This is a genomic window from Mesorhizobium sp. YL-MeA3-2017, from assembly GCF_030814575.1.
GTDB classification, from domain to species: Bacteria; Pseudomonadota; Alphaproteobacteria; order Rhizobiales; family Rhizobiaceae; genus Mesorhizobium; species Mesorhizobium terrae.
On sequence record NZ_JAUSVH010000001.1, the window covers coordinates 3,896,869 to 4,012,211 of the forward strand.

Sequence of the window (115,343 nt, forward strand, 5' to 3'; positions counted from 1 at the left end):
TCAGCCGCTGCTGCGTGCACTGATGGATCGAGACTGAAAATATCGAGCGGCTTAGGGGGCGGATCGCAACTATGTGGGTCGCTGCGCGCGTCATCTCGGAACTCGTTCTCTGGTTCGCGGTCTCTATCGTTGGCGGCAGCGATACGGCCATCGCTCAGCAACCCTATCTATGGGGCCTGACGAGCGACAATTGCATGGAGCGGACCGAACAGCAGATCAAAGCGCTCGCGCATCTGCCCAGGCGTTCGACAGTCCGGACTGTTTTCGATCCGCCCAAGGATGGAGGGCCCAATCCGGATGACTATCTGCCTTGTATCAAAGCGACGGCTTCCGTTGCTGATGTTATGGGCCTTGCCGTCGATTCTCACACTATGGCGAGCTTGAAGCCGAAGGAAGTTGAGATGCGGATGGCAGCCTATATCGCAAAGCTCGGCGCGATTGTTCGCATCTGGGAGATCGGCAACGAAGTCAACGGCGACTGGGTAGGCGAGGACACGCTGCAGAAAATAGAAATCATGTACGATGCAGCCAAAGCTGCCCAGCACCTCACCGCATTGACGCTCTACTACGAGCCTGTGCCTGAGTCGTCCGCGGAGATGATCGGTTGGGTCGACGCAAATATTCCCTTCAACCATCGCATGCGGGCTGGCCTAGACTATGTCTTTGTCAGCTACTACGAAGATGAGAACGGCGGCCATCAGCTTTCACATGCGGAATTCGATCGGGTCTTCGGGGCGTTGGCTAGCCGCTTTCCCAACGCTTTGCTTGGAATCGGCGAATTTGGCTGGGGCAAAGGCGTGCCATCCGACCCGGCGAAGCGCGCAGCGCTGCTCGAACGTTTCTACAGCTATCGAATGCCATCGATGACGCGTTTCATCGGTGGCGGGTTCTATTGGCATTTCCGCCAGACCATGGTCGCAGAGCATGCGCCCGATCGGGATGTCCTGGTCAGACTTATGCTGGCGCGATTAAGATGCCTTGTGACACGCGATGGAACTGCAATTGCTCACCCGACAAATATTTGAGTTCCCTGTCGTGTTTATCGATGCCGTTTACTGCTGAGAGAATGAACTCGTTACCGAAAAACGTCTCAAAGTTGCAGGGATAGCGGTTTTTTCGAAGAAGCAGACATATTTCAATCGTGATCAACGTCCGGTGCGCCGGCCCTGCCGACCCGGGCGCGGAAGACTTTGGGGGTCATGCCGGTGCGATGTTTGAAGAGATCGTAGAAACGGCTGCTTGAGCCGAAGCCACAATCATAGGCGATCTGCAGGACCGGATCGTTGGTATCGGCGAGGCGCTGGATAGCTTGGGCCAGCCGATAGCGTATCAGGTATTCATTGACCGAGACACCCAGCACTTCGCGGAAAGTCCTGTTGGCGGTACTTGGATGAATGCCGGATAGTTTGGCCAATTTTGTCAATGACAGTGAACCGGCATGACGCGCGCCGATCAACTCGGTCAACGCTTCGGCGCGTTGCACCGCCGCGCTGTTGATTGGGGCGACCGTCGGTCGGTGCTCGATATGTGGCGTTTCCAGCGTGTCGAGGACGAGGCGCTTGACCCGCAGCCGCACTTCATCGGCCGCCAATCGACGCCGGGTCGGTTTGCCCTCTTCCCATTCCTGCGCCCATCGCGACATCTGCGCAGTATCTGCCCAAGCAGGCCTCGGATCAGTCAGGAATCTACCCTGCATGATATCCTGTCTAATGCGGCGATCGATTGACAGACCCAAGAAATCGACCAGTGGCAAATAAATGCAAATCAGCGGCGCATTTTTCGAAACATCGATAGTTCTGTGCGGAATTGCCGCCCAGAACAGGACCAACTTTCCAGCCTCGACCTCCTCCTGCCTTCCGTTGAAAAGGTAGTTCATTCTGCCTTTCATGAGGAGGTTGATCTCAACATGGTTGTGCCAGTGCGCAATGGCCATCGTGTCGGCGATATGGCGTTCGATCAAAAATTCCTCTCCGGGAACGCTGAACGCTTTTTCACCTCGAAAGCGCAGGCTCTTCGTCATGATGGGTTTCTCGCTTGCGCGGATTCAGGAATGTGATGGTTCATAGCAGGAGGAAAATCCTGTTTGAAAGGATAGACTAGGAGCCAGTTCCCGAAAAATCCCAACTGGAGCACGTAATGACGAAGATTTGCCTCGTGGGCGCCGGCAGCACGGTCTTTGCCCAGAACATTCTCGGGGATGTACTCTCCAATTCGGGTAATGCCGACTATGTGATCAGCCTCTTCGACATTGATCCCGAGCGATTGAGGACATCGGAGATTGTCGCCCGGCGCATCTGCGAGGCGTTGAAGCTGGAGGCGGTTCGCATCGAGGCTACGCTTGACCGGCGCGCAGCGCTCAAGGGTTCCGATTTCGTTATCCTGATGATGCAGGTGGGGGGCTATCGGCCGGCGACGATCACCGATTTTGAGGTTCCCAGGCGTTACGCGTTGCGACAAACCATCGGTGACACTCTGGGTATCGGCGGCATCTTCCGCGGGTTGCGGACCATCCCTGTGTTAGAGGAAATCTGTCGCGATATGGAAGACCTCTGCCCGGGCGCGCTTCTGATGCAGTACGTCAATCCGATGGCGATCAACTGCTGGGCGATCAAGGAAATCGCACCAGACATCAAAACAGTCGGCCTGTGCCACAGCGTACAACACACGGCAGCCCATCTCTCTGATTGTCTTGGCGAAAACATCGCTGATATCAACTATGTGTCGGCAGGCATCAATCACGTCGCTTTCTTCCTCCAATATGAAAAGCGGCTCGCCGACGGCGCGCGCGTGGACCTTTACCCGCGTCTCAAGGCGCTGGTGCAGGAAGGGCGCGCGCCGCAGAACGACAAGGTGCGTTTCGACGTGTTGAAGCGGCTCGGCCATTTTGTAACGGAATCGAGCGAGCACTTCTCCGAATACACGTCGTGGTATATCAAAAATGGCAGAAGTGATCTGATTGAGACCCTTAACATCCCGCTTGATGAATACATCCGGCGCTGCGAAGTGCAGATCGCCGAATGGCAGGAATTGAAGAAGTCCCTCGAAGGCGGCAATCCGATCGAGGTATGCCGCAGCAACGAATATGCCGCGGGCATCATCCATGCCGTGGTGACGGGGCAACCAGCGCTGATCTACGGCAACGTGCCGAATGGCGGGTTGATCGAAAATCTGCCTCACGCATGCGTCGTTGAGGTGCCTTGCCATGTCGACCGCAACGGGGTGCAACCCGTTCGTATTGGTCGGATTCCATCTCAGCTCGCCGCGACAATGCAACTGAGTGTCTCGGTGCAGGAATTGACCGTCGAGGCGGCGCTGACCAAAAAGCGCGACCGCATCTATCAAGCCGCATTGCTCGACCCTCACACATCGGCGGAATTGTCGCCCGACGAGATCTGGCAGCTCGTCGACGAGATGATCGAGGCGCACGGTAGTCTCCTGCCGAACTACCACTAACTCGCTCTGCTTCATATAATCGAAAATCTCTAACTATTTGAAATAGCGCGCTTCCTTGCTCGGAAGCGCGCTATTTTCTTGTTCAGGGCATTCGCGCGAATAGATCAAAAAAAATCAGAATTATGATTGACACTGATTGAATGTGGTGGAATTCTGATTGAAACAAAGAGAAGTCGTGTAGGGGAGGATGTGCCGGTGAGTCAGGCTGGAGGGATGAAGCCGGAGCGCCTCGATGCTATTCGCAGCCATCTTTACGCGAACGGCTTCTCCACCATTCAGCAGCTGGCAGACTCAATTGGCGCTTCGTTGGCGACGGTTCGCCGGGACTTGCAAATCCTTGAACGAGAAGGGGCAATCGATCGGGTCCATGGCGGGGCCCAGATTGCTGAAGGCTCCTCGGTCGAGCTTGCGTTTCAGGAACGGGCGAAGCGCAACCTTTCCGCCAAGCGCGCCATCGCGACAACTGCTTATGAGTTGCTCTCACCGCGCACCGCGATTTTTCTCGACGCTGGAACGACGGTGTTCCAACTGGCGCGGCTCATTCGCATCAACCCATTGCCGCTACGCATCTTTACCAATGGGCTCACGGTCGCCCAGGAATTCCTCAACATTCCCAATCTGGATGTTGTGCTTTTGGGCGGTCAATTGCGTAGCGAAAACGCTTCGCTCGTTGGCCCCCAAGCTGAAGCAATGTTGGAAACCATCTGGTTCGATCAGCTTTTCCTGGGCGCAAGCGCGATCAGTCCTGATGCTGCGATCTACAGTGTCGACAGCGCGGAAGCGAGCCTCAACAGATGTATGCTTAGCCGATCCGCTCACCGCTTCTTACTGGCCGATGCTTCGAAGTTCGGAACCATGGCGACCTATAAGGTCGCGCCCTTAGCCGAGACCCAGGTCATCACCGATGCGAACCTGACCGCGCAATGGCGCAACCAGCTTGGTGAGCTTGGCGTCAAGGCGACTATTGTGAGCGCCGGGGTAGAGGCGTGAAGCGCGATCTGATCCTCGGCATAGATGGTGGCGGCAGCAAGATCCTTGTCGCTCTCGCCGATAGATCGGGGCGGCTCTTACGCTTATCTCGGGGTGGTGGCGTCAATCCGATGGACAATCCAGGTTGGCGTCAGGAACTCGACGCGCAGCTTGCTCCCTTCGTCGGCGACCCGCGTATCGGTGCCGTCGCAGCCGCACTTCCCGCCTATAGCGAGGTGAAGAGGCTCTCCGAAATGCAGCGCGACGCGATTTCCTGCGCGTTTGGCGATGTGCCACAGCGCATCTTGAATGATGTCGAAGCGGCCCATCTTGGCGCATTCGCGGGAGGCGCTGGCATCCTCCTCCTTTCGGGAACCGGTTCCATGGCTTGGGCACGAGACGCGACTGGCGTCTCGTTTCGCGTTGGCGGGTGGGGTGATGCGATCGGTGACGAGGGCAGTGGATACTGGATCGGACGCGCTGCGCTCAACCTCGTAAGCCAGAGTATCGACGGGCGTGCCAGGCCTACGGCCCTGGCGGACATGATGTTTGAACATTTGCAGATCGATCGGTCCGACCCGATGAACGCGCTCGGCGGCTGGGTGACGGGTCTTGCCAATCCACGATCCGGCATAGCTGCGCTATCGACCCTGGTGGATCGCGCTGCAGGGGACGGTGATGCGGGCGCCCTCGATCTGATCGAACGAGCCGCTGATGAATTGGCGAAGCATTTTGCCGCCATCTCCGCAACAGCTGGTCACAACGGTTCGGCCTTGGGGTGGACCTATGCCGGCGGCACTTTTGCCAGCCGCCGGTTGCTCGATGCGCTGTGTGCTCGCATCGACCGCCCTTTGACTGCTCCCAAGCTTCCTCCCATCGGCGGCGCCCTCTTGGCAGCCGCCCAACTTCTCGGCTGGCTCATCGATGATAGCTGGATCGGGCAACTTGCTGCTGTCGCAAACAGCGCGACGGAACAAACAGGTGAAGCAGGCCTCAATAATAAGGAGAGAAGGGAACATGCGTAAATTGATGCAACCTCTGGCAGTGATGGCTGCTTTGGCTGTAGCTGGACCGGCACACAGCGATGACAAGAAGCCGCTCGCGGGTAAGACCATTACGGTGCTCGTGCCGTCGCCGCAGGCGTCCAATATCGCCGCCGATTTCGAGGCGGAGACCGGCATCCACGTGAACATGCAGACGCTTGCCTGGGACGATATCCGACCCAAGCTGGTTACGGCGCTGATTGCTGGCACGACCCCCGCAGATGTCACCGAGATCGATTGGTCATGGACCGGACAGTTTAGTGCGGCTGGCTGGTACGCACCATTGAACGACGCGATCAACGCCGAGGCGCTAAAGGATATCGGTGTTTCCGGCATCTTCACCGTCGACGGCAAGTTGCTTGGTATTCCCTACAGCAACGATTTCCGTGTGATGCTGGTAAACAAGAAGCATTTCAAGGATGCCGGCATCGCCGAGATGCCGAAAACACTGGACGAACTTGCCGCGGCAGCGAAGAAGATCAAGGAAAAAGGCATCGTCAACTATCCAATTGGCCTACCCTTGTCGCCTACCGAAGGGGCTTCGACGAGCTGGTACCTTTTGACGAAAGCCTTCGGTGGCGATTTGTTCGACGCGAATTTCGAGCCCCTGTTCACCAAGCCGGATTCGGCTGGATACAAAGCTCTGGAGTTCGAACTGAAGCTTCTGAAAGACGGACTTGTCGATCCAGCTTCGACCAATCTGAAAGACAGCCAGATCAATGAAGGCCAGTTCGCACAGGGTCTGACCAGCATCATGATTTCGGGAGAGCCTGGCCGTCTCGGTCAAATGAATGACCCGGCGCAATCCAAGGTCGCTGGCCAAGTCGAGGCGATCCCGGTTGCGACATCAAGCGGGAATACCCGCAGCTTTGGCTTGCCGGAAGCAATCGGCATTCCAAACGTGTCGCAGAACAAGGAAGCCGCGATCGAATTCATCAAATGGTTCACGGCCAAGAAATTCCAGACGCAGAACTATACCGCCAACGGCATATTGCCCACTCGCACGTCCGTTCTTGCCGAGCTGAATGATGCGGGTAAGTTGCGCAGCGGCAGCGCCCTGGTTACGCAGTCAAAGACGGTCGAGGCATTGTTCCCGCAGGGCACGCCGACCTGGTATCCGCAATTCTCGAGCGCGGTGAACACGGCGATCAACAGCGCCGCCAAGGGCCAGATGACCGTCGAGCAGGCTGTGCAGAGCATCGCCGAGGCCACCAAGCAGGCCAAGGCTCAATGACATTGGCAGCCTCGCTTAGTTCGGGAGGCAAAAAACATGGCGTCGGCGGCAACGGCGACGCCATGCTCGGCTTCCTGCTGGTCGCTCCGATCCTGATCACCATGGCGGCATTGGTCTTTGCCCCGATGGGCAGGACGGTGTGGGACAGCTTGCATCGGGTCAATCCGATGCAAGCGGGAACGCCTTTCGTCGGCCTGGAAAACTACGCCCGCATGTTTTCCGACGGCCAGCTTGGATCTGCGTGGATCAATACGTTTCTCTATGTTTTGCTGGCGGTGTTGGCTGAGACGGTTTTCGGTGTTCTCGCCGCTGCGCTCATCAACCAGGTTCGTGTCGGGCGGCAATGGCTTCTCGCTGCCGTTATTCTGCCGTGGGCGCTGCCCGGCGTTGTTAACGCCGTCATCTGGCTCTGGATATTCCAGCCGGGGGCTGGTCTCCTGAACGGAATACTCACCGCATTCGGCTTGCCGTTCGAGAACCACGTTTGGTTCAACGATCGCGCAAGTGCGATCATCGCCGTTACGGTGGTTCACGTCTGGCGGATGATGCCGTTGACGGTCGTAATCGTCTTGGCGGCCATGCAAGGTATTCCAGCACATCTCTACGAGGCCGCTCGTATTGACGGCGCCACGCAAACGCAAATGTTTCTGCGTATTACCCTGCCGTTAGTGCGCAGCGCGATTGCAGTCGCAATGACCAACGCAACGGTCAACGCCTTCAATCTGTTCGACGAAGCTTGGGTTCTGGCGGGCTCCAGTTTGGAGACGCGGCCCGTTTTGGTCCAGATCTACCTCGAAACTTTCCAAAACCTTCGCTTCTCATACGGCATGGCGCTTTCGCTCGTGATCACGCTCGTCTCGCTGCTGATCTCGCTCGTCTATGTGCTGCGCGTCTATCGTAACACTCGGTTCGACTGATGAAACAGACATTTGGCAACCGCATTGTTGTTTGGGTGGGCGTAGCGACCCTACTGGTTTGGTCCCTCGGTCCGATCTACTGGACGCTGGTGAGCGCCGTCACACCTACCGAGGATTTTTCGGCACGGCCGATCCACTTCTTCCCGCAGCACTTCACACTGGATCATTTTTCGCGCCTGCTCGGCATCAATATCGCGCGCATCGGCGGTGTTGAGGTATGGGCGCAGTTTCGCGCGGCGTTGGTCAACAGCATCGTCACTTCTGTCGCCGCCACCCTGCTTTGTGTCGCGATTTCGGCGCTCGGCGCTTATGCATTCACACGACTGGAATTTCCCGGACGTCGCATGCTCTTCGCGGCCGTCGTGGCTACTCTTGCAATTCCCGCCTATGCGGTACTGATCCCGCTCTATCAGATCATGATCCGCCTGCATCTTGTGGACACATATCTCGGGGTTGCGTTGATTTATGTGTCGGCTTATCTGCCGCTTTCGCTGTGGCTCCTCCGCAGCGTTTTCGAAGCGCTGCCGATCGCCCTGGAAGAAGCTGCGCAGATTGATGGAGCAGGTAAGCTCTACATCTTTTTTAGGATCGTGTTGCCGCTGGCGGGGCCTGGTCTGACGGCGGCAGCCATCCTTACTTTCCTTGGCGCATGGGGGCAGTACCTCGTCCCTCTGATCTTTTCCCCTGAAGCGACAAAACCGCTGACGGTGCTGATCCCGGAATTCGTCACCAAGAATTTCATCGACTACGGGTTGATCACGGCGAGCGGGTCCATCGCCATCGTCATCCCCGCACTCGTTGTCATTTTCCTAAATCGCTACCTCGTCAGTGGCTTGCTGGCTGGTTCGGTCAAATGAAATCGGAGATATTTATGAGCATTACAGAACGAGTGATATTCGAGCAGTTTCCTTACTGGGAAAAGGCGATCGGCTCGATATCTGCCCCGCACGCGGCTGAGCTGACCGTCTTTCTGGGCTGCGGCACCTCCTACAACCTCGCGCTGTCGCTTGCTGCTCAAGCAAATATTTTCGGCCGCCCGGCTATCGCGGTTCCGGGTGGGGAATGGCTCAACAAGCCGGCTGCATTCTGGCCGCGCTGGGAGCGCACGCACGTGATTGCACTCTCCAGAAGCGGCGAAACCACGGAGACGGTGGCGGCAATCAAGGCGAGCCGCACGGCAGGCGCGTTTGTAACGGCTGTGACGGTGGAACAAGACAGTTCCTTGGCGAAGAATTGCGACCGATTGGTCAAGGCCGCAACTCATCCCAGCGAAGGCATCGTCATGACCGTATCGGCAAGCCTCATGCTGTTGCTTTGCCTGGAAATGATCGGGCAGGAAATGCCCCGCGAATTGGTCGGCTCAGCGCAACGTCTGGCTGAAGATGTCGATGCGGTTCTGCCTCGCCTGACCGCCGATCGCTCACATTTCGTTTTTCTAGGCGGTGGTCCCCTTTACGGGCTGGCCCTGGAAGGCGCGTTGAAACTGATGGAGATGAGCCAGACATTCACACAGGCCTTTCACCCGCTGGAGTATCGTCATGGACCAATCAGCCTGGTCGATCGCAGCACGGCCGCCATCATGCTTTACAGCGCAGATCAGAAGCCCGCGGAAGCGAAACTTGTCGCGGAGTTGCAAGAAAAGGGGGCCGTGGTGATAGGCCTTGGCGGTCCGGGCGATGTCGAATTCAATATCGACTGCGCGCCGGCGCTTGCGGGGCTCTGTATGTTGCCTGCCTTGCAGATACTGGGTGAGCGCGTCGCGCAAGCCCGGAAGATCGACACAGTCGCGCCGCGCCATCTGACCAAGGTCGTGAAGCTGGCATGAGCATTTTCATCCAGCGAAACAGGGAAAGTGCGCTGGCCCGACTGAACGACGACCGGATTACGTCGCTGCCACGGGGGATTGCGTCGGTATGCTCGGCGCATCCTTTGGTCATTGAAGCGGTGCTGAGGAATGGCCTTGCCGAAAACACGCCAATTCTCATCGAGGCGACCTGTAATCAGGTCAACCATGAGGGCGGCTACACGGGAATGACGCCAGCCAGTTTTCGCGAATTCGTCGAGAAGATCGCAGGCAGCGTTGGCTTTGCAGTGGGCAATATCATCTTCGGGGGCGATCATCTCGGCCCCAACCCTTGGAAGGCACTGCCAGCCGAGAAAGCGTTGGAGAAGGCAGAAGCCATGGTTGCCGCCTATGTGGCCGCTGGGTTCGAGAAAATCCACCTCGACACATCGATGGGCTGCGCTGGTGAACCTACGGCTCTGCCTGATGATGTGACCGCAACACGCGCTGCCCGGCTGGCTGCGGTCGCGGAAGAGGCCGCGGCGCGTGCTGGTGTCAGACGACCACTCTACATCGTGGGAACGGAAGTACCACCTCCTGGTGGCGCGACCCACGATCTCTCTTCCATTGAGGTGACCCGGCCGCAGGCGGCGCTGCAGACGCTGTCCGTTCACAAAGCTGCCTTCGTCAAGGCTGGCATAGATACTGCCGTTGAGCGCATGATTGGCATTGTTGTTCAGCCTGGAGTCGAGTTCGATAATGCGGGTGTCGCCGTTTATCGCCCTGAGCATGCGCGCCAGCTCAGCGCCGCGCTACAATCCATGCCGGGTTTGGTCTTCGAAGCTCACTCGACTGATTACCAACCAACTGAGGCGCTTTCGGCCTTAGTAGATGACGGTTTCGCTATCCTCAAAGTGGGGCCGGGGCTCACCTTCGCGTTGCGCGAAGCGCTCTATGGCCTCGACATAATTGCGGACGTGCTCAGCGATACCGCGCCAAAAGGCTCTCTGGCGACAACGATGGAAGCCGTCATGCTGGAAAATCCCGGCCACTGGGCGTCTCACTATCCGGGCGACAGAAAAGAACAGCGCTTGCTGCGGCATTTTAGTTACAGCGATCGTATCCGATACTATTGGCCGGATGCACGCGCGCGAGTAGCAGTCGAGCAATTGTTTGCACGCTTCGATCGAGACATCCCTGAAACGCTTGTAAGCCAGTATCTCAGTCGTCTCCATTCTCGCGTGGTCACGGGAAAGGTGATGCCGCGTCCTCGCGAACTTTGCCTGGCCGCAATTCAGGAAGCGCTGGCGCCCTATAGAGCGGCGACCTGTTCTGGACGGCACAGTCGATGATCGTCATGTACGGAATCCAAACCAAAACGTGTGGCTCGATCAACGATAAGCCCGACCGGAGAATGGCATGGCATCGGTAAGCATTGTGAATGTTCGCAAGAACTACGGAGAGCTCGAGGTTCTGCATGGCGTCGATATCGACATCAAGGATGGCGAATTCGTCATCCTCGTCGGTCCTTCCGGCTGCGGGAAATCGACCCTGTTGCGCATGATTGCCGGACTGGAGGGGATAAGTAGCGGCGACATTGCCATTGGCGGACGCATCGTCAATGACGTCGCTCCAAAGAACCGTGATATCGCCATGGTATTCCAGTCTTATGCGCTTTATCCCCACATGACTGTGGAAGCAAATATGGGCTTCTCGCTCCAGCTCGCCAAGGCGCCGAAGGAGCAGATTGATCGGCGCGTGCGGGACGCCGCGCAGATACTGGGGCTCGAAAAGCTGCTGGACCGTCATCCTCGCCATCTTTCCGGTGGCCAACGTCAGCGCGTGGCCATGGGGCGCGCCATCGTGCGGCAACCACAGGTCTTCCTGTTCGACGAGCCCTTGTCCAACCTTGACGCGAAGCTGCGTGTGCAGATGCGATCGGAGATCAAGCAACTTCATCAGCGGCTGAAGACGACTACCGTCTACGTCACCCATGATCAGATCGAGGCCATGACCATGGCCGACCGCATCGTGGTCATGCATGACGGTGTTGTGGAACAGATTGGCTCTCCGCTGGAACTCTATGATTGCCCGGTGAACCTCTTTGTTGCTGGCTTCATCGGCTCTCCTGGCATGAACCTTATTCGGGGTCGGATTGGCACGTCGGAACAACTGGAATTCATTGGCAATGGTGGAGCGCGTCTATCGTTACCGTCTGGTCTGAAGGTGTCGCGTGGCGCCGAGGTAGTGCTGGGAATTCGCCCGGAACATCTGAAACTTGCCGAGCACGGGACACAGGCCGAAGTCATGGTCGTCGAACCAACCGGGTCTGAAACACAGCTATTCGCTCGCATGGGAAGTGACGACGTCGTGTGTACGCTGCGCGAGCGGATCGACGTTGCGCCCGGTGACTTGCTTGCGCTCCTGCCAGATCCCGACAAGTTGCATCTGTTCGATGCTGAAACGGGTTTGAGATTAACTCTATAACATCGCTCGAAACGGTTCCTGTCATGTGGAAGCGAGCAAAATAGGGATCACTGACGACCGACTGATCGGAAATTCGAAGATATTCGCGAGTAGATCGGATCGACGAAATGAAAATAGATGTTCTTGGCATCGAGCAGGCTTACTCGGCAACAAGGCAAGCGCAAGCCGAACTTAGACCTAGCGTGGTGATGGGCTTATCTGCTCTGCTATTTGGATTGACGCGCGCTCTTTCAGCACGTGTGTGTGGAGCTGGCATCATATACTCTTTCCTGGCCGCATTCCTCACGAGTCTAATCACTAGCGGGATGCCTCTGGGCGGCTCTTCAAATGTGGCAATCAGCTATGTCAAACCGTTTGTCGTACAGGCCGAACCACATCATCCGCCCGCTCAGAAAATTATGAAAGCTCCAGGGAGGTTCGCATGGACTACCTCGTCAATCTTTCGCAGGTTCATCCCGACCCTGCGCTGGCGACCCGCATGGAGAAAGCAGGCATAACGATCCGACGTGCGCTGGCTCCGGAATTGGAATTGGTGACCGATTGGGTGCGGCGGGAATTCCAGACGCGCTGGTCGAGTGAAACGGCGATTGCGATGTCTCGCCAGCCGCCATCCTGTTTCCTGGCAACCGCCGATGAAAGACTCATTGGCTTTGCGTGCTACGACACCACTGCGCGTGGCTTCTTTGGCCCAACTGGAGTGGACGAGGCAGAGCGTGGCAAGGGCATCGGACACGCGTTGCTGCTTGTGACACTGCTTGATTTGAAGACTGCGGGGTATGGCTACGCCATTATCGGTGATGTTGGACCAGCGGCATTCTATGAACGCACGGTTGGCGCAACCCCCATCCTCAATTCCGACCTTGGCGTCTATCGCGGAATGCTTCGATGAGCTGATCGAAACCAGGCTGTAAGGATCAAGGTCCTGAGAGACAAAAATGCGAGCTGTCTTCGAGATTTTCTTGGAGCAGCTGCCGGAAGCGGTCTCAAATCATCTGACGACGGACAGAGGAATAGATGTTTTCCATTATTTTCGCCGGTTTGGTTTGCTCGAATTTTTGCGCGCCGTGACGTCATGATACGGCGCAGACCTTTCGACCCGATCGTGGGTCGAGGGGAGGTAGTTTTTATCGCGAAAGCGCGTAGCGAGCGTGGGTCGCGCTCGGTGAATTGACGACGGATTTGACTGTGAGTTCGAGGCACTTGCCGGTGACGTCCTCAAACATCCGCGTTCCTCCGCCTAGCAGGATGGGGCGATGTGAAGAGACAACTCATCTACACGGCCAGCACGTATGAATTGCTGCCCAACATTGGCGCCGCCCATGATGCAGACATCTTTTCCAACCGCAACTGCCTTAGCCGCTTCGATGGATCGGAGTGCTCTGGCGTAGAATAGCGTTCACAAAGCGGAGTTTACGCCGTCAAATGGCCACAGAGGTGATCGTTGTTCTTGCCTGAACGCAGCTCTGGTCGACCATTCTCAATATCGTAAGTGCGGGAGAAGCGTGCGTGGCTAAGGTCGCGTTTGCGTCACCCCGATGCGTGCAAAAGCGGCCGCAGTCCTCTCCAGTTGCGGCAGGTCGCACACTGCTCCCATCGGGTTCCTCTCTGATCCGCCTATTCCTTCGGCATCGTCACCGTGTAGTGGCAAAGTAGCATGATGTCCTCCAAGCGCTCGAGCACAGTGGCGACATCGGCCTTAAGTACACGGATGGTCCAGTCAGCCTCCTTGCCGGTGTCGCTTGCGTTTTTCACATCTATCGCCGCGTCGTTGACGATCTTGTGGACCAGCGAGCCGATATTGGCGGCGTTCTCGATTGCTGGGAGGTCGGGCGTACCCGGCGGGCCGGCCAGTGACATTTTCATATCCGGGGCGGCGTCGGGCGACCGGTTCCTCGGGGCGCCGAAAATCTCCACGCTGTTGATAGTGATCGTGCCGCCCTGGAACAAAAGCGGGAAGCGCTGCTTGGCAAGCGAAATCGTCTGGCTGTGATCCCCCGCGGCGTCGGCGACGTTGCAAAGCCGGTGCCATTCGCTCGGGAATTCGTGCCGAAGGCTGAAGAGACGAGTCTGCGGCTGTACAGCCTCATCCTTCAACTGCTGCGTCAAACTAGCGACGGCAGCGCCTCTCAGCGGCGTGCCGCCGTCCCGGGCGGTATATCTGACGTGCAGCACCACGTCGGATATTGTGTCGTAGTCGAATTGACGGAAAGTCCTTGGAAGCTCGATCCGCCAACGGGAGATCGCGCCGGCGCCTTCGAATGGCAGATAGCGTTCGTCGCGGAAATTGAGTTCGAACAGGCCACTGTCGTTTTGCGCGTTGCTGGTAGCGACTGACTGCATCCGCGTCCAACTGGTGAGGAAACGGTCATCCTCTCCCCCGTCCCGCTCGGCATAGCCGTCGGCCGGTGTATTCTTGATCCGCGTCTTGTCGCGCAGTAGCGTGAGCGTGCAGTTTATTCCGGTATAGGGGCCGACCACGGCCGGGACGCTGATGCCGACGCTCTTGATGCGGCGCATGTAATGGCCAGGGAAATCGACGTCGAACACCGCCTCTGGCAGTTCTATCTCGCACCAGCCCAGTTCCTTGAGCTTGATCAGCTCCAGAGGAGCGTTCATCACCAGTGAGAAGTGTTTGGTTAGTTCGTAGTCGCGCCGGTTTCCATCAAAATAGGCGCGTTCCATCTGCTTGAGCTGGAGATACAGTCGTTCGCCGGACATCAGGCCCTTGCGCATGCTGTCCCATGCCCCGAACTGGATGAAGTTCGAACTGGTCAGGCCTAGTTCGAAACGGTGACAACGTTCCGCCTTCTTGGCCAGGTCATATGCCATCTGGTAGGACTGAAAGAAGATCGTCGAAATGTCGCCGGCCATCCAGCTGTAAAGTTCCTCGCCGGTGAACTTGTTGCGCAGAAATTCCTGAACTTCCTGGCACTGCTCGATCTGCCGCGTTGTATTGTCGAGATCCTGCTGGGCGCAAGCGACGCGGATACCGGCGGCTACAATCTGCTTGTCGATCTGGACGAGTTCCTTGGAGGCCAGATCCTTCTGCAATTTCCATTCGTCCGACCGGCGCTGCCAGCCACCGAGTATGGAAGAGAGATTGGCATGGTAGGTATGAAGTGAGGCCTTGTACCCTTTCTCGCGGCTCTTCGCCTCATGAGCCGGGAGGACGTTGCCACGGCCAAAGGCCGCGGAAATGCTAACGGATGGCGACATGCCGAACGAAGCACCCACAGAGATGTCTGTGGAGTAGGAGGCGATATCGGCCGTTGTTCTCTCCTCCGACTGAGCGTCCTCCTGGCTGGCCTGGGCCTGGGCCAGTTCGTTCAGTTGATTGGTTTCCTCGCCGATACGCTGCTGAAGCTGGTTGTAGAAGTCGAAACGCGCCTGCGTCACGTCGCGCGTCTTCTGAAGGGCGATCTCAGAGGCCTGCGCCTCGGCGAGCTGCTGCTGCTTGAGCTGCTTCGTGAGGGACAGCAGCTCTGCCTCATGTGCGGTTCGCAGGTTGGAGAGATGTTCAGCATCTCGCTTTTCGAGCGCCGCCAGCAGCGCGCTTCCGAGCGTGCGCAATTCTGCCGCCATCTCCATCGCCTTGGCGAGCAGCACGTTGAAGCGGTAATAGGGTAGCGGAGCGCTCAGATCGCTCAGCACGCTGCCGATGTCGATGCCCTGTGCCACAGCCCGGACCAAAAGCGCTGGGTCGATGGGCGGTTCGAACAGCGGCAATTCCCGCACGACGCCTTCGATATTCATGCAATGGCGGATGTTGAACAGCCGGTTGGCGACCGTGTCCCAATAGGCCAGCAGCTTGTCGTTCTGCGGGAGGCAGAAGTAGAAGCTGCGACCGATCCCGAGTAATGCCCGGTTTTGCGTGGCACCGGCGTTCGTCGTGGCACGGTTGCTGAAGGGGAGATCGTTTTCAAATTCGACGAGCGTCTGGTTGAAGGCATCCAGCTTGGCGGCTCGCAGCTCGGCGTAGGTCTTTGCCTCGCCCTGGCCGCGCGCCGGCACCCGCTGCGCCCTCGGGCCAAGCAGAATCGCGGCCAGCACATAGAGCTGTGTCGCCTGATTTATCGTTTCGATCGTGTCCTGCCGGAACAGCTGGTCACCCCAAGCGATCAGGTTGTCGATATATTTCATCACCACGGTCTTTTGATAGGCAACAAGGCGCAGACGAGCGACGCGATGCGGCTGGAAAGGATGGGCTTGGAGATCCTCCCATTGCGCGATCGCGTCCTTGTCTCCTGCGTTCAATGCCTTCAGCAGGTCATCAAGTCGCTGCGGCTGGTTCTCGCGCAAGGGCAGCACGTTCCAGTAGCGCTGTGGCACGGGATCGGAGCCATCGCCGACGGTCGGGTTGAAGATGTAGTGGAACCAGGTCATCGCTTCCTCGAAGCGCTGGTTCTGGCTGAGCCGTGTGGCGATCAGCAGGGGTACGTGGAAAAACAGCTCCCAATTGTAAAGGCTGTAGGCACCGGTGAAAGAGAAATCCACGATGTGCTGGGGCCAGGGCGTGTTGACCGTCGACCATGAGGGGCCGTAGGCGTCGGCAAAGCTGAGGACCTTGGGTAGGTCGGCTGGACGCTGGCTGCCGATCGTTAGCAGGCCGGCGACGCCGTAGCGGTTGAGCCGCCGTCGATATTCCGCCGCATAGGGGTGGAAGAACGTCTCGAAAGTGAAATCGGCCGAGTACTTGGCGACGAATAAGTCCGAGGGCTTGATGACGCCGTAGTGAAAGATCTGACTTTCCAAAGAAAGCGCAGTCGCGCTGATGGACGCACTCGTCGCTGCCGTTGAGGTCAGGAACTGCGCTTGGGCCGCGGCTATGCCAGCTGGACCCGACTGCCAAGGATTCGCCTTGACGCTCAGCAGTTTGAACTGCGGCTCCAGCTGCGCCACAGAGGTCGTCTCATAAGAGGCGGCCTTCGCCGCATAGCTGCCAACGAGATACGGCTTGATACCGTCGGCCAGGTAGGGGGAGATGTCGCTAGGAGCCGAACTCGACGGGTTGACAAGATAGGTTCGCGGCCCCTCCTGCACGAAGAAATGGTCGTTGAGCGTATAAGGCTTTGTGCCGGGGGCGTAGAAGGAAATGAGGTCGGGCGTTCGTGCGAAGACCGGGATCGCCGCATCTGGATCCGCAACCGGCAGGAACTCCATGTCGCCAGCGCTAGCCGCCAGGAAACCGGAATGGTAGGTTATGTTTGAATTCTTGTCGTTCGAGGAAGCAATGCCATTGTAAGTCTGAAGCGTTATTGTGCCCAGTTGCTTAGAGATGGCCGCGTATTCCGGCCCGCCGCCTGTTAGGAAGCCCCCCGGCCCGAAGGGATAGGCCATGCCGATCCCGCCGGCTGGTAGGGCGAAGACGAAATTCAGCTTGTCGCCGACTTTTTCTATGTTCAGCCGAACGCTAGGATTGGCGATAGCAACGGCGACGGTGGCGGGCGTAGTCTGTTTCGAACTCCATTTTCCTTGATGATATTCGCTCCAAGCAAGGCCATACGCCGTGTATCGGTTGTTCGTGGCGAGGTTGGCCTTTTCGATGGTCACCGTCCAGAAGAGATAGAGGCGTCGGTTCCAGATAACCGGCGAGACTTCGTCAGCTTGAATGTCGAGCGGCACCTTTTCCCATGCAGTCCAGTAGGTATAGGTCGGATTGACCGTCACGAACTGCCGGTAGTAGAAGATCCGCGGCGTCGCGAAGCTGCGGCCGAACACATGCAGCACGCTTTGCCGTTTCTCATCGGCTAAGAAATCCCGCTGTTCGTAGAGGCCGCAAATCTCGAGCTGCGACACGGTATCGAGTTTTTCGAGATAGCTGCCCAGGGCGATTTCCGCGGCATCAGCGGTCAGTTCCGCTTGCAACAGATCGGATTCCAGCTCCTTGAAGAACGGACTCTTGTCGTCACGAAGCTCGGCCTCAATCCAGTTCTCGGGAAAAAGGAATATCTTGAGATTGGCTTCCCATACCCGGTAGTTCTGCATCCACGTCCAGCGGTCGCTGTCGATCATTCGGGGAGAGACATGTGGCATTTCCAGATTGAGACGGCAGCGCTGAATGAACAGTTGCACGGACGAGATCGCCTGCTTGATGCGCGAGGTGCGGATGCAGGGACTCATCTCGACGTCGATCAGGAAATGCTCGAAAAGTTGGCCGGGATCCGTGTATCCAAGACGAGGTAGAAGGTAAGCTACGAGTGCGGCGCGCTGCGCCTCGCGCAAGGGGTCCGCTACCAAATGGGCGGCCTCCAGCCAGGATTGATCATCGTATCGCGCCTTGTAGGCGCGTTTGGCCTCCTGGGCGGCCGTGCGCGCCTGCTTCATGTCAGGCACGGCGGCCGCCCAGGAAAAAAGTTGCGTGGTGGGAGCGGCGAGCGATCCGACCAGCCGCATCGCCTTGGCAAAAGCGAGAAGTTTCGCGACGTCGCGATAGTCCGCGTCCCGTAAATCGAACCCCGCGGCGCCCGCGAGGCCCGCAAGCGTTGTCGCTTCGAACCCGGTTGCTTGCTGCAGCCTTTCCAGCGCCAGCGCCGCGTTCGGCGCATCGAAGACCTCGTTCAGCGATTGCGGATCGGCAATCGCCAGGTTTCGCAGCGCGACGAATTCGTTCAAGCTTGACCACGCGGCAAAGAGCTGCGCCGGGGTGGCTCGGAGTGCGTCGACCGGCAACAGGTTCAGGTTCATCGATCCCGCCCGCACCGGGTCCGTCAGCAGCGCGGTTTCCGGCACGGAGAGCCCGAAACCTCCAATCAGCAGGCTGGCCTTGTGCATGCGTATGTAGGTATGGCGCGCGAATGCCTCGACATCGCCGCGTGTCGCGGAATAGAGCTGGCCTGTGGGAATGATTTCAGCTGGCGACGAGGCGCTGCTCCAGCGCAGCTCGAGCAGCGCCGGGACTTCGTTCGGGTCTGCCGAGGCGAGATTGAAATATTCGAGCTTCAGATCGTAGGATCGACCTGCTTCGAGGTCGCTGGAGACGGTATATTCGGTGGGCGGCCCGTCGTTCCACCGGTCGATCAACAACGCGCCGTCGATCGTCAGGCGCACGCCACCGCCTGCCCGTAAATGGAATTGATAGGTCTGCGTTTTTTCGGAGACGAGTTTGCCGGTCCAGCGGGCGCCGAGCGCGACGCCCGGATCCCACCCGAACGAAACGATTGGGTCCACAACGATCCTGACCGCAGGAGCGGTCAGCGTTTTGTCGGCGAAATATTCGCCAGTCAGGCCGTCGCCGCTCAGCGCGAGAAAATCCGAGATGGCGGGCACGGTCTTGTCTGCGTCCGTGCCAAGCGGCAGCACGCTACCGTTCCCTTCCAGGAGCAAAGCCGTCACCGACGGATCGAGACCGAGGGCACCGGCGAGTGTCTGTTTGATCAGAGCTCGACTGAGGGCAATGCGAAACTTGGGCAGCGCGGCGGCAAGAAAGGCCTTGAATTTAGCGGCAACGCGCGTCGGGTCGACACTTCCGTCCGCGCTGAGAGTTGGAGCCTCGAGAACAGCGGTCCGCAGGTCTTTCTCCGCTGTCGGCCATTCCAGCCGAGCGACCAGCGTCTGCGTCAGCAGGCTGCGGGGCTGATCGTAGAGCGACTGCACCGCCATCCGATAGTCGTTCACGCCCGACAGGCCTAGGAGCACGGCCTTGGCGGCGTCGGTAAGCCAGCCAGATGACATCAGCAAGCGGCTCTTTCCGTTGTAGCTGACAGAACCCGCCGGCAAGACAACGCCGGCCGGCAATACAGCCAGCGGGGCGCTGTAGACTGCCGTGCCGGCTATGAGACCGGCGAGCTGCTCGACGATGTGCGGTTCGAAGAGCTGCGCCAGCTTGGCGCGCGTCAGCTCGCCGTTCGGATCGTCGGAAGCGATGTTGTCATTGGCGATACTCACGAGCCCATCACGAATGATGGCCAGTTGCTGCCCGATCGTCTCGCCTGCTGGTGCAATGGAGGGAAAGGCGTCAGCCGTGCCGCCGAACAGATAGTCAAGTGTCGCCGGCTTGAATGACGTTTTGGCCAAATTATTGGCAAGTCTGACGAAATCGAGCGTTCGTGCCGGATCGATGTCGGCCTCGTCGAAATCCTGGTTGCTCTGCGACAGCCTGCTGAATGGGCTCTTGCCTGCCAGTATCTCAAGCGTGATGACATCCTTGATGGCCATATGCAGTGCCCGCGCCAGCGTCGCATAGCGATAGAGCACGGTCGCCGTCGCCAGCGTCAGCGGAGTATTGTCGTCGGCAAAGGAGGTCGTTGTCGCCGGCACCCCCGGCGCCGACGTCCAGCGCGCATGCTGGCGGATCAGCGTGAGGTCGGTTGCTCGCGTGCGCAAGCCCGCCAACAGCGCCGGCAGATGATCGACGAGCCTCAAGCCTGCCGCCGTCAGGTAACCGCCATCGACAGGCTGAAAATCCGGATCGACATTCCTGACGGCCCGGTTGAGGAACAGGGAGTTGTAAAGGGCGTCGTCACCGTTGACCGGAATGTTTCCCCAGAGGCTCAAGAGTTTCTGCAACGGCAGGTCTAGCTCGCCTTGCAGTTGTGTGATCTGTCCTAGCTGTCGCAGAAACTTCGCTGTGATGTCCGCAGCCTGAAGCGCGGTCATAGTGCGGTCCAGATCGACAATGGTCCAGCCGGTCTTTCGCCAAAGGCGGATGAATCGGTGCAACCGCGCGAGTTCAACATCGTCGAGCGACGTGCCATCCAGATGCAGAAGGCGAGTTAGGCTGAGGTCGCAAGCCGAATCAGGCGCATCGAGCACCAGCATCTTGCTGATTGTGGCGAATTGCTCTGCGGCCCAGGTCTGCAACTCGGCGATTGTCATTCCGGCGCTGGCCAGTGCCGACAGCGTCGGAGGATCGGGATTGGCGAAATTGTTCGCGACCAGCCGGGCAAGTGTGCCGAAGCCTATCGGAATGCGCTCGAATGCCTCCAGAGCCGCTCCATGCGGCCGCGAAGGATTGAGATAGCGTGTGCCAATGAGGGCGATGAGATCGAGGTAGGCCACGCCGGTGCGAGCCAGGAGAGTGGGAACCTGCGTCAACCGCTCGACCCAGGAAGACGAGCGCACTCCTGCGGCACCCCAGGTGGCGTCGCCGCTGAAAAGCGTGAAAGCCATGCCCGCCAGGCTCGCGCCCCCCAGTCCGACGTGACGGGCTGGAACCTCGAGCCTGACCCAAGCGCCTGTCGCCGGCATCGGGCCCATATAGCGGCGGCTCGCGGTCGCCTCGACGCCCCAATCGAACTTGCTCTCGCCCCAGTAGGCGCGATGCGACCAGGTCCCGTCGAAGAACTGCAGCATGAGCATCCGCGGCGGGTTGGCCGGGTCGAGAAAGACCTCGGCAAAAAGAAAGTCATCCGCGGCGACCTTCAGCCCGTTCGGATCGGCGACGCTGTCGAAAAAATGCTGGTGGAGGCCTGGGTTAAGTGCGGAGGCGTGTGTGTTTGCTCCCGACGGAGGCGGCGGCGCGAAGGGCGCGAAGGCCCAGGCGTCGCCGAGAACATGCTGGACGGCGCCAACTGGCAGTCCGCCCGAGACCCAGGCGATGTCTGCGGGGGCCGGCGGTGCGTTGAAGCCGTAGAACCCGGAAACCGGTGGCAAGGGCGGAACCGGCGGCGTGCCGTCGAAGCGGGCGCCAGTGAGAATAGTATATTCGTGCTCGGTCATCGAAAGCGCTTCGACATCGAGCGCGGTATCGAAGGCTGCACTCTTGTCCTTGCGGAAGACCGACATCACCTCGTGCCGGCTCGTACCCATCTGCTTCAAAGTCAGGCGCAGGGAGGTGATCGGTTGATGAAACGGGAGGGTGAAGGGGTAGACGGCGCCCTCCAGCCGATCGTAGGCGGTGTCGCGGATGTTTTCAGGATTGGCGCCGAGTTCGGCGGCCGTCACGCCCGGCGAGCTCTCGTTCGGCGCCGGCACGGCCGGCACAGCGACATTACCATCAGCGTCGGCCTTCAACGGCAGCGACTGCCTGAACGCAACGTAGCTCTCCAGCACCTCGTTGACGAGGTCGACATAGGGCATGGTCGTGTTGGTGTTTTCGCAGGAGAGCTGAATATAGGCCAGGTCCGGCCGGCGGCCGATGATCGGCGTTCCGTCTGCCCAGGTCTTCTTGGCGTTGCCGATCAGGACGTCGAGTGGTGTTATGCCGGGGATGTCCGGCCCGAGAAACTGCAGCAGATCGACGAGGTAGGCGGCCGGGCTATGGACCGAGCGGCATTGCGGACAGTCACAGAATTCGGCTGAGCCGAACAGTGAAGAATAGTCCGGCCTGTTCTGCGAGATGACGTCATCGAGTTTGTCCTGGTCGCTCACAATGCGCCTCCTGGAACGTCGCTGTTCATCGCGTTGTTGAAAAGCACGTACTGATGAACCGCGGCGGCGCTGATGTTGGTCGCGCGGTTGATCACCATCCGCGCTTCGGCTTCGCCCGTCAGAGGCGTCAGAATGTCGAGCGCGACGTCTGGTGGCAGTTCGGCGATGTCGCGCGCCGAATTGAATCCCGCTTGCACCAGTGCCTTCACCGACAGCGGGCTGGAGCTGAGACGGAACAGTCGCTGCAGACGCTTGACCTGCGCGATCACCAGCGGCCGTTGCTCAGCCTGAATGTCTTTCAAAAGGTCGTCACCATGCGCAGCCAGCAGATCATTGATCCGGCCCTCGACGAGATCGAACTGTGCCTTGCGCACGGCGTCCGACAGGAACTGGGTAACGGCGGGTTGGGTATCGGCGAACGCTGTCGCCGGCAGAGTGGCTACGAGATTGGCAAGCGCTGCCGTCGGATGGGCTATCTGCACCGCGGAGGCAAGACTTGCCGCATAATTGGCCCTTCGTTCTTCCGGGTTGCCCGGAACGTCATCGGGAATTGAGATTTCCTCATTGTCGATCAGCGCTTTCCATTTGTCCTGAGTGTCAAGCGCGAAGGCGAGTTCGCCGATATTGCCGATGTCGGGGTGCCTGGCACGAACAGCGCCGACCAGCGCGATGTTGTTCTGCGTCAGGGCTCCGAGCTGAAGCCCGTATTTCACCTTGGCGATTTTTTGTGGGTCGCCGAAACCGGGCAGGGTCGCGAGCTTCTGCCAGAATTCGGCGGTGGTTCCGACATGGTCGGAGAAAGTGCGCCACAAGGTTGCCTGCTCGCCGGCATCCGGCAGATCGGTGCCGATCAGATCCGCGAGCGACGGCGCTCTTTCGCCTGCATGATAGTTTGGAAGGATGCGGGCAAGCCGGTCGCTGATGGCTCGGACGCTCTCCTCAAGACGTGCCTCCGGCGAGAAGGGAGCGATGATCAGAGGCATGCCGGTACTGGCTCTCTTGAGCGCGCCGCGCAGATCATCTGTGCTTGCACGAGCGAGCGCGATCACATCGGTCCCGACCCCGGAACGGGCGAGGCCATAGAAGACGGCGGCGCCGACGCTGTTTTCAAACGGGTCGCGCGCAAGCCGGAAGGCGGCCACAAGCGTAGCTATGCGGGAACGTTCCAGGCCGGTTTCGCGCGCGGCGAAAGAGATGTCGCGATGATTGTCCTCATCGAAGCGCTGAAGCATGGCGCCGACGAGCGCCTCCTGCCGCGCAAAGTCGGCATTGTCCGGTATGGCTTCCGGTACGAGCGGTACCAGCGCGAGGATCAGTTGCTCGTATTCCGAAGGCGGCGGCATTTGCACGCCGCCGGCGATCACGATCCGCACCTCCTCGACCCGGCGGGCCTCGATCCCCATGATCAGATCGTCATCGGATACTGGCATTTCCTCGGTAATATCCTTGCCGTCCGGAAGCCGGACGATCCGGAGCGCGTCGACCGAGCGGCCGTCACGGCCAAGAGCGAAGATCAGATCGGGAATGAGGGTCCCGCTGGCGGGAATATCACCAGCCGCAAAATCGGCTGTCTTGTATGCCAGCTCGAACCAGCCGGTCTTGCCGTCGCCGCGGCTTTTGGTGGCGTCACTGCCAAGAAGCTGGCCTGTCAGCGGGCTGTCGCGGCGAAAGAACAGGTCGCGGTCGTAGACGCTGACGGCAATACCGTTGACCGGCCCGCCGGCGTCGATGATCTGGCCGCGCACGACCCATTCCGGCTGCGGCGCGTCGAGCGCGCCCAGTTCCTGCAGCAACCGGTTGAGGACGTCGGCGGTCGGCTGGTCGACGACCTCGCCTGGTGACAGCTGGAACTGCTGCCGGACGGTGACAATGACATTGCCGGTGCCGGTACTGTAGATCCCGGCATCCCGGTCACGGCGCAGGCCCGCCTCGAGATCGTCGCGCCGATCGTCAGGCAGGCGAATGCGCTGCTTGTCGATCAGCAGCAACAGGGCATCTTGCACGTTGGCAACCGCATCGGCCGCAGTGCCGGGGCCGATGGCAGGCGGCGGAGGATTTGCAATCGGCTTCATGGCTGCGCTGCTCCTTTCGTTCGAGGATCTCGGGATTGTCGAAGCTTGTTATTTTGCCCTTGCTCATGCTCGTGCTCTGGCTCCCATCACCCCACCTGCGCTTGCTATTCCCTATGGAAACGCGGGCATCAACGTTCCGCCACCGGTGGCAGCGCCGGTGGTGGCGCCAGCTGTGCCCAAACGCAATGAGGGACCCAGTGCGCGAGATACAATGAAGCCAAGGGTGAGCATCGCCACCCAGTCGATGGCACCCTGCTCAAGTGGCTTATCGGCTTCTTCGAGGCGACGAAGTTGCTCGGGGGTCAAGCCGCTCGGTGTGCGTTGCTCGGCCGGGTGCGGCAACGCAGGTTGGGGCGATACCGGTGTCGGATGGGCTGGGGTCGACGGAGGTAACGGCGCGGGATCGGGCTTCAGTACGTCTTGTTTCGGAGGCTCAAGCGGTGTCGGGCGTCGCGGCAGCAAAGGCTTGGGCTGGTTGTGTGGTGCCGTGCGTGCATCTGGCTGGGGCAGCGAATCTTTCTTTCTGCGCGTGCCGGGCCGGCGTTCAAAGTCGGCGTTCTGCTGCGTCTTCTTTCCGCTCTGGATTCCGCTTTGCTTTGGTCTTTTCGCCCAATCGGAATCCTCACCTTTCGTTGACGGGCGACCTTCCTGAAGGCGTTTGATCCGGTCCTCGATGCTCCTCTGTCGCTGTTGACCTTGACCTCGCTTGTAGCCCTCACCTTTGCGTGAAGGATCAGCGTCGAAATCGTCGGGTTCGTCGCTAGGGGGCTGGCTGCTAGGGGGCTGACTGCTAGGGGGCTGACTGCTTGTGGGGGGGGCGCTGCCGGGAGGTTGGCTCGGCGGTGGCCCTGACATCGTGGCCCGTTTGTCGGTACTGGTGTTCTGAGCGGGTGGTCCTTCGCGCCAAATCTGGTGAATATCGGTGTCTTCCGGGTGCTGTGGGTCCAATCCGGATGGGTCGACGAAACAAGTCGGACATGCCCCGGCGTACAGGTAGAGATTCAAGCCTCCTGAGATTCCGATCGGATCACACGAAATCCATCTTCCCATCCACGGTGAGTAGTATCGCTCGCCGTGGCAGCAGAGGGCGGTCTCCTCGTCCCGTTCCTTGCCGGTAAAACGGTAGCGCTTTGGCGTTTCGGCTTGACTGCGGGCGGACTGGTAGGCGGTGGTGCCGTAAGGGTGATATTCCTCGTAGGAAATCACCTGCGCCTCGCCATCGACTTCGAGCACCGCCGAGCCTAGGTGATTGCCGAGTTGGAACCGTATGAGCTGGCGCGGTGCCGGATCCGCGCCGGCAAGGCGCGTTCGTGTTTCGACAAGTGCGACACGTCGTTTGTCGTCCATGACATGCAACGTCTCGCGCTCCAGTTTGACCGTTTGGCCGTCGGCCTCATAAGCGCGATAGATTTCGATGTTGCCGAGGTAAATGCGCTCTTCCCTCGGCTTGCCGTTCGCCGCATCGGTGATCTTGCGCACGCGCTCGCCGGTCGCGTCATAGACATACCAGGTCTTTTCCGCTGCTCCGCCATTGTTGAGCCGCCGTTGGGTGGCGCTCAGCTGGTCCTGGAAATCCCACTCCATCACCGACAGGTGCGGCATGGAAGTCATATTGCCACGCGCGTCGTAACCGTACCGGGCGGTGTACCCAGGCGCGGCCGGATAGTCCGGCAGATTGTCGGGATCGGCTGGCAGCCGGGTGGCGACAAGGCGGTTGCCGGCGGGCGTATATTGGTAGCGGCGCGTCCAGCGTAGGATCGCCCCGCCGGCATGGCGCAGGCTCATGATGTTGCCGACTGGATCGTATTCGTAATCCTCGCTGTAGCGCTGCAGTGCCTCTGGGCTGTTGGGAAAAGGTATGCCGACTACGGGCGCAAACGACGCGGCATCGCGCTGAGCGTTGTTTTGCGCGGCATGCTCCCGCCCTTCGGCCCGGATCAGTCTGTAGAGCGGATCGTAGATATAGGCGTTGCTTGGCGCGATGGTGGAATTGTCGAAGAAGACCGTTTGCTGCGCGTCGTCGCGGATGGCGGTGATGTTACCGACCGGATCATAGCTGTAGAGTAAGTCCTGCAGCATCCGCCTGTCGGCCTGTTGATGCCCAGGACGCATGCTCTCAAGGCGGCTCAGCCGGAAGGTGTCCGGCTCATAAGTATAGCGGATGACGATGCGGTGCTCCGCTTCGTTCTGCTCGGCGAGGATGCGCTGGCCCTTGGCGTTGTAGTCGATATTGGCGACAGCGTGCAGCGTTGCAGTGGCAGGATCCAGCAAATTGGGTGGCTCGCCGGCAAGCTCCAGCCAGACATCGACACGCTCGAGCAGGTTGGCTGCGTTGTAGCCCGGGCGGATGACGTCAAGCGTCGCGCCCGGTCGGTTGCTGTACGGGGCGACGTGCTGGACTTGCCTGTTGAGCGCGTCGTAACGGGTGCTCTGGCTGAAGATTTCCGCATTCAGTGGAGGCGCCCGCGACCAGTCGGGAAACTGCTTGTAGTCTTGCAGCAACTGACGCGTGCTGCGCAACGCATTGCCCTTGAAGTCGAAGGCCTCCGCGTCACCAGTCGCCGGAATGGTCCCGGCACTGGTCCCAAGGCCGGCCTTGTCGTAGTGCCTGTAGACCCGTCCGCGCAGGTTCAGCTTGCGGGTCTGGTCGTTGGCGGGGGTGTCCGGCAAGCCGTTGCCTGGTGTGTCGCCGTAAAGCACTCTTTCGAACTGGACGACCTTGTTTTGATCGGCTGGATCGGCGCCCTTGACATAGGATGCCGCAGGGCGGTGCAGGGGATCATAGGCGACGTGGAACATGTGGCCGCGACTGTCCCACGCCACCATCGGCTTGCCCGCGGCGTCGTTCAGCGTCCAGCGGTCGCCAGCATCGGCGTTATGCTCAAAGAGAAGATTGCCTGCAATATCGTAACCGGGCGCGAAGTTCGTTGGGTTATCAACCTGGCCGTCTGGAGCCGCCGGCAGGATGTATTGCATCGCCAGATTGCCGCGAGCGTCTCGGATCCAAAGCGCCTTCCCTTCGGCATCGAGCCGTGTGAATGTCGGGTACATCCTGTCTTCGACGGCACCCGCCCCAGTCTTTACGCGGTTGTGCGCGATGGCGATCACCGCGCGGCCGAGACTATCAAGAACGGTTAGGGTCGGTGTGCCAGCATGATCGGTTGCCAGTTGCGCCGCGCGTTTCTCCTCCGCCGTGGCAGCACCGGCCGTCTTCCTCGCATACCAGCTGTTGCCGGGCTCCAGCACTGTGTCGTTGCGATCGAAACTGCGCACATGCCAAGGCGAGAACTCGTCGCGCTCAAAACTACCGTCCGGCATTTCCCGACGCACGATCCTGCCGATGGCATCGTAGTAGACGACCGTTGCCACTCCTGCTGCCTCAGGCTCCTCAAAACGATGCCCGATGGCAGCAGCACTGAAATAGGGCTCGTATTGTTTGACCGGATTACCCTTGTTGTTGAAGATGACCTTGCCGGTGGCTACCCAACGCAGAGGCTGGCCAGCCACTTCTGGCTCGGCCTGAATTTTCCTGACGATCGCGGTTCCGAGGCCGTCCGAATATTCTAAGGCTACCTGCAACGGACTTGCCGCGCCTGCGGCAAGCTCACGGACGTGCTGCTCGCGCAGGATGGTGCAGGCGCAAGCCGGGTGCTCCGCCCACTGGGTCGTCCGCGTGCCGTCAGCAAGCAGCTGTTCGATCTCGCCAAAATCGTAGATGTGGCGGACTGTCGCGTTGGCGAGCCAGTCACGTGCCTGCGCCTCATCGAGATTGACACCGTCGAAGAAGGCCCGCAGCGCCATCAGCGGTGGCTGCGCGCGAGCAAGATTGGCGACACTGGCATCAAATCCGGAGAGATCGTCGGCCTCGTCACCCTTTCCCTTCAGCGCCATAGCTGTTGGAAAGCCAAGCACGTCGAAGAAGACTTCGGAGAGATTGTCGTTGACGTCGCGCATCTCCCGCGGAGCGAGCACGCGGTAGTCGAACCGGGCGACGCGAGCGGTGTTGTCGAGCGCGTCGGTGCTCGCCGCAACAAACAGATCGCAACCATCATAGGTCACGCTCGTGACATTGCCGAAGGCATCGGCATAGCGGACTGGAAGATAGAAGTGTGTGGCGGCGTCCCCTGCAAAGCCGGCGATGCCGGATCGGACCCAGTATTGCCCGGCCAGCTGGGCAGGTGGGATCGAGGCGAAGCGTACAGCAAGGGCTGCGCCGCTGAGGTAGCCGCTGGTTCCGGGGTTGTCGAGCAGATCGCGGGCGTTGCGCGGGCCGTCTATGACCTGATCGAGCTTGCCGGTGCCGTCGGCGTTCTTGAAGACCGCTTCCAGCAGGCTGTCTGTAAGCGCCAACTGATAGTGTTCGAAAACCAGGCCGAGCGGTCCAGGTTCGCCGAACGGAGCCGGATTTGCGAGATCAGCCGAGAAATAGAGCGTTCGTTGGTGCTCGATGAGGCGCTTCTGCCAGCTGACCCCGTCGGGAATTGAATGGTAGGGGATGTCGGCCACTGCAACGACATCGGCAACTGGCACCGTCGGAGGATAGTAAGTGCTCAGCGCCCATTTCGCCAGTTCGCCGATGGTGAGGTAATCGCCACCTCTGCCGTCCGGAATGGCAAGTTCATAGGTCATCGTCTCGCATGGCACTCGCAAGCGTTGCGCGTCGATGTCGAGATGGTCCTTGGTGTAGCGCGTCTCCTTGTAGACGAGGTGGCGTTGCTTCTGGACACTGCGGATCGCCGCCAGCGTGCCGGCGTTAAGGGCATCCTCTTCAAACAGACCGACGCGCGGATAGACGATGTCAACCGTCTGAAGCACGTTGCCGTACCCGTCGTGGCGCAGGTTCAGCGTGTGGGCGACGCGCGGGTCGGGGCGCACGCCAGCGGGCATCAGGGGCAGTTCGTAGTGATAGGTAACAGCCTCGCTCTCCGTTACGAGGAAGACCGCATAGGCGTTGGCCTCGTGCGGCTGAAGCCGGCTGATGCGACAGTTGTGATAGGCGGTGGAGAACAGCTTGACAGGGATATGCCGAGGATCGCCAGGGCGTTCCAGGGCGTCGAGATCGAGCTCATAGACCTCCTGTCGCAGCACAAAGCCCTTGCAAGCGCGAAGCGCTTCGCGCCATTCCACCGTGCTAAGCTCTTCGTTCCCAAGATCGGGTGCAGGCAACGATTTCTCCGCGAAACCCGCCGGCAGAGGAGCCCTCAGCCAGTTTGGAAAATATTCGTGCGCAAACTGCGTAAGGATGCGTTCGCGATCCAGGAAAGCGCCAGTATGATACCAGGTGACGGTCTTGACAGGCGGCTGGTGGAGCGCTCGATCCTCTGTGATATACGGACTGGTGGCGTTGCCGGCGGTGAACTCGCCATAGGATTCGGTGTCGACCTGCTCCACTCGGCCGAAGCCGCGAAATTCCCGCTCGTCGCCGTCGAAATAGCCGTGATGATACGAGTAGGCCGAGGCAAAACTGGTGTTGCGCCATTTGTCTGTGATGGTGACTTTCTCGACCACATGCACGGGAAAGGACAGACGGGTAACCCAGGGCGTGCCGTTGAGCCGGTCCTGCAAATAGAATTTGGTGGAGGAAGCGTAATCTATCCGCGTCTCCGCACCAAGATTGTTGGCGACCCTGACAAGCAGATGCGGCTTCCTTCCGCCCATCAGGTCGACATAGCGCATCTGCACCCCACCACCGTCGCCGAGATGCGGCGACGACCAGACGAGGCAAGCCGTGCCGTTGCCGAAGAGATCGATCGGCACGACCGACACCAGGTCGTCGATGCGTGGAAAGGCGGCGACCGTCTGAGGCAGACTCCAGCCGTTGCCGGAGAGATTGAAATAGAGGCGGACACCTTCGCGGTGCAGATAGATGATGTCCGTCGTGCCGCTGCCGTCGATATCGGCCAGACGCACGCGGCTCTGGCGGAACTGGTCGAGACTATCGAAGTCCGGCGACCTCTCCATCGTGACCTTGGCGCCGAAACGGCTATAGCCCAGATTAGGCCAGTAGCAGACCTCGCCACTGCGGATGCGCACCAGATCGGTCAGGCCATCGCCACTCATATCGGCAAGATAGATGGACTGGGAGGCGTCCGAGAAAACCAGTTGTGGCCCCAACTCCTCGTCCCGCCCCTGCCAAGATCGTTCCGCCGCACCGAAGCCGTCCTCTCCCAAGGAGAGGTGCCAGACGAAGGTATCATCTTCGGTGATCAGGATGTCGGCGTGTCCGTCACCGTCAAGATCGATAAGCCGGGTATTGGGGTCGTGCACGGTGCGTCTTACAGAGGAGGAGAAGGGGCGGAAGGGCAGCCAACTTTCGTCCTCATCATGCTCGTAGAAGCCGGGAACGGGGCCGTCGAGAACCACAAGATCCGGCTGGCCGTCGCCTGCGAGATCCATGAATTCGGCCGCGTCGCCGACGAGCGAAAGGTTGGGCTTCTGCGCGACGAGCTCGGACGGTGCAAATGCGGGCTGCCGCCAGCCCAGAGGACTGAGATTGCGCTTGTAGAACCAGCCAGCGGCCTGTTCAGTCAAGATGCCGGGAATGCCCTCGCCATGCAGGTCCAGCCATCGGTAAGAGGCGGTGTCGAGCCCGTTCGGCAGGTTTTCCAGGCTCTTGGCATCAATGTCGTGGACGGTTTCTTCCACGACAGGTTGCGTGTATTCGAATGTGACCGGCGGTGTACCTCGGCGGTCGTAACCGGTGGCGTTGCGCCGATAGGACATCTGCCTGACAGAGGTGAGAAAGGCGTAGACCGGGCCGGAAATAACATCAGGGCCATGCTGACCGTCATGGCCAAGATCTGTGGAGCGAACCAGGCAGTTTCTGCCGACCTCATCGTCTTCCGGAAAATGATGGAACATCAGCGCGCGGCGGCAAAGGCGCGTCGTGCGCAACTCGAAGCCAGGCCGGTAACTGGAAAATGCGTCCGCCCGGTAATCCCATGTCCCCGCATCGTCCGGCTTGGGTGCGTCACCGTCGTGTTCGCCGTAGTCGAAGACCATTTCGAACAGGAAGCCGCCCTGGGCAATCAGGTCATCGATCTTGGCCTTGTCGAGAAAGCGGGGGCGACGCCCTTCCTCCTCCAGCAGCGGCACGCGGTTGCCGTAATAGATGTGCTTCAGATAGCGGTTGGCAGTGCGGCGCCGGTCGTTGGGTCTGCCGCGGTTGCGTTCGCAGGTCCTGCCGTAATCGACCCTTTCGCCGTCCTCGGCCTTGTAGCGATAGAGAACCGCATTGCCCTTGTCGTCACGAGTCTCGCAGATCAGCCAGGAAAAGATGCGAGCGCCATTCTCCGGATCGAAGATGCGGGAGTTGGCATCGCGACCGTAGAGAGTGAGAATGTTGTCGCGGGTGATGGACCGCCAGTGGACGTCCTGCTGATCGGAAAGCAGCGTCCAGCGCTCGATGCGGGCAAATTGCCCTTCGATGCGCGGGCGGTAGCGGCGCACGCGGTAGCCGTCGATCTCCTGGTCATCAAGGAGAATATGGCCCTGCTGATCGCGTGACCAGCGGCCCGCCATATCCTGCTGATAGGCAGCGACGAGGTCCTCAGCACCCGACAGAAGGAATATGTCGGAATCCTTCGTGTTGTCGTGGCCGTCCAGATACCGCGGCAGCCCTTTGTCGGTCTTGCGGGTGATCGACGGAAGAGAAAGACTCCAGCCGAAGCCAAACGGACCGTTGCCCGAGCTGGAATCGTAGGAAAGCGACAACGAGGGGCCAAATCCCGTGCGTCCCGGGCTCGTCGCGATCGGCACCGACATCGCACCGATACCGGTTACCGGGTTGGCGGCAAATTTCTCGCCGATGCCGCGAACGGCACCGCCACCCTTCGGTAAGGTAATGGCCGGTGGTACGACGGCTTCAAATGGCGTCGCCGCGGGGGACTTTTCTCCAGACATTCGACCCTCTCAATCGAGAAGTCACAATACGTCGGCATAAAGTCTATGTGAGTGGATGCGCTTTTTTTGAAACAGATCAGGTGCTGGTGAGAGAGCTGTCGCGGGCGACGATACACTTCCTGCCGGTACCGGAATTCAATTCAACGCCAGCAACCGGCCCGTTCAGCCGATATGGTCAATTGATGGCACCCTAATGTTCGTGTCACGCCAGTATCGGAGACGTTCGACAAACTATCAACAAGAATTTCTTGAAATCAGTTAGACCAAGAAGGCCCACCACCCGACGTGCCCTGCAACACTTTCAACCAAGTCCCCTTTGCGCAAAAACCAGGGTCTCGATTCCGTGGTGATTGGCACGAACCCTGATGCGAAAGTCACCGACTAGGTTCCCGATGAGTTGGGTGAACTCAGTACCGTATCCATTTCCAAACTTCGGAACCAGCCGGACGAACAGGCGGGCCGGTTGCGGACCACATCATTGTCCATCACGTCAACTCGGAAGGCTATTGCTTCGCTTCGCCAGTCCGTAGCAGGTGCGCGCCGGTCTATTTCCACAAGTGATCGAATGATAGGTGGTTCGCTTTTTTAGATGCCATCCAGCACTTTTCCACCACTGACGACGAACCAGAAATGAAACATAATTCGGAGCCATTGGCTGCAGTTGATCGACGGCGGTGCGCGGCGACGTCCAGGAAATCGGCGGGGGTGAAACCGTCACGGCAAACCCGGCCTGCACTCTCACTCTCTTGGCGTTGCGGGGTCTCCTCGCAGAAGGGGGTGGCAGAGACTTTGGCTCGGGCGCAGAGGAAGGCTTTCGCCCTCGTTTATGTTGCTCGCATTGAACCTGTCGGGTCTGGCTTGCCCGAAGCATCAGGCAAAGCGGCTCGCGGCTGAGAAATTCATGTTGTGCGTCGGTGGGCGATCGGCGTCTCAGGGATGGCGCGTGACAAAACCTCTGATAAGATTGCGGTCGATTGGAGGATTTGTAACATGCCCTCGGCGCAAGATTCACAAAAGGCGAAGCTCAGAAGCATGCTCGATGCGCGCAGCATGATGCATGCGCATGAACTGCGTGAGGCTGGCATCAGCGCGCAAACGATAGCGCGCGCCGTCGAGAGCGGGGAAGTCGAGCGTATCTCGCGCGGAGTTTATCAGAAGCGTGGTGCGGAAGTCGAAGAGAACCAGATCCTCGCTGAAGCCATCATGCGCGTCCCCAAAGGCGTGATTGCACTGGTGTCGGCGCTCGCCTTCCATGAACTGACCGACCAGATGCCACGGCGCGTTTGGGTGGCGATCGGGACGAGCGATTGGGCGCCCGTGCAGTCCTATCCGCCGCTGCGTATGGTCCGCTTCACGGCGCCTTATCTGCGACAGGGCATCGAGCATCATGCTATCGCCGGACTCGATGTCCCGGTCTATTCGATCCCGAAGACCCTTGCCGACCTGTTCCGAAACCCCAAACTGGTCGATCGATCAGTCGCTGTAGAGGGCCTGCGCGCTGCTCTTCAGCAACGCAAGGCAACTCCGAGCGCAATCGCCCAGGCCGCGAAGGCCGGCGGCGCCTGGAAGGTGATGCAACCCTATATCGAGGCGCTCACCTCCAATGGCTAAAGCACCGACGAATATGGCGAAGTCGGTCAAGGACCGGCTGCTGAATATCGCCCGCAAGGAAGGCCGCGTATTCGATATCCTGCTGGTGCGGTTCGCACTCGAACGGCTGCTCTACCGCCTGTCGATCTCGGCGCATCAGGACCGTTTTGTCCTAAAAGGCGGCATGCTGGTCACGGTCTGGGTGACGGACGACAACCGGGTGACGCGGGATGCGGACTTTCTCGGGCTCGGGGACGCCGATCCGGGCCGCCTGATCGCCGACTTCGGGGAGATCATGGCGGCTAAGAGCGACGATGGACTCGTCTTCGACGTCGATGCGCTCGCTGCGACCGTCATTCGAGAGGAGATGGAATACGGCGGCATTCGCCTCAAGACCGCTGCCTATCTCGAAAGAACGCGCATCCCCGTCACAATCGACATCGGCGTCGGGGACGCCATGGCCGATGCGACGCAGCGGCTCGACTATCCGGCCTTGCTGGATTTTCCCGCTCCGCAGGTTCGTTCCTATCCGCCCGCCACAGTGATTGCCGAGAAATTCCAGGCGATGGTGGCGCTTGGCGTCCTAAACGGACGCATGAAGGATTATTACGACCTATGGGCGATACCGCGCGCGATCGACATTTCCGCTGATGATCTAGACGCGGCCATTCGCGCGACGTTCGAACGCCGTCGAACGCCGATCCCGACAGAGCGTCCACCAGGACTCTCGGTCGACATGTTTGGCGACGAAGGGAAGCAACGGCAATGGCGTGCTTACGCCGCGTCGCTCGAACTCGACGCTGTTTCGCTGGAATCGATCATCGAAGGGGTTTGGGAGTTGGTCGGCCCGTCATGCGCGCGGATCGTAGCAAGAAACGGGAATGAGGCATGACTGACGGCGTCGCCATCATTGACGTCTGGGACGTCGAAACCTTCGACCGCGAGTTGCGCGGCGACCTCGACGCCCACGCCGATGTCATCCGCAACTACATGCTCACCTCGCGCCGCCAATGGCTGGAGCGTGAGACCTCCGATCACACCATGCCCCATCCCGAAAATCCTTACGCGGGCGAGTTCATTTGGGTGAAGGAGCATATCATGCGGCTGATGGAAGTTCGCACGATCCGCGCCTGGCACTATACCCGCTTGACCGACGCAGAAGTCGACATTCTCCGGCAAGGCGGCATTTATCCATCCAGCCTCGACACCATCCGATCACGCTTCGCGGCGCAAGTCGCTGCTGGCGCCTTCAGCCAAGAGGTCGCAGATCGCTTGTTCGCCGACAGCCCGTACCAAAGCGATCAACTCGACGCCCGCTCCAACAAGTTCTGGATGGTCTCGCATCCCGTCAACGTCGAAGACAGCGGCGTTGAATTGCTCCTCGAGAGCTGGGGCGGCGAGTCGGCCTATTTCTGGCAGCGAGACGCGGTACTTCAGGACATGCTGAAGCAGATCGGTCGGCCGCGCGTTCTGGAGATTGCCATGCCGCTCGTCCATTCCCGCCATGGTTATTCGGCGGCTGAGGCAGTGGTTGCCACCTTTGGCCGGTTGCTCGGCTGCCGGCCGGACAAACATGCGTTCGACCTCTACACACATCAGCCGCTCGGTCCCGAGCATGTCCTCGCCGTTCATAGCGAAGGCGAGCCCAGCTTCGGCGTCTTGGCTCGGGGCTACCCGGTCGGCTTCGTCGACGTGAACCTCGGTCGGTGGGACAAGGAATGAGCAGAGCGGACACTGCATCCGACGCGGTAGCCTTCCTGCGTGGGATAGCTGGAGAACTCGCCGAGATTCACCGCGGCAGCGACTATTCACTCTGGCGCGACGAGGCGAAGCATCGTGTCGATCAATATCTCTCCCGCGCAGAGCCGTTCTCCGATTTCGCGACGTGTTGGGTGTTCAGTGGCGACGGCGGCGGCTCTCTCGTCGGAGGCCGCTTCGGTGAATGGGCGATTGACCGGCTCGTCGAAAAAATAGCGCCGGAAGATATCGTTGCACTCTTCACGAACGAAGTGTCGCGGAATGCCGCAGTCTACGAGGAAGTTTCGCCGGTGCTTGGCATCGAAATCAACGAGCCCTGTGAATTGGGCGATGGTGTTCGCCTTGTGCCGCCGGCGGCCGACATCTTCAGCGCGTTCGACTACCCCTGGCGATATTCGTGGCCGAGCATGCCCACCGGAACCGGCTTCCTCGTCCAGTCCTACAAGGTAACGCCAGCCTTCGAACAACACCCGTCTGAAGCAAATGGGCCAGCCGGGACCAGCATAACACAGCCCGCCTCATCGGCGCGTGATGCAATCCGCCGTCGTTTTCGGCTCGCCTGTTTGCTTGGCTCCAGTGGCGGGGTCGAGTTGCCGATGTCGGTAATTCTGTCGGATCGCCGCGCTTTGCTGTCGGCTGATGGCACGATGTCAGGCCGCCCGTTTGCGGCTCACCCGCTCGTGGCTTTCCCAGCGGATTTGGCGACGATCAAGACCGCCTTCGGGCAGCTAGCGGCATTAACCGAGGGAGACAGCCTTCCCCGTGCAATCGACCGGCTCGGGCGCTCGCGGCTGGCAATTCATCCTGTCGATCGCGCTCTCGATTTGGGCATGGCGGCGGAAATCGTGCTGATGCACGATCTCGGAACGTCGAATACCGAAATCACCTATAAGATTGGCAGTCGCGCCGCCTGGCTCTTGGGTGAGGGTGCCGTCGAGCGGACCAAGATCTTCGATGAGATGAAGCATCTATACAAGGCTCGGTCAGACGCGGTCCACTCGGGTGTGCTTCCGCCAAAGTCCAAGGTCGATCTCGATCTCGCCGATCAGCTTGTTGTCCGTGTCATGCAGGCCATCCTTCAGCGTGGCAGTTTTCCGGATTGGACGAGCCTGACACTGGGGGCGAAGGCTGACGCGATCTTGTACGATCGACAGCAGTAAGACATCGGCTGCTCTAGTGGCCCAGGAATGACTCAATAGGAATCGGCGATGCGCTCTCTTACGGACTTCCTTGCTGGCCTGCCTGGCATCATGCCCATTAAGACGAGAAGGCTCGTCCTTGAAGGAGGGGTTCTGTCGAAAGCTGAGCGCGCCGACATCTACACACGCGAAAGGAATTGGCTCGATCTTGTTCTTGAGGTTGGTCCTGATGCGGCGGCGGCGATCCTCTCAGCCTACCAGAAGGGACGCCTTCCGATGAAGAGAGGCTGTACGCCAACGAATGCACCGGAAGCAGAGGCTTATCTTGCCGAAGGGGACAAACTTAGGGAGCAACTCGCGGAGAGAAGGAGGAGGGAGCAAGCGATCAAAAAGCCCATCGCTCATTCTAGAGCGCGATCTCACGGATCATCGCCTGATCGACAGCGTGTTTATTGCTAACATTGGCACCGGATCAGGTTCGATGGTATTAGCGGGCATCACGGTGCCCAAGCAAGTCATCGGCTACCAAAGCAATAGCGGGAAGAGCACCGGTTGGCGCGTTCGGTTTGACTGGACAGGATCGGATGGTCAGCCCCAGCACTCCGAGACGGTCCCGCCGGAGGCCGACAATCGACGCAACGACCCTGATCGAAACTGGGGCTTGCATGAATGATGGCGTGACCAAGTGCCAATGGAGCAGGCCAGCTCTTTTGGTTTGCGATGGATGGATCGCTCCAGCGGGGCGTGATAGATTGAACTGACGGTACTTTTTGCGATCGAGTCGATTGTGCGACCGAACACCGTCAGAGCGAAAATCAGCCGATTGGCACCGATAGTTGCTGAAACCTCAAAAATTTTTTTGTGACAATTTTCTCTTTAAAATCAATAGCGTGATTTTTTGACGGCTTTTATGTCGGAATTGGAAGCATATCGAGAAATATTTGACAATGATTTCAGTGCCTTATAGGATATCTAAATAATCGAATGGGAATGACGGGCATAACAGCGGCAACAGCGTAGGTTCGGCGGCGATTTGCGCTGCTGCGCCGCTGTCATTTCGTCTGTTCCTCACTCTCGTTGAGCGGCTTGGCTTCCCTCTTGAAACTCGCTCCTTCGATTTGTGGGCCCGCCGAGCGAAGCAAAGCGGCTTCTTGTACCGGAGCCAGCTTTGTTGGAGCTTCTCCTGCTGGAAGACGTCAAAACTTCCAGTTGAAGTTCGCACGGACGATTATTTTGAGTTCAGATCGCCATCTCGCGGCCGACGGCCTGGATTTTTTCCCAGACGCGTCCAGACTCGGGAACCTCGATGTTGAAAACCGTCTTGAACGTATCGGCGAGATGATCCGCGCTCGTGATGGACTGTTCGCTGACGCTGTCTGCCGTCACGCTGCGCAGGCAATCGTTCTTCAGGGCGACATAGCCATCCGCAGTATGCAGAATGAGCGCCAGCGCGTTTGTGAACGGCGAGCCGGGATCTTGCGTCAGCCAGCCAAGCGTCGCGGCCATGGCGGCCTCGTCGCTGTAATCGGGCCGGAAATCGAAGCTGTGCGCCATGCCGCGCGCATGGTTCTTGAAGCGCAGCCAGCCGTCGTTCGCCGGCGCGATCGAAAATTCGAAACCGCGTTGGCTGATCGGTCCAACGGCAAGCGGCACAGGTTCGACTATGGCGTCGCCCAGGCCGACGTCCGCAATATACGGCCGGTCGAGATCGACGCGCAGGGCCAGATGATTGCCGATGACGAGGTCGCCCATGATTTCGCGATCGACGCCGCTGCAAAGACGGGTGACAGTGAAACCGAGCGCGGCGAGTGCCGCGCCGAACAAACCGTTCATCTCGTAGCACCAGCCACCGCGCTTGCCCTCAACCATTTTGGCGAAGGCGGCAGCCGGTGCGATCGTGCACGGCCATCCCATGAAGGCATCCATTGCCTCCCAGGTGAAGGCCATCAGATGGGCGCGGTGAAGTCTCGACAGACTTTCGATGTCGAGAGACGCCGGCCGGTCAACCCCGATCTTGGCGAGATAGGTATCCAATTGGCTGGATGTCAGGATCATTCCATTTTCGCTTGGAGAGACGTACGTCATCCTTCGGGTTCCTTTGATCGAACCGTTTTCGAGATTCCGATGCCGTTTTTCGGGGCTCCGTCGGGCGAATTGACAACAGCTCCCCGTTCGCCAGTGCGGAAGGCAACGGCGTCGGTAGGGAAAACGGGTTTTGAGTTAGTCCGGTCGGTGTTCCTGCTTGCAAATGCTGAGGCCGATCACGCGGCCGACAGGGCTCCTTGTGAATATCTCAAGACGAAGTCCTCGATTTCCGCGACAAGCCGTGCAGGCCCCGGGCCTTCCTCGGCGATAGCGCGCCTAAGGGCCGACGCCCGCTCGGAAAAGCTCGATTCTGAAAGGATGCGCCGCACGGCCTCGCCAAGCATTTGCGGGGATGCCGAAGGATCGAGGCGCAGGCCCACACCGTGATAGTCCACACGCGCGGCATTGTCGTTCTGATCACGTCCCATCGGGAGAACAACGAGGGGAACGCCGTGGCTCAGTGATCGCAAGACCGTGCCGTGCCCGCCGTGAGTAACGACGACGCTGGCTTTGGTCAGGATTTCGTCATGCGCTGCATTGGGAAGAATAGTAGCGTTCGCAGGCGATCGAAGACGAAGCCCCTCGAGGGCCTTGCCGAGGGTGACGACCACGTCGACCGGCTCTCCGGCCAAACCGGATATCGCCCGCTGGAGTACGTCCGCCTGCCCCTGATTGGTGGTGCTGAACGAAACGAGCACGAGGGGCCGCATCTCGCGCGCAGGCAGGCTCGTCCAGCGTTCGTGGGCCCAGCTCGGCATCTCCAGCAGCGGCCCCACATAGCGTACATGGTCCGGCAGGTGTTCGGTGGGAAAATCGAAGCTTCTGCTGGTAGCAAGAAGATGGCGACCAGCGCTCAAGGGCTGTTCGCGGACATGGAACAGCGGCGCAAGCCCGAAATGAGCACGCGTCGCGTTGAGGCAAGGCAGGAAGCCGTCCCATTGCCGCTCGGCCGTCGCTGAAACCTCGGCATCGCGTGTTCTGTCCGCAACCGACCGGGCAGGCTGAAAGCCTGGACCGAACGGCGGATGTCCCGGAAGAGGCCAGAGCGAGATGTTGCTCGCGAGCAGAGCCGTCGGAACTTTCGCGATTTCACCCGCGAGCATGCTGCCGAACAGCATATCCGCGCCGAGAAGGATATCGGCCGGCTCTGTTGCCAATGCTTCGAGAATATCCTCGGCGTGGAATTGCGCCGGTCCGACGAATACCCTTTCGCATGCTCTTTGGAAGCCGGCCAACGGATCGGAGGTTTCCCAATCACGCACATAACAGCTTTCGGGTGAGCGATCAGAACGGTTCGGCGCGCGCTTCCATGGCAGGAACCGGGCGCCTGCGTCGATCACCTCCGCTCGCATCGTGTCGTCGGCAATCAGACGGACGTTGTGCCCCCGGCCGGCGAGCGCGCGTACAGCTCCGAGTGTCGGCGGCACGTTGCCGCCGCCTTCCCAGCAGACCGCCAAGATGCGCAGGTTGGACCTCGCATCTGTCGCGTTCATCATTGCCTTGGTCCTTTCTCGAAAGAGACCGGATCAGTTTGTCTTGTCCTCACGCAGCAGACGCTCAATCGCCTGCGTCATGAGGCGGTGTGTCTCTGCGGCCGAATGTCCTTGCGCCCGGCGCAGCAGATGCCAGACCCAAACATCGGTCTGGACCAGCAACTGCGCGAGCCTATCTCCGCGAGCCTGGGCGTCGAGTTTATCGAGCCAGGCCTTGAACATGTCCTCGATCCATTCGCGATGACCCCTGCGTCCACGATCGAGGACGGCAGCGAATTCGGGAATGCGCACTTCCTGGCTCAGCGTTCGCACGATGATGTCGCCGGTGCGCTCGTAGTCGTCCATCAGGAGGGTGACGATATCCGCCACGCTTTGGGCCGGAGTGCTCCAGCGTTGGTCTTGGATCGAGACGTCCATCTGTGCCGCCATGGCGCTGAGCACGCCGGTCTTGCTGCCGAAACGCCGTATCACGGTTTGGCGAGTGGTGCCGGCCGTTGCGGCGATGTCGTCGAGAGTGATCTCGTCGAACCAGCGCTCTGCGAGGAGCGCGGTCAAGGCCTCGACAATCTGCTGCTCGGTATCCTGGACCGCTTCGGCGCGCGCTGATTGACGATAGGCTCGCGGAGACATCAAGTCGCCCCTTATTTGATGTTACGTTGTGTAACGCGAAATTAAGGAGACGTCAATACGGGTTGGCCGCTCGCGGCGTTGCACTGTTAGGTAGTAGTCGGCGTGCTTGCTGGAAAGACCGCTCCTGCAACGTTGCGTGGCCCGTTGATGGCATCGCGGGCGGGAGCATCGAGGCGGAAAGGGCTTGCTCGGTATTTGCAGGACAACGGGACGGACAGGTGTGGGGCTGTTCGGAACAAGCGGTGCGTGTGGGATCGTAGATTGCAATCTGACCGCGCTGATCAGCGACAAAGCCACATGCGTGGCGGTGATATTGGGCGCGAGATCGTCTCGGAATCGGTGTTTGCAGCTACCACTTAGGCTGCATTGGCCAGAGATCCAGACGGGTTAACCTCTTCGCTGGATGTGCGCCCTCAATGAGTGCCGACCATCGGGGTCGCCAATGGCTCACCCATCCAGCCAGGCTGCGAGGCCGTCCAGCGTCTGCAGCCCGTATTCCACCGCGCCGAAGCCGATGACCACCTGACGCCGTTCGCGGCTGGGGTGGAGCTGGCGCATGGTCAGCACCGTCTTGCCGTCGGCCTGTTCGTCGAAGGTCACCGTGACGCGGAACCGGTTGGGGTCGTCGGGGTCGGGCGTGCCATGATCCATCACGATCCGCTCGTTCGGCACGATTTCCAGAAAGCGCATGAGATTGGGGAAGCGCTGCTGCTTGCCCTCGAATGTGCCCACCATGTCGAAACGCCAGATCCCGCCTTCGCGGATATCGGCTTCGTGGCTCTCGATCTTGACGGCGGTCGGGCCAAACCATTGGGCGAGCGCCTCAGGCCTCATCCAGGCGGCAAACACTTTGCTGCGCGGGTGGTTCAGCAGCTTGACCAGTACGATCTCGCGATCGAGCGACCAGCTCTCGAACGGGCTTGCCACGTCTTTCATTCATCCCTCGTCCGTCGTGTCCAGGTAGACTTCCAGCCGCTCCAGCCGCATGGCCCAGTTCCGGCGCTCCGCTTCCATCCAGTTCGCCGCCTCGTCGAAGCGCGCCTTCACCAGCCGGCACCAGCGGCTGCGCCCGCGCTTCTCGCTGGCGATCAGCCCGCACTCCTCCAGCACCCTGAGATGCTGGGCGAAGGAGGGCAGCGCCATGTCGAACGGTTCGGCCAGAATGCTGACCGGCACCTCGCCCTCGGCCAGCCGCGACACCACCGCGCGGCGGGTCGGGTCGCTGAGCGCGTGAAAGGCAAGGTCGAGAGGGGTCGAATGGTAAGGCATGTGTATGCGTAAGATGGTCGGAGCCATCGGTCAACGACAAAAAGGTACTTGCCTTAGTGTTTGCGTTTCGACATAAAGGTACATACCTTAGTATCAAGCCCGCACCGGGCAAGTACACGCAAGGAGGCCCCCGTGGCAGTTCGTGTCGATCTCAACATCTCGCTCGACGGTTTCGCGACAACGACGGACCAGACGCCCGAGCAGCCGATGGGCGAGGACTGGATGCGCCTCGTCGGCGCCTATATCGCGACAAGGACTTTCCGCGAGCGCCTGTTCAAGGACACCAGCGGTCAAGGCACAACCGGCATCGACGACCAGTATGCCCGCGCGTATTTCGACAATATCGGTGCGGAGATCATGGGCGCCGGCATGTTCGGGCTGCACAATTTCCCCAACGATCCGACCTGGAAGGGCTGGTGGGGCGACGAGCCACCATTCCACTGCCCGGTCTTCGTGCTGACCCACAGAAAGCGGCCCTCGATCGAAATGGCTGGCGGCACGACATTCCATTTCATCGAGACCACGCCGGCCGAAGCGCTGCGGCAGGCCGTCGCCGTCGCGGGCGGCAAGGATGTGCGGGTCGGCGGCGGCGCCAGCACCGTCCGCGATTTCCTCAAGGCGGGGCTCGTCGACCGCCTCCATGTCGCCATCGTCCCGATCCTGCTCGGACGCGGCATCCGCCTCTGGGACAACCTGCGTGGGCTGGAATCCGGCTACACGGTGGCGTCGGAAACAGCGGAGAGCGGTGTCATCCACCTGACATTCCGACGTTAACCCTAGCACATGAACAGCGCGATCATGGACTGCCCGGAGGGACCCGATGTCGGCTATTTCGAATAGTCGGCACAGGTGCCGGCAATCTGGTTCCGGCCCCTATAGGAGACTCGCTTGATAGCTGGCGGCCGTCAGCGAAACATGTGCCTCCAACGGTAGCCGCAGTTCCAATACTCGCGGCTCCCTTGCGAAATTCCATAATCGCACTAATCGCGAATCGCTGCGTCGGTCCTCGGCAACCGCCAGTTCACTGTGCGTGACGTGAAACGGTGCGCGCTCCCATCCATTGGTCGTCTTCACCTCGACCAGCCGATCGCTGCCATCCGTATCGAAGTTCAGAATGTCATAGCAGGCGCCATTACCATCGACATGCGACACCCAGTGGATGCGCTCGGCGAGATCGGTCTGGCCGGCGGTGGGCAGACTGGCACGCTCGTGGGTGAGGTTGCGCTCCTCGCTGGCGCGACCCAGCGCGCGATAGCAGTCATCTGCTCGATCTCGTCGCGCGGTGGTGGGGCCCATCGACGTCAAGGAGACCCTGTTCGGCATATATGAGGCGCGCAGCCATTCGGGCACCAATGGCACCAGGCACAATCCGGCCACCGAGGCGAGCAATGCGCTGGACAGGGGTGCGGCGAGATCATGTCGACTTTGATCGAGTGCGGAGGAACTATGAAGGGTTACGATCTGAACCTGATCCAGGACATCGGGCGCAGCGTCAGCATTCCATTGATCGCTAATCGTGGGGCAGGCAAGCTGACCGATTTCGGCTCCGCCGTTGTCCATGTGCTGATGCCGTAGACGCGGGAGCGATGTTCATGTTCCATGACCAACATCGTGCCGTTTTGATCACCCATTCGTCATAAGCGGACCTCAAAGTGGTAATCTGATGCGAACACGTCGGTGACTCTATGCTTGAAGGACGGCGCGCGCTATCAGGACAGCTGCTGCAACTTTCGAGCTGGATCGCGTTCGCTACGAGCCCGGGACCGTGAAAGATCGTCAAAAAGGGGCGGCGCTGGGGAACGGGCACTGTGAATTCTATGCCATATCGGACCTGCACGCGCTGCATCATGGACACGACCGATCCCGACATCGTTTTCGATGTCGGTGGAGTGTGCAGCCACCGCCATCGTTACAACCGGGTAGCCGGACAGCGCCTCGCGCCGCTTGAAGGGCGGAGCAGGAAGTTCGCGTCGCTGGTGACCGAGATCAAGGCCGTCGGCGAAGGGAAGCCCTTTGATTGTGTGATCGGCGTCAGTGGTGGCATCGACACCACCCATGTCGCCCATATCGTCAATAAACTCGGCCTGCGCCCCTTTGCGATCCATCTCGACAATGGGTGGAATTTCGAACTCACGGTGGCTAATATCCAGAAGACGCTGGAGAAGCTGAGCATAGATTTGCGCACCCACGTCATCGACTGGATTGAATTTCGTGATCTTCAGCTATCTTGCCTCAAAGCCGCCACGCCCGATGGGGAAATTCCGACCGACCTTGCGATTTTCGCGTTGCTCTATACGCAGGCGGCCAAGCACGGCTTGCGGCATGACATCACGGACACGAACTCGGTGACCGAGGCAATCCTGCTGGAGAAATGGGGCTACGGCTATTTTGGCTGGATTTACATCAGGAATGTGTACAAGCGCTTCGGCTGTTTGGGCTCCAAGAGCTATCCGCATTTCTCACCGATCGGTCTAACTTACTGCATTTTAGACCGAAAGATAAAGATCCCATCCATTTTGAACCTCATAGACTGCAATAAGAAGGCAACGATGGATATACTCCGGAATGGACCGACCCGAGTCTATTATAGAATCAAGAACTACTATCCGATCTATACACGATTCTATCAGTCACTCTATTTGCAAAATAAGTTCAAACTCGACAAGCGCAAGGAATATTACTCTAATCTCGTGCTTTGGGGGCAGATGACGGATGACGAGGCGCTGAGCGCGATGCAGGGGGCGGCCCATCCGAAAAACCTCATCGAGGAAGACTACGACTATGTGACCAAGAAGCCGGGACTGAAACCCGAGGAGATGGAAGGTATCATTGCCTCCCCTAACAAGACCTTCGGGGGTTACAAGACCAACCATAGTCTATCCGAGCCGGCCAGGCGGCTGGCGAACACGATTCGTCCTCGGATCGGCTAACTGCGTGCGCTATCGTCCTGAAATCGACGGCCTGCGCGCTATTTCTGTATTGGGAGTCGTGGCATTTCACTTTGAACTCGCCACCGCTGGAAAAATCTGGTTGCGTGGAGGATATCTCGGCGTCGACGTCTTCTTCGTCATATCTGGCTATCTGATCACGCGGATATTGCTCAAGGACCTCAGCCTCGGCGCCCTGCCGGACTTCTATTTCCGGCGCGTCCGCCGCTTGCTTCCAGCGCTCTATCTGGTCTGTGCCAGTTCACTGGCACTCGGCCTCTATGTCCTGCCGCCCGAAGCTCTCATCAAGCTTGCCCGATCCGCGATTGCCGGTATCGCCTTCGTCTCAAACATCTACTTCTACCTCACCACGGATTATTGGTCGGAAGCCGCGTCGCTCACGCCGCTGATCCATCTCTGGTCGCTGTCGGTCGAGGAGCAGTTCTATCTCTTCTATCCTGCCTTGCTGCTCCTTCTGGCCGGGCGGCCAAAATGGTTCGCACTTGCCGTCCCCGTCCTGATGATAGCGTCACTGGCCGCGGCTTTGAGGTTGCCAGCGGCCAGCCCCGAGGTGTTTTACCTGTCGGTCTTTCGCGCCTGGGAACTGCTGGCTGGTGCGCTGGTCGGCCTCTGGCACGAGCGGCGGCGGGACGGCCTCGATCTGCCGAGATGGACTGATATTCTGCCCCCGATCGGACTCGTCCTGATCGGCCTGGCATTTATTCTCGGCGGCAACTATACGGCCAACCTGGCCAGTGTTCTGGGTGCCATGCTCGTCCTCGGCACGGCCCGGCAGCAGGCTTGGCCTACGCGAGTGCTGGCATGGCCACCGGCGGTTTTTCTCGGGCTCATTTCGTATCCGCTATATCTCTGGCACCAGCCCGTCCTGGCTTTCGCCGGTAGTTATTTCCTCTCCGATCTTGATCTCGCATCGCGTCTGTCCCTCGTCGTGCTGTGCATAATTCTCGCCGCCGCGACATGGTTTTTTGTCGAACGCCCCATCCGCCAGGGCATGTCGCTTGGGCAGACGTGGCGTCTATCGCTGCCGGTCAGCGTGGCGCTGATCGTGACGTCGCTGTGCCTAATGGCACTGCATGGCGTGCCGCAACGGTATAATTCGGAACAGTTGAAACTCCTGGCGGCCTCCGCACAACGTGGCACGACCGTGCTCGAAGGACAGAATTGCAAGACGAGCACCGTATCCAAACCCTGCCGCATCGGCGATCCCGCGGCGCCGATCACCTGGGCCTTGCTGGGTGACAGTCATGCCGAGACCTTGTCCGACTCAGTGTCGGAACTGTTGGCACGCAACGGTTTGGCCGGAGAAGTGCTGACCTATCCAGGGTGCCCGTTCATCGTCGGAATAGAGCCAGTGTACACCAATGAAGCATGTGCCAGCTTCGCCAAAGACGTCATGGAAACCCTCCTGAAAGATCACATTGAGACCGTGATTATACAGGATCGGACAACTGCCTATATCCAAGGGACGAGATTCGACAACGGCGAAGGAGGTGTCGAGCCCGGCAAGCCTTTCCCAGTGCGTCCGGTGGGCCAGAAAGACCTAGGTGAACCGACACGCATCGCAGAGGTCGAGGCGTTGTTCACAGGCACCATCACCGGCCTTCTCGATCGTGGAATACGGGTAATATACATCGCACCGGTTCCCGAAGTTGGCTGGCATGTGCCGCGTGTCGCGGCGCGCTTGGCCGCCCGTGGTTCCATACCCATAACCACAAGTCGCACACGATACTTCGAGCGCCATCGGGGACTGTTCAAGGTATTGGATACGCTTTCGGGGCGCCCGGGACTGACAGTTGTCTATCCGGACCAGACGTTTTGCGACCCCAAGAACAACCGTTGCCGCACCGCATCAGACGGCGAATTGTTATACACCGATACGGACCACCTAAGCCGCAAGGGTGGCCGATTTCTGGTCGAGGCGATGGGCAGGCAACTGACATCGCTGGGACTGTTGAGCAAGTAGGAAGCCAATTGAACGTCTTGGGCTACGTGTGCTGTGATTGTCGTGGTATCGGGTGTCAGTCGCCACCCTTGGTCAATTATAGAGTTCGTTGAAAACCGTGCGCCATCAAGTGGTCAAATCCGTCGCCTTGTTCTCGGGAACAAACATCCTTGCGGCGGCTATTCCCCTGCTGCTGCTACCGATCCTGACGCGCGTATTGACGGCCGCCGACTACGGCCTGGTGGCCATGTATGCCCTCGTTATCACCGCTTTCGGTGCCCTGACGGGCCTGTCGGCTCATGGTGCGGTCGGGATGCGATATTTCGACCGTACGGAGATCGACTATCCTCGATATATCGGGAATGCGATGATCTTGCTGTTCGTGACGAGTACATGTGTGTTCGCCATCGTCCTGTTGGCGGCGGGTCCACTTGAAGAGCTCACTCAATTACCCCGCAAATGGCTGTTGATCGGTGTAGGAGTTTCCGCCCTCCAATTCGTCCTACTTATTCGCTTGTCGGTGTATCAGTCGGCGAAACAAGCGGGCTCCTTCGCCACCTTTCGTATTTCCCAAGCCCTGGTTGATGCCGGATTGTCGATCGTTCTGGTGCTCGGTTTGGCCTTGGCGTGGGAAGGCAGACTGATTGGCCAGTCGGCCGCCATTGTGCTGTTGGGAATCGTGGCTAGCGTTTCCCTCGCGGTCGGCGGCTGGGTCAAACTTGAACCGGATCGGAAATACATTGCCGGGCTGCTCAAGTTTGGCGTGCCACTGGTACCCCATGTCGTCGGCGGTATGCTGCTGACGTCAGTGGATCGTATTTTCATCGCCAATGTGATCGGTATATCCCAGACAGGCGTCTATTTGGTCGCGGTGCAGATCAGTCTGGGAATTTACCTGATTGCCGATGCCTGCAATCGCGCCATTTCGCCCTGGCTCATCGAAACCCTCAAGATGGCTGATCCCGCCAAGGACATCCGTATCACCCGCTACACATTGCTCTATTTCCTGTTTCTGATGTGCTCGGCGATAGCGGTCGGCATCGGTTCCATCTGGGCATTGCCGCTTGTGGTTGGTCCGGCGTTTGGTGGGGCCGCCAAATTGATCTGGATAACCGCGATCGCCCAAGCCTTTGCCGGCATGTACCTGATTGTCGCCAATGTCATTTTCTATCAAGAAAAGACAGCATTCCTATCGGTCATAACGATCAGTTGCGGAATATTGGGCGCTGTCCTGTCTTATCTGTTCCTGCACATATTTGGCCTGGTCGGTGCTGCCGTGGCGCAGTTGATCGCGCAGGCGACGATGTTTACTGGAGCCCTTCTCTTCGCGCAGCATCTGCGGCCCTTGCCCTGGTTCGCTGCCCTGTTTCCCACAAGGGTCAGGACGACCGACTAAATGTCAGCCAATCCAACAGAGATGCAGGTCGCCGCCTCCATAAGGGCATTCGAAAAGCGAACGCAGGCCTTTGAAAAGCGCGTTCACGGTATCCCGCTCTGGCAACTGGTTCGGTTCGAGGTTTCGATGCGATTGCAGGCCCTCAATCTAGAGCGGGCGGGCATCGGACGTCAGCGCCTCGTTGCGGGGATATTGAAGGGCTTGTGGCAGTTCCTATGGCTACCGAAGGCCGAGTATGTCGGGAAGACATTTGATTCCGCCTTCCGCAGGCAGGGGAAAAACGGTTTCGAAGACGTCTACTTTGAAGAGCTAAGATCCGCTGTTTCGCGCTTTTCGACGATGTCGTCCTGCGATGCGCCCGGTTACGAGGCCAATGTCGACAACGCAGCGACACCTCCGGCTTTTGACGATACCAGCGTCATCGCCCTGAGCGCCATACTCGGGCGCATCCTGCCCAGAGTTCGCAGCCACGCCGCTTTCGACCAGCTGTCCGAAGCGATCCGGAACGAGCTCGGGCTGGAACACTACTCCCCGCACGTGCTCTCGCGGCTGTACAATGTCTTCGTTTGGCGGGTCACGCTCTACCGCATCGTTCTGGCAAGGTTTGGTGCACGCGCGGTAATGTGTCCAGATAACGGACAGTTCGCTTTGATCCGCGCTGCCGAGCTCAGGGGAATTTCCTTCGTCGAAATGCAGCATGGGGTTTTCAGTGGAGCTCATCCGAACGCTCTGCCCTCCGACCTATCCCCGGAGGAAGTCAGGGGACTGCTATTGCCGTCGAAACTCGCAGTCTATGGCGCCTTTGCGGCGGAGCAGCTGAAGGACACCTGGCTCGCGGTCAACGGGCGTATCGAACTGGTTGGGGCGCCATTGCTTTCGGGCTTTCGCGCGCTCGCAGTGAACAAATTCCCTAACAAAGTTCCGCGTATCGCACTGACTACTCAGGGGATCGGGCGTCAGGCACTGCGAGATTTCATCGCCCAATTTCTGCGCGAATGCCCAGCCGACTTCGAGTTGATCGTAAGATTGCACCCCGCTTACGATGCCGACACGATGTTCTATGAGAGCGCCTTTTGCGCGGATAACCGAGTCCATATCCAGTCCGGAACATCGTCGGTCAGCACCCATAGCCTGATCGCCAGCGCGGATTTCCATGTTAGCATTTCTTCGGCCTGTCACTTCGATGCGCTTGGCCTAGGAACGCCGACAGGGATATTGCAGCTTGAGACCTACGAATCAGTGGTTGAAGTGTCGAAGGCGGAGGGCGCCATGTTGATCGAGACGCCATCCGACCTTGCGCGAATCGTCGCTCGGCGCGAGTTTGGGGTAGTGCCGCAAACCACGTCGCGCTATTTCTTCGAACCGGATTTTGGCGGTCAATTTTCCAGACTTCTGAAAAATCTCCCCGTTCCGAGTTCTGCGAGATCTGGGGAAGCGCCAAGCTGATCGACCACTAGGTGGGACTGGCTTAGTCGTCAGCCGGTGCCTCCTGAACACCCATCGAACACTGACAATGGATTGCACACCTTGAGAACAGCTCTGATTGGACTTGGACGTATGGGCGTGCGACACGCGTCGGTTCTCAGGGAGGTCGAACTGCCTCTGGGAGCGATCAGCGATATCAATCGCGAGACTTGCAACAAGGTCGGCCAGGAATACGGCGTCGAGGAAAAACATCGCTACTTGTCGGCCATCGACATGCTGAAGCAGGTGCGGCCTGAACTGGTCGTCATCGCCACGACGGCCCCTAGTCACCATGACCTCGTCGTCACTGCCGCGGCCAATGGCGCGCGCAAAATTCTATGCGAGAAGCCGATGGCGACCAGTCTCGCCGAATGCGAGAACATGATCAGCGTCTGCAAGGCAGCCGGTGTCGATCTGGCGATCAATCACCAGATGCGCTTCATGGAACAATATACGATCCCCATGCGGATGGCGGCCTCCCCTGAGCTTGGCGGGCTGGGTAGCGTTGTTGTGAGCGCCGGAAATTTTGGCGTCGCCATGAACGGGACCCACTATTTCGAGATGTTCCGTCTGATGACGGACGAAAATCCGGCGTTTGTGAATGCGTGGTTTGGCGATGTCGACGTGCCCAACCCCCGCGGAGCGCAGTTCAAGGATGCCTCGGGCTCCGTTCGCCTGCAGACCCCGTCCGGCAAAAGGTTCTTCATGGACTGTTCAGGAGACCAAGGCCTCGGACTGCACGTGACCTATAATTGCCGTTATGGGCGGATCAGCGTCGATGAACTTGATGGCAGTCTCGAATACGTGGCCCGAGAGGCTGAATATCGCGATCTCCCCACCACACGCTACGGCATGCCGAGCACCAAGGTGGTGCAGTCCATCACTCCGGCGGATGCAGTGGCTCCTACGCTAGCTGTTGTCAAAGCGCTGTTAGCCGGTGTGAATTACCCCACTGGCGAGAACGGTTTGCAGACAATGCGGACACTCATCGCCGCCCATCTGTCCAATAGCCGCAATGGGGCAACGATTGATCTTGAGAAAGACACGTTGCCGCGTGATCTAATTCTGCCATTGGCATGAATAGCATTACGTAACCGTCTCAATTTTGTGATATCTGACCGCCGTGCGATATCTAGAATTCAATTCAGAAGCATGTGGGGCGATGAATACGCTAGAAACTCGAATTTTGGCGGCTGCCAGATGGTTTAAAGGCGGCGGCGACACCGCGATATTTATAGCACTTTCGCTATTTTTCTCGCTGTTCATTGGACAAGATCAGATCGTTAACCGGAGTGGTCTGACCTATTGGCTGCTCGTGACTCCCGCCATCGTATTTCCTCTTCTTCGTCTGCGGCAAACTCTCGATAGCCTAGTATTTGGCCTGGCCAGGCCCTTTGCGGTACTCGGTTTTTTGGGGTGTGCCTGGTCCATTATTGGCGGCGACTATTCGGTCATCCCTCCGCTTGTCATCATCGTATGGGTTTCAGGGTGGGTTCTCCGTTCGGAGGCAAAGGTCAACTTGAATCTACTGCTGGCAGTGTTTCTGACATTCTACACAGCCGGCGTTGTCCGATTTTACACCCAACCGCCGATCAACGAAGTTACCTGGCTCAACACTAAATTCGCAGGTGAGGCTCAAGCATTCAAGGCCCCGCCCAACAGCGCGCAGAATACAGCTGACGCGCCACCGGACACCATCCCCGCGCCGTCACCAGTCGCCGAGAATGAGCCCGCGCGCAAGCCGCCACCAGTATTCGAGCCAGACCAAGTCCGTGACGGGCTGAATCTGAATGGCTGGGGCATCCTGCCCGGTGAAACCGCGCCAACCTACGGCCCATGGCGCATTTCAGTTACCCCCAACATTGCTGCATCGGGGACGATCTCGCTGTTTGCAATGATGCTGGCATTGAGCCCACTGGCTTGGAGAGGCCTGAAGCTCGTTTCCATCGTGGTCAGTGGCTATTTTCTTTTCCTGTCCTTCGTACGCTCGGCGTTGATCGGCTTTTGCCTTTTTTGCCTCGCACAAGTTAACCTTCGCGCACTTCCGAGTCGGAGCAGATTCCGCATGATATTTGCCGCGCTGTTGGTCGGCGGCGCCGTCGTCATAACGGTATTGGCGCCTTACGCGCTTTACTTCCTTCAGGATATTGGCCCGATATCGCGCCTTCTATTGCGCGGGCAGACTCATCTCACGGTCGACGACATCTACAGGCAACTCTACCGTCCATGGATCTGGCAGCAACATATGCAACTGTTCCTGAAGAGTGTTTTCTGGATGGGGCAGGGTAGCAATCTGGCGAGAGACGCGGCGTCTTCCATACTCAATGTGGGGCAGGCACGATCAGACTCTGTTTCCCTGCCCACGCGCCTGCTTGCCACCTATGGTCTGCCGGCGCTGGCGTTTTTCTGGTTCATCGTCGAAAGGTGCTACAGCCACATCAAGGCGAATGACATCTGGGCCGTCTCGGCAACCTCGGCAATCGTCTGGCTTATGATGACATGGGGCAGCGTCTTCCATCCCACCAACGCCATATTTGCCCTCTCGATCCTGATTTTGGGACGAGGTAGTTCCGGTTTCGTCTCGGGAGTGCAGACAGGCATGGTGAAGAACCGGGTTGTTCAGCTAACCTCTATTGGTCGGGAAGGCCACACGATTTCGATCACGAGCCGCCAAAACCGCAATTCGTGATATCTGCGCTGAAGTAGGTTCATAGTGCGAATTCCATCCGATCGAAGCGGTCAAGACCAATGTCCTCGACACTAAAAATGCACTTGTTGCCGCCATCGTCGGCAATCTCGAAATCTGGCTCAATAAGTTGATTGCCGGCAAGCAGTCCCGCTGAAGCGACGAGTGCCGATAGTCGGAAATGCGGCAAAATCCAAGAAGCCGACTGGTTATGATGGCAGCGAAAGCATCGCTTGGCGCAGGCCGGAAGGGGCTTTGTGCTCCGGTGGCATGCGTCCGGCCGCTAACTGCTGACGACAAGACGCTACTGCCGAATTGAGGGCATCTTGGTTTCGCTAGGCTAGTTGGAGCCGACTTCACTATTTTGACGGCTTGATCCGGCTCGAGCTTTTCGCGTTTTGGCGGATTCATATCCTACGCTTGTGGAGTAGTTGTCGCATTGTGTTGCCTCGATCGCTTCGTCAAGTTGAACGATATGGCGCCAAGTATCCTCGACGGTCCGTTTCTGAGTTTGGCGCATCCAGTGGTTGATCTTGGCGAAGGCCTGCTCGATTGGATTGAGGTCTGACGAGTAGGGAGGCAGGTACCAAAGTCTGGCGCCAGCAACCTTGATCAACCGCCTGATGGCCGCTGTTTATGACCTCCAAGATCGTCCATGACAACGATGTCGCTGGGCTTCAGCTCGGTGATGAGCTGCTGCTCGCCATGAGCGCGAAAGCATTAGTCGTTGATTGGTCCGTCGAAGACGCAAGGTGCTGTGAGTTGATCCCAGCACTGCGCACCGAGGAAGGTCAGCGTGCGCCAGTGGCCATGTGCAGCAAAGGTGTGCTGCCACTTGCCCCTCGGGCCCCAATCGCGCAGACGAGCCACGTTGGCCTTGACCCAGTTCTCATCGACGAAGACCAGTCGCTGCGGATCTGGATCGACCTACTGGGATCGCCATCGTTGGCCCTGCGGGCAATATCGGCACGCGCCGGCTCAAGGGCGAACAGAGTATTTTGAAGCTCAGGTCTTCGCTGCGCAGGAACAGCCGCGGACGCGTTGTGCTAGGCCTTGACTCAGCGACCGGCCAACTCATCCTTCGGACTGTACAGCGTCAGATGCGGCGTCTCACGCATACGGGCCTTGATGAAAGCACGGTGCGGCTCCAGCGCTCTCTTACGATGTCCGCTCACCTTGCCCGGCGCAACCGACCCGGCCATCCGATGGCGCTGCAACAACTTTACTACCGTCGAAATCGCAATACCGAACTGTTTGGCGGCTGATCGACGACTCGCCACTCAAAACCGTCGCTACAATCCGTTCGCGAAGAGCATTGGAAAGAGATCGGGTGATCAGACGCTGGATCCCACTCCAGCCTGTGTCTCGAATCATAAAGCTGACAGAAATCCGGAATCTCCCTCGATCCTGTCAAATCGTGAACAGCTATAGCCAAAAAGGATGCAGAATTTGAGATACTATAAGCTATTGAAATCGCTAGATAGCTGGAGAAGGTGAACGTGAGAACTTTGAACTGGTGATCGTCCGATGAACGACTTCGCGTCTCGATCGTCGTGCCGCCGCTGTGGGAGGTGTCACTGCCAGGATCGACCTGTCGCCGTTTGCCTTAGCCAGCATTTAGTCGAACTGGTTCGGATCGCGACGCATGTTTGGTCATCCGAAGTAATGAAACCAGACACCGAGCTTTCACCAAACCGTAGATGGCCGGAATGACGATCAGCGTCAGGACGGTTGACGATATCATGCCGCCGATCATCGGCACGGCGATGCGCTGCATCACCTCGGAACCGGCCCCCGTGCTCCACAGGATGGGAACCAGCCCGACCATAATCGCGACGACCGTCATGATCTTGGGCCTCACGCGCTCCACCGCGCCCAGCATGATTGCCTGGTGAAGATCGGCGCGTGTGAACGGCCGCTTTTCTTCGACGCATTTCTGCTTCAGCTCGGTCACGGCCTGTTCCAGGTATGCTCAGCCTTGCTATAGGGCTGCCCCGCGATGTCGTCCGCGAGCATCGCGAAATAGTCCGCCACGATTGCATCGTTCTGCTCGTCGGACCAGTCACCAGACATGACGGCTCCGAAGTTGATCAACCAATCTGGAGAAGGCCCGGATCATGCCAGTAACTGTGCCGGCACACCGATTGCCGGCCCGGCGTCGGCCAGCCGCCAGTCGAGCGCATGTACCGTGGCGCCATGCTCCGACGCGATAGCGAGGCGCAGTGCATCGCCCGCACGAAGCCCGAGGGCATGCTGATCGGCGAACCTTGCGGCCGCCCGAAACTGCCCGCCGGTCACTGGCAGCACGGTGAAGCTTTCGGCGATCAGCTTGTTGAACATGGCAAGTGCGGCCGCGCGCTGCTCCAGGCCGGTCTGCCCGGTCCGTAGCTTGATCGCCATGGCGGACGACATTTCGGTGACGGTCCAATCGCTGATCAGAAGCTGCGCCGGATCCTGCTCCGCCAGCCAGGCCTGAACACGCGGCGTCATTGCTTCGTTGGAGAGCGCCGCGACGATCAGCGACGTATCGAGATAGAGCATCAGTAGCGATCGCCGTCCCGCATCGACCGCACGAGATCAGCGGCGCTCTGGGACTGGGGCGGCGTCGCTGCCGTCAGCGATTGGAGCAGCGCGGCATCGATCGGCTTGCGCGGCCTGGCCACGGCGGTAAGCCGTGCGACCGTCTTGCCGCGACGGGTGATGTCGATCGAATCGCCCGCCTCGACCCGGTCGACCAACTCGCTCAGACGGGCTTTGGCGTCCGCCAGATTGATCGCATCCATGTCATGTTCCTGACCAGTGAGAGATCGGCGGCCATCGTTGTTGAGGAGCCATCGCGCTGTTCGGCGCGCTCATTTGAGAGCCGCGAACATGGCCGCTAGGCGCTTCGTGCCGAGATCGGCCTCGGCATGCGTCAAGCCCGAGAAGCCAAACAGGAGGCCGTGACGAGGCATGGGCGCCACATGCATTGGCGAAATTGGCAGAACCGCGACGCCGTGCCGATGCGCCGCTTGCGCCAACGCGACGTCGTTGTGTTGCGCGCCGGGCCGAGCCAGAAGATGGACGCCCTGGTGTGGGGAGTTCACCTCAAGATGATCGGACAAACGCGCGCGCAACAATGACACCAGTACGTCGCGCGACGCGCGATAGGCCTCGCGCAGCCGTCGCAGATGGCTGGAGAAATGCCCCTCGGCCAGAAAGTCGGCGACCACCAATTGCTGGAACGGCGCGGGGAAACGATCGAGCAGTGTCCGCATCACCCGAAACGCCGGCACCAGATCCTCCGGCACCACCAGATAGCCGAGGCGCAGGCCCGGCAGGAGGGCCTTGCTGAAGGTGCCGACATAGATGACGCAATGATGCTCATCAACGCCCTGCAAAGCCGCCAGCGGCCGGCCGTCATAGCGGAATTCGCTGTCGTAATCGTCTTCGATGACCCAGGCTCCCGTGGCGGCAGCCCAGTCGAGGAGCGCCAGGCGCCGCGCCATCGAGAGAACCGCTCCGGTGGGGTATTGATGCGAGGGCGTCACATAGACAGCCCGCGGCTTGGCGGCGAGTGCTCCGAGCGCGTTGACATTCAGGCCATCGTCGTCGACCGGCACGGGCGCCAGTATTGCGCCATGGACCGTCAAGGCAAGTCGGGCCGGTGGATAGCAGGGCTCTTCGACGGCGACGAAATCGCCGGGATCGATCAGCGTGCGGATCGCCAGATCGATCGCCTGCTGCGCGCCCGCCGTGATGAAGATGCGGCCGGGCATACAGCGCACGCCGCGCGCCGCCAGGAGATAGGCGGCCACTGCTTCGCGCAGCACCTCCTCCCCCTGGGGATCTCGGTAGTGGTTCGACATGGCACCGAGATGGCGATGGGCGATGCGGGTCAGAACGGCGCGTGTTCTTGCGTCCGGCGGTGTCCGACCCATGACGAAGGGTATCTGCAAGGGGGGCTCGGACACCTGGGGCGAGGGCGCGCTGACGGCGCGCGCGGCGCGCGAGAGCAGGCGGCCGGGTTCAGGCCGCTCCCATCCCGTCCCACCAGGGCGCCCGGCGCGCTCCGGCACATCCTTCGAGACATAGGTGCCGGAGCCGGTGCGGCCGATCGCATAGCCTTCGCTCAACAGCGTTTCGTAGGCCTCGGTAACGAGGCCACGAGACACGCCCCACAGGCGTGACGCCGCGCGGGTGGATGGAAGTCGCGCCCCCGGCGGCATACGGCCACCGACGATCCCTTGGCGCAACGCAAGATAAAGCTGCCGGGCAAGCGGTACGGGCGATGCCCTGTCGACCTCGATGTCGACCAGATGCGCCGTGCCTTCGCGCCTTCGAGAAATCTCGACTGTCACCTTAGCCTCCGCAAGAGTGGTCCCCGGAAGCAAATCCAAGTGGACCTGTGATTTTGATCCTGTCGGCCAAATATTTGGGCCAATTATACCGAGAGTCAAAACATCATGCGCGCATCACATGCCTATTGCCTGTTTGTCGGAAGCTTTCTGACAGCAGCCGGTTACGGCGCCACCTTCCTTCTGACCGAGCATTTCCGCGCCCTCGGCGGCAGCGAGATCGAGACCGGCATCACGCTTGGCGGTGCCATGCTTGGCACGGTAATTGGCGTGCCACTGGTCGGTTGGTTCGCCGGCCGCTTCGGCGCGGCGCGGATGGCCGCGCTCGGGGCGCTGTCGGTGTGTGCCGGCTATCTTGCTCTCGCCTCGCTGCACACGCTTTCTCCCGTGATTGGCGGGGCCGGCTTCCTCATCGGGCTCGGATGGGGAATCTTCTATCTCGCCGCGCCGATGTCGTTGTCGGAACGTGTGACCGATCGCGAGCGCGGTTTCTGGTTTACGCGCTTCGGCGCGTTCCTGATGGCCGGCATCGGCGCCAGCCCAGTTGCAGCAGGCGCGCTCACGGGAAGCCTAGGCCTTTCCACGGCGATGGCCTTCTGCGTCGTCGCGGCGGCCTGCGTTCTGGCAGCGCTGCTCTTGTGGATGTTCGAAAACCTGTCGCCGAGGCCGGCTGCCACGACCCCGCGACCGTCCAGCGACGGCTGGGTGCGCAAGCTGCCGGACATCGCCCGTACGAAAGCCATTTACCCCATTCTGATGGTGGGTCTCGGCGCCTGCGTGTTCAGCGGCGTCTTGACGTTCCAGACATCTCTGGTTCGCGGCACGGGCCTGCAGGCGAGCACCTTCTTCGCCGCTTATGCCATTACAGTGGTGGTGTCCCGTTTCGTGCTTGCTCCGCTTGTCAGCCGGGCCAACGGCGATCGCGCCACCATTGTGCTCCTGTCGGTGATGATCCTTGGCGTGGTGGTCGCCTTCGCTCTTCGCTATGGCGTGCTGATCCAGATCGCGAGCGCCATATTGCTTGGCCTCGGCTACGGCCTGGTCTATGCGGTCATCCAGACACAGGCCGTCAATGACGGTCCCGCAGAACAGCGCAACGCCGCACTGACCTGGTTTGCGATCGCCTATTTTCTGGGTGTCTTCGGGTTTCCGCTTCTTGGCGGCTGGCTGATCGTCACTGTCGGTACCGCCGGTTTTCTCGGCGCCGTGCTGGCCTTCGCGATCGCCGAGATGGGCCTGGCATTGCTGCGCCTGCGTGTGCCACGGCCGCTGGAAGCATCATTCAACGAACCGCGCCAAACGGCGGATTCGCGGTGAACCAATCAGGGGCTAAAGGCCGAGCAGAAGGTGCGCCGCCTTGCAACCGTCCAACGACGACGAAGCTCGAGCGATTGCGCACAGGCCTGCGCCAAAGGTTTCATGTCATCGACGCCTTGTTGCGACGGGGCGCAAGTCACCTGGTCCGATGCCCGTTGGATGTGAGTGGCAGATGGTCGGATCGTTGGGAACGTGACATGGCCGATCGTCTGCTTGGCACTGACCAAGGCTGGCTCCGTCCACGGGAATAGCCGCGATTCAAGCCGTTCAGGTCTCTGCCAGGACAAAGCCACTGGGAGGCGATGGTGCCGGCGGCGGACGATGACAAGGCCGCGACGCGCGGTTCTTCCGGTACGCGGCTGCCATCGTTTCCGCAGCCTGCTGGAACCGCTCGCCAAGCAAGAGCAAGTGCTCTATGCTCCCGCATCGTGCCGGTATCGAGATCGGGTTGTCCTGGTGGGGGCGTTCCATGTTCGAAGTCGTTGCGTTCTGGCGAAAAGCGCCAGCGAAGGCCGCAGCATTTAGCTTGATCGTTGCCGCGCTGCCGGGCTTGCTGATCTGCGGATTGCAAACGGCGAGCGCCGCGCCGAACTGGACGCTTGATCCATCCGCTTCGGTGCTCACCTATCAGTCGGTCAAGAAGAATACGATCGTCGAGACCAACAAGATCAGGAACATCACCGGCACGCTGAGTTCCGCCGGCGACGCCAAGATCAGCTTCGACCTTAATTCCGTCGATACGGGCGTCGATCTTCGCAACGTCCGCATGCGCTTCCTGTTCTTCGAGACGTTCAATTACCCGACGGCGGAGGTGACAGCGAAGGTGAACCCCGCCGCATTCGCCGATCTCGCAACCAAGCGCAGGGTGAAGACCACCTTGCCGTTCCGCCTGAACCTGCATGGCCTTGGCAAGGATTTGGAGGCGAGCGTTGTCGTCACCATGATCGGCGATACCCAGGTCTCCGTCGCCTCCGAGGCGCCGGTCGCGGTCCATGTCGAGGATTTTGGCCTGCTGCCGAACATCGACAAGCTGCAACAGGCGGCCAACGTGACGAACATCGTGCCCACCGCGTCGGTATCCTTTGATTTCGTCTTTGCCGCCGAAGGCAGCAAGCCGGTCGCGGTTCAGACTGTCGCGGCAGGCGCGGTTGGTCCCGTTGCTACCGATGCCGCGAAGGCCAACTTCAGCGACGAGGAATGTCTCAACAGGTTTGCTGTGCTGTCGCGCACCGGCGCCATCTATTTTCGCTCCGCGAGCGCCAGGCTTGATGCCAAGAGCCGTCCCCTGCTGACGGAGGTCGTAGGCGTCGTCGGCAAGTGTCCGAGCCTCAAGGTCGAGGTGTCCGGGTACACTGATTCCGACGGATCGCCAGAAGCAAACAAGCTGCTGTCGGAGCGGCGGGCTCAGGCAGTCGCAGACGCGTTGGTTGTCGACGGCGTGCCACGTAACCAGATCAGCGCTGCCGGCTATGGAGAGGAGCGGCCTGTTGCCGCCAATGATACGCCCAAGAACAAGGCGCTCAACCGGCGGATCGAATTCTCCACCAGCAAGCTCGGCAACTGAGGTCGTCGTGGGTTCCGCTGGGATCGCCTTTTGCGGTGGCATGCTTCGTGTCGCCGGACTTGTGGCGCTTGCCCTGCTTTTGACCGTTGCGGCTGCCAGTGCCGAACGTCGCGTCGCGCTGGTGCTCGGCAATTCGCAGTATCGACACGCTGCGGCGCTCCCCAACCCGGTGCGCGATGCCCAAGCCATGGCCGAGCGACTGCGGGGCCTCGGCTTCGAAGTGGTTTCCGGCTTCGACCTCACAAAGCAGCAGACGCAGGCCACAGTCGCCCAGTTTGCCAAGCAGGTTCGCGGCGCTGATGTCGCGCTTTTCTTCTACGCCGGCCATGGTCTGCAGGTATCGGGCAAGAACTACCTGCTTCCGGTTGATGCCGCGCTCGACGACGAGACCTCGCTCGATTTCGAGGCTGTGTCGATCGATTTCGTTCTGCGCCAGATGTCGCGCGAAACCAGCATAAGGCTGGTGTTTCTGGACGCCTGTCGAGACAATCCGCTTGCTGAAGTTCTGGCAAAGACCGCTGGCGTCAAGGGTGTAAGCAGCGGTCTTGCCGAGATACCGATCGAAAACGGCGGCGCCGGCACGCTGGTTGCCTTCGCCGCCAGTCCGAACCAACTGGCCTATGATGGATCGGGCGAACACTCGCCCTTCACCAAAGCACTGCTGCAACATATCGGCGAAACCAACATCTCCATCACCGAAGCCGTGAACAGGGTGACCAGCGACGTCTTCAAGGCGACCAACGGCAAGCAGCGGCCCTGGACCAACGTCTCGCTGACCACCGAAGTCATGCTACACAAGGTCGACCTCAACGCGCCGCTGATTGTCGGGGAGGCGCGCCCGCCGCAAGACGAAGCCGGCTCCGGGACGCGCAATACCGGCACGTCGACCGGCCAGACCGACGACCAGCTTGCGCTTGATGTGCTGCGTCAGAAAATCCCGAAACTGGCAACGGAAGGGCCGATCTTCTTCGATCGGCCGATCAAATTCGGTGATCCGGCAATCGACGGCAAGAGCATTGCCCAATTGATCAAGAGTCAGCCGCTCTTCAGCCCGGTCGAAGGCCTCGATAAGTCCATGTGGCAGGGAAAACACTGCGACGGCTGCCATGAGTGGAACGAAGCCCGTCTTTGCGAGCAGGCAAAGAATTTCGCCGCCAACGACGTCTCCGTCATGCGCCTGCAGCATCCGCTAGGCACGCGTTTCAAGGTGGCGCTGGCCAGATGGGCACAAGGCGGCTGCCAATGATATCGGATTTGGGCCGACGGGACTCGGCCTGAAATTGGAAAGCCTGCTGCATCGGCCAGAAAATCGGAATCGATTTTCGGTAGACACGATGCAGCAGATACAAAGTGTTAGAGCGTCCTTTGCGCGTCCAATTGGACACGCGGCGCTCTAATAGGCGGCGGCCGATAGCCGCTGCGCTTCCATTTCCACGATCTGGATGCCCATTTCGACGAAGGCCGAGAGCACGGCAAAGCGGTCCGCCAGCGAGACGCTCGCCAGCCCCGTCAGGATTCCCGCGTTGACGGCATGGGCGGCAGGAAATCCTGTCGACGCCATGTTGAAGGTGGGGTCGCGCCATGCCGCCGCAAGCACAATCCAGGCAGCCGGGGTTGCTGGCGAAACATCCGTCACGTCGCTTAAGGCCGCTCGGTGATGAGGATTGTCCGGCTCGCGGACCCAATCGTGAACAATGGCCAGCAACCGCAGATCCCGCTCGGCAAGGAGTTCGGCGAGATGGCTCAGGCATTCATGGCCCCACCAGACCGCGGCCTGGTCGGGAAGGAGATAGGCACAGAACGTGACTGCCTCTTCCGGCACGCGCCCAGCGAGCAAGGTACGGCAAAACTCGAGCGGGGGTCGATCGGCGGCAGGCGATTTCATGTCCCTGGCGATGGCGGGACAGGCGAGGAAAAGATCTCTTGCCGATCTGTATCCGAGTTCATTGGCCATGGCCGTCACACCCCGAGCAGGAGCAGCATAGCACTCAAGCCTGCGGCTGAGCGCAGGTCAAGCCTCAGCTTTAGCAGGCGGCGGTGGGTGGCAGCGTGGCTTTGTTCACAGACAGTTGCTGTGCGATTTGATATAGTCTGCACCAGCGAAATCCGCTCAAACAGGAGTGATGATTATGCGGTGGGGCAGCTTAGCCTCGGTATTGGCGGCCATTCTTTTTTCAACGCACGTTTCCGCCGATCCGCTTCAGAAATCGGAAGACATCGTGAAGTTCTTCACCGGTCCGGGCAGCCTTGGTGCGTCGCGCGGAATCTGCGTCGGGACCGAGGAAGAGTGTAAGAGCAAGGCCGATAAGGCTGGGGCGCCAACGCAAAAGACCGGCCTCGATATGATGATCAATTTCGCCCTGGATTCGGCTCAACTCGACCAGACTGCCCGTAGCGAGCTCGACGAATTCGCCAAGGCGCTGGAGGACAACCGGCTGAGCAGATTCAGTTTTGTCGTCGAAGGTCATACCGATGCGACAGGCTCTGATCTCTACAATCAGGACCTTTCGCAGCGAAGGGCGCAATCGGTGGCGGCGTTCCTGACCGCGAACGGCGTTCAGCCCGCCCGGCTCGAAGCGGTGGGCCTGGGCAAGTCACACCCGCGCGTTGCCAATCCCTACGATCCGATCAACCGCCGGGTGGAAATGCGGATCAAGACCGAGTGAGGCGACCGCGCTCCGCTGACCCCATCCATAGTGACAACAATCCAATGGACCCTGCGTAACTGGCACGGGTCCTCTTCAATCGTCTCTGATCAGTTCTTGAGCGCGCCACCCACGGCAATACCGGTACCGAAGATCAGCGCCTTGGTCAGGAAATCGCCGTCGTCTCTCCGGGGCGGCGGCTCGTCGCGGACGTCGGTCCCGCTGTTGTGCCTCCGCTGGACAACTTGCTGCTTCTTGCGCGGCTTTTGTTCCGCCACCTGCTTGAGCGTGCGGGTTTTCTGTACGACCTGTTTCTTGGCCGGCGCCTTGCCGACCTTATTGACGGCCTTCTTGGCGCGTATCGTATCCATTATCGGGTCGGTCTGGATCGCCAGGAACGCCAGTTGCTCGCGTGTCAGATAACTGGTCTGCGGCAGCCCGTTTTTACCCTGCCAGACACCGATTGCCTGGCGTGTCCTCGGACCAAGATTGCCGTCGGCCTGGCCAAGCTCATTGCCCAACGCTTCCATGCGCAATTGCAGATCGATGCGTCCGTTGCGGTCGAGCCCGATGGCGTTTTCAGTCAGCTCGGTGCCCGGCGTCCGCTTCATCTCATCGGTGATACCGACTGTGGTGCGCACGGCCGAGCCCGAATTGGCTTTTGCTTCGTTCGCATTGAGCGACGCGACCTGCTTGCTGTCGGCCTTCAGGTCGTTCAATTGATCGATGTTGAGCTTTGCCACCGTGGCGAAACGGCCGGTCGGGAACTGTTCGAGATAGGCCTCATAGAAGGGAACAGCATTCTTCTTTGATGCTTCATCCCAGAGGCGCTGCTCGACCTCCCAGGATGGTGGCGTGCCGACCGCCGGCGCGGGTGCGTCCGTCGTCTTGGCTGCGTCGGCTACTGGGGCCGCGACTGGCGCGGCTGCCTGCGCCACAGGCTTGCCCAGGAAAACCTCGCGCCCCAGCGAAGCATTATGCCATGGCCGCTGCCGGCCTTGCGTGGCCTCCGTTACCTCGCCGCGGACGCGTGTCAGCGCGCTCTGGATTTCGACGCCGGGTTCGGTCAGGTGCTTGGCGAGCGCCAGCGAATAGGGACTGTCCACACCGTTGCCGTCGAAAGCGATGGCGCCGGGGTCCGTCGCATAGGCGATCAGCACGCCGCCGGTGCCGATGCCGTCGGCTTTTGCATCCACCGGAGCAAGGCCGGCGCCCAACGAGCGGCTCTTCGGCAAGGACGCAGCCAGCGTGCGTGCCAGCGGATTGTCGCGGCATGCATCGAGGATGATGATGCCGACAGCGGGATCGGCCGGCAGTGCCGCCATGAACTCATCGATCTGCACGGTGCGGGTCTTGAGATAGGCGGGAGATGACAGTTCGGCATCCACCGGGATGAGATAATTCTTGCCGTCGACCTGCATGCCGTGCCCGGCGTAAAAAATGACGGCAAGGTCCGCGTTGTAGGACTCTTCGGTGAACTTACCGATCAGGGCGTGCATGCCGGCATTGTCCTGGTCAATGCCTTCGACAACCTCGAAGCCGGCATTGCGCAGCGTGGACGCAATAAGGCGGGCATCGTTCGCTGGATTGGGCAAGGCGACGGCATTAACATATTTGCTGTTGCCGATGACCAGCGCGACGCGCTTGCTGCCGGGCGTGGCAGCCTGGACGCAGAACGCGGCCAGGATCACGAGAATGAATCCAGTCAAGAGGACGGTGAACGCTTTCATGGATCAGCCCTCCACCCCGTTGGGGCGCGTTATCGATGTCCACGCATTCGCAATTTCGTCAGCGACAAAGTCGCTTCTGCCAGAAAGGGCTCTGGGCGTATGTGACCCCTGTCACATTTTAGGTTCACAGGGCGCCAAAAAGCCTCTGCAAATGTGCTCTAATATACCACCCGTCCGCCTGAAAACCAATCAACCTGGCGACTGTTCCGATGTTGTCGGCGGCTTTGACTAGCCTGGCTTAAGCGGGTTTTGGATCGAGTCGAGCAGCGCCGTTATTGCCTGCTTGTATTTTTCGAACTCCGGCGATGTCTGCCGAATTTGCGTTGTCGCCGTCGGCTGGGTCTGATCGGCGGCTACACGCGTCACTTTCTGCCCCATCTTTCGCTCGGCCCAGTCGATCACGTAGCCGGCGGTCTTGCCTGTGAGAAACGGGTTGGCCTGAATAACGGCTGATCCCAGCACTGCGCTCAGCTGTGACGAGCCCTGTGCGGCCAGCACCTGATGCGCGCCTTCCATGCCGAGAAAATGGCACAGATAAAGGCGCCCAGCTGTGATCTGGTGGCCGCGTCCGCGCAGATACGCTTCGCCTTCGCGCGCCAGGTTGCGCACCATCTCACGCGAGAGCGTGGCGTCATAACGAAGCGCGAGCAGGTCGGCGGTCGATAGCGTTCTGGCAAGATCGGGGCGATAGGCGTTCATCATCCGGATCCAGGTCTTAGTGATGAACTGGCCGGCGCCGGTTGCAGACGAGTTTGGATTCTTGGCGCGAGCGCTGCCTCCGCTTTCGACATGAACGATCCGCTCGGTCAGGGTCTCGACAGCCGTATCGGATGAGCCACCGGAATTGCCGGTGGCAACCGTGGTGACTGTCCCCAAGGAATCGATGGCCTCGCCGTTCTGATAGAGCTCGAAATGGAGATGCGGGCCGGTCGAAAGCCCTGTGGTCCCGACATACCCGATGACGTCGCCAGCCTTCACCTTGGTGCCGCTGCCGCTTGCGATGGCGAATTTCTGCATGTGGGCATAGCGGGTCTCGCGCCCGTTGGCATGCGCTATCTTCACCAGGTTGCCGTAGCTGCCGCCATCGCCCTGGAAGGTGATCTCGCCGTCGAAGGCGGCCACGATCGGTGTGCCGATCGGAGCGGCCCAGTCGACACCTTTGTGGATTCGAACCGTGCCGAGGATCGGATGCTTGCGCGGACCGAAGGTCGAGGTCATCACCCCACTGACTGGCGTGACCATGCCGTTCGTCACGGTCAGCGAACGAACCTCATCGTTGCCCGTGACGCATGCATACTGGCCGTCACTCTGCTGGAAGACGAAACAGTCGAGGCTCTTCTCGGTACCCGATACGCCAACATAGAGAACCCTTCCGGAGGTCTCGTCCTGGCCGCGCGGCGCCTGCGAGTAGATCAGCACCAGACGCTGGTCTTCGCTTGCGAAGGCATCCAGGTCCTGTCCCCGCGACAGATACATGATCGCCTCGCCGATAACGCTTGTCGGGACCTTGTTGCGTGCTGCCGTCGAATAGATCGCGTCGAGCAGACGATACTGTCGTTTGGGCCCACCCTGATCGGAGGCTCCGGAATAGTTGAAGAGATCCTCGCTGACCCACGGATCGACGCCCGAAACGAAGGCTCCCGCCGTATTGCGCGTCAAAGTGCCGACATAGATATTCTTGGCGTAGACCGAAATCTGCATGAGCGACATGGTCGTCGTCTCGCGGGCCGGACGGAACCCGCGCATCGCGACGACAAACCCTGCCTCTAATCCGTCGCGGTTGAACAACGTCTTCAACGCCTCGCCTGATGCCTTTGCGTCATCGGCGGAGAAATGAGCATCGAGCACCACGCTATCCAGGCTACGATCATTGAAGATCTTTACGAAAGTGTCTTTGGTCGCCTCGAAGCGTCGATATTCGTTCGTGACTGTCGTGACGGTGGTGGTGTTTTCGATCGCGGTTTTCTTGAACGCGGGCAGGGCTGCCTCGCCTTGGTCGATCGTTTCGCCCCAGCCGGCTTCAGGATCGTCTGCGTCGGCCTTGGGAACCGAACTGGAAGCCGCGTCGCCATTGTCAGGCGCAGGCTGGAGATCGTTTTCCAGATCGCCCTGTTGATCGGCGGGCGGCGCGACCACAGCCGACGAAGCCGGTTGCTGGGCGTTCGGCGCCGTTGCCGAAGGCTTTGGAGCGGTCTGCCGCTGTGCCTGGAAGAATGCGAAATCCTCCTGCGTCGACGGGATCGTCGTCATGAATTTTTCGCTGGCGCTCAGCATCACGTCGGAGAGGATCTCGATCTGTGGCGACGCGCCGGAACTGTCGAGCTCGGCCGGGCGCGCGATTGCGCGGCCTTTCGTTTCGGTGTCGGCGTCGGGCGCAAGCGTGATCCACATCGGGTCCCCGGCGAGACCGATGATCGCAGGCACGTAGACCGACGCATCGGGTGGTACGTCTTCCATGCCCTCGACAGGATGCAGTTCCTCGTCCTCGTCACCGAACGACCAGTAGTCCCTGGTAAGATAGAAGCCGGTGGCGACCGCAACGATGGCGAGCGTTGCGAGGCCGGCAAAGGCTCTGCGCCAAAGTTTGCGCCGGCGCTCAGTCAGTCGCGCCTGCTTCTTGCGTTTGAAGCTCGTGTCGATGCTGTGCGTCACGGGCTATTTCCGGTCAGGAAATAGGTCCAGCGCACCTGCTCTAGCGTGTCGACCTCGACGAAACGCGCCGCGATGTGGCCGTGCTGCCAACACTTTTCAATACCGCGTATCAAGAAGCGGCGTCGGTCGATGCACATTTCGACCGATCCGTTGAGGATCGCGTGGCCGAAGACATCCGTTGCGTAGAGATAGATGTAGCGGTTGGCCAACTCCTCACGGATGACGTTCACGCACTGGTTGGCGCCGATGGTCCACCAGCCGTCAGTCTGGTCGGCATTGTCGACCTTCTGTCCGACGGCGAGATTAACGACGTCGAGCGTCTGGTTGCACACCGTGAATTCTGCATGGGCCTGGTCAATCGACAGGATCGAGAGCAGCGTTGCGCCGACCACAGCGGCGGCCGTCATGCGGCCGGAGAACTCAGGCCATATTCGAAACCAGCCATACCGCCTGGGCGATGACGGCTGGAACAAACGCGAGTAGCGGAGGTCCATCGGCATCCATATTTATCCGCCAAGTTGAAAATACTTGGCGGTGGCGGAAAACTGCGAACCGTCGGCTCCGATCTCCTCGAGAATCTTGGGCAGAAGCTCGGAGGCTGGTGTCGGTCTCGAAAAAACCGCCGCCCGGATGTCGCGGGGTCCGGTGATCACCAGCATGATCTGCGGAACGGCCTTGCCGGCTGCCTTGTCGGCGGCGCCAAGACCGATCGGGATGCTGAACGCCGCCTTGTCGGTCTGCGCGACCATGCGGTCGTCGAGATTGAAGGCAATGCCCTTGTGGTCGATCAGCATCACATTCGACACAAGCCCACCACGCGTAACCAGCGTGCCGCCGATCGGCGTGTCATCCGGCACCGATGTCCGGTCGAGGACCAGTTGCGGCCGTTCAGCGCTGCTGCGATCGAAGAAGTGCAGGAAACTGGTCACCTCGCATTGCGGTTGAGAGATAAGCCGAACGCCGATGTCCGGCTCGATATGGAACCTCGACCGGAAATCGCCGAGCATCTGCTCGAATGGCCGCACGGCCGTTCCGAAACCTTCGATGGCTGCCGCATTGTCCGTTGCCGACGTCAGTGACGCGTAGAAACAATCCCCGCCGCTGAAGTCACGCACCCACGACGCGCGCTGCGCCGTTTCGTCGGCTTTCTTCGCCGATGGAACTTCCGGCTTGGGTAGATTGATTGCGACATCGGTATTTCCGGGCTGCTTGGCGGCTGGCGGCTGCGGCGGTGACTGTGTCGGCGTGTTCGCTGTTTCCAGTTGCTGGGCTGTCGGGCCTGCCGCTTCTGGCTCTTTCGGTGGGGGTGTCGACTGCGCTGGTTCCTGGCTTTTCGCAGAAGGAGAGGATGAGGCATTGGCCTTGGGCAGCACGTCGACAGGGTTCGGTACGCCGGGCTTGGTTTCTATCGGCTTTGTATCCGGCGACGGCTTGCTTTCAGTTTCCGCGCGGTTCGGTTGGGGTGCGTCGGCTGCGGGCGGTTCGCTGGCCGGCAGCGCCGGCTTCTGGCTTTCGGCCGTCTTCGGCACGGGTGCGGTCGTCGGCGAATTCTCGGTCGAAGGTTGCGTAGGCTGGGCTTCGGCTGGCTGTGGGCCTTGCGTCTGGTTGTTGTTGGCAACCTTCTCAGGTTGAACAGCGGGCGGCGCTTCCACAGCGGGTTTCGGCGTGAGTGGCGCTGCCTTCTCCACAGGAGGCGAGGGGGCCAGGACGCCGCTGACATAGAGACCCGCAGTGGCCAGAACAGCCAAGGTTATGGCGCCACTTGCGATCACCGGCATCCGCGTGGGCTTTGGTGGCGTGGTCGGTGTGGGGGGGCTGGCCGCAGCGGCTGCCGGCGCCGGTTCCGACAGATGCGCCGGCCGCACATGCTGAACGAAGCGCTGCTCGCCTAAGGGTGGCAGCGAGGGCGGTCGGGCGCCGGGAGGTGCAGTCCAGCCGGCGTGCGGCAGTCCGGAGCGCTCGCGTGCGCCAAACGATGCCGGTGGCGATGTCGCATCGGCGTCGTCGTCGCGGGTCGCCCTGGCGATTTCTGCCATGCTGGCCGGGCGGTCGCGTGGATCCGGCTGAAGCATCGCTTCGATGAGATCGCGGAAATCGGGGTCAATGTCCGACAGGTCCGGCACCGTACGGCGCTTTTCGATAACCTCATATTGCGAACCGCTCATATCCAGCGGCTTTCCGCGAAGCGCTGCGGCCAGCACCAGTCCAAGGCTGTAAATATCGGATTGCTCGCTGACTTCGCCGCCATAGAGGCCGAGCTGTTCCGGCGAAACATAGTTGTATTTTCCGGCGAATTTTCCGCCGATCAGCGTCTCTCCCCCGACGGTCGCCGAGCGCGCTATGCCAAAATCGATGATCTTGGCGCGCTCGACCCGGCTACCTGGCAGGATGATGTTGTCAGGCGACAGGTCGCGGTGGATAGCGCCAGCCTGATGCACGGCACTCAGTCCCGAAGCGAGGCGATGGCAGAGCCGGCGCACATCTTGCGGTGGCATGGCGCCGAGCCGGAAGATGTCGAACAGCGAAGGGCCGTCCACGAATTCCATCGCGAGGTAGGGACGGCCGATCCCCGGATCGATGGTGAAGACGTGGTAGCGTACGACGGCGTCATGCGACAGGTGATTGAGGATCGACGCTTCCTTGCGAAACAGGGACAAGATGGTCTGATCGCGCGCGAATTCTGGCAGCACGATCTTGATCGCGACTTGGTCGCCGGTCTGGATGTTGTGACCGCGATAGACCTCCCCCATGCCGCCGGATGCGATCCTCTCATCGAGCTCGTAAATGGCGCTAAGTTGCGTGCCCACACCCGCATAGGTGATGTTCGTCGATATCCGTGTCTTGTCGTCATCGCTCATTTTGCGAGGCCCTCTGCTCCGGATCGAACCTCCCGTCGCGCTCGTCGCCCATCTTCACGAGGACAATGGTGACATTGTCGGTTCCGCCACGCGCCAGAACGGTCTCCAGCAGATTCCGGCACGCAGCCTGCGGCGTGGCGGACTTGACCGCTGCCTCGATCTCGGCGTCGCTGACATGCGCGGTCAGCCCGTCGGTGTTCAGAACAAAAACGTCGCCTGGCATCAACTCACCTTGCCGGAAATCGATCTTGAGCTGGTCGCTGACGCCGACTGCGTGCGTGATCACGTTACGGCGCGGCCAGGTGAGTGCTTCTTCCGCACTGATCGCGCCGCGGTCGAGGAGTTCCTGGACCTCCGAGTGATCTTTCGAGACCTGGTTGATCAAGCTGTTGCGAACCAGGTAGATGCGGCTGTCTCCGGCCCACAGACAGGCAAAGCGGCCGTCCATGGCAAGCAAGGCCGCGAAAGTGGAACCGATCGTGATGCCGCGCGATCGTGATATGTCGCGGATTTCAGCGTTGGCGCGGCTCAGCCGATCCTCGAAACGGGCGCGAAGATCCGGCGCCGAGCTGGCGATACCGATCGTCGCCAGATGATCAACGATGCTGGCGGAGGCGAGTTCACCGGCTTCATGCCCGCCCATCCCGTCGGCTACCACCCATAGGCCGGTCTGCGGTTCGACGAGGTAATTGTCCTCGTTGTGGTCGCGCACGCAGCCCTTGTGGCTCACGCCGAAGCTTTCGACGGGAAGGGCGACAGTGCTCAAATTGCCACCAAGCGCTTTGCGAGCGTCCTCTGTGACGAACGATGGGCTGCGTACCCAGACCATTTTGCCACAAGCACGTACATTAGAGTATCGAAATGACGGTCGAAGTTGGCGCTGATCTGTCGGGAACCATCTCAGAAAGCCTTCGGACAACTGAAACTGGACAAAGCCGGCAACAGAAAGGGGTTGGCTCCCGGGTCTGTCTGGATCGTGTAGGCAACGTCGCGTCCACCGATGACGAAACGCGCTTCGGTGTTGCCGCCATTGCTGGTCAGCGTCGCCTTGTCTAGCAGCCGCTTCAACGCCCACGGCCCTTCGAATTTGAGTGCGGACTCGCGGCCCGGCATTTCCGGCGCAAGGCTGAGGCTGGCAGAGGCGGAAGCCGCGCTGTTCGGCCATGTCACTGTGCTCGGCGTGTTCCCTGCTTGACTGCTTTGGACGATCTGGCCGTCGATGTTCAGGACCGCGCTGTCGGCATCGCCGTTGAGCGAAAAAGGCGTGAATGTAATGTTGACCGACGGCACCGAGCCGCCGGAAGGAAAAAAGGCGCTGCGGATCTCCGCGGCGGACTGGAATGCCTTCAAGGTCGATTTGGCGAGGCCGCGGCCGGAACGGGCATCCTGTTTCCAGGTCCATTCCTGGCCCGTCATGTCGATCAGCGGCGCAAGGTTCTGTGCAAAGAAGCGATCCATCAGGCCGCCAGGCGCGAACAGCTTGGCGAAATCCGCGATCGAGATGTCTTCCGTGCCGTCTCCAGCGAAAGGATAGTGGCCATTGACCACCGCCTCGCAGGCGCGCGTGACGGACTGATCGAGGTTCTGGTTGAGGTTGGCCACGGAAGTCTCGGCGACATTGCCTTCAAACTCGTCCGCCGTGGCCGTCACCATGCGCGCGAGCGGCTTGGGCAGGCGCGAGACATTGGCGCGTAGTGTCGATATCTGTAGCCGCAGGTTCGCGTTGACACGTTCGGTCTGCGAGGGGACATCGGCCGAGAGCTTCAAGCTCTGGAAGATATCGCGAAAGTTCTGCGTCAGCGCATCGAGCGGCCTGTGCCCGGCAGTGCCGCTGACCAGCGTCTGGAAAGACCGGAACTGCGCCTCGACGCTGGCGCCGGCATTTTGCGCCAGAGCTGAGCTTGTGCCCGCGCGGCTTTGCGATTTGCCCCCGGCGATTTGCAAGCCGATGCGGGCCAGGCCTTTGGCCATCCCAGCCGGGTCCTTCAGCGCAATTCCGGTCTCGCCCTCTGAGGCGGTGTTGTCTTTCGTCAGCGCGGTCTCATCGGCGATCGCCGTAAACAGCTGGTCGAGCGGTGAGTCCGGCGAAGCGGCCGCCGAGAGCGCGATATATTGCGGTTTGTCCTTCAGCATCGCCTTGAACTTCAGCTGATCGAGCGTGCCTTTCCACGCGGCGGCGAATTCCTTGCCGTAGCGGTCGACGAGTTCGGGGCCGAGTTTGGGCAGATCTTGATCGATGCCGCCTTGTTCGCCGCCACCGCCGAGCACCCATCGCTCGTCGACAAGCATCTGCGCGATGCGTGAAAGCTGCGGCAGGAAGAAGCTGTTGAATCCGGCGCGGGTGTAAAGACCGGGAACATGAAGATCGGCGAGGTCGCCGCCATCCATGCGTTCGAACAAAAGCTGCGCCTCGGGGCCGGCTTTGGTTGCGACGGAGAAGTCGCTCAGCGTTGCGGCGTAGACCGCTGACTTGATCAGCGCCGATGCGCGGTCAGCCAAGCTCATGCGCCCGAGCGAGCGTTGCGCGGCCTCGATCAGGGGTTGGTTGAGTTCGAAGACTGGATCATAAGCGTCATCGAGGGCAAGCATGGCGCGCAGATGTTTTTCGATCTGGACGCGGCCTTCGCGGTTGTTCTCACCTGGATAACGGTTTTCTTCCCAGTCCTGCTTCATCCATGAGACGATCAACTCGTCATCGACCTTCGGCGCCTTGCCGCCCAGCATCAGGTAGATCTTCAGCGGCTGGTAGAGCGCAGCCGGATCGGCCATCCTGGCCTGGATCGTCCGCTCTGCCTGAACCAGGAGCCGGGAGCGGAAGGTTCGTTCAAGCGCCTGTCGATAGGCCGTCTTGGAGGCGGACTGCAGCCTCTCCCGCTGGCTCAATCCGAAGGCTTCCTCAATTGGCTTGCCTTGGGCTCCGCTTTCGAAACCGGCCGGCAGGCTGCGCAACTGATCGAGCGGGCCGATGACGTTCTCCAGATCGACGTCGGTCACAGCCGTGCTTTTGAGCAGCGAATCCGCGCTGTCGCGATACTGCGCCATCGCTTGCCGGGTGGAGGCGATCAACGATTTGTTGGCGAAGAAGCTGAGGCCAAGCACCCCAAGTGCCGCCAAAGCCCCCAGCCCGATCGCCGCCAAGCCGCCAAACCTGGTCAAGCTGGCGCGCCGTTCAGCCACCCGGTCGAAAGATACCCAGCCCGATTCCGGGAAGATCACCTTGGTCAGGAGGTCGTGCAGGAAGAAGCTCTTGCCGGTGCCGGAAAGATACGCTTGCGGGGTGCTGCCGAAGCTGCGGCCGATCGCGCCCAGCACCTGGTCGAAGGGTGTCCCCTCCTGGGTGCCGGACGAGAAATAGAGCCCACGCAGGCTGACATTCACCTGTGATCGAGATGCATCGAACAGGCTGCCGATGAACTGCGTTATCCGGTTCCTGAGCGCGCCGAACTGAGCCGGAAAACCGAAGAGTGCGATCCGCGCCACCGGATCGGTCTCGTCCTGCAGACGGTCGGCAATTTCCTCGGCGAGCCGCCTCGCAAGTCCGTCGAATTCCGCCGGCGCCTCGCCAGCCATATTTTTGGTGCGGTCGGCGGTCTGAAAGGTCGCGCCCCACACCTTGCGCCTGCGTGCCTCGTCGAAATCGCCGAAATAGTCCATGAAGCCAGCGACGAGATCGGCCTTGGTGAAGAGCAGATAGACCGGGAACTGGATTTTCAACGTCTCGTGCAGTTCGCGCAGGCGGCTTCTGATTTCGGTGACATGCGCGTCTAGCTGCTGGTCGTCGAAGCCGATCAGATCGGCAAGGCTGATGGCGAGGATCACACCGTTGATCGGTTGCCTGGTGCGGTATTTCTTGAGCAATCGCAGGAAAGCGAGCCAACTCGCCTTGTCGCGCTCACGGTCCGACCCCTGGGTCGTGTAGCGGCCGGCCGTGTCGATCAGCACTGCCTCGTCCGTGAACCACCAGTCGCATAAGCGCGTGCCGCCGACGCCGGCCACCGGCTGTGCGCTGCCGGAACTGGCAAGCGGAAACTTCAGCCCGGAATTGACCAGCGCCGTCGTCTTGCCGGCCCCGGGCGGGCCGATGATGACGTACCAGGGGATGTCATAGAGGAAATTGCGCTTGCCGCTCGTCCGCTTCAGCGTGGCGATGGCTTCGCCCATGCGCGCTTCGAGCGCCTGCGAATCGTCGTTTGGCTCGTCGCTGCGCACAATGGCCGTTTCGAGCGCTTTTTGCGCCTTGCGTTGCTGCCAGAAGCGGATGCCGTAGAACAGCGCAAGCACCGCAACGGTGACGCCGATGATTGTCGCCCTGAGCCACATGGGGCCAAGCGGGCGGGTATCGGCGAAGCGGATCAGCGGTCCGGCATACCAGACGGCGGCCGAGAAGCCCGCCAGGGCGATCATGTTGAATATCCGCGGCAACCAGCGCATCAGTTGCCGTTCTCCGCTGAGCCGGCTTGTAAAGTTTCCTGTTTGGGGATCATGATGTCAACGCGGCGGTTCTTGGCGCGACCGTCCGCCGTTTGATTGTCGGCGATCGGTTCGTCCTCGCCCTTGCCGTCTGTGCTGAGCCGCGACGGGTCCTTCAACTGCTTGGTAAGCATCGCCTCCACTGCTTTGGCGCGGGCGACGGAAAGGTCGAAATTCGATTTGAATGTGCTCGTGTTCTTCGGCTTCACATTGTCGGTGTGCCCGACGATCCTGATCGGTCCTGGCTCGGCATCGAGCGCCGTGGCGATGTCGGCTGCGATCGGCTGGAACTGCGCCTTCGTCTCTGCCTGGCCGGAAGCGAACGAAAGCTGGTTGCTGATCTCGACAACGATGAAATCACCCTTCGTGCCGACACTCAGTCCGCCGCCGGTGATCTCCTTGGCGAGTGCGGTGCGGATGCGGTCGACCTGAGTGGTATCGGGGACCGTCGGTGGCGGCGGGCTGGCTTCCGCCGGTTCGCCGGGTGCCGCCACGCTGGCACGTTCGATGATAATTGGGGTCGAAGGATTGAGTGCCAGCAACGCGCCGGCGGTCGCGTCGCCTTCGTCGGTGATCAATATCCGCAGCCCGAAGAAGGCCGCTGTCACCAGGGTCGCCGCGGCGGCTGCGACCGCCCAGAGCGGTAGCCGTCCGCGTGGCTTGGACATCGGCGCCGCTATGCCTTGCCACCGGGGTGAGATGTCGCCGGCGGCGCGTGGCCTGAAGTAACGCAACGTGTCGTAGACGTCGCGCCGGACACGTTCGAGTGTATTCCGTTCGCCCGGCAGGCCTCGGTACTGGCCTTCGAAACCCAGCGACAGGCAGGCATGCATCAGTTCGAGCAGGTCGTAATGCGCTTCGGGCTTGGCGAGGATACTGTTCAGCGCGTCGTAAAAGCCGACGCCTGTTGGCTTCGTGTGGAAGAACTGCGCCACCAGGCTGTGCTGAAGCCAGGTTTCCTTGCTCGGCCAGGGCAGGTTGCCGACAAGGTCGTCAGCGGTTTCGCAAAGGGCGAATTTCGCGATGCGGGCATCCTCTTCGCCAATAGCGGCCTTGGCGATTGTGCGGTCGAAAGTCTCGACGGCGTCGGCGATATGCTCCGCCAAGGCCGCCGCTTGTCGTTCGACCGGTATGAGCCGCAACTGTCCGAAGAGCATCAGCAAAGGGGCCGCGGCGGCAAGGATAGGATTTGCCGCTGCATACTTCACGCCGGCGGTGGCGTTGAGCAGAACGTCCTGCTGCAACGCGAGTATCGGGGCAGGGGCTGCTCCTGGCGTGGCTTCCTGAACGACCACGGTTCCGGACGACCAGCCGAGCGGCATCTGCCGGCCGACGCCGGGGTCGAAGATCGTCGTTTCTCTGGCGGGTGTCGGAGCACGTTGCACGCTTTGCGGACCGGAGCCATCGGGAGCGCCAAGCGGCTTTTTTCCTGGCCGTGACGCGCGGATGATGGTTTTTTCCGGTGGTTCGGAGGGGTCGTCCTTCGAGCTCATCGGCGCACCCGTGTCGAGTTGCAACGAGCATTTCTAGGGCGGGAAGGGAGGCCTGGGCCGGGCTCAATCTTCGCTGCGGACCGGATGAAAAGGCTGATCTTGCGGAAACATGACATTCCTGCACACGCCCCAAGCCACGGCCGCATTGCCCGCCGGGCAAGCTCCCATGCGTTATCCTAATCGCACGGGAAGCCGATGGAAATCGGAAAGCAGGATGATCAAAGAGACGACTTCTTCTATGAGGCCCGTCACACAGAGCGCATCAGCGCCGCTGAGGCCTGCTACCTGCCCGGCTATTTTTGCTTAGCCGCCTTGGTGTAGGCTTCGGCGAAATAGGCGAGGAAGACATCCAGCATACCGTTTTCGTGCTTGTCCTCCATCATCCGCCACGTCGCAACAAGCGCATCCCAGGCCTGGCTTTTCCTGGACGAAAAGGAAGCAGGTGGAATTCTTTTGGCGATAGCCTCCGGCGACAGGTCGTCTAGCAGCCTCGAAAGCGCGACCTGCATGGCAGCGTAGGTGGCGATTTCGTGGGCCTTCAGGTCGCGGAACGCGTCCTCAACGCTATGCTTGGCATCAAGATAGCCGGCCCTGCGTTTGGCGAACATGATCTCCATTATGTCGTCGGTGCCCGGCACGAATTTCAGCGGGTTGTTGTCCTCCGCGCCGATCATCGTGCGATCCGCGCTCTTGGCGAGTACTTTGGCTGCGGCGCGTGCCTTGAGCAGCAAGGACAATTGCTCGACCGTGGTTCTCAGCACCGCGCCGATCTCGGCAGCCACGTCATGCGGGTCGCGCGATTGCAGCAACTCCGGTGCAATGCCGGCTGCTTTGGCGATCTCCCGCAACATCGCGTCCGCTTCCGCCGGCCGATTGGCAGGGACAGCTGGGCTGGGCCGCAGTGCCGAAGACGTCGATACCTGTGCCGTCTCGCCAGGGCGCTGCTGCGCCGGATTGAGGGATGGCGCATTACCGAATTCCTGCGGCCTTCCCGTTGACGACGGCAGTTCGCGTTGCGTCGAACCGGTCCTTTCTTGCGGATGACCGGTAGCAACACGCTCTTCGTCGATCGAAACGGCGACGACGTAACAGCCGATCAGCAGTCGGTCGCCTTGGGCCAGCCGATGCGGCGCGCCAATGCGCTGGCCTGAACCGTTGACGAAAGTACCGTTGCGCGAGACGTCATAGAGCCAGAACGAACCCGCCTGATAGCGGATTTCGCAATGTCGGCCGGAAATGAACTTGTCGGGGTCGGCCAGTGTCCAGTCGCAATTTTCGCGCCCGATTTCGAAGCTGCGGTCGCGGGCGGCATAGCTCGTCGCGATGCCTGCCGGCAGCCTGTCAAGATTGCTGATCTGTAGCGAGATGAACATCCGCAACCGCCGGCACGCCCAATATCCAGGCTATTCTAGCAGCTTGCAGGGGCAGCGGGCGAGGCGCGTTTCACATGAAGGCGCCGGGAGCAGTTCAGCCACACCGTTATTTAGCCTCCATCAAACATGTGCTAGGCTTATCGGGCTTCGGTGCGGTGGCTATGAAGTTCCCGAACGTGACGCAGTTAATAGAACGAGGGCTTCGATTCATCACACTGGCGGCCGCGTCCAGGAGAGGCACGAACCATGCCGAATGAACGCGCCACGGTTGTGCAAACGCCGGTGGGCGCTGACCTGCTGACCTTCACCCATCTCATCGGCCGCGATGAGGTCAGCCGTTGTTTTTCCTATACCGTTGGGTTCGTCAGCAAGAGCCGTGACGTCGACCCGTTGAAGATGCTGGGCGGTGTCGTTTCGGTCGAGGGTGAATCCGACCCGAAGCGCTGGTTCAGCGGTCTCGTGTCGGAGTTCAGGCTTACCCGTATTGAAGACAGGCTGGCCTTTTACGAAGCGGTGATCAGACCGTGGCTCTGGTTCCTCGGCAACACCACCGATTGCCGTATCTTCCAGAACATGACGGCGGTGGAGATCGTCGAAAAGATCTTCTCGAAATATGGCATAGCCAAATTCGAGAAGCGGCTGCAGGGTTCCTACCCCTCGCGAGAATATTGCGTCCAATATGACGAGAGCGATCTCGATTTCGTCCAACGGTTGCTCGAGCACGAAGGCATTTTCTATTTCTTCGAGCACGACGAAGGCAAACACACGCTGGTGCTGTGCGATGCGATGAGCAAGCTGAAGCCAGCGCCAGGCTACGACAAAGTGCTCTATAACTTCGAGGGTCAGGGCTCGCGGCGCGACGTTGAATACATCACCGAATGGATTCCAGGCAGTGCGGTGCGGCCGGGTGCATATGCCCATACGGACTATGATTTCGAAAAGCCCGGCGCGGATCTGATGGCGAAGTCCGCCCAACCGTTCGGCCATAAGGAGGCCTCGGGCGAAAACTATCGCCAACCCGGAGCGCATCTCGATGTCGGCCGGGGCGACACGATTGCTGGAATTCGCCGCGAGGAGTTACAGGCGGTGCATCGGCACAGCACGGCGGTGGGTACCGTGCGCGGTCTCTTTTCCGGTTGCAAATTCAAGCTCGAAAGTTTTCCGCGCGACGACCAGAACCAGGACTATCTGGTGGTCAGCGCCGAATACCGGCTGTTCGATCCGGGTTACCGGACACAGAACGAGGCCCATAACGAAAACTTCAAAGTGGTGCTCGGCGTTGCGCCGACCAAATTGCCTTACCGCCCGCCGCGCATCACGCCGCGGCCGGTCATGCGCGGGCCACAGACGGCGACGGTGGTAGGGCCTTCGGGCGAAGAAATCTTCACCGACAAGTACGCACGGGTGAAGGTGCAATTTCATTGGGATCGCCTCGGCAAGAAGGACCAAAACTCTTCCTGCTTCGTGCGCGTGTCGCAGACCTGGGCCGGCAGCGGCTGGGGCTTCATCCAGATCCCGCGCATCGGCCAGGAGGTCATCGTCGACTTCATCGAGGGCGACCCGGACCTGCCGATCATCACCGGCCGGGTCTACAACGCCGCTGAGATGCCGCCCTACGGCTTGCCTGCCAATGCCACGCAATCGGGCTGGAAGTCCAATTCCTCGAAAGGCGGCGGTGGTTACAACGAGCTTATGTTCGAGGACAAGGCGGGTTCCGAACTGGTCAATTTCCAGGCCCAGAAGGACCACCACCTGCTGATCAAGCATGACCGTAACAAGACGGTGCAGCACGACCAGTCCGACCGCATCGACCACGATGCCAAGCACTCTGTCGGTCACAACCTCGACGAGGACGTCGGCAACAACAAGACCGTCAAGGTCGGCGTCAACCAGACCACCAACATCGGCAGCAACGACACCGAGACGGTAGGCGCAAACCGCTCGCTGACGGTCCAGGCCAACGAGACGATCCACGTCGTCGCCAATTCTACGGAAAATATCGACGCCAACCATTCGCAGACGGTTGGGTTGGTTCAGACGGTCACAGTGGGTGCGGCGCGTGTGGATACGGTTGGTGCCGCTGAAGCGCGGACCGTGGGCGCAGCGCAAGTGAATACCATCGGAGCGACACGGACGGTGAGCGTTGGCATCAGCCAAAGCCACAGCATTGGCGCTGCGGATAGCTGGGACATCGGCGCCAGCCAGAGTGTCCAAATCGCTGCCGATCAGGGCATCAAGATCGGCGGCGCGCAGAATTCGGAGATCGCTAAGACGTGGATTGTTAAGGTGGGCGAGGACAACTCGACCCAAATCAGCGGCGCTCATGAACTCAAGATCGGCAAGAAGAGCCTCATCCAGGTCGGTGAGGATTCCGGCATTTCTGTAGGTAAGACCCTGACGCTTGAGGCGAAAGATGAGATCCAGCTAAAATGCGGCGATGCCGTCATCACCATGAAAAAGAACGGCGAGATCGTCATCAAGGGCAAGGATGTGTCGATCAATGCCTCCGGCAAGATCAATGCGAAGGCATCGGGCGACATGTCGCTCAAGGGCAGCAAGATTACCCAGAACTGAAGGTGTAAGGCGATGGCGGATACACTGGAGCGCATAGAAGGTGTGGTGATCGGCGTCTTTCTCGGCTTCGACGACACCGCTCCGCTGGTGATCTTCCCAGGCAACCCCCGGGAAGAAGCGATTGCAGCGCGCAGTCTTACCGAACTGACATCGGCGATGGTGGGAGCGGAGGTAGCGCTGCTGTTTCAAGAAGGCGACCCAGCTCGGCCATTGATCGTGGGGCGCATTGTCGAGCCGACCCGCAAGAACGCGCCGCCGCAGGTGGTCCGAGACGGCGAAAACGTACTCATCGTCGGCAACGAGCGCATCGAGCTTCGCTGCGGCAAAGCGCGGATCGTCATGGAGAAGGACGGCCGCATCCTGATTCGCGGCACTTATGTGACAAGCCACGCCAGTGCCACGAACCGGGTGCGGGGCGGCTCGGTGAACCTGAACTGATGTCAGCCCCGATCCTTCCCGAGATCGTACGCCAGCATGCCGAGATGGCGGCGCATCTGTGGAATATCTACGACCGTCACTTGCTCAATCCCGGCGAGAATCCGGACATGGACGCGGAGCGCCTGGCCCGCCTGGTCGAGCGGCTGGAGGCGCATCTCGACGGATTGCGCATCGCCGGCAGGGAGGGTCTTGAGATCGCGAAGCGGCTCTACGATGAGTTTCCCGAAGCCGGGGAACTGTTCGTGCTGCGCATGATGACGGCGAAGAAACCCGTTGCCATCACCGAACTGGATCTCGATCAGGTCCGCCGCTTTATCAAGGTGACGCTCAAGACGATCGCCGGGAATCCATAGCTATCGTGGCCCGGCCCATTATCGCGGCAGCGCGACTACGTCTGGGGGGATGGCAATCTCTTCCCAGGTCCCTGCGACCAGGCGCCATACGCTCGACTCGCGGATGACATGAAGAATGCCGTCGGAACTGGACAGTTCAAGCATCCGGTCCGTCATTGGCGGCAAGGGCGGTTCGAATGGAGCGGTTCCGTCTGGCGCTAGTGTAAAAAGCGAGGCTTCGTCGGCCAGCAGCGCACTGCCCTGGTGAACGCCCAGCGCCGAAAGTCCTGCATCGTTGACTGCAACCTCGGTCATATCCGCGAAGTCTGTGGTCGAGTACACCACACCGGGGCGAAACCGCAGATAGACGATCTTGCCATCGGCGGTGACGATCTGATCCAGCGTGCTGTTGGTAGGCAGTTCGACATCCTGCCACCTGCCGTCCTGCAGCAGCCAGAGTGTTCCGTAGTCGCGACGTGCCTGCGCCCTGATCATGGCAGCGATGTTGGTTGCGCCACCCAGGCCGCCGAAGTCTGTCGGGATTGACAGGCCGGTAACCACCTCCCCGCCGAAGACATAACGGAATCGCGCCGACTGCAAAGCTGCCCAGCCGAACCGAATCGTATCCTGGGAAACGGGTGGAATCGGAAATGTCGGAGCGGCCGGCGCCCAATTCTCCCCGTCGGTGGCTCGATAAGCCTGGCCGCCATAACCGGTAGCGACTAATTCGGTGCCGAGGAGCATGAGGTTGTCCATGCGACCGAGATTGCGCGATCCCGGCCGGTTGAAGCCTGCTCCCGGTATTTGCACACTTGTACCGCTCCTGAGAAAGTAAACCAGCCCCTCACCAGTCAGTGCGAGGAAATCCGCGCCACGGGAATTCGCGGGAGCTGGGCACAAGGCAACAAATTCTCCGTCGAAAGTCTGTTGAAGCCATTGAGGCCGTGCGTCGGGCAGGTAAGTGACGACGGTGGATCGCCCCTCAACCCCCTCGGGCTGCCTCAGCAGAAGGCAAAGTTTCCCGCCCGTCGCAGTCGTCCCCATCAACAGGTCCATGGCCAGTCATCCTTGATTTCGTAGTACGTTCTGCGTGGACGTGTCGGTTATCGGCATCTTCTTGGTCCGGCCGAGCTTGTCCTTAATAGGATCGGTCTGCTCGGTCACCATCTTGACGGCGAGATCGAAGCAGTCCTGCGAAACGGGGTCAGGCACCAGCTTGAAGAGCGCCGCTAGGCATCCGAAGCGAATTTTCTCGATCGCCTCGCAGTCGGTGGGAGCGTTTGGCGTTCTGCCGGGATTCGCTGTCGCGCCGAACTGCTCAAGGGCGTTGTCGAGGTTGCCGTGCACTGATTTCGGATTGTCCGCGAGACTTCCCCGGTGGTTGCTCCGCGACAAGCAGATATTGATACCGTCGCCATAGCGCGGCGCTCCGGGAATTCTGTCGCCGCCGCCGATACGATAGACGCGGTCCGGGACGATATGATGCTTTTCCGGCTTGTCGAGGCCCGACGCGCGGCATTTCTCGACGATGTCGTCGTATTTCCCGACGATGCATTTCGTGTCGGCCTCGCCGCCGGGGCCAACTCCGCCGACTTGTGGCTGCGGTGTTGGCGCATTCGGCGGATCGGTCGAAGCATGGTTGTTGGTCGTGATATCGGAGAAACGGGTAACCGGCTCCTTGTCGGCTTTCACATTGGAGGACCAGGCACGGCAATATTTCTTGCCGGTATTCTTGGAGTTGATAATGCCCTTCTTCGCAGCGCAGCCGGCCTCGGTGCCAGTTGTCTTGGTATAATAGGATTTGTTCTTCTGATTGACGGTCTCATCGCCGATCTTGACCGTGCCAGTCCCCTTGTCCGTGTCGGAATCGAAGCCAAATGTCGGGTAGGGGATCGGCACGCCCGGTGGCGTCGCCGGATTTTCCGGCGGCGTGAAACAGACATCGGGGAAGGCAGCGATCACCTTGTCGGATTGGGCTTTGCAGGAGATCTCCAGGCCGTTGGCGTAGACTGCCATCGCCTACCCCCCGAAGATCGCCGTGCCGCAGGCGCCGGCATCGCTGGAGGCTTCGATGAGCACACTGTTTCCGCCGGCATAGCCCTTATGCGCCGCTGTATAGGCCATACCCAGCATCAGCGGCACGACTGCCGCACCGACATTGCCGACGGATTCCGTCGGCGACCAGATGTCCATAAATTCCCGCACGGTGCGTGTCACACGGCTCACCGCAAGCGTACTTTGCTTGAACCAGTAGTGTTCACCGATCAGGTCGGCGATACGATATCCGACCTGGTGCATCTGTGCACCCGCTTCCTTGAGCGCTGCCCGATAGGCGGAGATCATGCCTTCGCCCCGCAGGGGCAGATCCTGCGGGTTGTAGATGAAAGCAGTCTCCCGGGCGAGGCCGATGCCATGCAGCCCAAAGCCGCCGCGGCTTGGCTTCGCTAACAGCACCGCTGCCGCCGCTTCCCCCGCAATGAAGCCATTGGGATTGTCGCTCGTGAGCAGCCGCCTCTCGTTGAGGTAGTGTGTTACCGTATGCGGCGTCAGGTAGCTATCGACCCCGACAAGCATGACGTATTCGGCCTCGTCTGCCGCGAGTAGCCGTCTTGCATGATCCAGCGCCACAATACCCGATGGCCGGCCATGAGCGATCACGCGCGAGCGGGAATGGGCCTCGACTTCAACGATCTCGGCGATGCGGCGCAACAACAACGCATAGTCGCGCATTGGTCTGCCCGGCCGCCCTTCCTCCGGTACGCACAGCATCAGCACAGTCCGACCGCGCGCCTTGGGCAGCGCATCGAATACCTCGCAAATCGCTCCACCCGCGAGATGGGCCATGCGCTTCTCGCCCACCCAGGCGCGCGGCAGTGGAACCGGCGCCCCGATCAGCCAGCCGCCGCCGGGGATGGTGAAGCGCGTTTCCCCGAAACCGTCGATCCCCGCCCGCATCGCGGCGCACGAGGACGGCGCGTCGAGACCGACGGCAGTCACCATTCCGACGGCGACGATGTCGAGCGAGGCACTCATGCATCCTCGCTCTCTTCTTCAGGAGCTATCCCGTTTGCACGAATATAGCGGCGACCGGTTTCGCGGGCCCTGAGCATGGATTGGGTCGGCGGGCCGATCCAGCACTCAGTGAAATCGAGTATAGTTCGGCGGATGCGCTGCTGGATCCGCCACACCAGGCTGAAGCGTCTGTTTTCGGTATCCAATAGCACCGTATCGGGCGCGACCTTCTTCTCGAATACTTTTTCGCGGCCGATAAAAAGCGTTAGCGGTAACAGCGCTGGCGGCAGACGGAAGCTTTCCCTTCCGGCCGGCGTGAGGTTGATCAACTGCACATCCTCGCCGCCCCCTGGATGATCGATCTGCTGGTCGGGCGGCGCCATCTGGAAATAGCGCTCGTCGAAATCAGCCGGCAAGAAGGGCGCAATATTGTCGACCCAGTTCTGGTCGTAGGTGCCGCCAAATTCTATGCGGCCGGGCCAACCGCGGCCCGTCGGTCCGAAACTCATCGGCTTGTAATCGCCGAATGGCGAGAGGATTTCTTCCCCAACCGCTTGTGTGTTCGGAAGCCGCAGGCCTGGAATGAGACGCTGGTTCTTCGTTCGCGACCACCCAGTGCCGACGGGGTTGTATTTGTAGCAAGCGGGAAGTTTATCCTCCGGGTCGAGCCTGTCGACGCCGCCCCAGGCGACGTCATAGGAGATCGGCAGCTTCAAGAAAGGCCGCGGTGCAGTCGCTATGAACACCGGTCCGATGGCGCGCCATTCACGATGGCCGACGACTTCGAACAGTTTCGACCAGTTGCCGACCTTGATGCCGACGGGTACGCGCTCAGCCGGGCGTCCTCCGGGCGCGTAGGCGCAGCCATTGGCGATGATATCGCAGCTCGGCTTGCGGAAGGCGAAGTCGGTTTCCCACAACGTCGCCGAATAGCCGGGCGCGCCGGTTTGTGTGTCGGCCATGACAAACGGCACCTGCTCTGCCGATTTCTGCGCCAGCCCGCCGGGCTTCTCCGGAAAATCGAATGTGCCCTTCACCACGACGACGATCCACTCATGGCCAGCCTTGTCCATGCCCATGGTGAACTGGTGGAGATAGCCCATTTGGTTCCAGATCTGCATCAGCTGGTCTCCCAACTCGCGGCGAAGATCTGCTCCAGCATTGGTTGCGGCGCCTGCGGATCGACGTCGAAAATATCCGTCCGCGCGGTCCACATGACGAGGTCGTCGATCGTATCGCCAACCGGTTCGACTGGCGGCACGGGAAGGGCAGTCAAGGCCGCATCCAGGTCGTCAGGCGCTAGTTCGCCCCGTTGCGCAGCGAAGGCGGCATTCTCGATGTTGTCGAACCAGGCATCCGCATAAGCCAGCTTGAGGCGCGCCTCCGAGAGGCGCGCTACGACACTCAAAGGAAATCGCCGGCCAATCCTGTCGGCGCTTTGCAGCACGATGCCCGCCGAGGTGCCGAAGGAAGTGGGGCCGGCGAGGAAACGCAGTGCCGTGCTCTCCGGCCAAGCTTCCGTGCCTAACAGCGGCACGATGTGCTGCGCGAGCCACCGGTCCCAGACACGCACAAAATCCCCCGGCAGCCGCCGCGTCACGAAATCGCCGGTGGCGGGCATTTTGCCGTAGAAGCCGGGCACGTTCAGATCTGCGGCGGACATGTGAATTTCTTGAACATTTCGAGTGTGTAGGGGTTCTCGACGCTGGCGGCCTTGAGTTCGAAATCGGCCCACATGCCCTTCGTACCCAGCCGCAGGCTGTAGACGTCGGTGAGTTTGGTCGCGACAAACTTGCCGCCGCGCAGCATTCTCAGCCATGCCCAGCTGCCGGTCTCGTTGAGCATCACCTCAGGCGAGCCGTCGACCGGCTGGAAGGCGAGCGAAATCACCCCGGTGCCGTCCTTGCCCGGCCATGTCATCGGCTGCGGCCTGGTCGCATTGTTGTAGTAGACGAGGTTCTGGCCATCGAGGTTGAGCGTCACTCGCGCCACGTTGGGCGAAAGGTCCTTGGGTTCCAGCGTGAAGTTCATCACCGGGCCGGTGCCGCCGGGAAAGAGATCGTCGCGGATATGCCTTGCCTGCTCGAACGCGGCGAGCGCTGCCGGGTCAAGGCCGAAATCGGCACGCCATTTCCACGGTTCGCTGGCAGTGTCGACATAGTTGATCAGATGGTCGTTGGTGAAGGCGTTGATCAGGCCGGTCGGTCCGAACAGACGCTGGAAGTCGCGCACATTGACGTCGACAGCGCTGTCGGGGCTGAACGGGTAGCGGTTGTTGAGCGCCGCTTGGCAGAAGGGCAGGATGTCGGCGCGCCAGATGGCGTTGAGCTCGTTGGTCACGGCCTTCTGCGACAGGCCGCTGGTGTCGCCTGCAATACCGCCCAGCCAGTCGTTGATCGGCGAAGGCAGGATCTGCGCCTGCCTGGCGACCGCGCCTGTCAGTTCGGCCAGGCCGCCCTGCTTCTTGATCGCGTCCTGCGGGTCGGGATTTGCGGTCACCGTCTGCAGCACGTTGGACAGCGCCGTCAACGCCACAACGGCGGCGTCGAGCGCCGGCGGCTGGCCGTCGACCTGGGCGATCGTGCCCTTGAGCGGCTTGAAGTGATCGGCAACCAGGCTGCCGGTCATGTCGACCTGATCGGCCGAACCGGCGCGTGGCAGAAGCTTTGCGCCCGTCTTCACCACCTTGCCCAGCTTGCCGAGCTTGCTCAGCAATTGCGAGCCGGTCTTGGCAGCGCCGCTCTTGTCGTCGGCCGGCGCTTCGTCGGAACGGGTCAGATCCGTTTCCTGCACCACCGCCGTCAACAGCCGCTTCAGCGCGGAGTCGGCGCTGGAAAGGTCTTTCAGGTTCTCGCTGGCGACATTGAGGTCGGTCAGCGGCGCCAGCCGCATGTCGCGCAGGAAACTGTCCCACTGCGCGATATAGTCGTCATAGTAGAGCTTCAATATGTCTTCCGACAGCGCCGACACCGAGGTCTCGGAATTTTCCGAGCAGCCGCCGGCGAACACGGCGCGGTCGAGCGCGGCCTGGCCGGCGACGTCCTCGAGCCGGTCGAGGATCGCGTCATGGAAGCCGGCATAGGTATAAGGGCCGGGCACGCCGACGCGCAGCGTCTTGTCGGAGCGCCGCGCGAACACCTTGGCGCCGTTCGGCCCGGCGAAATTGGCAGGCAGCCATTCCTTGACAGCCGCCACTTCCGGGTCGGCCAGAAGCTGCTTGTAGGCCCGCTCCGGCAGCGAGATCGTACACACCGTCTTCAGCGCCTCGGCGACCAGCTCTTTGTCCGGCGCGATGTAGCTGTCGTCGACCGCCATGCGGCGGATTGCGGCAAGCTGATGTGCTTCCGCATCGGCGGTCGGGAAGGGCGCCGCCGGCGCGAATTGCGGCAGGCTGTTCATCCACCAGTTCTGGACGAAATCGGTGTCCATCTGCGACAGGCCGGTCATCATCCGGTAGGTCTTCAGCGCGCCGAGCATGAAGTCCGGATCGCGGATCTGCCGCCACATCGTCGCCTCCAGCAGGGCGACCATATGCGGCTCCAGCACATTGCGCAGTGCATGGTCGTAAGTGTCGGTCTGGGCGCGCACCAGTTCCGCCGAAGCCGTCGGGCCGAGCAGATTGTGGACGGCATCCGGTGGCGCGGTGCGCGCGGTCGCCACCGCATCCATCGCCGCCAGCGCACGATCCATGGTCGGCTGCTCGACCGCGGCCGGCATGGCGGCGACAGTCGTGAGTGGCGCCTGAAGCGCTTCGAATTGGTTGGCCTGTTCGGCGATGGCATTGCGGTTGTCGAGATAGGACCAGGTGAACAGTCCGCCGGCCAGCAAAGCTGCGAGCGCGCAGGCGGCAGCGGCACCACGCCAGATCCAGGCGCGGCGCCGCTGTGCCAGCGGATCGAAGGTGCCGAGGCCGGCCTCCTTGAAGATCACTTCGGTGAGAAGGTTCCTGAGGAAGAAGCTGCGCTTCTCGACACGCGCCACCGGTATGGCGCGGCGTGGCGGCAGCCCGAAGGAGGACGACAACGCCGCCGTCAGCCGGTCGATGGGCGCGCCTTCCTGCGTCGCCGACGTCAGATAGAGACCGCGCAGCCAGGCGGCCTCCTCGTAGCGGCTTTCGCCGAACATTGCCTCGATCAGCACCTGGATCGGTTCGGAAAGGCTGGCCAGCTGGGCCGGGAAGCGGAAGATCTCGGCACGCGAGCCGAGTTTGTCTTCGTCTTCTAGGCGCGGCACCAGCCGCCGCTCCAGCTCGCTGGCAAGCCGGGTGAGTTCGGTCTGGATCGTACCGGCGTTGACGCGGGCATCGAGCGGAAAAGTGGTTCCCCACACCTGCTCGCGCGCCGTGGTCGACAAGCCGCCGAAGAAGGCTTCGAACCCTTTGATCAGGTCTGCCTTGGTCAGCATGAGGTAGACAGGCAGGCGGATCTCGAGCCGGTCGTTCAGCTCCGCCAGTCGGCGGCGGATCTTGCGGCCATGGGCTTTGATCGCTTCGTCGCCCTCGGAGAGCGCGTCGATCGACAGTGCGACGATGACGCCGTTGAGCGCACGGCGGCCCCGGTGCTTCTTCAAGAGGTCGAGGAAGCCAAGCCATTCCGCTGCGTCGACATCCGGCTGGCTTTCCTGCTGGACGTAGCGGCCCGCAGTGTCGATCAGCACCGCGTTCTCGGAGAAGAACCAATCGCAGTTACGCGTGCCGCCGACGCCCTGCAGGTCATCGGTGAGGTCGATCGGGAAATTGAGACCCGACTGGCGCAATGCCGTGGTCTTGCCGGTGGCCGGCGGTCCGACGATGACATACCACGGCATCTCGCGCAGGAACTTGCGGCCACCGAGCTTGCGCCGCTTTAGCTCCGCCATCACCTCGCCGAACTTGGCGCCGACCGCGGCGACGCTCTCCTCGCCGGGGGTAAGCTGCTTTTCGGCCACTGGTGTCGCGATCTCGGCGACGAACATGCGGTTGGCGCGGATCGCGCGGCGCTGCGCGATGATCAGCCAGATCAGCCACAGGATGATCAGTCCCGCGATGATGGCGATGCGCACATTGTCGGATTCGAACGGTGCGTAAGGGCCGACTTGGACGATCGGGCCGAACACCCAGATCAACAGCGAAAGCAGCGCGATGCCGATCAGCGTCCACAGAAAACGCGAGGTGATGACGGCCCAGAGGAAGCGCAGGATGAACATCTCAGAGCCTCTTCTCAACCAGCACCTCGACGCGCCGGTTGAGCGCGCGGCCTTCCCGGGTCGAGTTGTCGGCCACCGGATCGGTCTCGGCGCGGCCTTCGGAATGGATGCGCTCCTGCGGCACGCCGGCTTGCACCAGAAGCTTGGCGATTGTCTCGGCGCGCGCTTCCGAAAGGCGCTGGTTGCTCGCAAGCGGGTTGGACTTCTGCAGGCGCACATTGTCGGTGTGGCCGACGACCGTGATGTTTCCGATCAGCTCCTGATTGGCGAGGATCACCTTGGCGATCGACTCCACCAGCGGCTCGTAGCCTTGCGTTAGTGTCGCCCGTGAAGACTGGAACAGCTCGGGGCTGGAGGACTGGATGATCAGCTTGGCCAGCGAGACGCTCTCGCTGCCGCTCAGCACGCTCTTCAGGCTCGCCGGCGCTTCGGCCTTGAACTCGGGCAGCAGCGCGAAATCGACCGGCTGCGGCGGTTCGGGTGCGGGAGCATCTTGCTTCGGCGCTGCGCGGGTAACTTCGCCGCGCGAAGCGGGCGGCAGCGTGCGCACGAGCGCCGAGAGTTCGACGGCCTGGCTGCTCAGCCCCATCGACAGGCCGACATAAGCGGCGGCGGCGACGGCGACCGCAGCCAGCGCCATCACCCAGATCGGGACGATGAAGCGCTGCGGTTCGTCGGAGGCGATCACGCCTTTCCAGTTCGGCGACAGTGGCGCGTCCTCGGCGTCCGCATTGCGCAGGAAGCGCGCCGCCGACACGCGCACCGCGTTGAGCGAACGGTCGCCCGCGCGGCCGGGCACCCGATACTTGCCACGGAAGCCGAGCGCCAGACAGTAATACTGCAGCTCCAGCATTTCGCGGTCGCGGTTCGGATGGCGCTCCAGCTCGTCAAGGCGCGTGAAGAACTGCGTGCCGGCATCGACATCGCCGCGCAGCATGACCACCAGCGGCTGGCGCGGCCAGGCGCTGGCACCGCCCCACGGCGTGTTGAGGGCGAGGTCGTCGAGCGTCGCTGCCACCGCCCAGGCTGCCTGGTCGGCGCGCTCCAGCGAGGAGCCCGCCGCCACCTCGGCATCGCGTGCCCGCACCAGCTCGTCCAGCAGGCGCGTGCGCATCACCTCCGGGTTCTCCGGCGCCAGCGCGCTTTCGAGCTCGGGCGCGAATTCGAGCAGCGGTGCGAAGATATTGATGAGCCGATTGGGGTGGGCGCGCGCCCTCTTGACCGGCGCGCCCGGCGCCAGCGGTCGGGGCGTAGCGCCCGTCAGCCTGATGCGTGTGCGCTCGCGATCCTCCGACAGTCCGAAAGGATCATCTCGGCTCATGGCCTCACCTGTTCACCGAATAGCAGTCGACCTGCGGCTCGCTCGGCAGCACACCGGAAACGCCAATGACGAAGCCGGGGGCGTCGAGCAGCGAGGCCCAATGCTCGCTCTTCTGGTCGAGCTCCAGGCACAGCCGGTCGCCGTCATAGGGGATCTCGCGCGGCTGCGAATGAAGCGGTTTCAGTGGAATGCCTGGCAAGCGCGACTTCCAAAGCCCTTCGAACTGGTCGGCGGCGCCGACGGTTGCCTGGTTGACGAAGATCTTGCGCAGCGCGTCTTCCGACAGTTCCGATCCGACGCGGACGACAATGCGGCTGGCGACCAAAAGCTTCGGGTTGTCGATGCGCACTTTCCAGACATTGGTCGAGTGCCGCATGACCGGCAGCGCGCGCGATTTCGGCTCGATGTAGCGGAGGCTGAGGATGAGCGAGCGCAAGGCATCGGCCAGCGCCATATAGGCGGGGCCGGGCGCCATATGGTCGTAGGCCGGCAATTCGCCAAGCCGCCGCGAGCTCGAGCCATAGGTGGCCATCTCGCCGGCGAGACCGGCAAGTTCGAGATAGAGCTCGGCCGGATGAAAGACATCCTGCGCAAGCATATGGGCGAGCCGTGGCCGCGCGGCATTGGCAAGGTGCAGCATCAAAAGGTCTTCGACGCTGCGGCCAGCCCCACCCATCACCATCTTGCCATGCGCTTCGGCGATCTGGTCGAGGCCGGTGACGACCTCCTGCAGCAATTGCCGGTACCAGTGGACAGCACCGGTGATCAGTGTCGGCGGCAGGAACGTCTCGTCTAGCGAGATGCCGTTGTCGGCGCGTACACCCTTGATGTCGGCGACGGGCAAGGCGGTATAACCGCCGACCGATTTGCCGGGGGCAAGGAGGACCGCCTGCGGGCGGGCGATTTCGATCTCTTCCGGATCGGCGCTGCTCTGCACCGCATCGCGCACTGAAACGACCTTGCCATGGTAGCGCGCGCCGGTCGATGCCCCATGCGCCGGATCGAACCCGACGCCACCGGGCGGCTCGAGCGGCAGCGCGACCAGCACCGGCCCGGCGCCGGTGTCGGCCGTGACCGGCAGGGGTTTCGGCGCATCCATCAGTTCCGGGATGGAGAAGGGCGTGCCGTCCGGAAAGATACCCCGGGCGGACACGATCGAGACTTGGCCGGCATCGAGCAGCGACTGGTCGAGCGTCAACTGCTGGAAGCCGAAGGTATGGAGCTGACCGGCCTGCAACGCGCCGCGCACCATACCCTCGAAGAACCGATCCTGCTGCTGGAAGTGCTGGGTCCTGAGAAACAGGCCCTCCGACCACAGCACCCTGTTTGCGTCGCTCATGCCACTACTCTCTGCACGGAACCATCTGCTGCTCGGTCGCTAGGCGGAGATGCCACCTTTGCCGAGGCTGACGTTGACAGTGAAATTCGAACCCGCCGAAACCGACTTGGTCGTGCGCCAGTTGCGCCCGCCAGGCTCGCGGATCAGCGCCACGAAGCCGAGCGCCGTCGCGTTCGGCTCGACGGTGATGGTCTTGGTCGCCGTCTTGCCAGGTGCGACCGAGATCGCGTCCGAGCCGATGAGGTCGGCACCGAGCGCCGAACTCGCATCGCCCTGCAGCGCGAAATAGTCGGCCGAATTGAATTTGCCGGTGCTGGCGAGCCGCATCACCAGCACGGTCACCGGCCGGTCGCCTCCACCCGGTCCCGGATTCATGCCGGCGCCGCCAGTCACATTGACCGAGATGACCGATGGTTTCGGCGGGCCACTCTGGCAAGCCGCAAGCAGTCCTGTCGCGCCGATGGCAACGATGAATTCGCGTCTGTCGATCATGCCCTACTCCTCTTCATATGCGTCTCTGAAGTCTGCGCCGATCTCGCCCAGGAAGCTCGATTCCGCGCTCTGGGCGATGTCGCGATGGCGTTTCTGGTAAAGCTCCCACAATTTGGCGTTGCGCCCGCCGGCGAGCAGATTGCCGATCGCGGAATTCGATTTGAGCTCTTCCTCGATCGCGGCCGGATCGAAGCGGTCGATCATGCGCCGCAGCGCCGCCTGCACGCCGCGCCAGGCGCGTACGTGATGCTGCGCGAGATCTTTCACCGCGTCGCCGATCGCCGCCTCGCCGGAGAGAAAGCCCGGACTGCGTTCCGCGATGATGGTGACGATGACATCCTCGACCGTCGGCAGGAATTTGAGCGGGTTGACCTCGGAGGCGCCGACCATCGTCTGGGCGACGCGCGCGCTTCCCTTTTCTTCAGCGCGTTTGCGCAGAAGCTGCATCAGGCCTTCCAGCATCTGCCGGTATTCACGCCCGAATTTTTCCATTTCGCCGATCGCGTCGCGGCCGGGAAAATCGGCCTCCTCGACGCCCATGCCGCGCAGGAACGCGGCGCGCAGCGCCATGTCGCTGGGCGCCGATAGCGTCGGACGCGATGCTTTGGGCGAGGGAACAGGGCGCGGCGGTGGTGCAGGGGGCTCGGTCGCCTGCACCGGTATTTCCCATGGCCGGGCGGCCTGCGGCTTTTCGGCCGGGCGCGCAGCATGGCCAATTGCCTCGGCGCTGTTGGTCGAGGCTGGCGCTCCGGCCGGCCCGAAGCCGAAATCGTCATCGAAGCTGGATGGTTTCGCCGACGTCTCCGCCGAGCCCGCACGAGATGGCATTTCGCCGAATCCGAATGCGTCCGGCCGATGGGGCACCGCGGCGCTGCTGGAATCCGGCGTCGCCACCGGGTCCAGGCTGAACGGGTCATCGAAGGCAGCAGAGCTGCGTTGACCCGAGGCGCGATCATAGGCTCCGGGAATGGGTTGCTCGAACGGGTTCGGCAGATCGGATGGGCGCGGGGGCCGCGGTTCTTCCTCGACCTTGGCCGAAAAGAAGTCGTCACCGCCGATGCTAGGGGGCGTCCGCGGTTGTGGCGACGGCCTCGCGGGTGCGGAATGGTTGGCGATCGGCGCCTGACCGATCGAGGTGTGGCCGGCGCTTGGCTGGACTTCGACATAGAGCACATAGTCACCCAGTCGAAGACGCATGCCGCTCTGCAGGCGTGCCGACTTTCCCGGGCCGAGCGGACTGTCGGAATCGTCGATGAACAATCCGCTGCTCGACGTGTCGGTGACGAAATAGCCATCCCGGCCGCCGCTGATCTTGCAATGCGCGCGTGAGACGAACATGTCCGGATCGTCGATCTGCCAGCCGGCATCCGCGCTGCGGCCGATCACCAAATCGCCCTCGTCCAGCCGGGTCTGCCTGACCACCTGCGAGCGCGGACCTTGTTCCAGCGTCAGAAGCAGGCTCATGCGGCTGCCTCCGCCATTTCCGGCCGCCAGCCGACGATGGTGCGCAACCTGAGATCGTCGGCGTCGCCCTTTTCTGCGGGACGTGAGAGCCACGAGGTTCGGCCGAGCTGGATGGCTCCCATCCGTGGCGGCGGCACGGCGTCGCGCGCCAGCACGACGCGCAAATCGACATCGAGCGCCTCGCCGATCATGTCGCGCACCGCCTTCTTGAACAAAGCGAGACGCCGTTCGCCGGGCAGGAACGACTTGAAGTCGTCGAGGTTGAGCGGACCGACGCGCAGTTCGATCCTGCTTTGGCGGCTGAAGACGCGCGGGCCAATCGTTGCCCCGCTGCCGAGCGCCGCATAGGCCTTGCCGATACGGGTTTGCAGCGGCGTTGGGATGGTAATCCAGGCGGCGACGAATTCCTTGAGCCGCACCGGCACCTTGAAGGCCGTGGCGAGAAACAGCGTCAGCCGCTCGGCACCGTCGACCTGGCTTGCGAGCGATCCAGCCTGGCGCAACCGCACCGTGTCGAGTTCCGCATCCTGCGTTCCGGGAAGGCCGATCCCGGACATTGCCTCCAGCATGGCGCGAACGCGCCCGCCGACGGAACGTTCGACCTGCACCGCCGGATGCGCGTCGGCCCAGGCACGGTAATAGAGCGCGATCATGCGATGCTGCAGGATGTTGACGAAATCGACGAAGGTCGTGTCGCTGGTCTGCTCGGCATCGGCGCCAGTGAACCAGCGCTGCGACAGCCGGTCGAGCACCCAGCGCGTCAGATGCAACGGCATCGGCCCTTCCGGTCCGAGCAGTCCAAGATTAGCGACCGTCACCCGCGCCGGAGCCTTGTCCTTGGCGTCCTGGAATTTGACCACGTCCCTGGCCGAGAAGCTCAGGCGCACGTGCTGGCCGATCCTTGCCGGCTCACGGTCGGCCTGGCCGGAATGACCGAACAATCCACGGCGCTGCTCCAGGCGCCGCAGCAGCTCGAAAAAGTCGAAACCTTCCCACAGAGCTTCGGCTTTGTCCGTTGCGCGCTCTGCTAGATCAGGTAGCGATTGCCGGGCGTCATCGGCCATGGCACATCCTCCTGCTTCTGCAGCAATCGCGTACGCGTCCGCACAAATCCGTTTATTCCTGCATGGCGGGCGAACAGCCGCGAAAGCAGGGCCGAAAGCAGCAGCGAGCTTTGACCCGCCAGAACGGACTGGTCGACATGCAGCGTCACCTCGGTACCGCGTCCGAAACACATTGGCCCGTCGATCCGAAGCCGCTCGATCACCGGGCGTGAATCGATGCGCACGATCGAATGCACGTTGCGGGCAAGGCTCGGGTCGCCGCGGTCGGCATAGAGGTCGAGCAAAGCATGCAGCGGATCGACGCCGCGGCCTTCCTTGGCCAGGCTGAGGAAATTCAGCGAAAGCTGCGCCACCAGCCGCCAGGCGAGATTGTCGGCACGGGATTCGCCCTCGGCGCCGGCCGGCAGTGACGCCGGAATCGCTGGCTGCGGCGGCCGCAGCGCCCCGAGCAAACGCACCGCTTCGACCGGATCGGCGGTCTCCAGCGTCAGCGTCGGCGTGTCGTCCAAGATGGGCAGGTCTCGGTTCGTGCAGAGCGCCATGATGTCGAGGCGCTTGAGCGGCCGGGCGACCGGGCTTCCCGCCGGGCGTGAGACTGCAAGAAAGACATCGTCACCCGTATAGGAGGTGCGGGTCAGGCCGTCGCGCCGTTCATCCTCGGTGGCCCGGCGCGGACGACGCTCCGTCGAATAGACCCACCCGCTGCCACGGTTCTGCCCCAGGCTGAACAGTTCCGGGATTTCGGCCTCGTTGCCCTCCACGTCGGCATCCTCGACCCGGGTGACCCTGAAAATCTCGAAGTCCCGTGCCCGTGTGCGATCGGCGTGCAGCACCTGGCGCGTTTTGCGCTGATCGATCTCGATGACGTTGCATTCGCGTTCGAACAGATTGATGACCGGTGTAACAAAAAGCTCGAAATCGGTAACGGTGACATCGGCGAGCTCGGGTACCGGACGCTGGAACAGGAAGATGATCTCCATGCCGACATCGCATTTGCGCACCACGGGCTGCAGGCCGGCGACGCGCACAAAATGGAAGCGTTCGGGGATCATGAAATACTCGCGCAGCAGCCTATATCCCTCGAAGGTCGGGCGGGTGCGCGGCATCAGCGCCTCGTCGTCGCGGATGCCGATCATTTCGGGCTCGGGTAGTGTCGTAAGCGGATTGGTCTTGCCTTCCGCCCGCGCGCCGACGGCTGAGCTGGCGCCGAAGATCGCATCGAACAGCAACGGCGCTTTCGCGCGTCCGGCGAAATAGAGGTCGAGACGGTCAAGCGACAATTCGTTGAGCTTGCCTTTTCCCGTCCGGGCAAACGCAATGCGGAATGCCGCCTCGCCGCGCACGCCGCCGATCGGCGCGATTCCGGCGGCGGCCAGCGCGCTGCGATCCTGGAAATAGCTGACCGAGGTGATCGCGATCGGCCACAACGTCACCTCCTGCGCCGTGGTGAAGGTGGAGCGCGTCGAAAGCCCTGGATGCAGGCCGGAGACCAGTCGCGTGCCGCGCGCGACGGCGTGGCCGGCGATCATCGAGTGCACCTGCTGGCCGGGTTTCAGCGCAGCCATCGCCGTCGCCGGCGCCGGCGTCACCAGATCCGGATAAAGCACATCCAGCACGGCGCGCGAAAAGCGCGAGCGCTCCGCGTCGACCTTCAGCCGCGTGCGCGCGGCAAGAAAGGCCACGCCGTCGAGCAGCCGTTCGACATAAGGGTCGGGGCAAGGGACCGTGTCGAGGGAAAGATTGCGGGCGACCGCCGGATGCATGTCGGCGAATTCCGCGGCCAGCGCGCGGATATGGGTAAGTTCCTCTTCGTAATACTCTACGAAGACCCGATCCATCTCAGGTCTCCCGCAATTCGGTTCGCGCCAGGCCGTTGTCGAGATTGATCGTGGTGCGAAGCCGCATGCGTTCCGGCGTCGGCGTCATGATCAGTACGGCGTCTATCTCGATTTTGAGGCCGACGTTTTTGTCGCCGAGCGTGACATTGACAGTCGTGGCGCTTTCCTTGAGGCGCGGCTCGAAGGTGGCGAGCACCGCACGGATCTCGCGGGCCAAGGTATCGCGGTCGAAATCCCGCGACGAGCGGCCCGAAAAGGACGGCACGCCATAATTGACGACGCTGCGCCGCACTTCCGGAAAGTCGGCGAGCGGCGGCAACTCGTCCAAGGGCTGTTCATGTTCGGCGTCGGTGAGCATCGGCACGGACTCGAAACGCTCTGTGTTGAACAATGCCTCTATGTCGCGCCGGACGGCTTCCCTCAGCACCCGCGCCGACACGACCACGCCACGGCTTTCGATCTCGGCGCGATGCTCAGTCTGGAAGACCAGCCTGTGCAGTCGCCGTTTCTGCTCGGGCGTCAGTTCGGCGTCGGCATCGATGGCACGCGCGCTGCCGGCAAGAAGTGCCTCGACGCGCTCGGCGCCGAGTTCTTCTTCCAGCAGGCGGCGCAGCCCATCGATCTCCGACGTCAGCCCGGGCAGATCGTTGACGAGGCGGTCCCAGAGGGAGGGTTGGACCGCTTCGCGCTTTGCCTGGGAGCTGCCGGCAAGCTGCGCTTTTGCGCCAGGCCGCTTGGCCTCACTTGCCGACATAGACGTCCATTTCGATCTCGTCGTCCTTGTTGTAGACGAACTTGATCTTCTTGTAGGCGAAGCTGACTTCTTCCTGGATCAGGTCCGCCTCGTCGGCGGCTTGCCGCATATCGTATTCCATGACCGATGCGTCGGTGAGCGTCACGACCAGATAGTCGCTGGTCTCGCCGTCAATGGTGCGACGTGCCGAAAACACCACTTCGTCAAGCGCCTTGTTTTCGAACAACGCTTTCTTCAGGTAGGGCGACGACTTGTCGTAGTGCTTGGAAAATTTGATCATTCCCATCGACACACGACCGCGCCGCGACAGCGAATTGGGGTCGTAGGGCGCGATCATCTTGTAATCGACGCCATGCACCTCGATTTCGTCTTCATGGCCGTCGCGCTTGCTCGGGCCTTTGATATCCGGAACTTTCAAGAAGCCGTCGATCTTCATCGAAGGCGCATCGGTTCTGTCTGGCATTGTCCTTCTCCACCGCTTTCAAACGAAACAAGATGACTTTGCTTTTCATTTCAGCCCTTGACTGACGGCAATTCCGACACCAGCCGAAGCGAGGCGTTGATGCCTTCCAGCTGGTAATGCGGACGCAGATAGAAACGGGCATTGTAGTAACCGGGCCGGCCTTCGACGCTGTCGACCTGGACTTCGGCCGCGGCAAGCGGGCGCTTGGCGCGCGCCTTGTCGTCGGCAAAGGCCGGATTGGCCAGCACGTACCGGTTGATCCATTCGGTCAACCAGATCTCCATGTCAGTGCGTTCCTTGAACGAACCGATCTTGTCGCGCGCGATCGCCTTCAGGTAATGCGCGAAGCGCGACACAGGGAACAGGTAGGGCAGGTTCGCCGAGAGCCGTTCATTGGCCTGCGCGTCGGGATCGACCAGCCGCCCGGCGCGCGTCTCGTCATCCTGCAGCGAATGCGCGCCGATGAAGGCCGCCAGGTCGGTGTTCTTGCGATGCAGGATCGGCATCAGGCCGAGCTTGGCCAGCTCCGCCTCGCGCCGATCGTCGATGGCGACCTCGGTGGGGCACTTCATTGCGATCGACCCGTCGTCGGTCGGGAAGGCATGGACCGGTAGATTAAGCACCGTGCCACCGTTCTCGACGCCGCGGATCTGGGTTCCCCAGCCATAGAGCTTGTGGCTGCGGTTGATGTTCACGCCCATCGGGAAAGCGGCGTTCATCCAGACATATTTGTTGTGGTCGCCTCCCACCTCTTCCTCGAAGGTGAAGCCCTTCACCGGAACGGTTTCCGACCCGTATGGCAGGCGTGCGAGAACACGCGGCATGGTAAGCCCGATGTAGCGGGCGTCCTCGCTTTCGCGCAGCGACTGCCACGAGGCATAAGCCGGGTTGTTCACGATCATCTGCAGGTCTTGTGGGTTCGGCAGTTCCTGCCAGCTATCCATGCGGAACAGCCGCGGCGACGCGGCCGCGATGAATGGTGTGTGCGCCGAAGCGCAGACGCCCGAAATGTTGCGCAGCAGGCCGACGTCGCGCGGATGGTTCGAGAATTCATAGGCGCCGACGATGCAGCCGACCGGCTCGCCGCCCAGCATAGAATACTCGTCCGTGTACACCTTCTTGAAGATCGGGCTCTGGTCCCACATCTGGCCTTCATAGTCTTCGAGGGTGTCGGCCAGCTGCTCCTTGGAGATGTTCATCACCCGGATCTTGAGCTTGGTATCCGTCTCGGTGTTGTTGATCAGATACCACAGGCCGCGCCAGGTGCCTTCCATCTCGCGGACTTCGGGGGCGTGCAGGATCTCGTTAACCTGCGTCGTCAGCATCTTGTCGATGCCGGCGATCAGCGACTTGATCGACTTGATCGCGTTGGACGAGATTGTCGTGGTCTCGGAGCGAGATTGTGCTGCAAGCGCCAGGTTGCGCACCAGTTGCTGCAGCTTTTCGCTGTCGTCCTTCTTGACCTTGAAATCCTTTTCAAGGAGTCCGCTGAATTCACCGAGATCGATGGCTTGAGCCTCGGCGGGGGCGGGCGCGGTCTTTTGCTGTTCAGCCATGACTTACTCCTCGCCCTTGCCGTCATCCATCGCCTGGCCGGCGATCTTGCTCAGCAGCGGCTCGTTGTTCAGAAGCTGCGCGATGCGCTTTTCGGCATCGACGCGGCCGTCCATGAAGCCCAGCAGCTCCTCGAGCTGGCGGCGCATCTTCAGGATTTCGGCCAGCTGCGGGACCTGCTCGGCAACTTTGTCCGGCGCGAAATCGCCCATTTTCGAGAAGGTGAGATCGACCGCGAGTTCTTCGTCCCGCTCCTGGCCCTCGGCTTGCGGCAACGTGTTTTTCACCCGAGCCTTTACGCGTGGCCCCATCGCCTCCATGAATTTGGGGAAGCGGTTGGCGTCGGTTTCAACGAAGTTACGGTCAAGGACCGACTTCGAGGCTTCCTTGGTCTGTGAATCGCCCGAAAGGTCGGCCATCACGGCCATGACAAACGGCAGTTCGATCGTCGTCGGGCTGCCATAGGTCTCGACGTCATAGGCGATCTGCACGCGCGGGGCGCGGTTTCTTTCGATGACCTTCGCTTTGCTCTCTGCTGGCATGCTTGTTACCTTTCATCCTTCTGGACCGGCTTCTTGGGATCGGGGACCCCGGCAAGCAGCCGGAATTCCTTCAGCCCTGACGGGGCGAGATCTTCCATCAGTTCCACGAAATCCATGTGCACCATCCGGCGCACGCGGCGTGCCAGATGCGGGATCGGACTTGAGGGTTCGGTGCGGTCGTAGAAGGCGACCACCAGATCGAGGCATTTGACGACCTCGTCGCGCGAGTTGATCCGGTCAGGCAGGCCGTCGCTCGCTTCCGAATGGCTCGCCATACTTGCCATCGTCTCGCCTCCATGACCGTTCCGGACGGGCGTCGCTGCCGGTTCCGCCGCCTGCGGGGCAGGCTTTGCCGCATCGTTGGCAGCGGCGCCGGCACTGGAATTCCGTTCCAGCGTCGTCAGCAAGCGCTGCAGGAATTTCTTCAATTCCGGCACGGCGGCGCCATTGCCGTCGATGCGGGCATTGAGCGCGGTATCCAACGTCTCCAGCGCTGAAATCGAGGTGCGCGCATCCGTCAACAGCGTCGTCATCGCGTCCGCCGCCTGATCGACCTGCGCGGTGCATCCTGCACGCACCCGGTTTAGCAACTGGCTGTGGGCGCTCGTCAGCGCAGCCTTCTCTGCAGTGCCGAGGCCGGAGGCCGCTTCCTGGAGCATGACACGCTCATCGAGCGCTGCCTGTTCCAAGTCACGTCCGCTGATCGGCCCGATGGGGCGCGGTGAGAAGAAGACGGTCTGCCTGAGGTTCGCCAGCAAGCCTTCCTGGCCGTTCTGCAGATCGAGCAGCGCATTGATGCGGCGCAAGGCGGCTTCACGCGGCGCGCCCGTCCGCAGTGACGGGTGCATGGTGTCCCAGTATTGCTCGAAGGTCTGCGCAATCAGCGTCAGCCCCTGGGTGAGGCCGGCCAGCCCGTCTTCATTGGCAAGCGCGCGGGTGACGATGACCAACAACCGCAGGTCCCGGCCCCGCAGCCGCAATTCCTCCGCCTTTTCCAAAACCGCGGGCCAGTCGACAGGAATGGTGGATTGCGAAGTCTTGTTGCCGCCGTCGTGGATAACCTTGAGCTGGGCCTCCGTCAGCCGCTCCAACTCGTGAAAAGCCGGGTCATTGCGCAAATCCTCTCCCGACGGATTCGCACCGTCCAGAGGATTCTGCCAGAGTGCGAGATCAATCACACTTACCCCCAGCAACCGGCTATGTGACGTTACGTTATCACTGGCCCAATGCCGCGACAATTGAGCACATGCTCAAAAACCAACAGCAGCTAAACGCCTCAGTTATCTTTTGGCGAAATCCATTGCGCGATTGGCGGACCGGGTATGTGAAATGGCTCGCATAGTTCGGACCGCATTCCGGGTTTGTTGCATGAGTTTGCAAGGCTTGTGTAACCGCGAGCTGTCGTTCGAGCGGGGTCCGGAGGCCCTTCCCGTCATGCGGCTTTGTCAGGCAGCCGCTTATGTGGCAGGGTACGGTCAGCAGATTTCGGGGGCAGGTTCGCATGGAACAGCGCCGGTTGTCGCAGAGCTTCAAGCGTAAGGAACTCGTTGCAAAGCTCAATCCCACGGGCGTGCGCGCCTTCAAGGCCGCTGCCGACACCGCCAAGCTGCGCGGCAACCCCTATGTTGAGCTCGTCCATTTCATTCAGCAGTTGGTTCTGTCCGAACGCTCGGACGTGCAGATGATCCTCGCCGACGCCGGCATCGATGCCAGCCGGCTGACGGCGGACATGACCCGCGCCATCGACAAGCTGCCCTACGGCGCCACTTCAGTTGAGGAATTCTCGGACCACATCTTCCACGCCATCCAGGAAGGCTGGAACCTGGCCACCTTGGAGTTCGGTGTCGAGGAAGTGCGCAGCGCTCATATTCTTCTCGCCTGCCTGAAGACGCCGGTGCTGGAAGGCCTTGTTGCGAAGATCAGCGCCGAATTCGACAAGATCGATGCGGACGGGGTCATTTCCCGCTTCGCCAATGTCACCGAAGGGTCGCTCGAGCAAGGCTCGCCCTCCGCCGCGGCTGCCGCCGAGACACCGATAAAACGCGGCCCTGGCGGGGATTCGGCGCTGGCCAGATACGCCACCGACCTCACCCAGCGCGCCCGCGATGGCAAGATCGATCCGGTCGTCGGTCGCGATCCGGAGATCCGCCAGATCGTCGACATCCTAATGCGGCGCCGGCAGAACAATCCGATCCTGACCGGCGAGGCCGGTGTCGGCAAGACGGCGGCGGTCGAGGGCTTTGCATTGCGCATCGCTCAGGGTGACGTGCCGCCGACGCTCCAGAACGTCAGTGTGCGCATGCTCGATGTCGGGTTGATGCAGGCGGGGGCCAGCGTCAAGGGCGAGTTCGAGAAGCGACTGAAGGCGGTCATCGACGAGGTCCAGGCTTCGGAGGTGCCGATCATCCTGTTCATCGACGAGGCGCATACGCTGATCGGCGCAGGCGGTGCGGCGGGCACTGGCGATGCCGCCAATCTGCTCAAGCCGGCGTTGGCGCGTGGCGAACTGCGCACCATCGCCGCCACCACCTGGGCCGAATACAAGCAGCACATCGAGAAGGATCCGGCGCTGACCCGCCGTTTCCAGGTGGTCAAGATCGACGAGCCGTCGGAGGCGGTAGCCGTGCTGATGCTGCGCGGTGTCGCCGGCGTGCTGGAACAGCACCACAAGGTGCAGATACTGGACGAAGCGATCGAGGCCGCGGTTTCCCTTTCGCACCGCTACATCCCGGCCAGGCAACTGCCGGACAAGGCAGTCAGCCTCCTCGACACCGCCTGCGCCCGCGTCGCGGTTTCGCAACATGCCACGCCGGCGGAGGTCGAGGACATATTGCGCCGCCGCCAGGCGTTGGAAGTCGAGCAAGGCATCATCGGCCGCGAGGCGGCGATCGGCATCGACGTAGCCGACCGGCAGGTCCGCGTGGAAGCCGGGTTGGCGGAAACCGAGACCACGCTTGCGGCAGCGCAAGCACGCTGGGATCGGGAAAAGGCGCTTGTGACCGAGATTCTCGACCTGCGCGCCAAACTGCGTGGCGAGGGCATGCCGCTCGACGCGGTGGAGGGCGAGGAAGCCGTTGCCGGTGAAGGGACAGGCGTAGCGGCAGGTAACGAAGCGTCCGAGACGAAGACGCCCGAAACCAAGGCGCCTGAAGCCAAAACGGCAGAAACTAAGGTCCCCAAGACCAAGGTCGCGAAGGTTAAAGCGGCCAAGGCGGAGGCAGCCGCTACCGGAGATGTCGCGCTGGCGCAAGATTCCGCGGCGGACTTGTCGCGGTTGCGCGAATTGATGGCCGAACTTGCCGAGGCGCAGGGCGAGACGCCGCTGATCCTGCCCTCGGTCGACCGCAACGCGGTCGCGGCCGTGGTGCAGGACTGGACAGGCATCCCGACCGGAAGGATGCTCTCCAGCCAGACCGAGAAGGCGCTGAAACTCGCCGCCACGCTGTCAGAGCGCGTCGTCGGTCAGGACCACGCGATGGAGATGATCGCCAAACGCGTGCAGACCAGTCGCGCCGGCTTGGGCGCGCCGGAGAAGCCGGTCGGCGTGTTCCTGCTTTGCGGGCCTTCGGGTGTCGGTAAGACCGAGACCGCGCTGGCGTTGGCCGAGACGCTTTACGGCGGCGAGCAGAACCTGATCTCGATCAACATGTCCGAATTCCAGGAGGCGCATACCGTCTCGACGCTGAAAGGCGCACCGCCCGGCTATGTCGGTTACGGCAAGGGCGGCATTCTGACGGAGGCCGTACGGCGCAAACCCTATTCGGTGATCCTGCTCGACGAGGTCGAGAAGGCGCATCCAGACGTACATGAGATCTTTTTCCAGGTCTTCGACAAAGGCATGATGGACGACAGCGAAGGCCGTCGGATCGATTTCAAGAACACGCTGATCCTGCTCACCTCGAATGTCGGCTCGGAGGTCATCATGGATCGGACGAGGAACGGCGCCGTGCGCACCGGCATCGACGACCTGGACATCGCCTTGCGCCCACCACTGCTGAAAGTGTTTCCCGCCGCCTTCCTCGGCCGTGTGGTGACCATTCCCTACTATCCGCTCTCGGATGCGATGATCGAGGCGATCACCAGGCATCAATTCGGCAAGATCGCGCGCCGTCTCAAGGCAACCAACGATGCCGAGCTGGTGATCGGCGACGGCGTCATGGATCTTATCAAGGCGCGTTGCACCGAGATCGAATCCGGCGGGCGCATGATCGACGCCATCCTCACCAACACGCTGTTGCCGGAGTTGAGCCGCGGCGTGCTCAATCGCTCGCTCGAGGGCGAGAAGATGACAAAAGTCATCGTCGGTGCCTCGGCGAAGGGATTTACCTACTCTTTCGAATAGAGTTCTCCTGGAATTTGCCGCTCGGCCTCGCCAACGGCCTGCCGCCAAGTACGATCACCGGTTGGTCCGCTGCGTAGGTTGGATGCTGACGATGGGACGCCGACGATAGTTTTGAAAGCATTGCCGACCTCCCTGTCAGGTTTGGACGTGCATCTCGACGAGCGATAGTAGCCGATAAAGTCATTCGCTGCGTTGCAAAAAACTATTTGGTAAAATCAAAAGTGCGGTTGTCTGTTGGCTGTCAGGTCAGTAGCATTTGAGAGCAATTTTTGTTAGTAAGTTCAATGCGTTGGTGTAATTCAAAGCAATCGGGTGGGAGTAGGAGGAGGGCGGTGAAAAGTGTGACTTCGACGGCGATCTTCGCCGCCATTCCACTGCCTTTCTCGACGACCACTCCGCTGAGTGGGTTGAAATGACATGTGCTCGCTTGGGACTAACTCCGAGCTTGGAGTGAGCAGTCTAGCGTTTATACGAGAGCCCACTCGGCCATCCGAGAAAACCGCAAGACCGCTTTGGCTGTCCTGGGTATGAGGTTTCAACTCCGAATATCGACCAGACGGAAACTCTAGCCGTAGAAGCGAAACTCAGCTCTCCGATGTTGGGGGCAGAGTCGAGATATCGAAGGAAAAACAGCGGGTCAACTACAGAACCAAAAACAGCCACAAAATTGCAATCGATTTGGCTCGCTCATCGATGCGATGATGTTCAAAAGAGATCTTCGAAACATCAATTCGAGGACGCTCCCATGAATATTATTTCCTGGATTCGACCAGACGTGCGTTTCGGCTTTCTGCGGGCGAGCAGATTTCGGGCTTCGGTTCTTGCTGTGGTGAGCCTGATGTTGCTGGGAGTAGATTTCCCAATGACGCACGCGAATGCACAATCAGCTCGCGAATTCTCACGAACAGGTCGTCTTACGATCTCGCTCATGTTGAAGGGCTCGGGCCGCCATGTTCTTCCGAACAAGGTCGAATGGTCTCGGCTGGATGTGGAGCGCAAACTGAACGTGACCTTCGCCATGGAACTATCGGCGATCAACACGGCCCCGGTGGTGGAAGTCGGGGGCACGTCCAACAACCATATCCGCGCGCCGAAAGGCATTCAGACGATTGCCGAAGCCATGGAGGCCTGTGGAGAAGACGAGGCTTGCCAGGCAAAGGCCATGCTCGCTATCGGCCTTCAACTGAAGGGTGATCCAGCTTCGCTCGGTGCCCTGAAACTCGATGAAACCCGATTTGCAAACTGGACCGCAAAGCAGGGCGAGGACTGCGCAGCCGGAACGATTTCAGTTTCCGATGAAGGGGCTGGCGTTAACATTGCACCGCCTTCGCCTGCCGCACCGTATCGCTTCCATCGCGCTGGAAAATTGTCGTTGCCAGCAGACGCTGCCATCATGGAACAGGTTTGCAGGGCGATTGTGACCGTCGATCGTCAGTCCGGTCTTGCGAGCTTGAGAATCCCCGCCGGAGCCATACCTGTTGCCGTACGATTGAGCGGGCAAGCCTTCACGAATGAGACCTCGGTTCCGTTCCGAGAGGGGCAAAAGGAACTCGAACTCCGCGACCAGAAAATCGAACCCGGCAAAAAATCGTGGCAGGGCGCAGGCCGCATCGCAAATGCCGGAAGCGTTTCTCACAATTCGGGTTCGACGACTGCGCCTGTCTCCGCAGCTGTCACGTGGCAATTCGTTCAGGATTGACTTCGAAGGGGGGCGTTCCGGAAGAGGTTGCCGCTGCCCGACGTCTATTCCTGACTTCGGAGGGCGTGCCGTCAAATCGCTTCCTGAACAGCCTGTTGAAGGCGGATAGATCTTCGAAGCCAGCATCGAAGGCGATGTCGCTGATGCGTAGATGCGCCAACCGTGGGTCGCTGAGCATCCGATGTGTCAGCGAAAGCCGTTGGTCGGTCACGAACTCCGACAAGCTGACGGCTTCATGCTCAAAGAGCCTGTGCAGATGGCGTGGGCTGAGCTTGTGTCGGACGGCAAGCGCGGCAATCGACATGTCGAACCGTCCGGTATTTTCCACGATATCGGCCTTGACGGTCAGCAATCTTGCGGCTCTTGCACCGCGCTGCTCGGCAATTTCGGACGCATCTTGGCCGGCGCCAATCGCCAGGGCCGCCAGGTCCACAATATGTGTGGTCACGATGTGGCGCAGCACCGGATCGTCAATCAGCTCGGATGTGCGGAACATCTTCACATAGTCGACAAGGAGCCTCAGTGCAGCGGTATCGGCAGGAAGCCGCCGTCCTAGAGCCGAGCCCAAATTGGGCACCAGGGGCGCCAGCAACTCCCTGGCGACGCGCAGCACCGTAAACGCGCCGCCCTGCGGCAAGGACCATGATCCCGGATCGACGGTCGAGCTCACGACCGTTTCGCCCGGGCCGACTTGCGTCTCCTTCCCGAATTGATCGATGAGCCCCGACCCGGAAAGCACAATGGGCAGGCCGATGCTGTCGGTGCTTTGGGCGATCAAGGGTGGTGTCGATTGATACCGCGCCGCTGACGAGACACCGCTTGCGACTGCGACCCCGTGCATCGACCGCAGCGTCAGATCTGCCTGGAACACCGATCCACCCAGTGGCTCGATCTCCACCTGATGGATGACGCGACCATAGACCTCGCGCCATGTGGCGAAACGATCCCGCTCCGGCAAGTCGTCGGTGCGCAACCGAACCGGCCCGGTATCGTCAGGTTTCACCATGCGAGCATTCTTCGGTTGACCGGAAGGTTTTGCGCGGAACGTCGCTCAGGCAAGAAACATCCCGATGTCACTCTGCGCAAGATTGCGTGTCCCTGTGGGCAAAGAAACCGGGTCCTTGCAGCGTTAGTAAGTCTTCATGAACACCCGCAACAAAGACCAGTCCCAAATGGCATCGATCGCTACGGCGTCCAAATCTTCGTCGGAAGGGGCTGCTCAACTGCTGGACGCGGCTCTGACCGAAGAACCCTCGCGCGTGCTGACCGAAGAACAGCGCGCAGCGCTTGCCGTCGATGTCGCTTGGCTGGCGTGGCGCAGCGAGTTTCGCCGGCGCATGATCAAGGAAGGCATGCTGAAACATCCCTGGCGCAGCGTGTTCGAGGCCGACATGATCTTCTCCATGGTGGCCATTCGCTGGCTGCAAGGCGACCCCATCACGCTGAAGGAACTGGCGACGCATTTCCAGCTGTTCACCACGGAGGCAACGGTGAGTCGCCATATCGACGACATGGAAGCCTCCGGCACCTTGTGCCGGCTGCCCGACGAGAACGACCGCCGCCGCTTGCTGCTGGTGCCGACCGAGCGGCTGGCAGAAATCGGCCGCACATTCCTGCAGGCCCGCGCGGACATAGCGCGCCAGCACGGCTTCGTCTTTGCTCCACCCGCCAAGGTCTGACACCGGCAGTTTAGCCGGCCAGCCACCGTGCAGGCGAGATAACCGAAAAATTGCAACTAATCGCGGCTGCACCCCGCGCCCTGTTTTCGCTAGGGAATTCGGACCTCTTCAAGAGGCTCACCGCCGCAAGGTTCAACCCGACCCCTGCTCGCGCTTGTGCGCGAGCGGATGAGCCGTGTTGCGCCTCGTGGAAAGCACAGCGCGGGGATTGCATTGATCGGACCAAACAAGATCGCCGGATATCTTCTGGCTTCAACGGCGCTGGCGGCAGCGAGTATGGGCATGTGCCTGCAGGCGTATGCCGAAACCATCACCTATTCGTCGGGAGAGGTCCGATCGGCCCCCATCGATACCAATGCGGGCAATGTCGTGCTCGATGCTTCCAACAGCACAATTGCTGTCCAGTCCGGCCCCATCACAGGTTCGAACGGAATCGAGAAAATCGGCTTCGGGCAACTGCTTCTATCGGGCATCAATACCTATACCGGGGAGACGCGCGTCCGCGGGTGGGGGCAGCTTCAGCTGGCAACGCCTCAGGCGCTGGGCTCCGGCAGCCTCTCTTTCGCCGATGGAGGAGGTATCCTGTTCCTCAAGGGCGGCGAACTTCATCTTCAGAGCCTGACGCAGGCCGACAATGCGGGCACTTCCATCGTCTCGGTGATGCCGAACGAGACATTGCATCTCATTGCCGATAGTGGCGGGTTCATGGGCCGCGTCGGCGCCGGTCACGACAGCTCGTTGAGATTCAGCGGCGGAGGTACCATCGAAATCGACGCCGCTGCGTTCGTCGGCGAAAACTCCCTCACGGCGATATACAACTCGACGCTCCGGCTTGGACGCAACAGCGGTTTTGGAACGTCGACGTCGCGTGGTCGGTTGTATCTCTATGACTCCGGGCGTTACGACCTGAATGGGAACGATGGCGTCACGGCGCTGGTCCTTGATGGGGCCGGAACAATCACCAACAGCGCGGCGGAAACGACGTCGCAAGTGGTGGTACGCAGCCGTGGAGATTTCACAGGTCATATCGAAGACAGCGCGGGCCGGGTCGAGTTGATCAAACAGGGCGTCGGCACGCTGACCCTGTCGGGCGCCAGCACCTATAGCGGCGGCACCGATTTCCGAGGGGGCGTCATCCGCATCGAGAACGCAAATGCGCTGGGCACCGGCACAGTAACCATGGCGGACGCCACGACGCTCGACTTCGCCTCTGGGATCGAACTGCGCAACACCGTCAATCTGACCGGCGTCGCGAAATTCCTGGTCGCGTCGGGATCGGCCGAACATGCGGGCATGATCGTCGAAGACGGCGGTGCGTTCGGCATTCACAAAACTGGCGCAGGGAAGCTCATCTTCAGCGACGTTGCCGCCTACACGGCAAGCACCGTCGTCAGCGCCGGCACACTATCGGTCAACGGCTCCATCGCCTCGTCCAGCCGTGTCACGGTCAACGCCGGCGCGACGCTCGCGGGTACCGGTTCCGTCAGCTCGACCTATCTCGATTCCGGGGCGACAATTTCGCCCGGCAATTCGATCGGCACACTCACCGTCGCCGGCGACCTTTCGCTTGCGCCCGGGTCGACCTATCTGGTCGAGATCGCCGGCAACGGCGCCAGCGACCGCATCGTGACGAGCGGACTGGCCTCTGTCGACGGCGCCAAGGTCGAAGTCACCGCGCTCGATCCCGAGACCAGCTACAAGAACGGCCAGACCTATACGATCCTGACCGCTGCCGGTGGTGTCACCGGCAAGTTCGATCCGACGGTTTTGTCGCATTCAGCCTTCCTCGATGCCACCGTCGTGGAAAAGCCGAATACGGCCGATCTGAAGATCGCCCTCAAGGGTTCAAATCCCGGTGGCAACCCAGGTGGGAGCCCTGGCGGTGATCCAGGTGGCGACCCCGGCGGCAATCCAGGTGGCGACCCGGGCGGCAGCCCTGGCGGTGATCCAGGTGGTAATCCTGGGGGCGATCCAGGTGGTAAGTTGGTGTTCGGCACTGTGGCCGACACCTTCAATCGCAAGCAGGCGGCAGGCGCGCTGGACAGCCTGGAGCAGAGCGGGCCGTCCTTGGCGCTCTACAACAAACTGCTTCCGCTGTCGGCCAATGAAGCCCGTTCCGCCTTCGATGGCCTGTCGGGTGAGGTGCATGCCTCGACGGTGACTGGGCTGATCGAAGACAGCCGCCTGATACGCGATGCGATCAACGATCGGCTCCGTTCGGCGTTCGAGACGGTTGGTGCCGCACCGCTGCCTTTGATGGGTTATGGCGAGGCGGCAGAGGGCAATGCCGCGCTGGAGGCAACGGCTTCGATCGCGCCAGCGGGTTCGGCGACGGCGTCTGCTAGTTCCGGTGAACGCTACGGCGCCTGGAGTTCGGCCTTCGGTTCATGGGGTTCGAGCGACAGCGACGGCAATGCCGCCAAACTGTCGCGCTCGACCGGCGGCTTCGTCACCGGCATCGACGGTCTCGTCACCGACGATTGGCGGCTGGGTTTCCTCGCCGGCTACAGCCATTCTTCGTTCAAAGTCGATGACAGACGGTCATCTGCCTCCAGCGACAACTACCATCTCGGCGCCTACGGCGGCACGCAATGGGGTGCGCTCTCCTTGCGCTCCGGCCTTGCTTATACGTGGAGCAATATCGACAGCGGCCGCCAGGTATCCTTGCCCGGTTTCACCGACAGCCTCTCCTCCAGCCATCGCGCCGGCACCACGCAGATCTTCGGCGAACTCGGCTATGGCATGAAGGCAGGCAACGTCGCCTTCGAGCCCTTCGCCAACCTTGCCTATGTCAATGTCCATACCAGCGGCTTCACCGAGAAGGGCGGTGCCGCGGCACTCGCCGTCCGTGGCGGCTCCAACGCCGTCACCTTCACCACCTTCGGCATTCGCGCCTCGACCGACTTCGACCTCGGCGCCGTCAAGACGACAGCACGCGGCATGTTCGGCTGGCGCCATGGTTTCGGCGATGTCACGCCGACGATCACGCAGGCCTTCGCCGGCTCAAGCGCCTTCACCATCGCCGGCGTGCCGATCGCCCGTGACAGCACCGCACTGGAGGCAGGTCTCGACGTCGCGCTGACACCGACAGCCACCCTCGGCATCTCATACCAGGGCCAGCTCGCCGCCAACGCTCGCGACCATGGCGTCAGAGCCGATTTGAATGTCAGTTTCTAGCGAGCCGATCGAGGGCGGGCTTCTTTCAGTTTGGCTACTTAATCGAAGCGCTCTTGCGAATGCCACGCAGGATATCAACACTCAACGGGTCTGGGAGATGAGGCCCACATAGGCTTGTCGCCGCTACAAATATTGTTCCTAGATTGAAACAATCTGGATTTGTTAGGAGGTAAATTAACCACGACGGTCATTGTTCGGCAGACGCCTTGGCCAATCTCCGGACTGCACAAGTTGACTACACGTCTGGGCAATCTGGCGGGCGACGGCTTGCGTCGCCGCGTCGTCGGCAAATTTGTGCGCGACAGTTAGTCTTGCCGTGCGGGAAATGATCGGCTGGACAATTGGCAGTCCGCGTACGCGTCCGGCAGACCATTCCGGCAGAAACGCCGAAGGTGCAAGAATGGAAAACCCGTGACCGTTTGCGACCTGGTCGAGGATGCTCCAGAGCGAATCGATTTCGAGTTCGATCTTGATCGTCACACCGAGACTGTGCGCCACTTCGCCTATGATGCTTGCCGGACTATGACTGCCAGTGGGAAGCAGTAGCGGCAGTTTCGCGATCTCGTCCAGCGTGATCGTGGCGGCCGGATGCTCGAAGTTTGTCGGCGTAACAAGATGCAGATCCTCCTGGGCCAGGATCGGTTCGGCACCCTCGGCATCGGACCTGGCGTAGGTGACCGCCATGTGCAGCCGGCCCATGCTCAGCCAATCACGCAGGTAGCCCGTCATTGCCTCCACGATACGAATCGTGACGCGGGGCAGGTTGCTGTGAACCGCCTCGAGGAGCGGATTGACGAGAATGCGGCTTGCGCCCGAGGGAACGCCGATGGCGACCGTTCCGGCTGGCATTCCCCTGTCCGCTTTTAGCTCGTCCTGCGCCAAAGCGAGCTGGCGCAGGATGATATTGGCGTGATCGAGCAGCTTCACGCCAGCCGACGTCAGCCTGACCCCCTTCGGTTCTCGAATGAAAAGGTCGACACCGAGATCCTCCTCGATGCGCCGAATGTGAAGGCTGAGCGCGCTCTGGGCCACATTCATCCTTAGCGCTGCTCGCGAGAAACTCGCCGCCTCCGCCACCCCGACAAAATACCGCAACTGGCGAATGTCCATCCCTAACCTCGCAGCAGCACTCAGTGCGCCGAGCAACCACATTTGCCATATCGATTCAAGATGGGCGCCTACGCGAAACGCTATTTGCGTCTGTAGATGCATCAATATTAGGTATCGCGAAACACGACGACAAGAACGTGAATTTACCCGAGCCAAGGCGCATGCGGGTGTTTTGGTGGGGTCGAGCCTTAACGCGCGCTCAGTTCGGGCGATAGCGACGCTGGTTGCAAGGCCAGCGGAACAAAATCAATAACCGTGGGAGGACTAAATGAAAGAAGCACTTATCAGTCTTGTTGCCGTCGGCACGCTCGCAACAGCTACGATTGCGAGCGCCGAGGAGGTTAAAATTGGTGTCGAACTGGGCTTCACGGGCCCGCTGGAATCGATCGTGCCTTCGATGGAGAAATCGGCACAGATGGCGGTTGTGGAGGCGAATAACTCGAAGACGTTTCTCGCCGGGACACCTGTCAAAATCGTCACTGGCGATTCAACCTGCATCGATAGCGCCGCGGCAATCGCGGCCGCTCAGCGGCTGATAACGTCGGAGCGCGTGGCCGCGATCGTTGGCCCGGACTGCTCGGGGGTGACGGGAGCCGTTCTGCAATCGGTTGCTCGTCCCAACGGCATCGTCATGATCTCGCCCGATGCCACTTCCCCCGCCCTGACCACCGCTCCGGACGACGGCTTGTTCTTCCGCACCGCGCCGTCCGATGCGCGGCAGGGCGAAGTCATGGCCAGCGTAATTCTCAAGCGCGGCGTCAAGTCGGTTGCACTGACCTACACCAACAACGACTACGGCAAGGGTCTCGCCGACAGCTTCAAGGCTGCTTATGAAAAAGCAGGTGGCAAGGTAACGATCACCGTGCCTCACGAGGACAGCAAGGCCGACTATTCGGCCGAGGTTGGCACGCTTGCATCCGCCGGAGGCGACATGCTGGTAGTCGCAGGCTATGTCGACAAGGGCGGCAAGGGTGTGATCCAGGGCGCTCTCGACGCGGGAGCCTTCGACAAATTCTATCTGCCCGATGGCATGTATGGCGATAGCCTTCTGAAGGCGATCGGCAAGCCGATGAACGGCTCCTTTGGGGATGTGCCGGGTATCGACAGCCCTGGTCATGCAAAGTTCCTGGAGATGACCAAGGCTGCGGGTTTCGACGGTACCTCGTCATATACCGGCGAGACTTATGATGCGATGGCACTCATTCTTCTTGCCATGCAGGCGGCAAAATCGCCGAAGTCTGCCGACTTCAAGGACAAGGTGATGTCGGTCGCGAACGGCCCCGGCGAGAAAATCTACCCCGGTGAAATCGCAAAAGGGCTGAAGCTTCTGTCCGAGGGAAAGCCAATCGACTACGAAGGCGCGACGGGCGTCAAGCTCGTCGAGCCTGGCGAATCCGCGGGAAGCTACCGCGTCTATTCGATCAAAGACGGCAAGCAAGTCACGGACTACTACGCGCAATAGGTGCTTAACCTGGTGTCGTTTGAACGGCCGCATGTCGGCCGTTCACCTGCCAATTGGCCCCGCTTGCCGCCTTGCCGGCGAGAAGCGAGGGACCGGAAGGAAAGTAGTCCGCATGATTATCGTCGAAGACTTGCACAAAAACTTTGGCGGGTTCCAAGCCGTGCGTGGGGCCTCGCTGGAGATCGCCAAAGGCTCGATCACCGGTCTGATCGGGCCGAATGGCGCGGGCAAGACCACGCTTTTCAACGTTATCGCTGGAAGGCTGCCTCCGTCCTCCGGCCGCGTCTTCATGGACGGTGAGGACATCACCGGGTTGTCGCCTCACGAGCTCTTCCACAGCGGTTTGCTGCGGACCTTTCAGATCGCGCATGAGTTCGGCGCGATGACAGTGCGCGAAAACCTGATGATGGTCCCGAGCAACCAGAAGGGCGAGACACTGTGGAACACCTGGTTCCGCCGACGCGAGATCGCCAAAGAGGAACGCGCGCTTGCGGAGAAGGCCGATGCGGTGCTCGACTTCCTGACTATCTCGCACCTGGCGCATCAAAAGGCCGCGAACATCTCGGGCGGGCAGAAAAAGCTGCTCGAACTCGGACGCACCATGATGGTCGACGCCAAGGTCGTCTTTCTCGACGAGGTCGGCGCAGGCGTCAATCGCAGTCTTCTGAACACCATCGCCGATGCGATCGTGCGGCTCAACAAGGAGCGCGGTTACACATTCTGCATCATCGAGCACGACATGGATTTTATCGCCCGGCTCTGCGACCCCGTCATCGTCATGGCCGAAGGTAAGGTGCTCGCCAAAGGATCTGCCGCGCACATCATGGAGAATGACGCAGTCATTGAGGCTTATCTCGGCCGGGGCCTGAAGAACAAGGTCAAAGCCCATGCTTGACGCGACCGTCCTTTCGAAGCCCGGCGAGGTAAAGCAGCGCTCGCTCGTTTCCGGAATGTTTTGGCGTCTGATGTCAATTTCTGACCGAACGAAGGCCATGACATCTGATAGCGGATCTTCGCAGTTGCGCGCTGATCAACACTCTACCCCCGGTCTCGGTCAACCGACGGGTGCGGCCGAGAGTGGAGGTGGTGCCAGTGCGCCATTCCTCGTTGGCTCTGCGATGACAGGCGGTTACGGCACAGTCGACATTCTCCAAGGCTGCAGCATTTCGGTGAATAAGGGCCAGGTGGCGGTGATCGTGGGACCGAACGGTGCCGGCAAGTCGACCGCCATGAAAGCTCTCTTCGGCATGCTCAAGCTTCGCGCCGGCCAGGTGAAGCTCAATGGCGAGGACATCTCCGGCCTGTCGCCACAGGATCGGGTTGCCAAGGGCATGGCTTTTGTTCCGCAGACGTCAAACATTTTTACGTCGATGACGGTCGAAGAGAACCTTGAAATGGGTGCCTTCCTGCGTCGCGATGCAATCCAGTCGACGATGGACCAGATCTACGAGCTGTTCCCGGCACTCAAGAACAAGCGTCACCAGCCGGCTGGAGAACTCTCAGGGGGACAGCGCCAGCAGGTTGCGGTTGGCCGCGCGTTGATGACACAACCCAAGGTGTTGATGCTCGATGAGCCGACGGCGGGCGTATCGCCTATCGTTATGGACGAACTCTTCGATCGCATCATCGAAGTGTCCCGTACGGGCATTTCTATTCTGATGGTAGAGCAAAACGCGCGCCAAGCGCTCAACATCGCCGACAAGGGTTATGTGCTCGTCCAGGGAGCCAATCGCTACACCGACACCGGAGAAGCGCTGCTCGCCGATCCGGATGTCCGCAAGACCTTCCTGGGGGGCTGAGCGACATGAATTTCCTCAACTCTCTGGTTGCGTTGTTAAATTTCGTAGTCATCCCGGCGACGTCCTACGGATCGCAACTGGCTCTGGGTGCGCTCGGTGTGACGCTGATCTACGGAATACTGCGCTTCTCGAATTTCGCGCATGGCGACACCATGGCTTTCGGGACTGCGATTACAGTCCTGATAACGTGGTGGCTTCAGTCGAAGGGAATTGGCTTAGGCCCACTGCCGACGGCACTGCTGGCACTTCCCTTTGGAATTCTCATCACGGCGACGCTTCTCCTGTTCACCGACCGCGCTGTCTATCGTTTCTACCGTGAGAAGAAGACCGCTCCGGTGGTGCTGGTCATCGTGTCCATGGGGGTCATGTTCATTATGAACGGGGTGACCCGCTTCATTATTGGCGTGCAGGACCGCAATTTCGCCGATGGGCAGCGATTTATCATCGACACGATCCAGTTCCGCGAGATGACCGGCCTCAAGGAGGGATTGGCGCTGCGCACGACCAGCGTGATTACCTTTGTCACGGCTGTCGTCGTGGTCGCGCTCCTGTTTTGGTTCTTGAACCGCACTCGTACCGGCAAGTCGATGCGTGCGTTCTCCGACAATGAAGACCTCGCCCTCCTGTCAGGCATCAATCCCGAACGCGTGGTGATGGTTACCTGGCTGATCGTCGCGGCACTCGCCACCGTTGCCGG

Annotated in this window: 82 protein-coding genes and 2 pseudogenes (2 of these 84 only partly in view); 39 read left to right on the forward strand and 45 right to left on the reverse strand. The window is 60.8% G+C overall.

Going from position 1 to position 115,343, the window contains the following annotated elements; translation table 11 throughout:
* A protein-coding gene (locus QFZ88_RS18600; protein WP_137902116.1) for a glycoside hydrolase family 5 protein crosses the window boundary here: on the forward strand, positions 1-37 show its 3' end. The gene continues 1,064 nt to the left of window position 1, outside the view; only the last 37 of its 1,101 coding nucleotides appear in the window; its start codon lies off the left edge, out of view; the stop codon is at positions 35-37.
* 34 nt (positions 38-71) lie between these two features.
* A complete protein-coding gene (locus QFZ88_RS18605) occupies positions 72-1,025 on the forward strand; it encodes a hypothetical protein (RefSeq protein WP_065997464.1) in 954 nt (317 codons plus the stop codon).
* A 110-nt stretch (positions 1,026-1,135) separates the two neighbouring features.
* Here the strand turns inward: QFZ88_RS18605 and QFZ88_RS18610 are convergent, their stop codons facing one another.
* On the reverse strand, positions 1,136-2,020 hold the full coding sequence (locus tag QFZ88_RS18610) for a helix-turn-helix domain-containing protein (protein ID WP_065997463.1): 885 nt from the start codon (positions 2,018-2,020) through the stop codon (positions 1,136-1,138).
* Positions 2,021-2,136: 116 nt separating this feature from the next.
* Between QFZ88_RS18610 and QFZ88_RS18615 the strand changes: the two genes are divergently transcribed.
* From QFZ88_RS18615 to QFZ88_RS18660, 10 genes are all read left to right on the forward strand, one after another.
* On the forward strand, positions 2,137-3,453 hold the full coding sequence (locus QFZ88_RS18615) for an alpha-glucosidase/alpha-galactosidase (protein ID WP_065997462.1): 1,317 nt from the start codon (positions 2,137-2,139) through the stop codon (positions 3,451-3,453).
* A 195-nt stretch (positions 3,454-3,648) separates the two neighbouring features.
* Positions 3,649-4,443, forward strand: a complete 795-nt coding sequence (locus QFZ88_RS18620; RefSeq protein WP_065997458.1) for a DeoR/GlpR family DNA-binding transcription regulator — start codon at positions 3,649-3,651, stop codon at positions 4,441-4,443.
* Positions 4,440-5,447: an N-acetylglucosamine kinase gene (locus tag QFZ88_RS18625; RefSeq protein ID WP_065997457.1), complete on the forward strand. Its 1,008-nt coding sequence runs from the start codon at positions 4,440-4,442 to the stop codon at positions 5,445-5,447. Before QFZ88_RS18620 ends, QFZ88_RS18625 begins: the two co-directional genes overlap by 4 nt.
* Positions 5,440-6,699 (forward strand): ABC transporter substrate-binding protein, encoded by a 1,260-nt coding sequence (locus QFZ88_RS18630; RefSeq protein ID WP_065997456.1) that lies wholly within the window; start codon positions 5,440-5,442, stop codon positions 6,697-6,699. The genes QFZ88_RS18625 and QFZ88_RS18630 overlap by 8 nt, the downstream gene beginning before the upstream one ends.
* The gene (locus tag QFZ88_RS18635) at positions 6,696-7,616 is read left to right on the forward strand and encodes a carbohydrate ABC transporter permease (RefSeq protein ID WP_065997454.1); all 921 of its coding nucleotides are present in this window, start codon (positions 6,696-6,698) and stop codon (positions 7,614-7,616) included. The genes QFZ88_RS18630 and QFZ88_RS18635 overlap by 4 nt, the downstream gene beginning before the upstream one ends.
* Positions 7,616-8,473, forward strand: a complete 858-nt coding sequence (locus QFZ88_RS18640) for a carbohydrate ABC transporter permease (RefSeq protein WP_065997453.1) — start codon at positions 7,616-7,618, stop codon at positions 8,471-8,473. Before QFZ88_RS18635 ends, QFZ88_RS18640 begins: the two co-directional genes overlap by 1 nt.
* A gap of 14 nt (positions 8,474-8,487) precedes the next feature.
* Positions 8,488-9,441, forward strand: coding sequence for an SIS domain-containing protein (locus QFZ88_RS18645; protein ID WP_065997452.1), 954 nt, complete (start codon positions 8,488-8,490; stop codon positions 9,439-9,441).
* Entirely contained in the window at positions 9,438-10,751 is a 1,314-nt protein-coding gene (locus tag QFZ88_RS18650) for a D-tagatose-bisphosphate aldolase, class II, non-catalytic subunit (RefSeq protein WP_065997450.1), read from the forward strand. The genes QFZ88_RS18645 and QFZ88_RS18650 overlap by 4 nt, the downstream gene beginning before the upstream one ends.
* 67 nt (positions 10,752-10,818) lie before the next feature.
* Positions 10,819-11,886, forward strand: a complete 1,068-nt coding sequence (locus tag QFZ88_RS18655) for an ABC transporter ATP-binding protein (RefSeq protein WP_065997448.1) — start codon at positions 10,819-10,821, stop codon at positions 11,884-11,886.
* A gap of 421 nt (positions 11,887-12,307) precedes the next feature.
* Complete coding sequence (locus QFZ88_RS18660; RefSeq protein ID WP_065997447.1) at positions 12,308-12,775, forward strand: GNAT family N-acetyltransferase; 468 nt, start codon at positions 12,308-12,310, stop codon at positions 12,773-12,775.
* 348 nt (positions 12,776-13,123) lie between these two features.
* On the opposite strand, the gene QFZ88_RS29570 is transcribed toward QFZ88_RS18660, so the two are convergent.
* The 4 genes from QFZ88_RS29570 to QFZ88_RS18675 form a co-directional block, all read right to left on the reverse strand.
* Positions 13,124-13,252, reverse strand: coding sequence for a dihydrofolate reductase family protein (locus QFZ88_RS29570; RefSeq protein WP_353844570.1), 129 nt, complete (start codon positions 13,250-13,252; stop codon positions 13,124-13,126).
* A gap of 248 nt (positions 13,253-13,500) precedes the next feature.
* Complete coding sequence (locus QFZ88_RS18665) at positions 13,501-22,194, reverse strand: neuraminidase-like domain-containing protein (RefSeq protein WP_065997445.1); 8,694 nt, start codon at positions 22,192-22,194, stop codon at positions 13,501-13,503.
* Complete coding sequence (locus QFZ88_RS18670; RefSeq protein ID WP_065997443.1) at positions 22,191-24,266, reverse strand: hypothetical protein; 2,076 nt, start codon at positions 24,264-24,266, stop codon at positions 22,191-22,193. Before QFZ88_RS18670 ends, QFZ88_RS18665 begins: the two co-directional genes overlap by 4 nt.
* Positions 24,267-24,377: 111 nt before the next feature.
* Complete coding sequence (locus tag QFZ88_RS18675; RefSeq protein ID WP_065997441.1) at positions 24,378-32,168, reverse strand: SpvB/TcaC N-terminal domain-containing protein; 7,791 nt, start codon at positions 32,166-32,168, stop codon at positions 24,378-24,380.
* A gap of 990 nt (positions 32,169-33,158) precedes the next feature.
* Between QFZ88_RS18675 and QFZ88_RS18680 the strand changes: the two genes are divergently transcribed.
* The 4 genes from QFZ88_RS18680 to QFZ88_RS18695 are packed head-to-tail and all read left to right on the forward strand — an operon-like array spanning position 33,159 to position 36,676.
* Positions 33,159-33,779, forward strand: coding sequence for a type IV toxin-antitoxin system AbiEi family antitoxin domain-containing protein (locus QFZ88_RS18680; protein WP_065997439.1), 621 nt, complete (start codon positions 33,159-33,161; stop codon positions 33,777-33,779).
* A gap of 13 nt (positions 33,780-33,792) precedes the next feature.
* Entirely contained in the window at positions 33,793-34,650 is an 858-nt protein-coding gene (locus tag QFZ88_RS18685; RefSeq protein WP_245317467.1) for a nucleotidyl transferase AbiEii/AbiGii toxin family protein, read from the forward strand.
* On the forward strand, positions 34,647-35,480 hold the full coding sequence (locus tag QFZ88_RS18690) for a hypothetical protein (RefSeq protein ID WP_065997437.1): 834 nt from the start codon (positions 34,647-34,649) through the stop codon (positions 35,478-35,480). The genes QFZ88_RS18685 and QFZ88_RS18690 overlap by 4 nt, the downstream gene beginning before the upstream one ends.
* Entirely contained in the window at positions 35,477-36,676 is a 1,200-nt protein-coding gene (locus tag QFZ88_RS18695; protein WP_065997435.1) for a HEPN domain-containing protein, read from the forward strand. Before QFZ88_RS18690 ends, QFZ88_RS18695 begins: the two co-directional genes overlap by 4 nt.
* Before the next feature lie 1,218 nt (positions 36,677-37,894).
* On the opposite strand, the gene QFZ88_RS18700 is transcribed toward QFZ88_RS18695, so the two are convergent.
* From QFZ88_RS18700 to QFZ88_RS18720, 5 genes are all read right to left on the reverse strand, one after another.
* Entirely contained in the window at positions 37,895-38,710 is an 816-nt protein-coding gene (locus QFZ88_RS18700; RefSeq protein ID WP_244431153.1) for an arylamine N-acetyltransferase family protein, read from the reverse strand.
* A gap of 206 nt (positions 38,711-38,916) precedes the next feature.
* A complete protein-coding gene (locus tag QFZ88_RS18705) occupies positions 38,917-40,236 on the reverse strand; it encodes a nucleotide disphospho-sugar-binding domain-containing protein (protein ID WP_024926759.1) in 1,320 nt (439 codons plus the stop codon).
* 30 nt (positions 40,237-40,266) lie between these two features.
* On the reverse strand, positions 40,267-40,863 hold the full coding sequence (locus tag QFZ88_RS18710) for a TetR/AcrR family transcriptional regulator (RefSeq protein ID WP_065996643.1): 597 nt from the start codon (positions 40,861-40,863) through the stop codon (positions 40,267-40,269).
* A 447-nt stretch (positions 40,864-41,310) separates the two neighbouring features.
* On the reverse strand, positions 41,311-41,799 hold the full coding sequence (locus tag QFZ88_RS18715; protein WP_024925046.1) for an SRPBCC family protein: 489 nt from the start codon (positions 41,797-41,799) through the stop codon (positions 41,311-41,313).
* Complete coding sequence (locus QFZ88_RS18720) at positions 41,800-42,132, reverse strand: ArsR/SmtB family transcription factor (RefSeq protein ID WP_024925045.1); 333 nt, start codon at positions 42,130-42,132, stop codon at positions 41,800-41,802.
* 132 nt (positions 42,133-42,264) lie between these two features.
* Here QFZ88_RS18720 and QFZ88_RS18725 point away from each other — a divergent pair, with 132 nt between their 5' ends.
* On the forward strand, positions 42,265-42,906 hold the full coding sequence (locus QFZ88_RS18725) for a dihydrofolate reductase family protein (protein WP_024925044.1): 642 nt from the start codon (positions 42,265-42,267) through the stop codon (positions 42,904-42,906).
* 99 nt (positions 42,907-43,005) lie between these two features.
* Here QFZ88_RS18725 and QFZ88_RS18730 read toward each other — a convergent pair whose 3' ends face one another.
* Positions 43,006-43,455 (reverse strand): DUF3883 domain-containing protein, encoded by a 450-nt coding sequence (locus QFZ88_RS18730; RefSeq protein WP_051512140.1) that lies wholly within the window; start codon positions 43,453-43,455, stop codon positions 43,006-43,008.
* A 93-nt stretch (positions 43,456-43,548) separates the two neighbouring features.
* Between QFZ88_RS18730 and QFZ88_RS29575 the strand changes: the two genes are divergently transcribed.
* The 7 genes from QFZ88_RS29575 to QFZ88_RS18760 all read left to right on the forward strand — a co-directional run bounded on the left by QFZ88_RS29575 (position 43,549) and on the right by QFZ88_RS18760 (position 52,571).
* On the forward strand, positions 43,549-43,707 hold the full coding sequence (locus QFZ88_RS29575; RefSeq protein WP_081766918.1) for a HisA/HisF-related TIM barrel protein: 159 nt from the start codon (positions 43,549-43,551) through the stop codon (positions 43,705-43,707).
* 272 nt (positions 43,708-43,979) lie between these two features.
* Entirely contained in the window at positions 43,980-45,062 is a 1,083-nt protein-coding gene (locus tag QFZ88_RS18735; protein WP_024925042.1) for an ExsB family transcriptional regulator, read from the forward strand.
* Between the two features lie 4 nt (positions 45,063-45,066).
* A complete protein-coding gene (locus tag QFZ88_RS18740; RefSeq protein ID WP_161773100.1) occupies positions 45,067-47,043 on the forward strand; it encodes an acyltransferase family protein in 1,977 nt (658 codons plus the stop codon).
* 97 nt (positions 47,044-47,140) lie between these two features.
* Positions 47,141-48,418 (forward strand): oligosaccharide flippase family protein, encoded by a 1,278-nt coding sequence (locus tag QFZ88_RS18745; protein WP_244431339.1) that lies wholly within the window; start codon positions 47,141-47,143, stop codon positions 48,416-48,418.
* Complete coding sequence (locus QFZ88_RS18750) at positions 48,419-49,864, forward strand: hypothetical protein (protein ID WP_024927301.1); 1,446 nt, start codon at positions 48,419-48,421, stop codon at positions 49,862-49,864.
* Positions 49,865-49,900: 36 nt separating this feature from the next.
* Entirely contained in the window at positions 49,901-50,962 is a 1,062-nt protein-coding gene (locus QFZ88_RS18755; protein WP_275040864.1) for a Gfo/Idh/MocA family protein, read from the forward strand.
* 82 nt (positions 50,963-51,044) lie between these two features.
* Complete coding sequence (locus QFZ88_RS18760) at positions 51,045-52,571, forward strand: hypothetical protein (RefSeq protein ID WP_024925037.1); 1,527 nt, start codon at positions 51,045-51,047, stop codon at positions 52,569-52,571.
* A 337-nt stretch (positions 52,572-52,908) separates the two neighbouring features.
* Here the strand turns inward: QFZ88_RS18760 and QFZ88_RS18765 are convergent.
* The 6 genes and pseudogenes from QFZ88_RS18765 to QFZ88_RS18790 form a co-directional block, all read right to left on the reverse strand.
* Positions 52,909-53,903: pseudogene (locus tag QFZ88_RS18765) on the reverse strand (IS630 family transposase).
* Between the two features lie 271 nt (positions 53,904-54,174).
* A pseudogene (locus QFZ88_RS18770) lies at positions 54,175-54,537 on the reverse strand (efflux RND transporter permease subunit); the annotation flags it as partial.
* On the reverse strand, positions 54,519-54,641 hold the full coding sequence (locus QFZ88_RS18775; RefSeq protein ID WP_262368500.1) for a hypothetical protein: 123 nt from the start codon (positions 54,639-54,641) through the stop codon (positions 54,519-54,521). The gene QFZ88_RS18775 and the pseudogene QFZ88_RS18770, both read right to left, overlap by 19 nt.
* 42 nt (positions 54,642-54,683) lie before the next feature.
* Positions 54,684-55,109 carry a type II toxin-antitoxin system VapC family toxin gene (locus tag QFZ88_RS18780; protein ID WP_024925034.1) on the reverse strand — a complete coding sequence of 142 codons (426 nt, stop codon included), beginning with the start codon at positions 55,107-55,109 and terminating at the stop codon, positions 54,684-54,686.
* Positions 55,109-55,351: a type II toxin-antitoxin system Phd/YefM family antitoxin gene (locus QFZ88_RS18785; protein ID WP_024925033.1), complete on the reverse strand. Its 243-nt coding sequence runs from the start codon at positions 55,349-55,351 to the stop codon at positions 55,109-55,111. Before QFZ88_RS18785 ends, QFZ88_RS18780 begins: the two co-directional genes overlap by 1 nt.
* 69 nt (positions 55,352-55,420) lie before the next feature.
* Complete coding sequence (locus tag QFZ88_RS18790; RefSeq protein ID WP_024925032.1) at positions 55,421-56,908, reverse strand: PLP-dependent aminotransferase family protein; 1,488 nt, start codon at positions 56,906-56,908, stop codon at positions 55,421-55,423.
* Positions 56,909-57,013: 105 nt separating this feature from the next.
* On the opposite strand from QFZ88_RS18790, the gene QFZ88_RS18795 reads away from it, so the two are divergent.
* The 3 genes from QFZ88_RS18795 (at position 57,014) to QFZ88_RS18805 (ending at position 61,032) form a co-directional block, all read left to right on the forward strand.
* On the forward strand, positions 57,014-58,222 hold the full coding sequence (locus tag QFZ88_RS18795) for an MFS transporter (protein ID WP_024925031.1): 1,209 nt from the start codon (positions 57,014-57,016) through the stop codon (positions 58,220-58,222).
* Positions 58,223-58,637: 415 nt separating this feature from the next.
* A complete protein-coding gene (locus QFZ88_RS18800) occupies positions 58,638-59,786 on the forward strand; it encodes an OmpA family protein (RefSeq protein WP_245317500.1) in 1,149 nt (382 codons plus the stop codon).
* A gap of 7 nt (positions 59,787-59,793) precedes the next feature.
* Entirely contained in the window at positions 59,794-61,032 is a 1,239-nt protein-coding gene (locus QFZ88_RS18805) for a caspase family protein (RefSeq protein ID WP_024925029.1), read from the forward strand.
* A gap of 147 nt (positions 61,033-61,179) precedes the next feature.
* Here QFZ88_RS18805 and QFZ88_RS18810 read toward each other — a convergent pair whose 3' ends face one another.
* Complete coding sequence (locus QFZ88_RS18810; protein ID WP_210271003.1) at positions 61,180-61,740, reverse strand: DUF6931 family protein; 561 nt, start codon at positions 61,738-61,740, stop codon at positions 61,180-61,182.
* Between the two features lie 175 nt (positions 61,741-61,915).
* On the opposite strand from QFZ88_RS18810, the gene QFZ88_RS18815 reads away from it, so the two are divergent.
* On the forward strand, positions 61,916-62,452 hold the full coding sequence (locus QFZ88_RS18815) for an OmpA family protein (RefSeq protein ID WP_024925027.1): 537 nt from the start codon (positions 61,916-61,918) through the stop codon (positions 62,450-62,452).
* Between the two features lie 89 nt (positions 62,453-62,541).
* Here QFZ88_RS18815 and QFZ88_RS18820 read toward each other — a convergent pair whose 3' ends face one another.
* The 8 genes from QFZ88_RS18820 to tagH (QFZ88_RS18855) all read right to left on the reverse strand — a co-directional run bounded on the left by QFZ88_RS18820 (position 62,542) and on the right by tagH (QFZ88_RS18855) (position 77,007).
* The gene (locus tag QFZ88_RS18820) at positions 62,542-64,161 is read right to left on the reverse strand and encodes a caspase family protein (RefSeq protein WP_024925026.1); all 1,620 of its coding nucleotides are present in this window, start codon (positions 64,159-64,161) and stop codon (positions 62,542-62,544) included.
* Between the two features lie 228 nt (positions 64,162-64,389).
* Positions 64,390-66,813, reverse strand: a complete 2,424-nt coding sequence (locus QFZ88_RS18825) for a M23 family metallopeptidase (protein WP_024925025.1) — start codon at positions 66,811-66,813, stop codon at positions 64,390-64,392.
* Positions 66,810-67,307 (reverse strand): DUF1036 domain-containing protein, encoded by a 498-nt coding sequence (locus QFZ88_RS18830; RefSeq protein WP_024925024.1) that lies wholly within the window; start codon positions 67,305-67,307, stop codon positions 66,810-66,812. Before QFZ88_RS18830 ends, QFZ88_RS18825 begins: the two co-directional genes overlap by 4 nt.
* Positions 67,308-67,319: 12 nt before the next feature.
* Positions 67,320-69,671, reverse strand: a complete 2,352-nt coding sequence (locus QFZ88_RS18835) for a serine/threonine-protein kinase (protein WP_024925023.1) — start codon at positions 69,669-69,671, stop codon at positions 67,320-67,322.
* A complete protein-coding gene (locus tag QFZ88_RS18840; protein ID WP_244431324.1) occupies positions 69,661-70,590 on the reverse strand; it encodes a PP2C family protein-serine/threonine phosphatase in 930 nt (309 codons plus the stop codon). Before QFZ88_RS18840 ends, QFZ88_RS18835 begins: the two co-directional genes overlap by 11 nt.
* Positions 70,572-74,102: a type VI secretion system membrane subunit TssM gene (gene tssM, locus QFZ88_RS18845; RefSeq protein WP_171020976.1), complete on the reverse strand. Its 3,531-nt coding sequence runs from the start codon at positions 74,100-74,102 to the stop codon at positions 70,572-70,574. Before tssM (QFZ88_RS18845) ends, QFZ88_RS18840 begins: the two co-directional genes overlap by 19 nt.
* Positions 74,102-75,658, reverse strand: coding sequence for a type VI secretion system protein TssL, long form (gene tssL, locus QFZ88_RS18850; protein WP_307418931.1), 1,557 nt, complete (start codon positions 75,656-75,658; stop codon positions 74,102-74,104). Before tssL (QFZ88_RS18850) ends, tssM (QFZ88_RS18845) begins: the two co-directional genes overlap by 1 nt.
* A gap of 269 nt (positions 75,659-75,927) precedes the next feature.
* Entirely contained in the window at positions 75,928-77,007 is a 1,080-nt protein-coding gene (gene tagH, locus QFZ88_RS18855; protein ID WP_024925019.1) for a type VI secretion system-associated FHA domain protein TagH, read from the reverse strand.
* Between the two features lie 246 nt (positions 77,008-77,253).
* Between tagH (QFZ88_RS18855) and tssI the strand changes: the two genes are divergently transcribed.
* The 3 genes from tssI to QFZ88_RS18870 are packed head-to-tail and all read left to right on the forward strand — an operon-like array spanning position 77,254 to position 80,372.
* Entirely contained in the window at positions 77,254-79,581 is a 2,328-nt protein-coding gene (gene tssI / locus QFZ88_RS18860; protein WP_024925018.1) for a type VI secretion system tip protein VgrG, read from the forward strand.
* Positions 79,582-79,593: 12 nt separating this feature from the next.
* Positions 79,594-80,019 (forward strand): DUF6484 domain-containing protein, encoded by a 426-nt coding sequence (locus QFZ88_RS18865; RefSeq protein ID WP_024925017.1) that lies wholly within the window; start codon positions 79,594-79,596, stop codon positions 80,017-80,019.
* Positions 80,016-80,372 carry a hypothetical protein gene (locus QFZ88_RS18870; protein ID WP_024925016.1) on the forward strand — a complete coding sequence of 119 codons (357 nt, stop codon included), beginning with the start codon at positions 80,016-80,018 and terminating at the stop codon, positions 80,370-80,372. Before QFZ88_RS18865 ends, QFZ88_RS18870 begins: the two co-directional genes overlap by 4 nt.
* An 18-nt stretch (positions 80,373-80,390) precedes the next feature.
* Here the strand turns inward: QFZ88_RS18870 and QFZ88_RS18875 are convergent, their stop codons facing one another.
* The 17 genes from QFZ88_RS18875 to tssA form a co-directional block, all read right to left on the reverse strand.
* Positions 80,391-81,407: a hypothetical protein gene (locus QFZ88_RS18875; protein ID WP_024925015.1), complete on the reverse strand. Its 1,017-nt coding sequence runs from the start codon at positions 81,405-81,407 to the stop codon at positions 80,391-80,393.
* A gap of 6 nt (positions 81,408-81,413) precedes the next feature.
* A complete protein-coding gene (locus QFZ88_RS18880; protein ID WP_024925014.1) occupies positions 81,414-82,367 on the reverse strand; it encodes a DUF4150 domain-containing protein in 954 nt (317 codons plus the stop codon).
* Between the two features lie 3 nt (positions 82,368-82,370).
* Positions 82,371-83,384, reverse strand: a complete 1,014-nt coding sequence (locus QFZ88_RS18885) for a beta-ketoacyl synthase N-terminal-like domain-containing protein (RefSeq protein WP_024925013.1) — start codon at positions 83,382-83,384, stop codon at positions 82,371-82,373.
* On the reverse strand, positions 83,381-84,484 hold the full coding sequence (locus QFZ88_RS18890) for a DUF2169 family type VI secretion system accessory protein (RefSeq protein ID WP_024925012.1): 1,104 nt from the start codon (positions 84,482-84,484) through the stop codon (positions 83,381-83,383). Before QFZ88_RS18890 ends, QFZ88_RS18885 begins: the two co-directional genes overlap by 4 nt.
* Positions 84,484-85,026 carry a type VI secretion system-associated protein TagF gene (gene tagF / locus QFZ88_RS18895; protein WP_024925011.1) on the reverse strand — a complete coding sequence of 181 codons (543 nt, stop codon included), beginning with the start codon at positions 85,024-85,026 and terminating at the stop codon, positions 84,484-84,486. The genes QFZ88_RS18890 and tagF overlap by 1 nt, the downstream gene beginning before the upstream one ends.
* The gene (gene tssM, locus QFZ88_RS18900) at positions 85,008-88,547 is read right to left on the reverse strand and encodes a type VI secretion system membrane subunit TssM (protein ID WP_024925010.1); all 3,540 of its coding nucleotides are present in this window, start codon (positions 88,545-88,547) and stop codon (positions 85,008-85,010) included. The genes tagF and tssM (QFZ88_RS18900) overlap by 19 nt, the downstream gene beginning before the upstream one ends.
* A 1-nt stretch (position 88,548) precedes the next feature.
* The gene (tssL, locus tag QFZ88_RS18905; RefSeq protein ID WP_024925009.1) at positions 88,549-89,868 is read right to left on the reverse strand and encodes a type VI secretion system protein TssL, long form; all 1,320 of its coding nucleotides are present in this window, start codon (positions 89,866-89,868) and stop codon (positions 88,549-88,551) included.
* A 4-nt stretch (positions 89,869-89,872) separates the two neighbouring features.
* Positions 89,873-91,207, reverse strand: coding sequence for a type VI secretion system baseplate subunit TssK (gene tssK, locus QFZ88_RS18910; protein WP_024925008.1), 1,335 nt, complete (start codon positions 91,205-91,207; stop codon positions 89,873-89,875).
* A 39-nt stretch (positions 91,208-91,246) separates the two neighbouring features.
* On the reverse strand, positions 91,247-91,699 hold the full coding sequence (tssJ, locus tag QFZ88_RS18915; RefSeq protein ID WP_024925007.1) for a type VI secretion system lipoprotein TssJ: 453 nt from the start codon (positions 91,697-91,699) through the stop codon (positions 91,247-91,249).
* A 3-nt stretch (positions 91,700-91,702) separates the two neighbouring features.
* Complete coding sequence (tagH, locus tag QFZ88_RS18920; protein ID WP_024925006.1) at positions 91,703-93,163, reverse strand: type VI secretion system-associated FHA domain protein TagH; 1,461 nt, start codon at positions 93,161-93,163, stop codon at positions 91,703-91,705.
* On the reverse strand, positions 93,160-94,227 hold the full coding sequence (tssG, locus tag QFZ88_RS18925) for a type VI secretion system baseplate subunit TssG (protein ID WP_024925005.1): 1,068 nt from the start codon (positions 94,225-94,227) through the stop codon (positions 93,160-93,162). Before tssG ends, tagH (QFZ88_RS18920) begins: the two co-directional genes overlap by 4 nt.
* Complete coding sequence (gene tssF / locus QFZ88_RS18930) at positions 94,191-96,065, reverse strand: type VI secretion system baseplate subunit TssF (protein ID WP_024925004.1); 1,875 nt, start codon at positions 96,063-96,065, stop codon at positions 94,191-94,193. Before tssF ends, tssG begins: the two co-directional genes overlap by 37 nt.
* A 1-nt stretch (position 96,066) precedes the next feature.
* Positions 96,067-96,819 carry a type VI secretion system baseplate subunit TssE gene (tssE, locus tag QFZ88_RS18935; protein WP_024925003.1) on the reverse strand — a complete coding sequence of 251 codons (753 nt, stop codon included), beginning with the start codon at positions 96,817-96,819 and terminating at the stop codon, positions 96,067-96,069.
* A complete protein-coding gene (locus tag QFZ88_RS18940) occupies positions 96,806-97,255 on the reverse strand; it encodes an Hcp family type VI secretion system effector (protein WP_024925002.1) in 450 nt (149 codons plus the stop codon). The genes tssE and QFZ88_RS18940 overlap by 14 nt, the downstream gene beginning before the upstream one ends.
* Before the next feature lie 77 nt (positions 97,256-97,332).
* A complete protein-coding gene (tssC, locus tag QFZ88_RS18945) occupies positions 97,333-98,838 on the reverse strand; it encodes a type VI secretion system contractile sheath large subunit (RefSeq protein WP_024925001.1) in 1,506 nt (501 codons plus the stop codon).
* 3 nt (positions 98,839-98,841) lie between these two features.
* The gene (gene tssB / locus QFZ88_RS18950; protein ID WP_024925000.1) at positions 98,842-99,378 is read right to left on the reverse strand and encodes a type VI secretion system contractile sheath small subunit; all 537 of its coding nucleotides are present in this window, start codon (positions 99,376-99,378) and stop codon (positions 98,842-98,844) included.
* Between the two features lie 5 nt (positions 99,379-99,383).
* A complete protein-coding gene (gene tssA / locus QFZ88_RS18955; protein WP_024924999.1) occupies positions 99,384-100,556 on the reverse strand; it encodes a type VI secretion system protein TssA in 1,173 nt (390 codons plus the stop codon).
* Positions 100,557-100,879: 323 nt separating this feature from the next.
* Here tssA and QFZ88_RS18960 point away from each other — a divergent pair, with 323 nt between their 5' ends.
* Both QFZ88_RS18960 and QFZ88_RS18965 read left to right on the forward strand, forming a co-directional pair.
* The gene (locus QFZ88_RS18960) at positions 100,880-103,720 is read left to right on the forward strand and encodes a type VI secretion system ATPase TssH (protein WP_024924998.1); all 2,841 of its coding nucleotides are present in this window, start codon (positions 100,880-100,882) and stop codon (positions 103,718-103,720) included.
* A 745-nt stretch (positions 103,721-104,465) separates the two neighbouring features.
* Positions 104,466-105,419, forward strand: coding sequence for a hypothetical protein (locus QFZ88_RS18965; RefSeq protein WP_137901090.1), 954 nt, complete (start codon positions 104,466-104,468; stop codon positions 105,417-105,419).
* On the opposite strand, the gene QFZ88_RS18970 is transcribed toward QFZ88_RS18965, so the two are convergent.
* Positions 105,394-106,425: a helix-turn-helix transcriptional regulator gene (locus QFZ88_RS18970; protein ID WP_024924996.1), complete on the reverse strand. Its 1,032-nt coding sequence runs from the start codon at positions 106,423-106,425 to the stop codon at positions 105,394-105,396. The two genes, QFZ88_RS18965 and QFZ88_RS18970, sit on opposite strands and share 26 nt — an antisense overlap.
* A gap of 166 nt (positions 106,426-106,591) precedes the next feature.
* On the opposite strand from QFZ88_RS18970, the gene QFZ88_RS18975 reads away from it, so the two are divergent.
* The gene (locus tag QFZ88_RS18975; RefSeq protein WP_137901089.1) at positions 106,592-107,098 is read left to right on the forward strand and encodes a MarR family transcriptional regulator; all 507 of its coding nucleotides are present in this window, start codon (positions 106,592-106,594) and stop codon (positions 107,096-107,098) included.
* A 213-nt stretch (positions 107,099-107,311) separates the two neighbouring features.
* Entirely contained in the window at positions 107,312-110,275 is a 2,964-nt protein-coding gene (locus QFZ88_RS18980; RefSeq protein WP_051504913.1) for an autotransporter domain-containing protein, read from the forward strand.
* Between the two features lie 174 nt (positions 110,276-110,449).
* Here the strand turns inward: QFZ88_RS18980 and QFZ88_RS18985 are convergent, their stop codons facing one another.
* Entirely contained in the window at positions 110,450-111,385 is a 936-nt protein-coding gene (locus QFZ88_RS18985; RefSeq protein ID WP_024924992.1) for a LysR family transcriptional regulator, read from the reverse strand.
* A 268-nt stretch (positions 111,386-111,653) separates the two neighbouring features.
* On the opposite strand from QFZ88_RS18985, the gene QFZ88_RS18990 reads away from it, so the two are divergent.
* The 4 genes from QFZ88_RS18990 to QFZ88_RS19005 form a co-directional block, all read left to right on the forward strand.
* Positions 111,654-112,847: an ABC transporter substrate-binding protein gene (locus tag QFZ88_RS18990; protein ID WP_024924991.1), complete on the forward strand. Its 1,194-nt coding sequence runs from the start codon at positions 111,654-111,656 to the stop codon at positions 112,845-112,847.
* Positions 112,848-112,959: 112 nt separating this feature from the next.
* Positions 112,960-113,742: an ABC transporter ATP-binding protein gene (locus tag QFZ88_RS18995; protein ID WP_024924990.1), complete on the forward strand. Its 783-nt coding sequence runs from the start codon at positions 112,960-112,962 to the stop codon at positions 113,740-113,742.
* Positions 113,743-113,965: 223 nt separating this feature from the next.
* Complete coding sequence (locus tag QFZ88_RS19000; RefSeq protein WP_036254119.1) at positions 113,966-114,646, forward strand: ABC transporter ATP-binding protein; 681 nt, start codon at positions 113,966-113,968, stop codon at positions 114,644-114,646.
* Between the two features lie 5 nt (positions 114,647-114,651).
* Positions 114,652-115,343 carry the 5' portion of a branched-chain amino acid ABC transporter permease gene (locus tag QFZ88_RS19005; RefSeq protein WP_024924988.1) on the forward strand. 319 nt of this gene lie beyond the right edge of the window, so the window shows 692 of its 1,011 coding nt (coding positions 1-692); it begins with the start codon at positions 114,652-114,654; the stop codon falls past the right edge of the window.

Excerpts from the sequence above, each read along its gene's own strand:
- tssF (WP_024925004.1), bottom strand. The coding sequence starts at position 96,065 with ATGGATCGGGTCTTCGTAGAGTATTACGAAGAGGAACTTACCCATATC.
- QFZ88_RS18650 (WP_065997450.1), top strand. The coding sequence starts at position 9,438 with ATGAGCATTTTCATCCAGCGAAACAGGGAAAGTGCGCTGGCCCGACTG.
- QFZ88_RS18785 (WP_024925033.1), bottom strand. The coding sequence starts at position 55,351 with ATGGATGCGATCAATCTGGCGGACGCCAAAGCCCGTCTGAGCGAGTTG.
- tssB (WP_024925000.1), bottom strand. The coding sequence starts at position 99,378 with ATGCCAGCAGAGAGCAAAGCGAAGGTCATCGAAAGAAACCGCGCCCCG.
- QFZ88_RS18630 (WP_065997456.1), top strand. The coding sequence starts at position 5,440 with ATGCGTAAATTGATGCAACCTCTGGCAGTGATGGCTGCTTTGGCTGTA.
- QFZ88_RS18685 (WP_245317467.1), top strand. The coding sequence starts at position 33,793 with ATGGCGAAGTCGGTCAAGGACCGGCTGCTGAATATCGCCCGCAAGGAA.
- QFZ88_RS18795 (WP_024925031.1), top strand. The coding sequence starts at position 57,014 with ATGCGCGCATCACATGCCTATTGCCTGTTTGTCGGAAGCTTTCTGACA.
- QFZ88_RS29575 (WP_081766918.1), top strand. The coding sequence starts at position 43,549 with ATGTCGACTTTGATCGAGTGCGGAGGAACTATGAAGGGTTACGATCTG.
- tssM (WP_171020976.1), bottom strand. The coding sequence starts at position 74,102 with ATGCGCTGGTTGCCGCGGATATTCAACATGATCGCCCTGGCGGGCTTC.
- QFZ88_RS18760 (WP_024925037.1), top strand. The coding sequence starts at position 51,045 with ATGAATACGCTAGAAACTCGAATTTTGGCGGCTGCCAGATGGTTTAAA.
- QFZ88_RS18700 (WP_244431153.1), bottom strand. The coding sequence starts at position 38,710 with ATGATCCTGACATCCAGCCAATTGGATACCTATCTCGCCAAGATCGGG.
- QFZ88_RS18985 (WP_024924992.1), bottom strand. The coding sequence starts at position 111,385 with ATGGACATTCGCCAGTTGCGGTATTTTGTCGGGGTGGCGGAGGCGGCG.
- QFZ88_RS18730 (WP_051512140.1), bottom strand. The coding sequence starts at position 43,455 with ATGCCGAACAGGGTCTCCTTGACGTCGATGGGCCCCACCACCGCGCGA.
- QFZ88_RS18695 (WP_065997435.1), top strand. The coding sequence starts at position 35,477 with ATGAGCAGAGCGGACACTGCATCCGACGCGGTAGCCTTCCTGCGTGGG.
- QFZ88_RS18670 (WP_065997443.1), bottom strand. The coding sequence starts at position 24,266 with ATGAAGCCGATTGCAAATCCTCCGCCGCCTGCCATCGGCCCCGGCACT.
- tssG (WP_024925005.1), bottom strand. The coding sequence starts at position 94,227 with ATGGCCGATGACGCCCGGCAATCGCTACCTGATCTAGCAGAGCGCGCA.
- QFZ88_RS18815 (WP_024925027.1), top strand. The coding sequence starts at position 61,916 with ATGCGGTGGGGCAGCTTAGCCTCGGTATTGGCGGCCATTCTTTTTTCA.
- QFZ88_RS18710 (WP_065996643.1), bottom strand. The coding sequence starts at position 40,863 with ATGTCTCCGCGAGCCTATCGTCAATCAGCGCGCGCCGAAGCGGTCCAG.
- QFZ88_RS18660 (WP_065997447.1), top strand. The coding sequence starts at position 12,308 with ATGGACTACCTCGTCAATCTTTCGCAGGTTCATCCCGACCCTGCGCTG.
- tagH (WP_024925019.1), bottom strand. The coding sequence starts at position 77,007 with ATGTTCATCTCGCTACAGATCAGCAATCTTGACAGGCTGCCGGCAGGC.
- QFZ88_RS18885 (WP_024925013.1), bottom strand. The coding sequence starts at position 83,384 with ATGAGTGCCTCGCTCGACATCGTCGCCGTCGGAATGGTGACTGCCGTC.
- QFZ88_RS18830 (WP_024925024.1), bottom strand. The coding sequence starts at position 67,307 with ATGGACCTCCGCTACTCGCGTTTGTTCCAGCCGTCATCGCCCAGGCGG.
- tssJ (WP_024925007.1), bottom strand. The coding sequence starts at position 91,699 with ATGATCGACAGACGCGAATTCATCGTTGCCATCGGCGCGACAGGACTG.
- QFZ88_RS18610 (WP_065997463.1), bottom strand. The coding sequence starts at position 2,020 with ATGACGAAGAGCCTGCGCTTTCGAGGTGAAAAAGCGTTCAGCGTTCCC.
- QFZ88_RS18800 (WP_245317500.1), top strand. The coding sequence starts at position 58,638 with ATGCTCCCGCATCGTGCCGGTATCGAGATCGGGTTGTCCTGGTGGGGG.
- QFZ88_RS18835 (WP_024925023.1), bottom strand. The coding sequence starts at position 69,671 with ATGAGCGATGACGACAAGACACGGATATCGACGAACATCACCTATGCG.
- QFZ88_RS18810 (WP_210271003.1), bottom strand. The coding sequence starts at position 61,740 with ATGGCCAATGAACTCGGATACAGATCGGCAAGAGATCTTTTCCTCGCC.
- tagH (WP_024925006.1), bottom strand. The coding sequence starts at position 93,163 with ATGAGCCTGCTTCTGACGCTGGAACAAGGTCCGCGCTCGCAGGTGGTC.
- QFZ88_RS18775 (WP_262368500.1), bottom strand. The coding sequence starts at position 54,641 with ATGTCTGGTGACTGGTCCGACGAGCAGAACGATGCAATCGTGGCGGAC.
- QFZ88_RS18970 (WP_024924996.1), bottom strand. The coding sequence starts at position 106,425 with ATGGTGAAACCTGACGATACCGGGCCGGTTCGGTTGCGCACCGACGAC.
- QFZ88_RS18640 (WP_065997453.1), top strand. The coding sequence starts at position 7,616 with ATGAAACAGACATTTGGCAACCGCATTGTTGTTTGGGTGGGCGTAGCG.
- QFZ88_RS18995 (WP_024924990.1), top strand. The coding sequence starts at position 112,960 with ATGATTATCGTCGAAGACTTGCACAAAAACTTTGGCGGGTTCCAAGCC.
- QFZ88_RS18715 (WP_024925046.1), bottom strand. The coding sequence starts at position 41,799 with ATGAAAGACGTGGCAAGCCCGTTCGAGAGCTGGTCGCTCGATCGCGAG.
- QFZ88_RS18965 (WP_137901090.1), top strand. The coding sequence starts at position 104,466 with ATGAATATTATTTCCTGGATTCGACCAGACGTGCGTTTCGGCTTTCTG.
- QFZ88_RS18675 (WP_065997441.1), bottom strand. The coding sequence starts at position 32,168 with ATGTCTGGAGAAAAGTCCCCCGCGGCGACGCCATTTGAAGCCGTCGTA.
- QFZ88_RS18780 (WP_024925034.1), bottom strand. The coding sequence starts at position 55,109 with ATGCTCTATCTCGATACGTCGCTGATCGTCGCGGCGCTCTCCAACGAA.
- QFZ88_RS18750 (WP_024927301.1), top strand. The coding sequence starts at position 48,419 with ATGTCAGCCAATCCAACAGAGATGCAGGTCGCCGCCTCCATAAGGGCA.
- QFZ88_RS18820 (WP_024925026.1), bottom strand. The coding sequence starts at position 64,161 with ATGAAAGCGTTCACCGTCCTCTTGACTGGATTCATTCTCGTGATCCTG.
- tssI (WP_024925018.1), top strand. The coding sequence starts at position 77,254 with ATGCCGAATGAACGCGCCACGGTTGTGCAAACGCCGGTGGGCGCTGAC.
- QFZ88_RS18975 (WP_137901089.1), top strand. The coding sequence starts at position 106,592 with ATGGCATCGATCGCTACGGCGTCCAAATCTTCGTCGGAAGGGGCTGCT.
- QFZ88_RS18690 (WP_065997437.1), top strand. The coding sequence starts at position 34,647 with ATGACTGACGGCGTCGCCATCATTGACGTCTGGGACGTCGAAACCTTC.
- QFZ88_RS18680 (WP_065997439.1), top strand. The coding sequence starts at position 33,159 with ATGCCCTCGGCGCAAGATTCACAAAAGGCGAAGCTCAGAAGCATGCTC.
- tssC (WP_024925001.1), bottom strand. The coding sequence starts at position 98,838 with ATGGCTGAACAGCAAAAGACCGCGCCCGCCCCCGCCGAGGCTCAAGCC.
- QFZ88_RS18875 (WP_024925015.1), bottom strand. The coding sequence starts at position 81,407 with ATGGACCTGTTGATGGGGACGACTGCGACGGGCGGGAAACTTTGCCTT.
- QFZ88_RS18940 (WP_024925002.1), bottom strand. The coding sequence starts at position 97,255 with ATGAAGATCGACGGCTTCTTGAAAGTTCCGGATATCAAAGGCCCGAGC.
- QFZ88_RS18705 (WP_024926759.1), bottom strand. The coding sequence starts at position 40,236 with ATGATGAACGCGACAGATGCGAGGTCCAACCTGCGCATCTTGGCGGTC.
- QFZ88_RS18990 (WP_024924991.1), top strand. The coding sequence starts at position 111,654 with ATGAAAGAAGCACTTATCAGTCTTGTTGCCGTCGGCACGCTCGCAACA.
- tssL (WP_024925009.1), bottom strand. The coding sequence starts at position 89,868 with ATGAGCCGAGATGATCCTTTCGGACTGTCGGAGGATCGCGAGCGCACA.
- QFZ88_RS18605 (WP_065997464.1), top strand. The coding sequence starts at position 72 with ATGTGGGTCGCTGCGCGCGTCATCTCGGAACTCGTTCTCTGGTTCGCG.
- QFZ88_RS18880 (WP_024925014.1), bottom strand. The coding sequence starts at position 82,367 with ATGGCAGTCTACGCCAACGGCCTGGAGATCTCCTGCAAAGCCCAATCC.
- QFZ88_RS19000 (WP_036254119.1), top strand. The coding sequence starts at position 113,966 with ATGACAGGCGGTTACGGCACAGTCGACATTCTCCAAGGCTGCAGCATT.
- tssM (WP_024925010.1), bottom strand. The coding sequence starts at position 88,547 with ATGTTCATCCTGCGCTTCCTCTGGGCCGTCATCACCTCGCGTTTTCTG.
- QFZ88_RS18645 (WP_065997452.1), top strand. The coding sequence starts at position 8,488 with ATGAGCATTACAGAACGAGTGATATTCGAGCAGTTTCCTTACTGGGAA.
- tssK (WP_024925008.1), bottom strand. The coding sequence starts at position 91,207 with ATGAGCGACGCAAACAGGGTGCTGTGGTCGGAGGGCCTGTTTCTCAGG.
- QFZ88_RS18635 (WP_065997454.1), top strand. The coding sequence starts at position 6,696 with ATGACATTGGCAGCCTCGCTTAGTTCGGGAGGCAAAAAACATGGCGTC.
- QFZ88_RS18655 (WP_065997448.1), top strand. The coding sequence starts at position 10,819 with ATGGCATCGGTAAGCATTGTGAATGTTCGCAAGAACTACGGAGAGCTC.
- QFZ88_RS18960 (WP_024924998.1), top strand. The coding sequence starts at position 100,880 with ATGGAACAGCGCCGGTTGTCGCAGAGCTTCAAGCGTAAGGAACTCGTT.
- QFZ88_RS18615 (WP_065997462.1), top strand. The coding sequence starts at position 2,137 with ATGACGAAGATTTGCCTCGTGGGCGCCGGCAGCACGGTCTTTGCCCAG.
- QFZ88_RS18735 (WP_024925042.1), top strand. The coding sequence starts at position 43,980 with ATGGACACGACCGATCCCGACATCGTTTTCGATGTCGGTGGAGTGTGC.
- QFZ88_RS18890 (WP_024925012.1), bottom strand. The coding sequence starts at position 84,484 with ATGCAGATCTGGAACCAAATGGGCTATCTCCACCAGTTCACCATGGGC.
- QFZ88_RS18720 (WP_024925045.1), bottom strand. The coding sequence starts at position 42,132 with ATGCCTTACCATTCGACCCCTCTCGACCTTGCCTTTCACGCGCTCAGC.
- QFZ88_RS18865 (WP_024925017.1), top strand. The coding sequence starts at position 79,594 with ATGGCGGATACACTGGAGCGCATAGAAGGTGTGGTGATCGGCGTCTTT.
- tagF (WP_024925011.1), bottom strand. The coding sequence starts at position 85,026 with ATGTCCGCCGCAGATCTGAACGTGCCCGGCTTCTACGGCAAAATGCCC.
- tssE (WP_024925003.1), bottom strand. The coding sequence starts at position 96,819 with ATGTCGGCAAGTGAGGCCAAGCGGCCTGGCGCAAAAGCGCAGCTTGCC.